Origin of the sequence: Oceaniglobus trochenteri (assembly GCF_020529025.1) — a bacterium.
In the GTDB taxonomy this organism is placed as follows: domain Bacteria; phylum Pseudomonadota; class Alphaproteobacteria; order Rhodobacterales; family Rhodobacteraceae; genus Oceaniglobus; species Oceaniglobus trochenteri.
In genome coordinates this window covers 1-114,037 of sequence record NZ_JACNMM010000011.1, presented here as the reverse complement: position 1 = coordinate 114,037, position 114,037 = coordinate 1, and the positions used below count along the sequence as shown (strand labels likewise).

The 114,037-nt window shown below is 64.5% G+C and carries 106 protein-coding genes and 1 pseudogene (1 of these 107 cut by a window edge); 70 read left to right on the top strand and 37 right to left on the bottom strand.

Going from position 1 to position 114,037, the window contains the following annotated elements; genetic code table 11:
- The 13 genes from H7828_RS18105 to H7828_RS18045 all read left to right on the top strand — a co-directional run.
- Positions 1-515, top strand: the 3' portion of a protein-coding gene (locus H7828_RS18105) for a carbohydrate ABC transporter permease (protein ID WP_226782475.1). Its footprint begins 367 nt before the window's first position; 515 of the gene's 882 nt are visible here — the last part of the coding sequence; its start codon lies off the left edge, out of view; it ends in the stop codon at positions 513-515.
- A 13-nt stretch (positions 516-528) separates the two neighbouring features.
- Positions 529-1,584 carry an ABC transporter ATP-binding protein gene (locus H7828_RS18100; protein WP_226782474.1) on the top strand — a complete coding sequence of 352 codons (1,056 nt, stop codon included), beginning with the start codon at positions 529-531 and terminating at the stop codon, positions 1,582-1,584.
- A gap of 168 nt (positions 1,585-1,752) precedes the next feature.
- Entirely contained in the window at positions 1,753-3,081 is a 1,329-nt protein-coding gene (hisD, locus tag H7828_RS18095; RefSeq protein WP_226782473.1) for a histidinol dehydrogenase, read from the top strand.
- Positions 3,078-3,833 (top strand): SDR family NAD(P)-dependent oxidoreductase, encoded by a 756-nt coding sequence (locus tag H7828_RS18090; RefSeq protein ID WP_226782472.1) that lies wholly within the window; start codon positions 3,078-3,080, stop codon positions 3,831-3,833. Before hisD (H7828_RS18095) ends, H7828_RS18090 begins: the two co-directional genes overlap by 4 nt.
- Positions 3,833-4,849, top strand: coding sequence for a LacI family DNA-binding transcriptional regulator (locus tag H7828_RS18085; protein ID WP_226782471.1), 1,017 nt, complete (start codon positions 3,833-3,835; stop codon positions 4,847-4,849). The genes H7828_RS18090 and H7828_RS18085 overlap by 1 nt, the downstream gene beginning before the upstream one ends.
- The gene (locus H7828_RS18080; protein WP_226782470.1) at positions 4,850-5,872 is read left to right on the top strand and encodes a nuclear transport factor 2 family protein; all 1,023 of its coding nucleotides are present in this window, start codon (positions 4,850-4,852) and stop codon (positions 5,870-5,872) included.
- A complete protein-coding gene (locus H7828_RS18075; protein ID WP_226782469.1) occupies positions 5,869-6,849 on the top strand; it encodes a nuclear transport factor 2 family protein in 981 nt (326 codons plus the stop codon). The genes H7828_RS18080 and H7828_RS18075 overlap by 4 nt, the downstream gene beginning before the upstream one ends.
- A complete protein-coding gene (locus tag H7828_RS18070; RefSeq protein ID WP_226782468.1) occupies positions 6,846-7,814 on the top strand; it encodes an ester cyclase in 969 nt (322 codons plus the stop codon). Before H7828_RS18075 ends, H7828_RS18070 begins: the two co-directional genes overlap by 4 nt.
- Before the next feature lie 138 nt (positions 7,815-7,952).
- On the top strand, positions 7,953-8,918 hold the full coding sequence (locus H7828_RS18065) for a cupin domain-containing protein (RefSeq protein ID WP_226782467.1): 966 nt from the start codon (positions 7,953-7,955) through the stop codon (positions 8,916-8,918).
- 78 nt (positions 8,919-8,996) lie between these two features.
- Positions 8,997-10,118, top strand: a complete 1,122-nt coding sequence (locus tag H7828_RS18060; RefSeq protein WP_226782466.1) for a cobalamin-independent methionine synthase II family protein — start codon at positions 8,997-8,999, stop codon at positions 10,116-10,118.
- Positions 10,115-10,816 (top strand): alpha/beta fold hydrolase, encoded by a 702-nt coding sequence (locus tag H7828_RS18055; protein ID WP_226782465.1) that lies wholly within the window; start codon positions 10,115-10,117, stop codon positions 10,814-10,816. The genes H7828_RS18060 and H7828_RS18055 overlap by 4 nt, the downstream gene beginning before the upstream one ends.
- Positions 10,809-11,504: an RraA family protein gene (locus tag H7828_RS18050; protein WP_226782464.1), complete on the top strand. Its 696-nt coding sequence runs from the start codon at positions 10,809-10,811 to the stop codon at positions 11,502-11,504. Before H7828_RS18055 ends, H7828_RS18050 begins: the two co-directional genes overlap by 8 nt.
- On the top strand, positions 11,501-12,859 hold the full coding sequence (locus H7828_RS18045) for an amidase (RefSeq protein WP_226782463.1): 1,359 nt from the start codon (positions 11,501-11,503) through the stop codon (positions 12,857-12,859). Before H7828_RS18050 ends, H7828_RS18045 begins: the two co-directional genes overlap by 4 nt.
- On the opposite strand, the gene hisD (H7828_RS18040) is transcribed toward H7828_RS18045, so the two are convergent.
- From hisD (H7828_RS18040) to H7828_RS18010, 7 genes are all read right to left on the bottom strand, one after another.
- Positions 12,841-14,136: a histidinol dehydrogenase gene (hisD, locus tag H7828_RS18040; RefSeq protein WP_226782462.1), complete on the bottom strand. Its 1,296-nt coding sequence runs from the start codon at positions 14,134-14,136 to the stop codon at positions 12,841-12,843. The genes H7828_RS18045 and hisD (H7828_RS18040) overlap by 19 nt on opposite strands.
- Before the next feature lie 421 nt (positions 14,137-14,557).
- The gene (locus H7828_RS18035) at positions 14,558-15,520 is read right to left on the bottom strand and encodes an ABC transporter ATP-binding protein (protein ID WP_226782461.1); all 963 of its coding nucleotides are present in this window, start codon (positions 15,518-15,520) and stop codon (positions 14,558-14,560) included.
- Complete coding sequence (locus H7828_RS18030; protein WP_226782460.1) at positions 15,517-16,494, bottom strand: ABC transporter ATP-binding protein; 978 nt, start codon at positions 16,492-16,494, stop codon at positions 15,517-15,519. Before H7828_RS18030 ends, H7828_RS18035 begins: the two co-directional genes overlap by 4 nt.
- Before the next feature lie 4 nt (positions 16,495-16,498).
- A complete protein-coding gene (locus H7828_RS18025) occupies positions 16,499-17,410 on the bottom strand; it encodes an ABC transporter permease subunit (protein WP_226782459.1) in 912 nt (303 codons plus the stop codon).
- Between the two features lies 1 nt (position 17,411).
- Positions 17,412-18,419 carry an ABC transporter permease subunit gene (locus H7828_RS18020; RefSeq protein WP_226782458.1) on the bottom strand — a complete coding sequence of 336 codons (1,008 nt, stop codon included), beginning with the start codon at positions 18,417-18,419 and terminating at the stop codon, positions 17,412-17,414.
- On the bottom strand, positions 18,413-19,516 hold the full coding sequence (locus H7828_RS18015; RefSeq protein WP_226782457.1) for a M24 family metallopeptidase: 1,104 nt from the start codon (positions 19,514-19,516) through the stop codon (positions 18,413-18,415). Before H7828_RS18015 ends, H7828_RS18020 begins: the two co-directional genes overlap by 7 nt.
- Before the next feature lie 64 nt (positions 19,517-19,580).
- Positions 19,581-21,170, bottom strand: a complete 1,590-nt coding sequence (locus H7828_RS18010; protein ID WP_226782456.1) for an ABC transporter substrate-binding protein — start codon at positions 21,168-21,170, stop codon at positions 19,581-19,583.
- Between the two features lie 350 nt (positions 21,171-21,520).
- Here H7828_RS18010 and H7828_RS18005 point away from each other — a divergent pair, with 350 nt between their 5' ends.
- Positions 21,521-22,588 (top strand): LacI family DNA-binding transcriptional regulator, encoded by a 1,068-nt coding sequence (locus H7828_RS18005; protein ID WP_226782455.1) that lies wholly within the window; start codon positions 21,521-21,523, stop codon positions 22,586-22,588.
- Here H7828_RS18005 and H7828_RS18000 read toward each other — a convergent pair.
- Genes H7828_RS18000 through H7828_RS17975 form a run of 6 tightly spaced genes read right to left on the bottom strand, consistent with a single transcriptional unit; the run spans position 22,569 to position 28,573 of the window.
- Complete coding sequence (locus H7828_RS18000) at positions 22,569-23,639, bottom strand: Gfo/Idh/MocA family protein (protein ID WP_226782454.1); 1,071 nt, start codon at positions 23,637-23,639, stop codon at positions 22,569-22,571. The two genes, H7828_RS18005 and H7828_RS18000, sit on opposite strands and share 20 nt — an antisense overlap.
- On the bottom strand, positions 23,636-24,409 hold the full coding sequence (locus H7828_RS17995) for a sugar phosphate isomerase/epimerase family protein (RefSeq protein WP_226782453.1): 774 nt from the start codon (positions 24,407-24,409) through the stop codon (positions 23,636-23,638). The genes H7828_RS18000 and H7828_RS17995 overlap by 4 nt, the downstream gene beginning before the upstream one ends.
- Positions 24,410-24,427: 18 nt before the next feature.
- The gene (locus tag H7828_RS17990) at positions 24,428-25,498 is read right to left on the bottom strand and encodes an ABC transporter ATP-binding protein (protein WP_226782452.1); all 1,071 of its coding nucleotides are present in this window, start codon (positions 25,496-25,498) and stop codon (positions 24,428-24,430) included.
- Positions 25,499-25,501: 3 nt separating this feature from the next.
- On the bottom strand, positions 25,502-26,386 hold the full coding sequence (locus H7828_RS17985; protein ID WP_226782451.1) for a carbohydrate ABC transporter permease: 885 nt from the start codon (positions 26,384-26,386) through the stop codon (positions 25,502-25,504).
- Between the two features lie 2 nt (positions 26,387-26,388).
- Positions 26,389-27,315 (bottom strand): carbohydrate ABC transporter permease, encoded by a 927-nt coding sequence (locus H7828_RS17980; protein ID WP_226782450.1) that lies wholly within the window; start codon positions 27,313-27,315, stop codon positions 26,389-26,391.
- Between the two features lie 19 nt (positions 27,316-27,334).
- Entirely contained in the window at positions 27,335-28,573 is a 1,239-nt protein-coding gene (locus tag H7828_RS17975; RefSeq protein WP_226782449.1) for an ABC transporter substrate-binding protein, read from the bottom strand.
- A 373-nt stretch (positions 28,574-28,946) separates the two neighbouring features.
- On the opposite strand from H7828_RS17975, the gene H7828_RS17970 reads away from it, so the two are divergent.
- The 6 genes from H7828_RS17970 to H7828_RS17945 all read left to right on the top strand — a co-directional run bounded on the left by H7828_RS17970 (position 28,947) and on the right by H7828_RS17945 (position 34,600).
- Positions 28,947-29,807, top strand: a complete 861-nt coding sequence (locus H7828_RS17970; RefSeq protein ID WP_226782448.1) for a MurR/RpiR family transcriptional regulator — start codon at positions 28,947-28,949, stop codon at positions 29,805-29,807.
- Positions 29,797-30,819, top strand: coding sequence for a zinc-dependent alcohol dehydrogenase (locus H7828_RS17965; RefSeq protein WP_226782447.1), 1,023 nt, complete (start codon positions 29,797-29,799; stop codon positions 30,817-30,819). The genes H7828_RS17970 and H7828_RS17965 overlap by 11 nt, the downstream gene beginning before the upstream one ends.
- The gene (locus H7828_RS17960; protein ID WP_226782446.1) at positions 30,816-31,697 is read left to right on the top strand and encodes an SMP-30/gluconolactonase/LRE family protein; all 882 of its coding nucleotides are present in this window, start codon (positions 30,816-30,818) and stop codon (positions 31,695-31,697) included. Before H7828_RS17965 ends, H7828_RS17960 begins: the two co-directional genes overlap by 4 nt.
- Positions 31,698-31,838: 141 nt before the next feature.
- Positions 31,839-32,774, top strand: a complete 936-nt coding sequence (locus tag H7828_RS17955; RefSeq protein WP_226782445.1) for a substrate-binding domain-containing protein — start codon at positions 31,839-31,841, stop codon at positions 32,772-32,774.
- Positions 32,775-32,850: 76 nt separating this feature from the next.
- Positions 32,851-33,840, top strand: a complete 990-nt coding sequence (locus H7828_RS17950; RefSeq protein WP_226782444.1) for an ABC transporter permease — start codon at positions 32,851-32,853, stop codon at positions 33,838-33,840.
- Position 33,841: 1 nt separating this feature from the next.
- The gene (locus tag H7828_RS17945) at positions 33,842-34,600 is read left to right on the top strand and encodes an ATP-binding cassette domain-containing protein (RefSeq protein ID WP_226782443.1); all 759 of its coding nucleotides are present in this window, start codon (positions 33,842-33,844) and stop codon (positions 34,598-34,600) included.
- 15 nt (positions 34,601-34,615) lie between these two features.
- On the opposite strand, the gene H7828_RS17940 is transcribed toward H7828_RS17945, so the two are convergent.
- Together H7828_RS17940 and H7828_RS17935 are read right to left on the bottom strand one after the other, a co-directional pair.
- Complete coding sequence (locus tag H7828_RS17940) at positions 34,616-35,701, bottom strand: hypothetical protein (protein WP_226782442.1); 1,086 nt, start codon at positions 35,699-35,701, stop codon at positions 34,616-34,618.
- On the bottom strand, positions 35,698-36,471 hold the full coding sequence (locus tag H7828_RS17935) for an SDR family NAD(P)-dependent oxidoreductase (RefSeq protein WP_226782441.1): 774 nt from the start codon (positions 36,469-36,471) through the stop codon (positions 35,698-35,700). Before H7828_RS17935 ends, H7828_RS17940 begins: the two co-directional genes overlap by 4 nt.
- 195 nt (positions 36,472-36,666) lie before the next feature.
- Here H7828_RS17935 and H7828_RS17930 point away from each other — a divergent pair, with 195 nt between their 5' ends.
- Complete coding sequence (locus H7828_RS17930; RefSeq protein ID WP_226782440.1) at positions 36,667-38,577, top strand: bifunctional 5-dehydro-2-deoxygluconokinase/5-dehydro-2-deoxyphosphogluconate aldolase; 1,911 nt, start codon at positions 36,667-36,669, stop codon at positions 38,575-38,577.
- 314 nt (positions 38,578-38,891) lie between these two features.
- On the opposite strand, the gene H7828_RS22860 is transcribed toward H7828_RS17930, so the two are convergent.
- Positions 38,892-39,026, bottom strand: coding sequence for a hypothetical protein (locus H7828_RS22860; protein WP_281070775.1), 135 nt, complete (start codon positions 39,024-39,026; stop codon positions 38,892-38,894).
- Positions 39,027-39,063: 37 nt separating this feature from the next.
- Positions 39,064-39,159 (bottom strand): annotated as a pseudogene (locus H7828_RS23005) (hypothetical protein); the annotation flags it as partial.
- 135 nt (positions 39,160-39,294) lie between these two features.
- Between H7828_RS23005 and H7828_RS17920 the strand changes: the two are divergent.
- The 10 genes from H7828_RS17920 (at position 39,295) to H7828_RS17875 (ending at position 50,631) form a co-directional block, all read left to right on the top strand.
- Positions 39,295-41,004 carry an SMP-30/gluconolactonase/LRE family protein gene (locus H7828_RS17920; protein ID WP_226782439.1) on the top strand — a complete coding sequence of 570 codons (1,710 nt, stop codon included), beginning with the start codon at positions 39,295-39,297 and terminating at the stop codon, positions 41,002-41,004.
- A gap of 20 nt (positions 41,005-41,024) precedes the next feature.
- Complete coding sequence (locus tag H7828_RS17915) at positions 41,025-42,104, top strand: ABC transporter ATP-binding protein (RefSeq protein ID WP_226782438.1); 1,080 nt, start codon at positions 41,025-41,027, stop codon at positions 42,102-42,104.
- Positions 42,101-42,910, top strand: a complete 810-nt coding sequence (locus H7828_RS17910; RefSeq protein ID WP_226782437.1) for an SDR family NAD(P)-dependent oxidoreductase — start codon at positions 42,101-42,103, stop codon at positions 42,908-42,910. The genes H7828_RS17915 and H7828_RS17910 overlap by 4 nt, the downstream gene beginning before the upstream one ends.
- A complete protein-coding gene (locus H7828_RS17905; RefSeq protein ID WP_226782436.1) occupies positions 42,907-44,331 on the top strand; it encodes a sulfatase family protein in 1,425 nt (474 codons plus the stop codon). Before H7828_RS17910 ends, H7828_RS17905 begins: the two co-directional genes overlap by 4 nt.
- A gap of 89 nt (positions 44,332-44,420) precedes the next feature.
- Positions 44,421-45,671 carry an ABC transporter substrate-binding protein gene (locus tag H7828_RS17900; protein WP_226782435.1) on the top strand — a complete coding sequence of 417 codons (1,251 nt, stop codon included), beginning with the start codon at positions 44,421-44,423 and terminating at the stop codon, positions 45,669-45,671.
- 139 nt (positions 45,672-45,810) lie between these two features.
- The gene (locus H7828_RS22755) at positions 45,811-46,752 is read left to right on the top strand and encodes a carbohydrate ABC transporter permease (RefSeq protein ID WP_226782434.1); all 942 of its coding nucleotides are present in this window, start codon (positions 45,811-45,813) and stop codon (positions 46,750-46,752) included.
- Positions 46,749-47,588, top strand: a complete 840-nt coding sequence (locus H7828_RS17890) for a carbohydrate ABC transporter permease (RefSeq protein WP_226782433.1) — start codon at positions 46,749-46,751, stop codon at positions 47,586-47,588. The genes H7828_RS22755 and H7828_RS17890 overlap by 4 nt, the downstream gene beginning before the upstream one ends.
- Complete coding sequence (locus tag H7828_RS17885) at positions 47,585-48,511, top strand: dihydrodipicolinate synthase family protein (RefSeq protein ID WP_226782432.1); 927 nt, start codon at positions 47,585-47,587, stop codon at positions 48,509-48,511. The genes H7828_RS17890 and H7828_RS17885 overlap by 4 nt, the downstream gene beginning before the upstream one ends.
- Complete coding sequence (locus H7828_RS17880; protein WP_226782431.1) at positions 48,508-49,701, top strand: mandelate racemase/muconate lactonizing enzyme family protein; 1,194 nt, start codon at positions 48,508-48,510, stop codon at positions 49,699-49,701. The genes H7828_RS17885 and H7828_RS17880 overlap by 4 nt, the downstream gene beginning before the upstream one ends.
- Before the next feature lie 3 nt (positions 49,702-49,704).
- The gene (locus H7828_RS17875) at positions 49,705-50,631 is read left to right on the top strand and encodes a dihydrodipicolinate synthase family protein (protein ID WP_226782430.1); all 927 of its coding nucleotides are present in this window, start codon (positions 49,705-49,707) and stop codon (positions 50,629-50,631) included.
- Positions 50,632-50,940: 309 nt separating this feature from the next.
- Here the strand turns inward: H7828_RS17875 and H7828_RS17870 are convergent, their stop codons facing one another.
- From H7828_RS17870 to H7828_RS17820, 11 genes are all read right to left on the bottom strand, one after another.
- Positions 50,941-51,765 carry a sugar phosphate isomerase/epimerase family protein gene (locus H7828_RS17870; protein WP_226782429.1) on the bottom strand — a complete coding sequence of 275 codons (825 nt, stop codon included), beginning with the start codon at positions 51,763-51,765 and terminating at the stop codon, positions 50,941-50,943.
- The gene (locus H7828_RS17865; protein ID WP_226782428.1) at positions 51,762-52,916 is read right to left on the bottom strand and encodes a dihydrodipicolinate synthase family protein; all 1,155 of its coding nucleotides are present in this window, start codon (positions 52,914-52,916) and stop codon (positions 51,762-51,764) included. Before H7828_RS17865 ends, H7828_RS17870 begins: the two co-directional genes overlap by 4 nt.
- Before the next feature lie 10 nt (positions 52,917-52,926).
- Entirely contained in the window at positions 52,927-54,078 is a 1,152-nt protein-coding gene (locus H7828_RS17860; protein WP_226782427.1) for a Gfo/Idh/MocA family protein, read from the bottom strand.
- Positions 54,075-54,938, bottom strand: a complete 864-nt coding sequence (locus H7828_RS17855; protein WP_226782426.1) for a sugar phosphate isomerase/epimerase family protein — start codon at positions 54,936-54,938, stop codon at positions 54,075-54,077. The genes H7828_RS17860 and H7828_RS17855 overlap by 4 nt, the downstream gene beginning before the upstream one ends.
- On the bottom strand, positions 54,935-55,573 hold the full coding sequence (locus tag H7828_RS17850) for a TetR/AcrR family transcriptional regulator (RefSeq protein WP_226782425.1): 639 nt from the start codon (positions 55,571-55,573) through the stop codon (positions 54,935-54,937). Before H7828_RS17850 ends, H7828_RS17855 begins: the two co-directional genes overlap by 4 nt.
- Positions 55,573-57,090: a tripartite tricarboxylate transporter permease gene (locus H7828_RS17845; protein ID WP_226782424.1), complete on the bottom strand. Its 1,518-nt coding sequence runs from the start codon at positions 57,088-57,090 to the stop codon at positions 55,573-55,575. The genes H7828_RS17850 and H7828_RS17845 overlap by 1 nt, the downstream gene beginning before the upstream one ends.
- Positions 57,087-57,548, bottom strand: coding sequence for a tripartite tricarboxylate transporter TctB family protein (locus H7828_RS17840; RefSeq protein ID WP_226782423.1), 462 nt, complete (start codon positions 57,546-57,548; stop codon positions 57,087-57,089). The genes H7828_RS17845 and H7828_RS17840 overlap by 4 nt, the downstream gene beginning before the upstream one ends.
- Before the next feature lie 82 nt (positions 57,549-57,630).
- The gene (locus H7828_RS17835) at positions 57,631-58,656 is read right to left on the bottom strand and encodes a Bug family tripartite tricarboxylate transporter substrate binding protein (RefSeq protein ID WP_226782422.1); all 1,026 of its coding nucleotides are present in this window, start codon (positions 58,654-58,656) and stop codon (positions 57,631-57,633) included.
- A 140-nt stretch (positions 58,657-58,796) separates the two neighbouring features.
- Positions 58,797-59,882 (bottom strand): hypothetical protein, encoded by a 1,086-nt coding sequence (locus H7828_RS17830; RefSeq protein ID WP_226782421.1) that lies wholly within the window; start codon positions 59,880-59,882, stop codon positions 58,797-58,799.
- A 183-nt stretch (positions 59,883-60,065) separates the two neighbouring features.
- Complete coding sequence (locus H7828_RS17825; RefSeq protein ID WP_226782420.1) at positions 60,066-61,079, bottom strand: N-acetylglucosamine-6-phosphate deacetylase; 1,014 nt, start codon at positions 61,077-61,079, stop codon at positions 60,066-60,068.
- Between the two features lie 10 nt (positions 61,080-61,089).
- Entirely contained in the window at positions 61,090-61,836 is a 747-nt protein-coding gene (locus H7828_RS17820; protein WP_226782419.1) for a glucosamine-6-phosphate deaminase, read from the bottom strand.
- A gap of 175 nt (positions 61,837-62,011) precedes the next feature.
- On the opposite strand from H7828_RS17820, the gene H7828_RS17815 reads away from it, so the two are divergent.
- Genes H7828_RS17815 through H7828_RS17800 form a run of 4 tightly spaced genes read left to right on the top strand, consistent with a single transcriptional unit; the run spans position 62,012 to position 66,008 of the window.
- The gene (locus H7828_RS17815) at positions 62,012-62,980 is read left to right on the top strand and encodes a TRAP transporter substrate-binding protein (RefSeq protein WP_226782418.1); all 969 of its coding nucleotides are present in this window, start codon (positions 62,012-62,014) and stop codon (positions 62,978-62,980) included.
- Positions 62,981-62,998: 18 nt separating this feature from the next.
- On the top strand, positions 62,999-63,526 hold the full coding sequence (locus H7828_RS17810) for a TRAP transporter small permease (protein ID WP_226782417.1): 528 nt from the start codon (positions 62,999-63,001) through the stop codon (positions 63,524-63,526).
- Positions 63,516-64,808: a TRAP transporter large permease gene (locus H7828_RS17805; protein WP_226782416.1), complete on the top strand. Its 1,293-nt coding sequence runs from the start codon at positions 63,516-63,518 to the stop codon at positions 64,806-64,808. The genes H7828_RS17810 and H7828_RS17805 overlap by 11 nt, the downstream gene beginning before the upstream one ends.
- Positions 64,809-64,817: 9 nt before the next feature.
- Positions 64,818-66,008 carry an ROK family protein gene (locus H7828_RS17800; protein ID WP_226782415.1) on the top strand — a complete coding sequence of 397 codons (1,191 nt, stop codon included), beginning with the start codon at positions 64,818-64,820 and terminating at the stop codon, positions 66,006-66,008.
- Between the two features lie 3 nt (positions 66,009-66,011).
- Here the strand turns inward: H7828_RS17800 and H7828_RS17795 are convergent, their stop codons facing one another.
- Positions 66,012-67,175 carry a replication initiation protein gene (locus H7828_RS17795; protein WP_226782414.1) on the bottom strand — a complete coding sequence of 388 codons (1,164 nt, stop codon included), beginning with the start codon at positions 67,173-67,175 and terminating at the stop codon, positions 66,012-66,014.
- A gap of 488 nt (positions 67,176-67,663) precedes the next feature.
- Between H7828_RS17795 and H7828_RS17790 the strand changes: the two genes are divergently transcribed.
- The 29 genes from H7828_RS17790 to H7828_RS17650 all read left to right on the top strand — a co-directional run bounded on the left by H7828_RS17790 (position 67,664) and on the right by H7828_RS17650 (position 98,865).
- On the top strand, positions 67,664-69,043 hold the full coding sequence (locus H7828_RS17790; RefSeq protein WP_226782413.1) for an AAA family ATPase: 1,380 nt from the start codon (positions 67,664-67,666) through the stop codon (positions 69,041-69,043).
- Between the two features lies 1 nt (position 69,044).
- Positions 69,045-70,127 (top strand): ParB/RepB/Spo0J family partition protein, encoded by a 1,083-nt coding sequence (locus H7828_RS17785; protein WP_226782412.1) that lies wholly within the window; start codon positions 69,045-69,047, stop codon positions 70,125-70,127.
- A 95-nt stretch (positions 70,128-70,222) separates the two neighbouring features.
- Positions 70,223-70,450 carry an AbrB/MazE/SpoVT family DNA-binding domain-containing protein gene (locus H7828_RS17780; RefSeq protein ID WP_226782411.1) on the top strand — a complete coding sequence of 76 codons (228 nt, stop codon included), beginning with the start codon at positions 70,223-70,225 and terminating at the stop codon, positions 70,448-70,450.
- Positions 70,440-70,835, top strand: coding sequence for a PIN domain-containing protein (locus tag H7828_RS17775; protein WP_226782410.1), 396 nt, complete (start codon positions 70,440-70,442; stop codon positions 70,833-70,835). Before H7828_RS17780 ends, H7828_RS17775 begins: the two co-directional genes overlap by 11 nt.
- A 161-nt stretch (positions 70,836-70,996) precedes the next feature.
- A complete protein-coding gene (locus tag H7828_RS17770) occupies positions 70,997-72,445 on the top strand; it encodes an MDR family MFS transporter (protein WP_226782409.1) in 1,449 nt (482 codons plus the stop codon).
- 147 nt (positions 72,446-72,592) lie between these two features.
- Positions 72,593-73,627, top strand: a complete 1,035-nt coding sequence (locus H7828_RS17765; RefSeq protein WP_226782408.1) for a LacI family DNA-binding transcriptional regulator — start codon at positions 72,593-72,595, stop codon at positions 73,625-73,627.
- Between the two features lie 24 nt (positions 73,628-73,651).
- Positions 73,652-74,962, top strand: a complete 1,311-nt coding sequence (locus tag H7828_RS17760) for an ABC transporter substrate-binding protein (protein ID WP_226782407.1) — start codon at positions 73,652-73,654, stop codon at positions 74,960-74,962.
- Between the two features lie 55 nt (positions 74,963-75,017).
- Positions 75,018-75,863: a carbohydrate ABC transporter permease gene (locus tag H7828_RS17755; RefSeq protein ID WP_226782406.1), complete on the top strand. Its 846-nt coding sequence runs from the start codon at positions 75,018-75,020 to the stop codon at positions 75,861-75,863.
- The gene (locus H7828_RS17750) at positions 75,860-76,693 is read left to right on the top strand and encodes a carbohydrate ABC transporter permease (RefSeq protein ID WP_226782405.1); all 834 of its coding nucleotides are present in this window, start codon (positions 75,860-75,862) and stop codon (positions 76,691-76,693) included. Before H7828_RS17755 ends, H7828_RS17750 begins: the two co-directional genes overlap by 4 nt.
- A gap of 26 nt (positions 76,694-76,719) precedes the next feature.
- Positions 76,720-78,825, top strand: a complete 2,106-nt coding sequence (locus H7828_RS17745; RefSeq protein WP_226782404.1) for an ADP-ribosylglycohydrolase family protein — start codon at positions 76,720-76,722, stop codon at positions 78,823-78,825.
- 2 nt (positions 78,826-78,827) lie between these two features.
- Complete coding sequence (locus H7828_RS17740; RefSeq protein WP_226782403.1) at positions 78,828-79,886, top strand: ABC transporter ATP-binding protein; 1,059 nt, start codon at positions 78,828-78,830, stop codon at positions 79,884-79,886.
- A gap of 158 nt (positions 79,887-80,044) precedes the next feature.
- Positions 80,045-80,842: a GntR family transcriptional regulator gene (locus H7828_RS17735; RefSeq protein WP_226782402.1), complete on the top strand. Its 798-nt coding sequence runs from the start codon at positions 80,045-80,047 to the stop codon at positions 80,840-80,842.
- 102 nt (positions 80,843-80,944) lie between these two features.
- Positions 80,945-82,741, top strand: a complete 1,797-nt coding sequence (locus H7828_RS17730; protein WP_226782401.1) for an ABC transporter substrate-binding protein — start codon at positions 80,945-80,947, stop codon at positions 82,739-82,741.
- Between the two features lie 64 nt (positions 82,742-82,805).
- Positions 82,806-83,801, top strand: a complete 996-nt coding sequence (locus tag H7828_RS17725; protein ID WP_226782400.1) for an ABC transporter permease — start codon at positions 82,806-82,808, stop codon at positions 83,799-83,801.
- The gene (locus H7828_RS17720; RefSeq protein ID WP_226782399.1) at positions 83,794-84,918 is read left to right on the top strand and encodes an ABC transporter permease; all 1,125 of its coding nucleotides are present in this window, start codon (positions 83,794-83,796) and stop codon (positions 84,916-84,918) included. Before H7828_RS17725 ends, H7828_RS17720 begins: the two co-directional genes overlap by 8 nt.
- Entirely contained in the window at positions 84,915-85,901 is a 987-nt protein-coding gene (locus H7828_RS17715; RefSeq protein WP_226782398.1) for an ABC transporter ATP-binding protein, read from the top strand. Before H7828_RS17720 ends, H7828_RS17715 begins: the two co-directional genes overlap by 4 nt.
- Positions 85,891-86,925, top strand: a complete 1,035-nt coding sequence (locus H7828_RS17710) for an ABC transporter ATP-binding protein (protein ID WP_226782397.1) — start codon at positions 85,891-85,893, stop codon at positions 86,923-86,925. The genes H7828_RS17715 and H7828_RS17710 overlap by 11 nt, the downstream gene beginning before the upstream one ends.
- Positions 86,922-87,902, top strand: coding sequence for a hypothetical protein (locus H7828_RS17705; RefSeq protein WP_226782396.1), 981 nt, complete (start codon positions 86,922-86,924; stop codon positions 87,900-87,902). Before H7828_RS17710 ends, H7828_RS17705 begins: the two co-directional genes overlap by 4 nt.
- Positions 87,903-88,015: 113 nt before the next feature.
- Positions 88,016-88,846: a phytanoyl-CoA dioxygenase family protein gene (locus H7828_RS17700; protein WP_226782395.1), complete on the top strand. Its 831-nt coding sequence runs from the start codon at positions 88,016-88,018 to the stop codon at positions 88,844-88,846.
- 22 nt (positions 88,847-88,868) lie between these two features.
- The gene (locus H7828_RS17695; protein ID WP_226782394.1) at positions 88,869-89,939 is read left to right on the top strand and encodes an ABC transporter ATP-binding protein; all 1,071 of its coding nucleotides are present in this window, start codon (positions 88,869-88,871) and stop codon (positions 89,937-89,939) included.
- A gap of 49 nt (positions 89,940-89,988) precedes the next feature.
- Positions 89,989-91,290 carry an ABC transporter substrate-binding protein gene (locus tag H7828_RS17690; RefSeq protein ID WP_226782393.1) on the top strand — a complete coding sequence of 434 codons (1,302 nt, stop codon included), beginning with the start codon at positions 89,989-89,991 and terminating at the stop codon, positions 91,288-91,290.
- A 57-nt stretch (positions 91,291-91,347) separates the two neighbouring features.
- Positions 91,348-92,241 (top strand): carbohydrate ABC transporter permease, encoded by an 894-nt coding sequence (locus tag H7828_RS17685; RefSeq protein WP_226782392.1) that lies wholly within the window; start codon positions 91,348-91,350, stop codon positions 92,239-92,241.
- Positions 92,238-93,068 (top strand): carbohydrate ABC transporter permease, encoded by an 831-nt coding sequence (locus tag H7828_RS17680; RefSeq protein WP_226782391.1) that lies wholly within the window; start codon positions 92,238-92,240, stop codon positions 93,066-93,068. The genes H7828_RS17685 and H7828_RS17680 overlap by 4 nt, the downstream gene beginning before the upstream one ends.
- A 10-nt stretch (positions 93,069-93,078) precedes the next feature.
- Positions 93,079-93,891, top strand: a complete 813-nt coding sequence (locus H7828_RS17675; RefSeq protein ID WP_226782390.1) for an SDR family NAD(P)-dependent oxidoreductase — start codon at positions 93,079-93,081, stop codon at positions 93,889-93,891.
- A 4-nt stretch (positions 93,892-93,895) separates the two neighbouring features.
- Entirely contained in the window at positions 93,896-95,119 is a 1,224-nt protein-coding gene (locus H7828_RS17670; RefSeq protein WP_226782389.1) for a Gfo/Idh/MocA family protein, read from the top strand.
- A complete protein-coding gene (locus H7828_RS17665; RefSeq protein ID WP_226782388.1) occupies positions 95,119-96,102 on the top strand; it encodes a Gfo/Idh/MocA family protein in 984 nt (327 codons plus the stop codon). The genes H7828_RS17670 and H7828_RS17665 overlap by 1 nt, the downstream gene beginning before the upstream one ends.
- Positions 96,099-96,923, top strand: a complete 825-nt coding sequence (locus H7828_RS17660) for a sugar phosphate isomerase/epimerase family protein (protein WP_226782387.1) — start codon at positions 96,099-96,101, stop codon at positions 96,921-96,923. Before H7828_RS17665 ends, H7828_RS17660 begins: the two co-directional genes overlap by 4 nt.
- Positions 96,920-97,879, top strand: coding sequence for a nucleoside hydrolase (locus H7828_RS17655; protein ID WP_226782386.1), 960 nt, complete (start codon positions 96,920-96,922; stop codon positions 97,877-97,879). Before H7828_RS17660 ends, H7828_RS17655 begins: the two co-directional genes overlap by 4 nt.
- Positions 97,879-98,865 (top strand): acetylxylan esterase, encoded by a 987-nt coding sequence (locus H7828_RS17650; RefSeq protein ID WP_226782385.1) that lies wholly within the window; start codon positions 97,879-97,881, stop codon positions 98,863-98,865. Before H7828_RS17655 ends, H7828_RS17650 begins: the two co-directional genes overlap by 1 nt.
- A 71-nt stretch (positions 98,866-98,936) precedes the next feature.
- On the opposite strand, the gene H7828_RS17645 is transcribed toward H7828_RS17650, so the two are convergent.
- The 4 genes from H7828_RS17645 to H7828_RS17630 form a co-directional block, all read right to left on the bottom strand.
- Entirely contained in the window at positions 98,937-99,785 is an 849-nt protein-coding gene (locus H7828_RS17645) for an aldo/keto reductase (protein ID WP_226782384.1), read from the bottom strand.
- A gap of 117 nt (positions 99,786-99,902) precedes the next feature.
- The gene (locus H7828_RS17640; RefSeq protein ID WP_226782383.1) at positions 99,903-100,667 is read right to left on the bottom strand and encodes an SDR family NAD(P)-dependent oxidoreductase; all 765 of its coding nucleotides are present in this window, start codon (positions 100,665-100,667) and stop codon (positions 99,903-99,905) included.
- Positions 100,664-101,560 carry an SMP-30/gluconolactonase/LRE family protein gene (locus H7828_RS17635; RefSeq protein WP_226782382.1) on the bottom strand — a complete coding sequence of 299 codons (897 nt, stop codon included), beginning with the start codon at positions 101,558-101,560 and terminating at the stop codon, positions 100,664-100,666. Before H7828_RS17635 ends, H7828_RS17640 begins: the two co-directional genes overlap by 4 nt.
- 80 nt (positions 101,561-101,640) lie before the next feature.
- On the bottom strand, positions 101,641-102,570 hold the full coding sequence (locus H7828_RS17630; RefSeq protein WP_226782381.1) for a LysR family transcriptional regulator: 930 nt from the start codon (positions 102,568-102,570) through the stop codon (positions 101,641-101,643).
- A gap of 129 nt (positions 102,571-102,699) precedes the next feature.
- Between H7828_RS17630 and H7828_RS17625 the strand changes: the two genes are divergently transcribed.
- From H7828_RS17625 to H7828_RS17605, 5 genes are read left to right on the top strand one after another with little or no spacing between them, the layout of a single operon-like run.
- A complete protein-coding gene (locus H7828_RS17625; RefSeq protein ID WP_226782380.1) occupies positions 102,700-103,686 on the top strand; it encodes a Bug family tripartite tricarboxylate transporter substrate binding protein in 987 nt (328 codons plus the stop codon).
- A gap of 24 nt (positions 103,687-103,710) precedes the next feature.
- Positions 103,711-104,199, top strand: a complete 489-nt coding sequence (locus tag H7828_RS17620) for a tripartite tricarboxylate transporter TctB family protein (protein ID WP_226782379.1) — start codon at positions 103,711-103,713, stop codon at positions 104,197-104,199.
- 6 nt (positions 104,200-104,205) lie between these two features.
- The gene (locus tag H7828_RS17615; RefSeq protein ID WP_226782378.1) at positions 104,206-105,714 is read left to right on the top strand and encodes a tripartite tricarboxylate transporter permease; all 1,509 of its coding nucleotides are present in this window, start codon (positions 104,206-104,208) and stop codon (positions 105,712-105,714) included.
- A 53-nt stretch (positions 105,715-105,767) separates the two neighbouring features.
- Positions 105,768-106,982 carry a mandelate racemase/muconate lactonizing enzyme family protein gene (locus H7828_RS17610; protein WP_226782377.1) on the top strand — a complete coding sequence of 405 codons (1,215 nt, stop codon included), beginning with the start codon at positions 105,768-105,770 and terminating at the stop codon, positions 106,980-106,982.
- Between the two features lie 12 nt (positions 106,983-106,994).
- A complete protein-coding gene (locus tag H7828_RS17605) occupies positions 106,995-108,080 on the top strand; it encodes a glycoside hydrolase family 88 protein (RefSeq protein ID WP_226782376.1) in 1,086 nt (361 codons plus the stop codon).
- Here the strand turns inward: H7828_RS17605 and H7828_RS17600 are convergent.
- Positions 108,077-109,087, bottom strand: coding sequence for a LacI family DNA-binding transcriptional regulator (locus H7828_RS17600; protein WP_226782375.1), 1,011 nt, complete (start codon positions 109,085-109,087; stop codon positions 108,077-108,079). The two genes, H7828_RS17605 and H7828_RS17600, sit on opposite strands and share 4 nt — an antisense overlap.
- Before the next feature lie 138 nt (positions 109,088-109,225).
- On the opposite strand from H7828_RS17600, the gene H7828_RS17595 reads away from it, so the two are divergent.
- Positions 109,226-110,398 carry a nuclear transport factor 2 family protein gene (locus H7828_RS17595; protein ID WP_226782374.1) on the top strand — a complete coding sequence of 391 codons (1,173 nt, stop codon included), beginning with the start codon at positions 109,226-109,228 and terminating at the stop codon, positions 110,396-110,398.
- Between the two features lie 89 nt (positions 110,399-110,487).
- On the opposite strand, the gene H7828_RS17590 is transcribed toward H7828_RS17595, so the two are convergent.
- From H7828_RS17590 to H7828_RS17580, 3 genes are read right to left on the bottom strand one after another with little or no spacing between them, the layout of a single operon-like run.
- On the bottom strand, positions 110,488-111,369 hold the full coding sequence (locus tag H7828_RS17590) for a carbohydrate ABC transporter permease (protein WP_226782373.1): 882 nt from the start codon (positions 111,367-111,369) through the stop codon (positions 110,488-110,490).
- A gap of 23 nt (positions 111,370-111,392) precedes the next feature.
- On the bottom strand, positions 111,393-112,421 hold the full coding sequence (locus H7828_RS17585; protein ID WP_226782372.1) for a carbohydrate ABC transporter permease: 1,029 nt from the start codon (positions 112,419-112,421) through the stop codon (positions 111,393-111,395).
- Positions 112,422-112,479: 58 nt separating this feature from the next.
- Positions 112,480-113,721, bottom strand: a complete 1,242-nt coding sequence (locus tag H7828_RS17580) for an ABC transporter substrate-binding protein (RefSeq protein ID WP_226782371.1) — start codon at positions 113,719-113,721, stop codon at positions 112,480-112,482.
- Positions 113,722-114,037 lie beyond the last annotated feature (316 nt).

The window sequence follows — 114,037 nt, the reverse complement described above, 5'->3', positions numbered from 1 at the left end:
TGATGGCAGCGCTGGTGTTCCGGGCGATGCCCCATGTGACGCTGGTTTCGGGCTATCTTCTGCCCTTCTTCGAGCTGAACATCTGGGGCTACCTGCCCACCACGATCATCGTCCTGGTGGCGATCAACCAGCCCTTCACCCTGTGGATGCTGCATTCGTTCTTTCTTTCGATCCCGAAAGACCTGGACGAGGCCGCGATGGTGGATGGGTGCACCCGGTTCCAGGCGTTCCGCCTGGCCATCATCCCGGTCATGTGGCCCGGCGTGGTGACGACGGGCCTGTTCAGCTTCCTGCTGGCCTACAATGATTTCACGGTCACCTCGATGCTGCTGACGCAGGAAAACGCGACGATGATCCCGAAAATCAACTCGTTCCTGGGATCGACCCAGGAAGAGGGCAAGGTGATGTATGCCGTGGCGGCCGTGGTTTCGGCCATTGTTCCGCTCTTCGTGCTGATCCTGTTCTTCCAACGTCAAATCGTGAGCGGCCTGACCGCCGGCGCCGTCAAGGGATAAGGGGGTTTTTCCAATGGCCAGACTTCAACTCAAGAACGTGAACAAGCGCTGGGGCTCGTTCGTGGGGGTCGAGAACTTCGATCTCGACATCGCGGACCAGGAATTCCTGGTTCTGCTGGGCCCCTCGGGCTGCGGCAAATCCACCACCATGCGGATGATCGCGGGGCTTGAGGATGTGACCGACGGGCAGATCCTTCTGGGCGACAAGGTGGTCAACGACCTTGAACCGAAGGACCGCGACATCTCGATGGTGTTCCAGTCCTACGGGCTCTACCCGAACCTTTCGGTCTACGAGAACATCCGCTTTCCGCTGCGGGTGCGCAAGGTGCCCAAGGACCAGCATCACGACATGGTCATGAAGGCCATCGCGATGGTCGAGCTTGAGGATTTCATGGACCGCCGGCCTGCGGAACTTTCGGGCGGGCAGCGCCAGCGCGTGGCCCTGGGGCGCGCCATCGTGCGCAAGCCCACGGTGTTCCTGATGGACGAACCGCTGTCGAACCTGGATGCGAAGCTGCGCGTCAGCACCCGCGCGCAGATCAAGAACCTGCAATCCAAGCTGAAGACCACGACGGTCTACGTGACCCACGACCAGATCGAGGCGATGACCCTGGCCGACCGCGTGGTGGTGATGAACAAGGGCAAGATCCAGCAGGTCGGCACCCCGACCGACATCTACGACAACCCCGCCAACACCTTCGTCGCCAGCTTCATCGGCTCGCCCGCCATGAACCTTGTCGAGGGGCGGCTTGAGGATGGCGTCTTCAGCGCCGACGGCATCCGGGTCGAGGGCCTGCCGGCAAGCGCCTCGGGGAACGTGACGCTGGGCTTTCGCGCCGAGGATGCCGAGATCGTCGAGGAAGAGGCGCAGATCTCGGCGCCGATGTATTCGATCGAGCTTCTGGGCGAGGCGTCGATGATAACCTGGCGGCTGGCCGGCTCGCTGGTGTCGATCAAGACCAACAAGGAATACCGCGCCGAGATCGGCGAAGTGGTAAAGGCCCGCATCCCCGCAGCCATCTGCCACCTCTTCGACACCAAGACCGGCGAAAGGATCGCCCACGGATGACGCAAAATCCGCGATCCGACCGCCAGGCGCGGCCGGTTCGCGGCAGATCGGCCCCTGCCAGTGTCGCCCCGACGGCGGTCTGGCAGGGCCGCGACCAATTCGACGGGCAAGGATGCAAGCGCCTAGAGGATCTTCACCGGCGCCCGAAATTTCAAACGAGGACAAGACATGACCATCACATATCTCAAGCGCGGCAAACCCGAAGCAGACCGGGCAGAGGATGATGCGAAAACCGCCAGCGTCGTGGCCGCGACGCTGAAGGATATCGAGGATCGCGGCGATGCCGCCGTGCGCGAGCTGGCCGTGAAATTCGACAAGTACGACCGCGAAACCTATCGCCTGACCGAGGCAGAAATCCAGGCGCTGATCGCCAAGGTCAGCCCCCAGGACCTGGCCGATATCAAATTCGCGCAAGAGCAGGTGACGAACTTTGCCCAGGCACAGCGCGACTCGATGCTGGATATCGAGGTGGAAACCCTGCCAGGCGTCATTCTGGGCCACAAGAACATCCCGGTGCAATCCGTCGGCTGCTATGTTCCGGGCGGCAAGTTTCCCATGGTGGCCTCGGCCCATATGTCGGTGGCCACTGCAAAGGTGGCGGGTGTGCCGCGCATCATCGCCTGCACGCCCCCTTTCAACGGCGAACCGAACCCCGCCGTGATCGCGGCGATGCACCTGGGCGGCGCCGATGAAATCTATGTGCTGGGCGGCATCCAGGCGGTGGGCGCCATGGCGATCGGAACCGAAAGCATCGCGCCGGTTCACCTGCTGGTCGGCCCCGGCAATGCCTTCGTGGCCGAGGCCAAGCGCCAGCTTTTCGGGCGGGTCGGGATCGACCTTTTCGCCGGCCCGACCGAAACCATGGTCATCGCGGACGAAACCGTCGATGCCGAAATCTGCGCGACCGACCTGCTGGGCCAGGCCGAACATGGCTATAACTCGCCCGCTGTCCTGGTGACCAACTCGGAAAAGCTCGCCCGCGAGACGCTGGAAGAGATCGACCGCATCCTGGGCATCCTGCCGACCGCCGGCACCGCCAAGGTCAGCTGGGAAGACTACGGCGAAGTGATCGTCTGCGATACCTATGACGAGATGCTGGAAGTGGCCGACGATATCGCCTCGGAACATGTTCAGGTGATGACCGACCGCGACGACTGGTTCCTGGAGAAGATGACCTCTTATGGCGCGCTGTTCCTTGGGCCGCGCACCAACGTGGCCAATGGCGACAAGGTGATTGGCACCAACCACACGCTGCCGACGAAGAAGGCGGGCCGCTATACCGGGGGGCTTTGGGTTGGCAAGTACCTCAAGACCCACAGCTATCAGAAGGTGACGACGGATGAGGCCGCCGCCCGGATCGGGGCCTATGGCTCGCGCCTCTGCCTGCTGGAAGGCTTCGTCGGCCATGCCGAGCAGTGCAACCTGCGTGTGCGGCGCTATGGCGGGATCAACGTGCCCTATGGCGGCCCGGCCCGTCTTCCCGAGGCGGCGGAATGACCCTTCCCAAGGCACCGACCATGCGGCTTGACGGCAAGCGCGCGCTTGTCACCGGTGCCTCTTCGGGCATCGGTCAGGCCTGCGCGGTCGCCCTGGCCGAGGCGGGGGCCCATGTGGTCTGCGCCGCGCGCGGGGTCGACCGGTTGCAGGACACCGTCGCGCAGATGCGGGAAAAGGGCTGGAGCGCCGAGGCGCTGGCCCTCGACATCGGTGATCTGGAGGCGATGCGCAGGACGATGCGCGGGCAATCCCTTGATGTGGTCGTCAATTCCGCCGGTCTTGCCCGCCATTCCGCCGCGCTGGACACCACGCCCGAAGATTTCGACGCCGTCATGGGCGTGAACCTGCGGGCGGCCTATTTCCTCTCGGCAGAAGCGGCCCGTGCCATGAGCGACAAGGGCGGTTCGATCATCCATATCGGCAGCCAGATGGGCCATGTCGGCGGGATCGAGAGGGCGCTCTATTGTGCCTCCAAGCATGGGCTGGAGGGGATGATCAAATCCATGGCCATCGAGTGGGGCAAATCCGGCATCCGCATCAACTCGATCTGTCCGACCTTCATCCGCACCCCCCTGGGGGAACAGACCCTGCAGAACCCCGAACGGCGCAAGTGGATCGAAGAGAAGATCAAGCTTGGCCGCATCGGCGAAGTCGAAGACATCATGGGCGCGGTGGTCTATCTGGCCTCTAACGCCTCGGCCCTGGTAACGGGCACGGCATTGATGATCGACGGAGGTTGGACAGCAGACTGATGCCAAATGAACGGGTGACATCGCTGGAGGTTGCGCGCTGCGCGGGGGTCAGCCAATCGGCGGTCAGCCGTGTCTTTACCCCCGGCGCCAGCGTGTCGAAGGCCATGCGCGACAAGGTGCTGCGCGCCGCCGAAGACCTGGGTTATCGGCCCAACATCCTGGCCCGCGCGATGATCACCGGGCGCAGCCGGATCATCGGCCTTGTCGTGGCCTATCTGGAAAACCAGTTCTACCCCGAGGTGGTGGAACGTCTTTCCGTGGCCCTTCAGAACAAGGGCTATCATGTGCTGGTCTTCATGTCCTCGCCCACCGTGGGCGATGTCGAGGACGTGATGCGCGAAATCCTGGATTACCAGGTCGACGGGATCGTGCTTGCCTCGGTGTCGATGTCATCGGTGCTGTCGGGCAAGTGCCACGAGCATGGCATCCCGGTGGTCCTGTTCAACCGCGAACAGGACGATGCGCGCATGTGTACCGTCACGTCGGACAACCATCTTGGCGGCAGGATGATCGCGGCACGCTTTGCCGCCGACGGCCACCGCCACATCGGCTATATCGCGGGGCTGGAAGAAGCCTCGACCCAGCGTGACCGCGAGGCGGGCTTCCGGGCCGGGCTGGCCGAGGCCGGGCTGGAGATCACGGCCCGCCAGAGGGGCAACTTCGTCTATGCCGACGCCCGCACCGCAGCCTTCGAGATGTTCACCGGGCGCGACATTCCCGATGCCGTCTTCGTCTGCAACGATCACATGGCCTTTGCGGTGATGGATGTGCTGCGCTCGAAACTGGGCCTGCGCATCCCCGAGGATGTGGCGGTTGCCGGTTTCGACGATACGCCCATCGCCGCCTGGCCGGCCTATGACCTGACCAGCTATCGCCAGCCGATCAACCGCCTGGTGGCGGCCACGGTCGACATGCTGATGCGCCGGATCGAGGGAACCCAGACCGAACCCGAGCGCGTCAAGATCGCCGGCGATCTGATGGTGCGCAGTTCAACAAGAAACACAGGTGAAATCTGAATGCGTGGCTTTGACCCCAAGTGGCAGGATGTGCCGCATTTCATCATCGGCATCACCAAGGAAATCTGGGAAGATCGCAAGATCGGCTCGCTTCGCCATCGCTATGCCGATGGGCTGATCGTGCGGTCCCCTGCCTCGGTGGTGGTGGACAACACCAACGTGATTGCCGCGACCATGGCAACCCTGGCCGAATTTCCCGACCGCGAGCTTCTGGGCGAAGACGTGATCTGGTGCGACGATCCCGAAGGGGCCAGCGATACCTCGGATGCCTTCCTGTCGTCGCACCGGTTGATCTGTACGGCGACCCACGACCAGCCGGGCATGTATGGCAACCCCACCGGCAAGCGTGTTTCCTATCGGATCCTGGCCGACTGCGCGATCCGCGACGATGCGGTCTACGACGAATGGCTGGTGCGCGATCAATCCGCGATCGTGCGCCAGATGGGGTTCGATCCCCGCGACTGGAGCCGCGATCTGATCGCGCGGGAAGGTGGCCCCGAGGCCTGCGTCAAACCCATGTGCCCGGCAAACGACGTGGCCGGCCCCTATACCCGGCAGGGCAACGACAACGAATGGGGCCAGCGGTATGCGGCCACCATCAACAACATCATGGCCGCCGACATGGACGTGATCCCCCGCAGCTATGACCGGGCGGTGGAATTGCACTATCCCGCCGGGTTCGACGGGCTGGGCTGGGGCGATGCCGACCGGTTCTGGATGGGGTTGCGCGCCGCCTTCCCGGACGCGGTGTTCAGGATCGAGCATGTCATCGGCCGCGACGATCCGTTGATGCCGCCCCGCGCCGCCCTGCGCTGGAGCCTGCACGGCAGGCACGCGGGCTGGGGCCGCTTTGGCCGCCCGACAGGGGCCGAGGTTTACATCATGGGGATAAGTCACGCCGATTTCGGGCCCTATGCCGGAACCGGCGCCTGGGGCAAACCGACGATCCGCCGCGAATTCACCCTGATCGACGAAACAGCGATCTGGAAACAGATCCACCTTCAGACCGGAATGCACGAATGAAAGATTTCTCCAATCAGTTCAAGGATCTGCCCGACTACATTCTGAAGATCACCAAGGAAATCTGGGAGGATCGGGGCCTTTCGACCCTGCACCGCTATTACGGCAAGGACATTCCCATGCGCTTTCCCTCGGGGATGGTGCGGGGCAACGAAGGGGTGATCGACGGTACCCTGGCCACCCTTGCCGAATTCCCCGACCGCCAGCTTTACGGCGAAGACGTGATCTGGTCCGAGGGGCCGGAAGAGGGGCGTTACCTGTCCTCGCACCGCCTGGTGACCACCGGCACCCATACCGGGCATGGCCTGTTCGGCGCGCCCACTGGCAGGTCTTTTGAAATCCGCGCGATTGCCGATTGCGCCGCCAAGGCCGATGTCATCGACGACGAATGGCTGATCCGCGATGCCGGCGGCATCGTGCGCCAGCTGGGCGGAGATCCGGCCGAATTCGCCCGCGACCTGATCCGCGATGAAGGCGGCCCCGAGGCCTGCCAGCGCCCCTTCCACCCCCGCGACGATGTGCAGGGCCCCTATACCGGGCGCGGCAACGACAACGAATGGGGCGCGCGCCTTGCCGATATCCTGACCCGGATGATGGACAAGGATTTCACCGTCATCCGCAAGGAATACGACCGCGCCGTGCGCACCGAACACTGGGGGTCGCGCGGCGGCTGGTCCCATGAGTTCGCCGAAACCGACTGGATGCGCCTGCGGTCCTCCTTTCCGACGGCGACATTCGAAACCCATCACCAGATCGGCCGCTCGGACCCGGGCACGCCGAACCGCGCCGCGGTGCGCTGGTCATTGACCGGCAAGCATTCGGGGCCGGGCTTCTTCGGCGCCCCCACCGGGGCCGAGGTTCACGTCATGGGCATTACCCATGCCGAATGGGGCGAATGGGGCCTGCGCCGCGAATTCACCCTGATCGACGAGGTTTCGGTGTGGAAACAGATTCACCTGCACACGGGGAACGTGGAATGACCGCACGATTTGCCAACCTGCCCGACTATATCCAGGGCGTTACTTATGAAATCTGGGAAGGGCGCCAGATCGGCTCGCTTTTGCAGAGCTATGGCAAGGATATCGTCATGCGCTCGACCGTTGGCCTGATCGAGGGCAACGACGGCGTCATCAAGGACACGCTCGCCTCGCTTTCCGCCTTTCCCGACCGCCAGATCCTGGGCGATGACGTGATCTGGTCGGGCGACGCCGACCAGGGTTACCTTTCCTCGCACCGCTCGATGATCATCGGCACCCATACCGGGCATGGCGTTTTCGGCCCGCCCACGGGGCGGGTGGTGGCGGCGCGCGCCATCGCGGATTGCTTCGTCCAGGACGAGGTGATCACCGACGAATGGCTGTGCTATGACATTTCCGCCATGGTGCAACAGCTGGGCCACAGCCCGCGCGACTGGGCCGCGCAGAGCATCGAACGCGAAGGCGGCGCGGGGAGCGCCCTGCGCCCCTTCACGCCCGACCAGGACCGCCCCGGCCCCTACAGCGGCAAGGGCAACGATCACCCCCTGGGCGAGAAGTTGGCCGGTATCGTGACCCGCATCATGGATTTCGATTTCGCCGTGATCGGTGAAACCTACGACCGCGCGGTGAACCTTTATCATGCGGGCGGCGTCACCGGCTGGGGCCGCCCCTTCGCCGAGGCGCAGTGGATGCAGTTGCGCACCGCCTTCCCGGATTCGACCTTTTCGGTCGATCACCGCATCGGGCGTTCGGATGCCGGGCAACCCGACCGCGCCGCCATCCGCTGGAGCCTGACGGGCACCCATACCGGCCACGGGATTTACGGCCCGCCCACCGGGGCGCCCGTTCACATCATGGGCTTCACCCATGCCGAGTTCGGCCCCTGGGGCCTGCGCCGCGAGTGGAGCCTTTGGGACGAGGTGGCGATCTGGAAACAGATCCTGCTGCACGAGGCCGGTCGCGAATGATCCAACCTCTGGCCCATCTGACGGCCCGGCACGGGTTCCTTGCCAGCCGGCGCGCGCGCCGGCTGAACCTGCGCCCGCCCAGCATGCCGCACCGCACCTGAACATCAGAGAACGTAAAGCATTCAAAAGGAACGACCAATGACCCCGCAAGACATGGAATCGCGCATCGTCCGTTACGGCGATCTGCAACCCTGCAAGACTGCCTTCATCGACGCCCACACACCCGGCTCGAACCTGAAGGAAAACTTCACCATCATCGGTGGCGGCGTATCGGAATCCCCCGATCAGCATGTCCACATCACCACGCCGCACGGTTTCAACATCGGTGCGGCGGGCCAGCCGCCCAAGTGCCGCAACTCGCTGCACAATCACCGCACCGCCGAGGTGTTCTTCATCCTGTCGGGCCGCTGGCGGTTCTTCTGGGGCGAAAAGGGCGACGCCGGCGAGGTGATCCTGGAAGAGGGCGACATCTTCAACATTCCCACCAACATCTTCCGCGGGTTCGAGAACATCGGCACCGACTACGGGATGATCATGGCGGTTCTGGGCGGCGATGACGCCGGCGGCGGCGTGATCTGGGCGCCCCATGTCATCGAAGAGGCCAAGGATCACGGCCTGGTGCTGGGCGAGAACGGCAAGCTTTACGACACCAAGAAGGGCCAGAACCTGCCCGATGACGTCAAGCCGATGCCGGTTCTCACCAAGGCCGAACTCGACAAGGTCGACTGCCCCACCGCCATGGAAGTGGTGGGTGGCTATGTGCGCCGCTATCTCGACATGTATGCCCTGGCCAATGAAGGCCCGGTCAAGGTGATCGGCGAGAAGGGGATCATCCGCGACAAGCCGGGGTTCGAGATCGACTTCCTCACCCGCGCCTCGGCCACCGAGGAAAAACACGCCCATGACCGCCCCTCGGTCCTGATGCCGGTCAAGGGCCATTGGCGTATCGAATGGGATGGCGGCTCGGCCACCCTGGCGCCCGGTGACACCATGAGCGTGCCCGAGAACCTCGCCCACAGCGCCGTGCCCTCGATGACCGGTGAAGCCGCGCTTTACCACATCGTCGCCACCGACGATGCCGCCGGAGCCACCTGGAAAGGCTGATCCGCACCCAAGGCCCTGCGCGGACCCTGATCCGCGCAGGGCCATTTCCGTTACAAGACATTCCCGAGGGAGCCCCGAATGCCCGTTCTTACTACCCACGTCGGTTCCTTGCCGCGCACGCAGAAGGTGGTCGATCACATCTTCGCCCGCGAGCGGAAAGAGGACTATGATCTTGCCGCTTTCGACGCCGCCATGACCGAGGCCGTCGATGAGACCGTGCGCAAACAGGTGACCGCGGGGGTTGGTATCGTCAGCGACGGCGAAACCTCGAAGATCAGCTATGCCACCTATGTCAAGGATCGCTACACCGGGTTTGACGGCGACAGCCCGCGCAACGCACCGGCCGATCTCAAGCGCTTTCCCACCTTCCTGAAGCGCATCGCCGACGAAGGGGGCACCCCGCAATACGCCCGCCCGATGTGCGTGGGCGAGGTGCGCTCGAAGGGGCAGGGCGAGCTGGAGAAGGACATCGCCAACCTCAAGGGCGCGATGGAAAGGCACGGGGTGGAACGCGGCTTCATGAATGCCGCCTCGCCGGGTGTCGTGTCGCTGTTTCTGCAAAACGATTTCTACAAGACGCGCGAGGCCTACCTGGCCGCGATTGCCGATGCCATGAAGGCCGAATACGAAACCATCGTGGGCGCGGGGCTGGATCTTCAGCTTGATTGCCCCGACCTGGCCCTGTCGCGCCACATGCTGTTCAACGATCTTTCGGATGACGAATTCCTCAAGATCGCCGCCAGCCATGTCGAGGCGCTGAACCACGCTCTTCAGGATGTGCCGCAAGACAGGGTGCGGGTTCATATCTGCTGGGGCAATTACGAGGGGCCGCATGTCTGTGACATTCCCATGTCGCGGATGTTCGACACGCTGATGTCCACCAGATCACGCTATGTGCTGTTCGAAACCTCGAACCCGCGCCATGGCCATGAATGGGCCGTCTTCCGTGACCGCAAGGGCGACATTCCCGATGACAAGGTGCTGGTGCCCGGCGTGGTGGACACGACGACGAACTTCGTCGAACACCCGGAACTGATCGCCCAGCGGATCGCCCGCTTTACCGATATCGTCGGGGCGGAACGGGTGATCGCGGGGTCGGATTGCGGCTTTGGCACCTTTGCGGGCTTTGGCGCTGTCGATCCTGAAATCGCCTATGCAAAGCTGGGCGCCATGGCCGAAGGGGCGGCTCTGGTTTCTTGACCCCGCTTGTTCTGCTGCCGGGCATGATGTGCGATGCGCGCCTGTTCGGCCCCCAGGTTGCGGCCTTCTCGAGCGGGCGCGTGGTTCACTGCGCGCCCATCGGCGGGCATGACAGCATGGAGTCGCTGGCCGCGCAGGTTCTGCACGATGCCCCGCCGCGCTTTGCCCTGGCGGGGCTGTCCATGGGCGGGATCGTGGCGATGGAGGTGCTGCGCCAGGCACCCGGGCGCATTGCCGGCATCGCGTTGCTGGACACCAACCCCCGGGCCGAACTGCCCCAGGTGGCCGAGCGCCGGGGCCCGCAGATCGACAAGGTGGGGCGCGGCGGTCTGGAAGCGGTGATGCGCGACGAGATGAAGCCGAACTACCTGACCGACGGGCCGAACCGGGGCGCGATCCTGGATCTGTGCATGGAAATGGCCCTGTCGCTGGGCGACACCGTTTTCGTCAACCAATCCCGCGCGCTGGCCAACCGCCCCGATCAGCAGGACACCCTGCGCGCCTATGATGGCCCGGCCCTGGTGCTGTGCGGGCGCGACGACGCGCTTTGCCCGGTCGAGCGCCATGAACTGATGCACGGCCTGATGGCGGGCAGCCAACTTACCATTATCGACGGGGCCGGGCATCTTCCGACCCTGGAACAACCTGAAGAAACCAACGCTGCGCTGGCAGCATGGCTGGAGAAAACCGATGGATGACGCCCTTCTGAAACTGCTGCGCAGCGTGGACACGCCCACGGTCTGCAACGCCATCGAGGTGGCCCAGGGCAAGCGTGGCTTCAACGATTTCACCCGTGGCACCATGCTGTGTTCCGACCCGGAAGGCGGCGCCGTGGTGGGCTATGCAGTCACCGCGAAGATTTCGGCCCTTGCCCCGCCCACCGAAGCGCCCGATGTGATCCGCACCCGGCGGATGGCCTATTACAAGGCCATGGCCGAGGGCCCGAAACCCTCGGTCGCGGTGGTCGAGGATGTCGATTATCCGAACTGCATCGGCGCCTACTGGGGCGAGGTGAACACCACGATCCACAAGGGTTTCGGCATGTCCGGCGCGCTGACCAACGGTGTGATGCGTGACCTGGGCGATATGGTCGCGGGCTTTCCGGTGATCGCCGGGTCGATCGGCCCCAGCCACGGTTTCGTGCATGTCACCGAACTTGGCACGCCGGTGTCGGTCTTCGGGCTGACCGTGGGGCAGGGCGATCTGGTCCATGCCGACCGTCACGGCGCGGTTGTCATTCCCGCCGAACTGATCGGAGAGATTGCCGGTGCCATCGCCAAGATGCAGGGCACCGAGCACCTGATCCTTGGCCCCGCGCGCGAACCCGGCTTTGATTTCGCCCGCTTCGAAGCCGCCTGGAGCGCATTCGAAAAAGCCCGCACTTGAACCAGGCCACCGATTGTACCGCCCCTTGCGACCTGCCTATCCACGCGGCAGGCGCAGCCCTGCGGGCAGGTCGGTTCAGCGCGGTGGCCCTGACCGAGATGCACCTGGCACGGATTGCCGCGCGAAACCCGGCTGTCAGGGCCTTCGTGCATGTCGCGGGGGAAGAGGCCCTGCGCGCCGCCCGGCGGGCGGACGCGGAACTGGCCAGCGGGCAGGACCGTGGCCCGCTGCACGGCATTCCCTTCGCCATCAAGGATGTCATCGACCTTGAAGGCTGGCCCATACGCTGGGGGTCGCGGTTGCAGGCAGATCGCGTGGCCAAGGAAACCGCTCCCGTGGTCAGGGCGATGCTGGATGCCGGGGCGATCCCGCTGGGCGTGGTCGCGACCTATGAAATGGCGACCGTCGGGCCGGATGACAGCGCCCTTGCACCGCCTGCGACAAACCCCTGGAACGGCGCGCATGTGACGGGCGGCTCGTCCTCCGGCTCGGCCGCGGCAGTGGCCGCTGGCATGGTCAGGATCGCACTGGGAACGGATACCGGCGGGTCGATCCGCAGCCCCGCCGCCTATTGCGGCGTTGTCGGGTTGAAGCCCAGCCATGGCGCCTTGCCGCTTGGGGGTGTCATGCCGCTTTCGCCTTCGCTGGATCATGCCGGCCCCATCGGCCGCACGGTCGGGGATGCGGCGCTGGCCTTCTTTGCCATGACCGGGCGCGAGTGGATGCCGGGGCCCGTCGAGGGGATCAGCCTGGCCTATGGCCGGGCCTGGGCCGAGGACGAGGCGGCGCATCCGGCGCTCTTGCCCATGCTCGATGCGGCGGCATCGGTGCTGAGCCTGTGTGGCGCCCGCATCGCCCTTGCCGACCTGCCGCCCTATGCCGCGATCGAGGCGGCCGGGTGCGATATCCTGCTGGCCGAGGGCTTTGCCGCACACGGCCCGCGCGTCAGCGGCGCGCCCGATGCCATCGGCCCCATGGCCCGCGCCAGCATCCAGATGGGGCAAAAGATCGGCCCGGCGCAGGTTTCGGCCGCGCGCGCGGCGGTTCCCGCGTTGCGGGCAACTCTTGACGCCCTGCTAAGCCGCCACGCCGCGCTGATCCTGCCGACGGTCATGGCCCCGGCGCCGCCCTTCAGCGCCTTTAATGATGGCAAACCGGTCTGGACGGCCATGCGCACCATCCCCTTCAACATGACCGGCCATCCCGCCCTGTCGGTTCCCATGGGTCTTGCCGACGGCCTGCCGCTTGGCCTGCAGATCGTCGGGCGCCGGGGGGACGAAACCACGCTGTTGCGGATCGGTGCCGCCTTCGAGGCGGCAACCGACCACGCGATCCTTCAGCCCGCCTTGGCCTGAAGCCGGTCAAGCCGCAACTGAGCGGCGCGGCGGTGGCCCTCCAGCCCCTCGCTGGCACTTTGCCGCACGGCGGACGGGGCCACCTGCTGCACGCCCTCGGGCTCCATCCACTGGTGGGTGGCAACCTTGACATAGGCGCCCACCCAAAGGCCCCCGGTATAGCGCCCCGCCGCCATGGTGGGCAGCGTGTGGTTGGTGCCGCAGCACTTGTCGGAATAGACCACGCTTGCCATCTCGCCGATGAAAAGCGATCCGTAGTTGCGCAGTTTCTTCGAAAACGCCTTCGGGTCTGCCGTATGCACCTGCAGGTGCTCTGCCGCGATGTGATCGGAATAGGCGATCATGGCGGCCTCGTCCTCGCAGATGGCGATTTCGCCATAGTCGTTCCAGGCCTGCTGGGCGGTCGAAGCGGTGGACAGGTCTTGCAACTGCCGGGTCACTTCGGCCTCGACCCGTTCGGCAAGGCCGGCGTCGGTGGTGATCAGGCCGACACGCGTGCGCACGTCATGTTCGGCCTGGGCCAGAAGATCGGTGGCGATCATCTCGGCGTCGCCCGTGGCATCGGCCAGGATATAGATCTCGGACGGCCCGGCCAACTGGTCGATCCCGACAGGGCCGAACACCTGGCGCTTGGCCTCGTTGACGAAAGCGTTGCCTGGCCCGACGATCTTGTTCACCGCCGGCACGGTCTGGGTGCCAAAGGCCATGGCGGCAATCGCCTGGGCGCCCCCGATACGGAAAATGCGGTCGGCACCCGAGAGGTGGCATCCGGCAATCATCGCCTGGTGGGCATTGGGGGGCAGGCAGGCAATCACCTCGTCCACGCCCGCAACCTTGGCCGGCACGATGGTCATGATCGGCGCCGACAAGAGCGGATAGCGCCCGCCCGGAACATAGCAGCCCACCCGTTCGACCGGGATGATCCGGTGGCCCAGATGCACGCCATCAAGGATCTCGACCTCGAGGGGCAGCATGGTTGCAAGTTGCGCTTCGGCAAATTTGGTTACGTTTGCAATCGCGAATTCGGTATCCGCCCGCGTCTGCGGATCAAGGGCATCCACCGCCTGTTGGCGTTCTTCCGACGTGACTTCGAACGCGGTCAGATCGGCCTTGTCAAAGCGCGCCGAAAACTCGGAAACGGCAGCGTCACCATCGGACTTAACCTTTGATAATATGTCAGAAACCGTGTTCTGGATGTCCATGGCTCCGCTTTCCGACGAAAGCCGGGGCGCACGCATCCAGGTGACGCCCTGAACCGGGGGATGAGACTCTTGCACGATGTTTCCTTCCTGCTTCCTGGCATGCAAAACTGACTTTCAGTCTACGGTGGATCATGATTTTTGCAAACGTATTCTTAACGCTACCGAATGATGGCAAAAACCGCCGGGCACCGGGGCCCGGCCGAAGACCGATGAACAGGTTTCTGGCAAACCCCGACGACATCCGAATCCCGAAGGATCTGCGACCCACGATGTGATCGGCAGCACCCGGATCAAATTCAGGATTGCAGGACCAGGCGCATGAGCGACCAGAGGCGAAAAAGCAATTCAGCCGCGCAGTCCAGGGGTGACGGACGACGCGCCGAAAATATCACATAATTCGCATTATCTGCAAACTCGTCACCACCGGGGGACCTTGAAGCACCCCCCATGAAAGCTGACCGGCGACCTGGTCGGGCGCTCTTGCGCCCTCCAAGGTTCAGCCCTGATTCTCGGGGAAGAAGCAGGCGGCGGAATGGGGTTGCGTGCCAAGTTCCGGTGTCTCGTGGCGGCAGCGGTCCTGCGCCTTCCAGCAGCGGGGCGCGAAGGCGCAGCCATCGGGCACCGCCAGGGGCGAGGGCAATTCACCTTCAAGCTTGATCCGTTTCTTGGTACCGGCCGGGTTCGCCTGGGGCGTGGCCGACAGAAGCGCGACCGTGTAGGGGTGTTGCGGAGCCGAGAAAAGCGCCTCTTTCGGGCCCTTTTCCACCGCGCGCCCCAGGTACATCACGATCACCTCGTCGGCGACGTGGCGCACGACGCTCAGGTCGTGGCTGATGAACAGGTAGGCCAGTTTCAACCGGTCCTGCAATTCCAGCAGCAGGTTCAGGATCGCGCTTTGAATCGACAGGTCCAGCGCCGAAACCGGTTCATCCAGCACCAGAACCTTGGGGTCCAGCATCAGCGCCCGGGCGATGGCAAGCCGCTGGCGTTGCCCGCCCGAAAACATGTGGGGATAACGGTCGAAATGTTCGGGCCGCAGTCCCACCAGCTTGAGCATCTCGCGCGCGTTCGCCTCACGCTCGGGCTTGGACAGGCTGGTGTTGATGACCAGCGGTTCCATCAGGATCGTCCCGATCCGCTGGCGCGGGTTCAGGGAGCCGTAGGGGTCCTGGAACACGATCTGCACCGACTGGCGCAAATCGGCCCAATCCGCGCGCTGCACACGCTTGCCGTCCAGGGTCAGAGTGCCCTCGGTCGGCTCTTCGATCATGGCGACCATGCGGGCCAGTGTGGATTTGCCACAGCCCGATTCCCCCACGACCGCCAGCGTCTTGCCCGGCGAAACCTGGAAATCCAGCCCCGCCACGGCCTTGAGCAGACGGGGCTTGCGCAGGAAGCCGCCGCTGACCTCGTAGTGGCGTTGCAACGCGGTGGCCTGCATCACCGGAGCGTCGGTCATGATGCAATCCTTTCGTCGGTGTTGAGCGGATAGAAGCACCGGGCATGGCCCAGCTCGGCGCCCAGGGCGGGCGGCGGCGTGGATCGGCACCTGTCGTCCGCGAATTTGCAGCGCGGTGAAAACAGGCAACCCTGCGGGCGGTCGAACTGGCCCGGCACCACACCGGGAATGGTGGGCAGCATGCGTTCCGTCGCCCGTTCCGGCAGGGCATCCAGAAGGGCCGCCGTATAGGGGTGGTGCGGCACATCGAACAGATCGCCCACCGGCTGCTCCTCGACCTTCTGGCCGGCGTATTGCACGCTGACCCGCTCGGCGGTTTCGGCCACGACGCCCATGTCGTGGGTGATCAGCACAAGGCCCATGCCGGTTTCCTCGCGCAGGCTGGCCAGCAGATCCAGGATCTGGGCCTGGATCGTCACGTCCAGCGCCGTCGTCGGTTCATCCGCGATCAAGAGCTTGGGTTTGCAGGCGATGGCCATGGCGATCATCACCCGCTGGTTCATGCCGCCCGACAACTGGTGCGGAAAGGCCGACAACCGCTTTTCGGGATCGGGGATACCGACCTGTTCGAACAATTCCACCGCGCGGGCGTGACGGTCGCGGCGGTTCAGGCCAAGGTGAAAGCGCAGGGCCTCCTTGATCTGCCAGCCGACAGTGAAGCAGGGGTTGAGCGACGACATCGGCTCCTGGAAGATCATCGCCAGGTCGTTGCCCACGATCCGGCGCCGCGCCCGGCTGTCGATGTTCAACAGGTCGTGGCCGTCAAAGGTGACTTCGTCCGCCGTGATTGTCGCCGTCCAGGGCAAAAGCCCCATCACGGCCAGCATCGACACGGATTTCCCCGACCCGCTTTCGCCGACGATGGCCAGGATTTCGCCTGTGTCCACGTCCTGGTCCACGCCGTCCACGGCCCGGAATGCGCCGGAGGCCGTGGCAAAATCGACGCTGAGGTTTCGGATGCGCAGCAATGTCATCGGCTCAGCTCCGTTTCAGTTTCGGGTCGAGCGCATCGCGCAGGCCGTCGCCCATCAGGTTGATGGCCAGAACGGTGACAAGGATCGCAAGGCCCGGAAAGGTCACGACCCACCAGGCGCGCAGGATGAACTCACGCGCCTCGGCCAGCATGGTGCCCCATTCCGGGGTCGGCGGCTGTGCGCCCATCCCCAGGAACCCCAGCGCGGCGGCGTCAAGAATGGCCGTCGAGAACGAAAGGGCTGCCTGCACGATGATCGGCGCAAGGCAATTCGGCAGCACGGTGACGAACATCAGCCGAAAATACCCCGCCCCCGCCACACGGGCCGAGGTGACGTAATCCCGCTGCCGTTCGGACAGGACGCTGGCCCGCGTCAGGCGGACGTAATGGGGTTGCAGCACGATGGCGATGGCGATCATCGCATTGGTCAGCGACGGCCCCAGGACGGCCACAAGCACCAGCGCCAGCAACAGCGACGGAAAGGCCAGGATGATGTCCATGATCCGCATGATGATGCTGTCCAGCCACTTGGGCGCAAAGCCGGCAACCAGACCGATCAGGATGCCCCCCGTGGCCGCGACAGTAACCACGACGATGCCCACGAAGAACGAGAAGCGCGCCCCGACGATCAGCCGCGACAGCATGTCCCGCCCCAGCGGGTCGGTTCCAAGAAGGTATTTCCAGCTCCCCCCCTCCTGCCAGACCGGCGGCAGCAGGGTGTCGGCGCGGAACTGCTCGGTCGCGCTGTGCGGGGCGATCCACGGGCCGAAGATCGCGAGGAATGCGAAGGCCGCGAAGATCCAAAGCCCGATCACGGCACCGCGGTTTTCGCGGAAATAGAACCAGAATTCGCGCAAACGGCCGGGGCGTTCGTGAACCATCTCGGCCTCGGCCGATATCGTATCGGTTGAGGTCATCCTAGCGTTTCCTGATTTTGGGATTGATGACACCGTAGAGCATGTCGACGGTCAGGTTCACCACCATCACCATCACGGCGATCAGCAACAGCCCGCCCTGCACCACCGGGTAATCGCGGCGGAAGATGCTGTCGACCATCCACTTGCCGATCCCCGGCCAGCTGAAGATCGTCTCGGTCAGGATGGCCCCCGCCAGAAGGGTGCCGACGCTGAGACCGATCACGGTAATGACCGGGATCATGGCATTGCGCAGGGCATGCACCCCGTTGATCCGCCCCGGCGACATGCCCTTGGCGCGGGCGGTGCGGATGTAATCCTCGCCCAGCACCTCGAGCATGGCCGAACGGGTCTGGCGCGCGATCACCGCCAGCGGGATCGTGCCCAGGACGATGGTCGGCAACAGAAGGTGCTGCACCGCCGAGGCAAAGGCCCCCTTCTGACCCGAGGCCAGGCTGTCGATCAGCATGAAACCGGTCGCATCGGGGAAATAATACATCAGGCTGATCCGTCCCGATACCGGCGTCCAGCCAAGGTTGCCTGAGAACACGATGATCAGCAGAAGCGCCCACCAGAAGATCGGCATCGAATAACCCACAAGGGCCGTGGACATCAGTGCCCGGTCAAACAGCTTGCCCCGGTTGACGGCGGCAATGACACCGGCCGGCAGGCCCAGGACGACAGCGAAGATCATCGCACAGACCGACAGTTCAAGGGTGGCCGGGAACAGGGCAAAGAATTCGTCCCAGACCGGGCGCTTGGTGACAAAGGATGTGCCCAGGTCGCCCTGCAACACACCGGTCAGATATTCCCAGAACTGCACATAGATCGGGCGGTCGAACCCGAACTGCGCCGACAATTCGGCATAGCGTTCGTCGGTCAGCCCGCGTTCGCCCGCCATGACGACGATCGGATCGCCCGGCAATGCGCGAATGAAGCTGAACGAAATCAGCGTCACGCCGATGAACGTGGGAATGAAGGTCAGCAGGCGACTGAGGACATAGTTCAGCATGACAGCACCGTCAGCTCCTTCGGGAAATGGGTCAGTGTCTCGTATCCGTCATCGGTGATCAGCACGTCGTCTTCGATCCGAACGCCGAAACCGCCAAGCCGGTAAAGCCCCGGTTCGTTGGTATAGACCGTGCCGGCGGGCAGAACCATGTGGTTGCCGCGCATGACATAGGGGGCCTCGTGCACCTCGCGGCCCAGGCCGTGGCCCGTCTTGGTGCGGATACGGTCGGCAAAGGGCGAATCCTCGAGAACCGATGTCGCGGCATCGTCGATCTCGTGCGCCGTCACCCCTGCCCGCGTCACCGCCAGCCCGGCAAGGTTGGCCCGCAGTACCGTGTCATAGACAGCGCGCCCCTCGTCGGTGACGTGATCCAGGAAAACCGTGCGCGTGATGTCCGAACAGAAGCCGTTCTTGCGCGCGCCGAAATCGATCAGCAGCGTATCGCCAGCTTTGACCCTGTAGTCGGGGCGCGCCTTGGCATGGGGCATCGCCGAGGCATCGCCCGCGGCCACGATGGGCGCGAAGGCCAGGTCGTCGGCGCCTTCTTCGAACAGCCTCTGGACCAGCATCCGCTCGATCTCGGCTTCGGTCTGGCCCAGCTTCACGCGGGCCAGCGTGTCTTTCAGCGCGCGTTCCGACAGGTCGATGGCCGATTGCAGCGCGGCGATGTCCTGAGGCGTCTTGATCATCCGCAGCGCGGAAATCTCGCGCTCGGCGTCGAGGATCGTCAGGTCGGGCTGCGCCGTCTTCAGCGCGTGATGCACGAAGACGCGCATCACCTGCCCTTCGACCGCCAGCGACGTGATGGACAGGTGGCGCATGAGATCGCCAAAGGCGGCCGCGTAGCCATCCTGATCGCGCCAATTGAAGACCGCGCCGTCAAAACCCACCTGGGCCCAGCTGCCCAGTTCAAGGTTGGGCACCAGCGCCGCCGGCGGGCGATCCGCGGGGATCACCAGAAGCAGCGGGCGTTCATGGCTTGAAAAGGCGTGTTGGACGGCACGGTTGAAATTCGGGCCCGGCACCAGCGAAACGGCGTCCACACCAAGTTCGGATGCGACGGCGGCATAGGCGGCAAGGCGGTCGGCAAGGGGCATCAGAAAATCCGGCTGGGTGAAATCGGGGGCGGCACCTCGGCGCCGCCCCCCGTTCGGCAAGCGGTTACTGCTTCAGACCGACCTGGTTGAAGATATGGCCGCCCAGCGGGTGCACGACATAGCCTTCGACCTCGGGGCGCATGGGCATGTAGACCACCGAATGCGCGATGGTGGCCCAGGGTGCCTGTTCCTTGAAGATGACCTGCGCCTCTTCATAAAGCTTGGCCCGTGCGGCCTGGTCCGACAGAACCTTGGCTTCCTGCAGCTTGGCGTCGAATTCCTCGTTGCACCACTGCGCACGGTTGGCGGCGCCTACACCGTCACAGCCCAGCAGAACGGCAAGGAAGTTGTCGGGGTCGCCGTTGTCGCCGGTCCAGCCCAGAAGAACGGCGCCGTCGCGGTCCTTGTCCTTGGAGCGTTCGAGGTATTCGCCCCACTCGTAGGACACGATCTCGACATCCACGCCGACCTTGGCCATGTCGGCCTGCATCAGCTCGGCCATGCGGCGGGCGTTGGGGTTGTAGGGCCGCTGCACCGGCATCGCCCAGATCTTCATGCTCAGGTTCTCGACGCCTTCCTCGGCCAGCATCGCCTTGGCGGCCTCGGGATCGTAGGCGTCATCCTCGATCGCGTCGTTGTAGGACCACATGGTGGGCGGAATCGGGTTCTTGGCAATCTGCCCCGAGCCCTGGAACACCACGTCGATGATCGACTGCTTGTCGATCGCCATGTTCAGCGCCTTGCGCACCTTGGCGTTGTCGAAGGGCGGCACCAGCGTGTTGTAGGCCAGGTAGCCGACGTTCAGGCCTTCCTGCTCCATCACCACGATGTTCTCGTCGTCCTTCATCGCCTGCACGTCGGCCGGGTTCGGATAGGCCATGATATGGCATTCACCGGCCTGCACCTTCTGGTAACGCACTGAGGCATCCGGCGTGATGGCAAAGATCAGGCTTTCGACCTTGGCCTTGTCACCGAAATACTCGTCATTGCGCAGATACCGGATGACGGCGTCTTTCTGATAGGCTTGGAAGGTGAAGGGACCGGTGCCGATGGGCGCCTGGTTCAGCATCTCGGGCGTGCCCGCTTCCATCATCGCGTCGGCATATTCCTTGGACTGGATCGAGGCGAAATCCATCGCCATGTTCGCCAGGAAGGGCGCCTCGGGGCGGGTCAGGTGGAAGACGACGGTGTAATCGTCGACCTTCTCGATGCTTTCCACCAGTTCGGGCATCGACATGCTGGCGAAATACTCGAAGGTGCCACCGGAAACGCTGTTGTAGGGGTTCTCGGGGTTGCCCTGGCGGTCAAACGTGAAGATCACGTCGTCGGCGTTGAAGTCACGGGTCGGCGTGAACTGGTCGTTCGAGTGAAACTTCACACCCTTGCGCAGGTTGAAGGTGACGGTCTTGCCGTCTTCGCTGACCTCCCAGCTTTCGGCCAGACCGGGCAGAACCTCGGTGGTACCGACCTTGAATTCGGTCAGATGGTCGAAGATCGGGTGGCTGGAGGCATCGAAGGTCGTGCCGGCGGTATAGAGCGCCGGATCGAAGCCCTCGGGCGATCCTTCCGAACAATAGACCAGCGACTGCGCCGATGCAGCGCCCCCAAGCGCAGCCATCAGCAGGCTTGTGGTCAATACGTGCTTCAATGACATTCTTTCTCTCCCTGGTTGTGAGCTTGTCACGATTGCATCAAATCCGACCTCATTCTATCGCCAGCGTCAAGGCTGTAACAGGTTGCCCTCGGGAAACCCTGCTACGGTCGCGGCTGGACAGACCGCGTCACCGCCCCGGCAAGCAGCATCTTTCGGCCGGCTGGCCGTTTCGGGCGCCTCCATCCTGCCCCTGCCCCAGCCTGCACCCGGTGGTCTTTCATGGCAAATCCGCCCGCGCCCCTTTGCGAAGCGTTCTCGGGGCGAAGACTTGGACTTGAACGATCTCTGCCCGGGCCGCATGGTGGCGGGAAGGGGCTGATCAGACCGCTTTTTTGGGGGGCGCGGCGAAGATGAACAGAAAATCCGACAGGATGGCCGACATTGCCCGGCGGCTGGGTGTTTCCAAGTCGACTGTCAGCAGGTCGCTTTCGGATTCCCCCGAGATCGGCAAGGCCACCAAAGCCCGGGTGCTGGCCGAAGCGCGGGCGGTGGGCTATGCGGTAAACCCGCTGGCCAGTGCCCTGAAAACACGGCGCGGGCGCATCCTTCTGGTCCTCGTCCCGCGGATCGAGAATTTTCTCTTTCCCATGCTGCTGCGCACCATCGAACGCGCGGCAAGCGAAATGGAATACACCCTGATGATCGGCTATGTGGCCGGGGATTCCCGCACCGATGACCGGCTTCTCGATTTCATGTATTCGGGCGCGGCGGATGGGGTGATCATCGCCACCGGCTTTGCCCCCGACACCCTGGCCGAACGGTTGGACCGGGGCGAAATGTGGCCTGCCGCATTTGTCATGACTCCGGGCGCGCGCAACGATATCCCAAGCATCGCGCTGGACGATTACGGGGCCGGGCGCGAAGTCTACCGCAGGTTGCGGGCCGAGGGATACAAAAGGATCGGAATGGTCTCTGGCGCATCCGGTCCGACGGCGGTGGGCCAACTGCGGCGCAATGCCTTCATCGAGGCGGCCGTGGAAGATGGCGCCGCGCGCGAGGACCTTGTGATCTTCGACGGGTCATTCCGATATGAAACGGGCTGGAATGCGCGCGAGTTCATCGCCAAGGCCTCGGACCGGCTTGATGCGGTCATCTGTGGAAGTGATGAAATCGCCTTCGGCCTGATCAACGGGCTGCGCTCACTTGGGGTTTCGGTGCCCCGAGATCTGGCGGTGGCCGGATTTGACGACATCCTGTTTGCCCGTCATTTCAGCCCCTCGCTCACGACCGTGCGCCAACCGATCGAGGAGATGGGCCGCCTTGCCGTCGCAAAGATCGTCGAGATGGTCGAGCGCAAGTCGTGGAGCGCCACGGAGATGTTGGGGTTCGAGGTTGTCATGCGCGAAAGCGCTCCGGCGGGTGGGGGAGAGGCCACACCGCCGGAGCGATCGCACAAGATCAGCGCGCCGCGTCGATGATCTGACGGAACAGGCGAAGATCGGCGATGCTGTCTTCGGGTGGCATGGGGTTCTCGGTGCGCCCGGCCAGCACATCGTCGAACAGCCGCCACATGCGGGTATAGGGATCGGTGAAGGTTTCCCGTACCGTCGCTTCGCTGTGCCCTTCGCCTTCGGTCTTCCACAGGCGCAGGGTGGTGGGCAGGTGGCGGATATAGGGCGTGTCATAATCGATGCGCGCGCGGGTCGTGCCGCCGAACACCTCGATGAAGGCATCGAACCGCCCGACCGTATCAAGCCCGGTTTCGAAATTGGTGGTGAAGCTGCCGTGATCCAGCAATGCGCTGATCTGGCGCCCGTCCTGGCGGATCGCTGCCCCCAGAACGCCCCGGGGCGCGCCCACAAGGTCGCGCATGGCCGACAGATCGTGCGAGGACAGCCCGCAGAGAATCTGATAGGCCCGGACCGATACCGGATCGGTCCGCCCCAATGCGGCTTCGGTCATGGCAAGACGCCGCGCCGCGCGGTCCTTCATCGCCGCCTCGGGCAGATCGCCGGGGCGGCATTCGGTTGATACCTGATCGATGAAATAGGCATTGGGGCCGATATAGTCGCGCACGCTGACATGCTGGATCTCGGGCATGTCGCGGATCGCGGCGCGCATGGGTTCGAAACCGCCGGCACAGCGGCGCATGTAGCCGACCATGCAGGTCCGCCCCGACGCATCCCGGGCCGTCGTGATGCGGTCGATGTCATCCAGTGTCAGCGTCAGTGGCTTTTCCACCATCACGTCATACCCGGCGGCCAGGGCATCGACGGCGCAGTCGGCATGGTATTCGTCGCTGTTGACCACGGCAACGGCATCCAGCCCCCCGGCGTCCAGCATCCGGCGGTAATCGTCATGCACGGCGGCACCGGGAATGCGCGCACGCGCCCAATCGCGCAGCCCTGACGACAGATCGCAGACCGCGGCAACGCGATAGCGGTCGGGCATGTCGCGCAGGACGGGCCAGTGCACGGTCTGGGTGACACTGCCCAGCCCGATCAGGCCGATACGGATCGGGGCGCTCATGCTGCCTCTCCGAAGGTGGCCTGCAACGCGGCATGGGCCGAACGGGCCAGCGCGGCGGGGTCGGCGGGGTTGTCATGTTCGGCAACCATGACGTCTGCCCGCGTGCCCGCCAGCGCGGCGGCCAGCGCGGTCCAGTCCATCTGGCCCTTGCCCGGAACGGTCCAGCCGTCCTCGGCCAACAGATCGCCCTTTTGCGCCGTGTCCTTCACATGGACGGCGGAAATCCGGTCGCCGTAACGCGCGATCAGGTCAAGCGGCGATTGCCGGGCGCGGACGATCCAGGCCAGGTCGGCCTGCCAGGCCAGCCCGCTTTGCGCGGTTTCCTCCAGCAGGATCTCAAGCCCGGTGCGCCCGTCCTCGCATTCAAGGTATTCGAAGTGATGGTTGTGATAGCCAAGCCGAAGATCGGCGGCGGCGAACCGGTCGGCCAGCCGCGCCACGCGGCCCGCGAACTCGGTCCAGAAGGCATGGCGTCCGGTCCAGTCCTCGCGCACGGGGGCGGCCAGGAAGACGCGGCCTATCCCGGCGGCGCGGGCGGCTGCGATCACCTCGTCCGGGCGCCCGAAAAGATCGGGCGCCGAGACATGGGTCGTGGGCGCCGAAAGCCCCCGGTCACCCAGGGCACGGGCCAGGGCATCGGGCGCCATGAGGTGCGATCCCACGGGTTCCACATGGGCAAAGCCGGCTTCGGCGGCAATGTCGAGCTGGCGGTCCAACGGCCCGGCGTTTCGCAGGGAATAAAGCTGGATGGACAGGTCCGGTCCGGTCATCTTGGTCCTTTCTGAGGGTCAGAGGCGCCGTTCGGTCTTTGGGTCGAACAACGAAAGCTTGTGAAGGTTGAACCCAAGGGTCGCCTGTGCGCCCAGGGCGCGGGCCGCGACGGGCTCCAGCCGCGCCGACAGGTTGGTCTCGCCGTAGGTGAACCAGGCCAGGGTGTCGGCGCCGTGGGGTTCGTTCAGCCGATGACGCGCGACGATCCCCTGCGCGTCAGGGGCCACGTCCTCGGGGCGCACGCCTAGGGTGGCGGGCATCCCATCCTCGGGGGCCAGGCGGAACGGATAATGGGCCAGCGAAATCCGGTCGCTGCCGGTGTCGAACACCGGCACGCCATCGGCCAGGCGGATGGTGCCGGGGATCAGGTTCATCTTGGGCGAACCGATGAAACTGGCCGCGAAAAGGGTTTCGGGCCGGTCGTATATGTCCTGGGGCTCGGCGTATTGTTCGATACGACCGGCATTCATCAGGGCGATCCGGGTGGCCAGGGTCATCGCCTCGACCTGGTCATGGGTGACATAGACCGCCGTCGCGCCCAGATCCTCGTGCAATTGCCGGATCTCGATGCGCATGTCGTTGCGCAGCTTGGCGTCGAGGTTGGACAGCGGTTCGTCGAACAGATAGACCGAGGCCCGCCGCGCCAGTGCCCGCCCGATGGCAACCCTCTGGCGCTGACCGCCCGAAAGCCGCGCCGGCGTGCGGTCCAGAAGGTCGGTGATCTGCAACAGTTCGGCCGTTACGCGCACCCTCTCCTTGATCTCGGCCCGGGGCAGCCCCGCGACGCGCAGCCCGAAATCGATGTTCTTGCGCACCGTCATCGTGGGATAGAGCGCATAGGACTGGAACACCATGGCCAGCCTCCTCTTGTCGGGTGGCAGCGGGGAGATGTCGGTGCCGTCCACCATGATCTGGCCGGCGGTCTGGTGTTCCAGCCCGGCGATGATGTTCAGCAGCGTGGACTTGCCACAGCCCGACGGCCCGAGAAGGACGGTAAAGTCCCTGTCGTCGATGGCCAGGTCGATGCCCTTGAGCACCTGGACGGCGCCGAACTGCTTGGTGAGGTTGCGGATTTCGATGGTTGCCATTTGCTATCCCTTCACGGCGCCCGAAGTGATCCCGCGCACGAAGTACCGCCCCGACACGAGGTACAGAAGCAGCGGCGGCAGGGAGGTGAGCAGCGTCGCCGCCATGTTCACGTTGTATTCCTTTTCGCCGAACTGCGATCCCACGAGGGTCTGCAGCTTGACGGTCATCGGATAGATGTCGGGCGTGCCGAAGCTGACGCCGACGATATAGTCGTTCCAGATCCCGGTGCCCTGAAGCACCAGCGCCACGATCAGGATGTTGCGCGACATGGGCAGCAGGATGCCAAAGAAGATGCGGAAGAACCCCGCCCCATCCACCCGCGCCGCGTTGATCAGTTCAACCGGGATGCCCACGTAGAAGTTCGAGAAGATCAGCGTCAGCACCGGCAGGCCGAAGATAATGTGAACCACCACGATCCCGGCGAAGGAATTGTAAAGCCCGAGGTTGGCGGCCATCTTGATCAGCGGATAGATCACCACCTGAAGCGGGATGAAGGCTCCGAACAGGACCAGCCCCAGGATCAGCCCGGCGTGGCGGGTCTGCCAGCGCGACAGGGCAAAGCCCAGGATGGCGCCCGCCAGTATCGACAGGATCAGGCTGGGCACCCAGATCATGACCGAATTCCAGAACCCGACGCGGATGCCCCGGCAATCCAGCCCGATGCAGGCCTGCGACCAGGCCTTGATCCAGGCGTCGAAGCTGGGGTTCTCGGGCCACATGAAGATGGTGCCGGGCTGCACTTCGCCCGCGGTCTTGAGCGATGTCATGACCATGACGACCAGGGGCACCAGATAGGCGACGCAGGCCAGGATCAGCACCAGATAAAGCGCGGTGCGCCCCACCCTTTGGTTCCAGTTGCGCATGGCGAGGTTTGGCTGAGTTGTCATGATCACCTTCTCCGGCTGCGCAGTTCGATGACGAAATAGGGCAGAAGGATCACCAGAACCGACAGCATCATGATGATCGCGGCCGCCGAACCGGTGCCGATGTTGGCCCGCTCAAGCAGCGCCTGCATGACGAAACGCGAGGGAAGATCGCTGGAATTGCCCGGCCCGCCGTCGGTCATGGCAACGACAAGTTCATAGCTCTTGACGACGCTGATCGCCAGAAGCGTCACACAGGTCATGGCCATGGGGCGCAGCATGGGAAGAATGATGCTGACATAGATGCGCCAGGTCGGAATGCCGTCGATCCGGGCCGCCTTCCAGATCTCGCCGTCCACGCCGCGCAGGCCGGCCAGCATGATCGCCATGACGATCCCCGAGGAATGCCACACCGCGGCCAGCACCAGCGTATAGATCACCCGGTCCGACCGCGCCATCCAGTCAAAGCGGAAGGTTTCCCACCCCATGGCGCGCACGGCGGTTTGCAGGCCGAAGTTCGGCTCGAGCACCCATTGCCAGATCAGCCCGACAACGATGAAGGACAGGGCCAGCGGGTAAAGAACGATGGTGCGGAACACCGCCTCGCCCTGGACCTTCTGGTCGATCAGGATCGCAAGGAAGGTTCCCAGCGCCAGCGCCAGAAAGATGAACGGAATGCCGAACAGGAACATGTTGGCAAAGGCCACCGACCAGCGGCTGGAGCCGAAGAGATCGACATAGCGTTCGATCCCCACGAAATCCCAGTCGGGCAGGAAGGTGGACGAGGTGAAGGACATCGCCAGGGTCCAGGCGATGGTCATCACATAGCAGGTCAGCGCCACGGCAATGGCCAACCCCACGACGATGCGCGAGGCGGGCGTGCCGCCAAGGAACTGGAGTGTCAGGAACGGGCGCATGGAGGATGCTTTCAGGTCGATTGCGGGGGCGGGCACGGCGGCCCGCCCCAATCGGTCAGTCTTCGATATCGGCGATGATGGCGCCAAAGCGTTCGGCGGCTTCTTCGGGCGACATCGATTCACCGTTCCAGAACTCGGACAGCAGATCGATGATCTGGCCGCGATACTCGGGCGTCAGCACCAGGTCGTCGACCGGGATCTCGGATCCTTCCTGCGCCAGGGTTTCGACGGCCAACTGGGCGCAGGCGTCCAGCGAGGAAACGTCGACATCCTTGCGCACCGGGATCGACCCCTTGTTCTGACTGAAGGCCAGCTGGGTTTCCGGCGTGGTGATGGACGAGGCCAGCAGGTTCTGCGCCGCGAGGGTTTCGTCGTCGCCCGTGTTGCCCGGAAGAAGAACGTCGATCGCCACATTGTAAAGCCCGGCGGTGCCCGGCGCGAGGGTGCATTCGTAATCCACGCCCGGCTCCTGGCCCGATGCGATGAATTCACCCTTGGCCCAGTCACCCATGATCTGGAAGGCCGCCTTGCCGGTCTGCACCAGGCTCAGCGTGTCGTTCCAGGACCGCCCCACGCCCTGGTTGGTATGGGGCTTGAGGCTGCGGAACAGGGCAAAGGCCTGCGCCATGGTGTCCGAGCCGGCGGCCTCGGCATCGCGGTTCACATAGACGGCACGGTAGAAATCGGCGCCACCCACTTCGAGAAGCGCGGACTTGAACACCAGGTTTTCCTGCCAGGACTGCCCGCCAAGGGCCAGCGGAATGAAACCCGCCTCTTCGATCTTCGGGGCGATCTCAAGGAACTCGGCCCAGGTGGCGGGCACTTCGACGCCGGCCGCGTCAAGGACGGCGCGCGACGACCACATCCAGTTCTGGGCGTGGATGCCCAGCGGAATGGCGTAATAGTGGCCGTCGTATTTGCCGTAGGTGACGAAGGTATCGTACATCACCTCGTCCCAGTTCTGCTCGGCCGCGGCCTGGTCCAGCGGGGCGAGGATGTCGCGCTCGGCGAAGGCCGTCATCGGCACGCCGGGCTGTCCGTACCAGGCGCCGGGTGTATCGCTGGCGGCAATGCGGTTCATCACCATCTGGCGGGCGGCGGCACCGCCACCAGCCACGGCAGCATCCACATAGACCCCACCGGCGGCGTTGAAGGCATCCGAAAGCACCGACATGGCGCGCACTTCCCCGGGGCTGACAAGCCAGTGGATCACGTCCACCTCCTGCGCCATGGCCGGCGCGCCCGTCAGCAACGCAAGGGTTGCACAAAGCGCGGTTGTTGCAGTCGTCCTCATAGTTCGATCCCTCCCAAAATGGTTCCCCGGCCCTGCGGAATCGGGCAGCTTCAACAGCTCCTCCCCAGATTTACGCAACCGGTTCCGTAAACAGTCAGATTTAATTAATCTCCTGTCAAGGAATTATTTTTATTATTGCTATACAGCATGTTACAACGCACATGGCACCGAATCCGCTTTCATCTCTCCGAATGCCCATCGAGCAACTTTCGCAGCGGTTCGGCGGGAAAATCGGCAACGGTAGCGATCTTCAGGCAATCACCTTTATGGAAATTGCGTTCCAAAAACGACCATTAACATGTTGACTTTTAAAACTTAAATGTCATGTTCCGGGCATGGCCACATGGGCAGGAAAACCGGGGAAGGCGCACCATTGACTGACGATCTGACCTCGCCTGAAACGCTGGATGACTTCGTCAACCACCTCCGGCTGGAGCGGACCTCCATGCCCAAACGGTTGCGCGCCATTGCCGATGCCATGATCGCCCGGCCCGACGATCTGGCCCTTCTGTCGATCACCGAGATGGCCCAATCGCTTGACGCGTCGCCTTCGGCCCTGGTGCGGTTCGCGAAAAGCATCGGCTTTGACGGTTTCGCACCGATGCAAAAGACCCTGCGCCGGGTCATTCTGGACGACCGGGACACCTACCGCGACCGCGCCCGCAAGATGGGCGCAACGCTGCGGGGCAAGGAAGGCGACATCAGCCATGTTCTGGATGCCTTTGCCCTGGCGAATATCTCGGCCATCGAGGGGCTGACCTCGTCGCTCGATCTTGGGGCCGTTGCGGATGCGGTTGCCGCCATGCGCAAGGCGCGCCTGATCGGAGTGGTGGGGCAGAGGCGATCCTTTCCGCTGGCCTCCTATCTCTATTACGGGCTCCTTCGGCTGGACGAAGCGGCGATCCTGCTTGACGGGGTGGGCGGCATGCTTGACCGCGCCGCCCCCCTTGGCCCCAAGGATGTACTGGTGGTGATCGCCTTCGCCCCCTACGCCGAACAATCGGTCGCCGCCGCCAGAGAGGCGGTGCGGCGCGGCAGCCAGGTGATTGCGCTGACCGATGAGAAGGACAGCCCGCTGTGCGGTCTCGCCGATGTGGCGATCCTCGTGCAGGAAAGCAACCTGAACAACATCCGCTCGATTGCCGCGACGGCGACCGTCATTCAGACCATCTTTGTCGCCCTTGGCATGAATTCCAACACTTCCTCAAACGCAGGCAAGACCGATGACCGTTGATACGATGCAGGGCGTTACCAAGCGTAGCGCCGAAATGAACGATGTGGGGTTGCAGAGCCACCCCCGCCCGACCGCCCGCCCCGGACATGTCATACTGGAAGTCGCGGCCGCCGGGATCTGCGGCACCGATCTTCATATCTTCCGCAACGAATATGCGTCGAACCCGCCGGTGATCCTGGGTCACGAGGTCTGCGGGCATGTGGCGGAACTGGGGGAAGGCGTCGACCCTGCGCTGTCGGGCCGCCGCGTGGTGGCCGAGACGTTCTTTTCCACCTGCGGGCGTTGCCGCTATTGCCGCGACGGCCGCCCCAACATGTGCGGTCAGCGCAAATCCGTCGGCTCGCACGTCAACGGCGCGATGACATCGCTGGTCGAGGTGCCGGTTCACAACCTGCACGATGTGCCCGAACCGCTGAGCGATGCCGCCGCCAGCCTGGCCGAGCCGGTGGCCTGCGTCGCCAACTCCATGTTCGGCGACGTCAGCTTTGTCGAACCCGGCGACCGGGTCCTGGTGACCGGCCCCGGCGCCATCGGCCAGATCGCCGCCCAGGTGGCCCGGGCCGCCGGCGGCCATGTCACGCTGCGCGGAACGCCCGGCGACGCGGCGCGTCTGGCCATGGGGCGCACCATGGGCTTTGAAACCAGCGTTGTCGGCGACGATCTCCCCGAGGGCAGTTTTGACAAATGCGTCGAATGTTCCGGCTCGGGCCACGCCTTTGGCGAGGCGCTGGGGTTTCTGGTCAAGGGCGGGCACCTGATGAACATGGGGCTGAGCGGTCGCGTCTCGACCCTTGCGCTTGATCCGATCTGCCTGAAGGAACTGCGCATCACCTCGGGCTTTGCCTCGACCCCGCGATCCTGGCGGCGCGCCATGGGCTGGCTGCAATCCGGGGTGCTGGACCTGCAACCGCTGATCACCGATGTCCTGCCGCTGTCCGAATGGCAAACCGGATTCGACCGGTCCTTCGCCGCCGACGGGATCAAGTTCGTTCTGGACCCGCGCCTGACATGACCCCGGAACTGTTGTTCGAGGCCGGGCTGGAAACCGGTGAAGGCCCGCTTTGGGATGCCCGCATCTCCTGCCTGTACTGTGTCGACAGCACCAACCCGGCCCTTTGGGTCTTTGATGCCGGGGGCAAGGTCATTGACCGGATCGCCCTGCCCCAACCCATCGGCTTTGCCGCACTGACCGACAGTGTCGACAGGCTGGTGGTCGGGCTGGCCGATGGGCTTTACCTTCTGGACCGGACCACCCGCCGGCTTGCCCATATCCTTGACCCCGAACCGGGCATCGCCACCAACCGGATCAATGACGGCGTGGTCGATAGCGACGGCAGCCTGGTGTTCGGCACGCTGCACGACACCTATACCCGCCCCGACGGGGCGATGTACCATCTGTCGCCCACCGGCGGGCTGACCTGCTTTGACAGGGGTTATATCGTCTCGAATGGCCCCTTTCCGCACCCGGACGGGCGGCGGTTCCTGACCGCCAATTCCGAAATCCACGAGGTTTACGTCTTTGACCGCCAGGAAGAAGGGGTCTTCACCAACAAGCGGCTGTTCTGCGACTGGCAGGTGGCCTGGGGAATTCCCGACGGAATCGTCTGCGACACCCAGGGCGGTGTCTGGATCGGATCATGGGGCGGCGCGGCGCTTTACCGGTTTCACGCAGATGGCATACTGGACCTGCGAATCGACTTCCCGGTCTCGCAGGTGACAAAGGCGGCCTTCGGCGGGCCGGACCTGTCAGATCTCTACGTGACAACGGCCAGCCGGGGCCGTGACCGGCGCTCGGAACCGCTGGCTGGGTCGCTGTTCAGGGTTCGCACCCCCTTCACCGGCCTTCCTGCCGGGCAGGCGGCACTTCCCCTGTCCGCATCTGGAACATAAATTCCAAAATGACAGTTTTCTTTGTCAGGCTTTTGGAAATTTATTGAAAGATCCCCCGACTTGTCGGATAGTGCCCCCACACGGACGCGCGGCATCCTGCGGGCGCCGCCACCGCAAGAGAAATCATGGGAGGAACATGGAATGAAAACTGGACTGAAACCCGCCGCTGCCGGGCTTGCCATTGCCGTCGGCATGGCTGCCGTGCCCGTCTCGGCCGAGACCTTTTTCTGGGTCTCGCACGGTTCGCCGGCCGATCCGGTCTGGACCTACTATCTTGAGGGCGCAAAGCTCTGGGCCGAGGATACCGGCGCCGATCTGAACACCTCGTTCCATTCGGGCGATGTGGCATCGCACCAGGAAGCGATCCGCGCGGCCATCGCTTCGGGCGCGGCCGGCATCGCCACCAGCAGCCCCGATCCGGGAAGCCTGGTGGGTGTCGCGGCCGAGGCCAACGAGGCCGGCATTCCGATCATCAACTTCAACACCCCCGATCCCACCGCCAGCTTCGATGCCTATGTCGGCGGCGACCTTGAGTTCTACGGTCGCAGCTGGGCGCAGTACCTTGTCGACAACAACCTGGTCGAAGAGGGCGATTTCGTCTGGATGCCCGTCGAGGTGCCGGGCGCGACCTATGGCGTGGAAGAGGAAAAGGGCATCGCCTCGGTTTTCGAGCCGCTGGGGATCACCTGGGAAGTCACCGACGCGACGCTGGATCAGGCCGACATCATCTCGCGCATGTCCGATTACCTGCTGGCCAACAGCGGCAAGATCGACGCGATCATCGGTCTGGGCGACCTGGTGACGGGTTCGATCAAGCGGGTGTTCGATCAGGTCGGCGTGGCACCGGGCGACATTCCGGTCGTCGGCTGGGGCAACTCGCTGGATACCACCCAGGAAGTGCTGGACGGCTATGTCAACGCCGCGCAATGGGCCGATCCGCTGGCCACCAGCTATATGGCGCTTTCCATTGCCGCGATGTCGGCCAGCGGCATTCCGCCGGGCTTCAACGTGACCACCGGCAAGCTGTATGAAAAAGACACCGCCCAGGTCTATGACGACATCCTGTCCGGCAACTGAGCCAACAGCCCTGTAACGGACATCCGCCACCCCGGTTTCAACGCCGGGGTGGCCCACATACCCCGGAAAAATCACAATGAACAAACGCACGCATCTGAGCAATCTGATCGCGCGCCCCGAGTTCGGCCCCCTGATCCTGCTGGTTCTGGTGATCGTCGTTTTCGGCACGCTCAATCCGAACTTTCTTTCGCCTCTCAACATCTCGAACACGCTGACCTTTACCGTCGAACTGGGTCTTATCGCGCTGGCCATGACCATGCTGATGACCTCGGGCGAATTCGACCTGTCGGTCGGGTCGGTCTTCGGCTTCACGCCGGTTCTGATGTGGACCATGGTGAACAGTGCCGGGCTGCCCCTGGAACTGGGGTTCATCATCGCCATGGTGGCGGCCATGGGCATCGGGCTTTTCTCGGGCCTGTTCGTCACCAAGCTGAAGATCCCATCTTTCCTGGTGACACTGGGCATGCTGCTGGTCGTGCGCGGCGTGGCCCTTGTCGTGACCGACGGTTTTCCGCAGCGCACCTGGGATTCGCAGGATCACTGGCTGTCGAACCTTCTGGTAGGAGATTTCCGGCTTGGCGGTTTCCGCATCTATGCCTCGCTGTTCTGGTTCGTCGGCATCGCGCTTCTGATGCATTACGTCCTGACCAAGACCAAGGCCGGCAACTGGATTCAGGCCGCCGGCGGCAACCCCGACGCGGCGCGCGCCCGCGGCGTTCTGGTGGACCGCACCAAGGTGTGGCTGTTCATCCTGTCGTCGTCGATGGCTGCGCTGGCCGGGGTCATCAGCTCGATCAGAACCTCGGCGGCCAACCCCAACAGCGGCTCGGGCTACGAGCTTGAGGTGATCGCCATGGTGGTGATCGGCGGCACGGTCCTGACCGGGGGTCGCGGATCGATCATCGGAACGGTTCTGGGGGTGCTGATCCTGCGGGTCATGCGCAACGGCATCGTCCTGGTCGGGGTGCCCGGCCTTGCCTACAACATCTTCATCGGAGCGATCATCCTTGGCATGATGGCCCTGCATTCCAGCCTCGAGCGTCGCCATGTTGAAAGGGGCCGTTGACATGCCTGACCTGATCCGGATGGAAAACATCATCAAGAACTACGGCCCGGTGCAGGCGCTGAGCGGCGTCGATCTGAGCGTCGGCGAGAAGGAGATCGTCGGCCTTCTAGGCGACAACGGCGCCGGCAAATCGACCCTGATCAAGGTGCTTTCGGGGGCGGTTCCGATCTCCAGCGGCAAGATATTCGTGCGCGGCCAGGAGGTGACGATCAAATCGACCACCGACGCCATCGGCCACGGGATCGAGACGATCTATCAGGACAGCGCCCTTGTAACGCAGCTGTCGATCGCGCGAAACCTGTTCCTGGGGCGCGAACCCTACAAGGGGCCGGCATTCCTGGGGCGCCTGGACGAGGAAATGATGAACGCGGTGGCCAGCGACCTTTTGCGCAAGGTCGGCATCTCGAAGAACATCCCGCCCACCACGCCCATCGGCGCCCTGTCGGGGGGCGAACGCCAGGCCGTCGCCATCGCCCGGGCGATGCATTTCGACAGCGACCTGATCATCCTCGACGAACCCACCAACAACCTTGGTGTCGCCGAAACCCAGGGCGTGCTGAACTTCATCCGCGGGGCGCGGGAATCGGGGCATTCCTGCATCTTCATCGCCCACAACATCCACCATGTCTTTCAGGTGGTGGACCGCATCATCGTGATGCGGCGCGGCCGGGTCGTGGCCGATGACATCCGCCCCGGAAACAGCACGGTCGAACAGGTCGAACGGGTGATTACCGGGATGGACGAACACGTGCCGGTCTGACCCGGCACGTTATCCTCAGCCCAGCAGGGAACCGTCGAAGGGAACCTCGGTTCCGTCCGACAGAACGATCGACGTCGCCCCGACATCCATGCGCAGGGCGGCGTCGGCGGCCGACGGCAGGGCGCCCATGGCCGTTCTGATCTCGACGACCGGCGCCGCGCCAAGATCGATCGCGGTGGCAATGCCTTCGCGGGTCAGGGCGTTTTCGCCGCTCGATGCCCGACGCCCGGCCGCGCCGAAACTGCAGGCCTCCTCGATCCCCAGCACCCCCAGGTGTTCGCCGTTCCAGGGCGCATAGGGGCGCCCGCCGTTCGACATCCACAGCATGGTCTGGGGCAGAACCGTCACCGGTTTCACCAGCATCGCCACGTCGCGTTCGTTCGGACGCAGGGCGGTGGCCCAGCCATAGCGCCCCTCGGGCGCGTCCACCAGCATCGCGAAATCATCATGGGTGTCGGCATAGGGATAGCGGGTCAGATCGACCGGCCCCAGGGTTGACGGAAAGGCAGTCAGATCGGTTGAGCGCGCCGGGTATTCCAGAACCGACCGCCCGCCATCCGATCCGGCCTCGGGGGCGGTATCGGGTGTTTCAGCCCAGCGTTTGGGTGAAAACGCCAGCAACCCGCCTTGGCGCAAATCCAGCATCGCGTGGTGCGCCACGGGCATCCCGCCCTGCCCACCGGTGAAGCGGTGACACTGGTAAAGGAAGGGGTGGTCGTCCAGCAGGGTCCAGACCTTGCGGACCGTGGCACCCGCCACCTTGCGCGTCAGTTCAAATGTCGCGCGACGCCCGCCTGCAATCTCTTCGTCACTCAGCAGTGTCCAGCGGCCGCCTGCCGTCCAGCCGTGGGCGGGGGCCTCTTCCACATCGTCCAGCACAAAGGGCGCACAGAAGAAATCGCCCGACATGCGGCGCAGGTGCGGCGGCATGTCGGGGGCAAAGCGCGCCGGATCATCGGGGAGGTCGGCCCAGGGCACCCGCGCCCAGGGGTTTATGTCGCGCCCGTCGCGATGCACCACCAGGCTGTGAAGCTGCCCGATCTCAAGATCAAGCGTCGCGCTGATTCCGCGGGCCTGCACCCGATGCAACGCCACCGTCATAGCCGGCACAGCTTGGTCAGGCCGCCATCGACCAGGATATCCTCGCCGGTGATGAACCCCGCCCCGTCCGAGGCCAGGAATGCGACGGTTCGCGCCACTTCCTCGGTCTTGCCCAGTCGTTCGAGCGCATGCATATGCCTGAAATCCCTCTCCATCTGACCGCTTTCGTCCCGGTCCAGGATCTCACGCGTCATGGTGGCGTCGATCGCTCCGGGGGAAACCGAATTGACGCGAATATTCCACGCCCCCCATTCCGCCGCAAGCTGCCGGGTCATCGAGATGATGGCGCCTTTCGATGCGGCATAGGCCGTCCAGCCGGCAAGCGAGTGGCTTTGATGGACCGACGACAGGTTGATGACCGCACCGCCGCCCTTTTCGCGGAACCCGCCAAAGGTGGCACGGCAGAACCGGACCGCGCCGATCACGTTGATGTTCAGCACCCGCGCCATGTCGTCATCCGACAGTTCGGTGACGGGGGTGGGCGGCAGGGCGATGGCGGCGTTGTTGACCAGAATGTCGGCCGTGCCAAAACGGTCGGCGGCCTGGACGACGGCGGCATCGACGGCCTTGGGCGATCCGATGTCGCAGGCGATGTACCCTGCGCGCCCGCCTTCCGCGACGATCCGGTCGGCCAGCGCCTGCCCCGCGTCGTCAAGAATGTCGATCAAGGTGACAGCGGCCCCCTGACGCGCCAGCTCCTGCGCGATGCCCTCGCCCAGCCCCCGTGCGGCGCCGGTCACGATGGCGGATTTCCCTTCCAAAGAATACACGGCAGTCTCTCCATTTTGTCAGCTTCGGTGATGTTCAGGTCGGCACGCAGGGTAAGGCCTCACGCGATCCGCAACCCCGGGTATGACATTATATTTCCAAAATAAGAATGCCAATTTCCATATTATGGAATTTTCATCTTGAAATGCCCGTCCGGAAGCGGCATCAGATGATGAAACTTTGCAAGGACACATCCCATGAGCGATCAACTGGACATCATCACCATCGGGCGGTCCTGCGTTGATCTCTATGGCTCGCAGATCGGCGGGCGCCTGGAAGACATGCGCAGCTTCGAGAAATACGTAGGCGGCTCGCCCACCAACATCGCCTGCGGTGCGGCACGCCTTGGCCTGCGCACCGGCGTGATCACGGCCGTGGGCGACGAACACATGGGCCGCTTCATCACCGAGGAACTGACCCGTTTCGGCGTCGATACCGCCATGGTCAAGGTCGATCCCGAACGGATCACGGCGCTGGCCATGCTGGGCATCCGCGACGAACATCAGTTTCCGCTGATCTTCTTCCGCGAGAACTGTGCCGACATGGGCCTGACCGAGGCCGACATCGACCCCGCCCAGATCGCGCGCACCCGGGCCGTGGTGGCCACCGGAACCCACCTCAGCCTGCCCTCGACCGAGGCGGCGGTGCTGAAGGCGCTCCGCCTGGCAGGCGAGAACGGGGCGCGGCGGGCGCTGGACATCGACTATCGCCCGAACCTCTGGGGGCTTGCCGGGCATGGTGCGGGTGAACAGCGCTACATCGCCTCGCAGGCCGTGACCGAACGGCTTCAGGCGCATCTGGGCCTGTTCGACCTGATCGTCGGCACGGAAGAGGAATTTCACATCGCAGGCGGCAGCACCGACACCATCGCCGCCCTGCGGGCTGTCCGCGCGATCAGCAACGCCACGCTGGTGTGCAAGCGCGGGCCCATGGGGGCGGTGGCCTTCGGCGGTGCCATTCCCGATTCGCTGGACGACGGCGAAACCGGCCCCGGCTTCGCGATCGAGGTGTTCAACGTTCTTGGCGCGGGCGACGGCTTCATGGCCGGGCTGCTCAAGGGGTGGATGGATGGCGAAGGCTGGCCCCGGTCGCTGGAATACGCCAATGCCTGCGGCGCCATCGCGGTCAGCCGCCATGGTTGTTCGCCCGCCTACCCCAGCCTGACCGAGCTTGACCATTTCCTGACCCACGGTTCGGCCACGCCGGCCCTGCGCAAGGACCCCGTGCTTGAACAGATCCACTGGGCCACGACCCGCCGCACGACGTGGGACGACCTGCGCATCTTCGCCTTCGATCACCGGATTCAGCTTGAGGAAATGGAAGGCGCCACACCCGAACGTATCGCCCACGTCAAGGCGCTGTGCCTTGAGGCGACGCTGGCGGTTGCGAAGGGCGAACGCGGCTATGGCATCCTGTGCGACAACCGGCTTGGCCGCCACACACTGCACCGCGCGGCGGGCAGCGGCCTGTGGGTCGGGCGCCCGGTGGAATGGCCCGCCTCGCGTCCGTTGACATGCGAACCCGAAATCGGCGCCGATTTCGGCGGCCTTGCCGAATGGCCCGCCGATCAGGTGTGCAAGGTTCTGTGCTTCTACCACCCCGACGACCCCGAGACGCTGCGCGCCGATCAGGAACGCACCGTTCAGCGGCTGTTTCACGCCTGCCGCCGCAACCGCCTTGAATTCCTGCTCGAGGTGATCCCGTCGAAGTTCGGACCGGTTGACGACGACACGACCGCCCGGGTGATCCGGCGGTTCTATGAACTGGGCGTCTATCCCGATTGGTGGAAACTGGAACCGATGCAATCGGATGCCGCATGGAAAGCGACCTGCGACGCCATCGAAGACAACGATCCCAACTGCAACGGCATCGTCGTGCTGGGACTGGGGCAGGCGATGTCCGACCTGCTGGCCAGCTTCGATGTCGCGGCGGGCTATCGCCTTGTGCGCGGCTTTGCCGTGGGCCGGACCATCATGGCCGAGGTCGCAGCCGGGGTCATGGACGGCTCGCTTGACGACGCGCAAGCGGTCGAGAACATGACCCGGCGCTTCCAGGAGCTTTGCGACGGCTGGGACAGGGCCAGGGCGGCCCACGCCGGCAAGACCTGATCGCGGTCAACGCCGGCTCCGCAGCCGACGCACCAGATACATGCGCGAATGCAGGACGGCGATGACGACCCGGCGGCCTTCGGTAAGCCACAAGATGACGTGGCTTGCGCAGCGGCGAATACGAACGCCATCTGCTAGTCCGGCCAATGATCTGGCCGGCGCCCGGTCGCTGGCAATTGCGCCGAACCAGGCTTCGCTCGCGTCGAAGTATCTGTCGGCCAGGTCCTCTCCCCAAATCTGACAGGTTTATCGCCAGATGCCACGCAGATCGGCTTCAGCGGCCAGCGTCAGGTCATAGGTCCGCATCGCGCCGGTCAGAGCCCGGCCTGCTTGCGCGCCTCACGCCGGATATCGTCCATGGACAGGCCGGAAACCTCGCGCCGCTTTGCCTGTTCGATGCGCGGCGCCAGAAAATCCGACAGCGCGGCAAGGGCTTCGGCCTCGGACATGTCCTGCAGGTCCGGCGCAAAGGCCCAGCATGCATTTCAGAACATAGTCCTTGATGCTTTCGCCTTTCAGCGCGGCAATCGCCTTGAGCTGCCTGTGCCCTTCCGGGGTGGTGTCGATCGAGGGTCTGGGCATGGCTTCGATAGCCCTTGCCAGCACACAGAACAATATTTGTGTACTGAAATCAAAACCCGACAAAAACTTGCGGTTGACTTGGAACTAAGTTTCAAAATATCAGAGGGCAAGATTTCTTACGCGGGAGGCGCAGGGATGGCGCAGCGGGAAGTGCTGGATTCGACCGATACAACCGGAGCGCAGCCCGGCATGCAGGCCCTGGTGCGCGGCCTGCGTGTGCTGGATTTCATCGCGGAATCGCCAGCCCCCGTGCGGTTCACCACACTGCTTGACGCGACCGGCCTGCCCAAGGGCACCCTGCACCGCATCCTGCAGACCCTGATCGAGGAACGCTATCTTCAGCTTGTCGCCCGGGATCAGTCCTACAAGCTGGGCTCGCGCCCCTTCCAGCTGGCGCACCGGGTCTGGGACCAGTTCGATCTGCGCGGCGCCGCCGAACCCGAACTGATCCGGCTGTCGCAACTGGCACAGGAGGCGGTGCGGCTTGGGCATCTGGACGGCGATCAGGTTCTTTACATCGATCAGCGCGATCCGGCCCGGCAAGTGCGCATCGGCAACGGTGTCGGGGCACGTTCGGCCATTCACGCAACGGCCCTGGGCAAGGCTATGGCGGCACACCTGCGCGAATCGGACCGGCGCGCGCTGATCGCCGAGGGCCGGTTGCAGGCCTTCACCGACCACACCATCGTCTCGCACGGCGACCTGGACCAGCAACTCAACATCATCAAGGCCCGGGGCTATGCGATTTCCGTGGGCGAACAGCACGAGGACGTGAGCGCCGTTGCCGCAGCGATCCTAGATCACCGCGCCCGCCCGATCGGTGCGGTGGGCATCGTCGGGCCCAGCTATCGCCTGCCCCCCGAACGCCTGCACGCCATGGGCCGTGACGTGATCGAGGCGGCCCGACGCATCGCGGGCAACGTGGGCGAACTGGCCATGTCGATCTCGGTCAACACGCAGCCCCTCGGCGCCGTGATGGAGGATGTGACCTATGCCATCCCCGGCGAGGATTTCCTGGGCGAAGGGCCGTTCTGGTCGCCCGACGACAAGCTGCTGCACTGGGTCGACATCCTTGCGCCCGCCGTCATTTCCGCCGATCCCGCAACCGGCAAGCGGGTGTCGCAGGCCATGCCCGAACTGATCGGCGTTGCCGTTCCGAAAGCCAGCGGCGGTTTCATCTGCGCGACCGAAACCGGGGTAAAGACGCTGTCGCCCAATGGCCAGATCCAGCCGCTTTGCGACCCCGAGGCCGACATGCCGGGCAACCGCCTGAACGACGGGAAATGCGACGCCCTGGGGCGGCTGTGGGTCGGCAGCCTTGCCATCAATACCGAACCGGGCAAGGGCAAGTTGTGGCGCATCGACGCCGACGGCACCGCGACCTGCATGGAAAGCGGCATCCACATCTCGAACGGTCTGGGCTGGAGCCCCGATCACCGCACCTTCTATTTCACCGACAGCGGCATACGCACCATCTGGGCCTATGACTTCGATCTTGAACGGGGTGAAATCGCCAATCGCCGGGCCTTTGTCACCCTGGACGAGGAGCAGGGCGTTCCCGATGGGCTGTGCGTAGACGCCGAGGGCGGCGTCTGGGTGGCAATCTGGGATGGCTGGAAGGTCTGCCGCTTCAATGCCGACGGCACGCTCGATCGCGAGGTGTCGGTCCCGGTTCCGCGGCCGACCAGCTGCTGCTTCGGGGGGGCCGACCTGAAAACACTCTTCATCACGACGGCACGCATTCGCCTGTCGGCACAACAACTGGCCGATGCGCCGATGTCGGGCAGCATTCTTGCCTTCCGGCCGGGACAGGTTGGGCAGAACGATACAGTCTTCGCCGGTTGACGGCACGGGAAAGGAAACAAATGGCTGATCTGAAAATCGAAGGTCTGAACAAGCGTTACGGCAGCGTCAGCGTGCTGCGCGACATCGACCTTACCATCGAACACGGCGAGTTCGTGGTTTTCGTCGGGCCCTCGGGCTGTGGCAAATCCACCCTGCTGCGGATGATCTGCGGGCTGGACGATGTCACCTCGGGGCAACTGATGCTGGCCAACGAGGTGATCAACGACGTGCCTTCGTCAAAGCGGGGCATTGCAATGGTGTTCCAGTCCTACGCGCTTTATCCCCACATGAGCGTGGCCGACAACATGGGATACGCGCTGAAGCTGGCCAAGACGCCGAAGGACGAGATCGAAAGCCGGGTGCGCAACGCCGCCGAGATCCTTCAGATCGTGCCGCTGCTGGAGCGCAAGCCGCGCCAGCTTTCGGGGGGGCAGCGCCAGCGGGTCGCCATCGGGCGGGCCATCGTGCGCGAACCCGACGTGTTCCTGTTCGACGAACCCCTGTCGAACCTTGACGCTGCCCTGCGCGTCGACATGCGGATGGAATTCGCCCGCCTCAAGGATCGCCTGGGCACCACGATGATCTATGTGACCCACGACCAGGTCGAGGCGATGACCCTGGCCGACAAGATCGTCGTCATGCACGATGGCCGGATCGAACAGGTCGGCAGCCCGATCTCGCTTTACAACAATCCGGTCAACCGCTTCGTTGCGGGCTTCATCGGGTCGCCCAAGATGAACTTCCTTGCCGCGCGCTTCACCGATGGTGCCGTCGCGTTCCAGTCGGGGCACCTGCACATGCCCCATGCATCGGCGCGTCTGACCGAAATCGGCATCCGGCCCGAACATCTCCGTGTGGGCGATGACGGCGAGGGTGTCGTGCAAGGCAGGCTGGTGGCGACCGAACATCTCGGGTCCGACACCTTCGCCATGGTCGAGGTGGCCGACAGCGAAAGGCCGGTGATGGTGCGGATTCCGGGCGAACGGCGCATTCCCCACGGCAGCAGCCTGTCGCTGACCTTCGACGCGGCCAATGTCCACATGTTCGATGCCGAAGGCACCGCCTTGCCAAACGAAACCCGCCGGGCCGACGCGGCATGACACTTGAAACCTCCGACCACCCGGAACTGACCCCGGTTGCGATCGAAGCGGCCCGCTATCCCAGCCTGAAGGACCGGTCGGTCCTGATCACCGGCGGCGGGTCGGGCATCGGGATGTATCTTGTCCATGCCTTCTGCGCCCAGGGTGCCCGCGTCGGGTTCATCGACATCGACGGCGAGGCGGGCGCCCGGGTCGCCGGGATCTGCGCCCGCGACACCCCGGTTGAACCGGTGTTCGTGCGCGCCGACCTGACCGATTGCGACGCGATCCGCAATGCGGTCAACCATATCGCGGCCTGCAACGGCCCGGTGCAGGCGCTGGTCAACAACGCCGGCAACGACGACCGCGCGCCGATCGAAGACGTGACCCCCGACTATTGGGATCAACGCATGGCGGTGAACCTGCGACACCAGTTCTTCGTTTCGCAGGCCGTTCTGGGCGCGATGCAACCGGGCGCGGCCATCGTCAACATGGGGTCGAATTCCTGGATGCAGGGCGCGGCGGGCCTGATCTGCTACACCACCGCCAAATCCGCCGTTCAGGGGCTGACGAAATCCCTGGCCCGCGAGGTGGGCGGGCGCGGCATCAGGGTGAATTCCATCGCGCCCGGCTGGATCCTGACCGACCGGCAGGTGGGCCGCGCCAAGGCGATCTATCAGGGCAAGTTCGACGACTACCTGTCGAAGCAATGCCTGAAAGAGTTTCTGCTGCCGCCCGATGTGGCGCGCATGGCCCTGTTCCTGACGGCCGACGACAGCCGGATGATCACGGCTCAGACCTTCATCGTCGACGGGGGGGTGGTGTGAGCGCACCCAACATCGTCTTCCTGCTGCCCGATCAACTGCGCCCCGATTTCCTGGGCTGTTACGGCGCCACCTTCCTGCACACCCCCGCCATCGATGGCCTTGCCGCGGGCGGGGCGCGGTGGGAGACGGCGATCTCGCCATCGCCGATCTGCGTGCCGGCGCGCGCCTCGATGTTGACCGGTCAGCACGCCCACGCCACCGGCGTGATCGACAACCTGGCCTGGCTGCGGCCAGACCGCCACGAGATGGGCGTGAAAACCTGGCCCGAGCACCTGAACGAAGCCGGATACCGCACCGCTGCCGTCGGCAAGATGCACTTTTATCCCTGGGACAGCGACGAGGGCTTCCAGACCCGGATCATCGCCGAGGACAAGCGCCACATCCACATCGCCGACGATTACGACGCCGCCCTTGCCGCCCGCGGTTTCACCAAACGCCATGCCCGCGATTTTCCGGGCTATGCCGACAGCAAGGGCGCAACCGTCAACGATCTGCCCGATGACCTTCAGGTCGACCGCTGGGTCGCCAACCAGGCCGCCGAATGGATCGCACGCCAGGACGGCACGGCACCATTTGCCCTGATGGTGGGGTTTCCGGGGCCGCATTGCCCCTATGATCCACCCGCCGATGCGCTTGCGCGGATCGATCCCGACCGGCTGCCCCCTGCCCTGCCCCCGACCGACGAGGCCGCGAGTCACCGTGACGCCTTCATCGCCACCTATCGCCGGGCCTGGGCAGATCTGGATTACAGTACCCTGAGCGATGCCGAGATCCGCGGGTTGCGCCATCACTATGCGGCACTGGTCGAAAGGCTTGACGCCGATGTGGCCCGCATTCTGGATGCGCTGGCGCAAAGCGGGCAGCTTGAGAATACCATCGTGGTCTTCGCGTCGGACCACGGCGATTACCTTGGGGATTTCGGGCTGGTGGGCAAAACCTACTTTCACGACCCAAGCATCCGGGTGCCGCTGATCGTCCGCGATTTCCGCCGCAACGCAGCACCCAGCGTTCACGCCGGACCGGTATCGCTTCTGGATCTTTACAGCAGCTTCCTGGAATGGGCCGGCATCGAGGTGCCCGCCAATGCCTCGGGCCTGCCGCTGTCGCAACCGGCGCCCGGCAGGGTGATCTGCGGGGTGACAAGCCACGGCATGATGGCCCGCGACGATGCCTGGAAACTGGTACGCTATGCCAACGACACCGAAGCGCTTTTCGATCTGCGCAACGACCCGGGCGAGCAGGTGAATGCCCTGACGCTCCACCCCGATCAGCGCCGAAGGCTGGATGCGGCCCTGGCAAGCTGCCTTCTGGACGGATTGCGCGCGGCCCACGCCGACAAGCGCGTGCCTGCCGCCCAGGCCGCGCCTGACCACGGGTTCTACCAACGCGGCTGGCAACGGCCCTATCCAAACGCAAAGTAAAGTTGAAACTTGGTTCCAAAGATGTTGCCAAGCGCAGCATTTTGTCTTAGCGATATGTTGGAACGAAGTTTCATTTTTGGGAGGAAGTGATGAAACATACCTGCAGACTGGCCCTTGCATCGGCAATGGCCCTGACACTCGGCAGTCCGGCAATGGCCGACACGGTCGATTTCATGTCCTGGACCTATACCGAGGATTCGGGCAAGGCGACGATCGAGAAGCTGATCGAGGACTATCAGGCGCAGTCGGAAAACGACGTCAATCCCATTGGCTATGCCTGGTCGGACATGATCAAGAACACGTTCCTGCGGGCGCGCACCAACACCCTGCCCGACCTCAGCCAGGTCCAGGCGCGGCTGCTGCCCACCGTGGCCAATATCGACGGTATCGTCGATCTGAACGATGTCTTCGGCGCCGACAAGCTGGAACAGATGTTCCCGGCGGGCTTCCTGGCCATGGGCCAGATCGACGGCAAGCAGGTTGCGCTGCCCTTCATCGCCGGCACCATCGGCATGGTTGCCAACCGCAAGGTTCTGGACGCCGCCGGTATCGATGAAATCCCCGAAACCATGGAGCAGTTCCGCGACGCCCTGGTCAAGGTGCGCGACAATGTTCCCAACTCGGTGCCCTACGGCATGGCGACCAAGAACAATGCCTCGATCCTGCTGGACTACATGATCTGGATGTGGACCTTCGGCGGCGACATCATCGTTGATGGCCAGCCCGCCGTGAACACGCCCGAAGGTGTGGCCGCGCTTGAATTCATGGTCGGACTGATGAACGACCGCCTGGCCGCGCCGGAAATCGACCGGCCCGATGCCCGGCGCCTGTTCGGCCAGGAAGCAACCGCGTTCTACTTCGACGCCCCCAGCGCCAAGAAATTCGCGGCCGACTTCTCGGGTCAGGGCGATGCCTATACCGTCAACGTCATGCCCATGGCCACGCCGGTCACGGAAGCCGGCGGCACGCCCGCCTCGATCCAGTGGGGCCATGTCCTGGCGATGTTCGGCGACGAGAACGCCAAGCCCGACAGTGCCGCCTCCGAGTTCCTGATGTACATCCTGTCCGACGACGTGATCGTGCCCTATGCCCTTGGCAGCGGCGCCATCCCGCCCACCACAACCGGATCGAACAGCGATGCGGTGCAGAACGATCCCTATCTTGCCGCATGGTCGGCGGCGGCTGTTGCCCCCCGGCGCAACACCATCGCCTCGCTCGAAAACGGCGCCGCGATCAACGACATCATCGGTGAAGAGGTACAATCCGCGCTGCTGGGCCAGAAATCGGCGCAGGACGCCGCCGACGACATGCAGGGCCGCCTGGCCGAAGCCCTGAAGTGAGCCATCCGGCGGCGGCCCGCCTGTGGGGCCGCCGCCAGCCGATTCAACGGAGAACCATCATGACGACCGCCAACCGCCTGCCCCTTGCCGGCATGCTGCGCGAAGCCGGACGCCTGCCCGCCGGACCCGGAGGCATGGTGTGAGCGATCTTTCCGCATCCCCCACCGCCGCCCCCCGGCGCATTTCACCCCACGCCAAGCGCGGCGGGGTCAAGGCAGGCGAAAACCGGTTCGGCATCCTGCTGCTGATCCCGGCCCTGACCGCCTTCGGGCTGGTCGTGCTGTTCCCGTTTCTGGAAGCGTTGCGGCTGTCATTCTACGAATTCACGATCCAGATGATGTCGCCCGAATTTGTCGGGCTGGACAACTTCCGCCGGATCCTGACCGATCCGACGATCATCGGATCGTTCGTCACCACGCTGATTTTCGTCAGCCTGACCACCTTCTTCTCGATCACCATCGGCCTTGGCTGGGCCTTGATCCTGAACCACCCGTTCCGCGGGCAGGCGATGCTGCGGGGTCTTTCGCTTCTGCCCTGGGTGATGCCTGCCGTCGTGGCTGCGTTCCTCTGGGGCTGGATCTTCAACTCGCGCTATGGGTTGCTGAATTCGCTCGCGCTGGATTTCGGGTTGATCGAATATCCGGTCGCCTATCTGTCGACCAACGCCGGGGCCATGGCCGCCGTCGTCATCACCAAGACCTGGCTGTCGGTGCCGCTGTTCATGGCGTTCTTCATTGCCGGGCTGCAAAACCTTGACCGCGAACAGATCGAGGCGGCGCGGGTGGACGGCGCGGGCAACTTCCATGTCCTGAAAGACCACGTCCTGCCGCACCTGCGCCCGGTCATGATGGTAACGGTGGTGCTGGGCATTGTCGGCAACCTTCAGCACTTCGATACGATCTGGGCGCTGACCGGCGGCGGGCCGGTGCGGGCCACCACGGTGTTGTCGATCGAGGTCTATCGCCGCGCCTTCGAGCAGTGGGACATCGGCATGGCCGCCACCGTGGGTGTTGTCTGGGTCGCCACGATCCTGCCGCCCGCCTATTTCTACCTGCGCCAACTTATGATGAGGGCCGAATGATGCTGGACCTGTCCACACCACAGGCGAAGCTGGGCTTCGTCATCTTTGCGGGGCTGATCGGGTTCTTCCTGTTCTTTCCGGTCTACTGGTTGTTGATTTCATCCGTGAAGCCGAACGCCGAACTGTACCTGACCCGCCCCACGCTGTTTCCCGAAAGCTTCACGCTGGATCACTTCCGCCGCGCGTTGTTCGAGGGTGGCTTGCTGCTGCAACTGGGCAATACGCTGTTCGTGTCGCTGTGTTCGGCGGTGCTGAACGCGACGCTGGCCTGCTATGCCGGGTATTCCTTTGCGAAATACCGCTACTTCGGGCGCAAGCCGATCATGCTTCTGATGCTCAGCGCGCAGATGTTTCCCTTCGGCCTTCTGCTGATCACGCTTTATCCCAGCTTCACGACATGGGGTCTGCTTGATACCCGCGGGGGGCTTATCATTTCCTATGTCGTCTTTGCCCTGCCGGTGGCGACCTACATGATCTACAGCTATTTCAGCCAGATCCCGAACGAACTGATCGAGGCGGCACGGGCGGACGGGGCGGGCGATCTGCGCATCTTCCACACCATCGTTCTGCCGATCTCGATCGCGCCGGTGGTGACGGTCGTGCTTTACAGCTTCATGTGGAGCTGGAACGACCTCTTGTATTCCCTGACCCTGATCGTCAGCGAGGACAAGCGCACCGTCGGGCCGGGGCTTCTTCTGACCTATCTGAACGACAGCAAGGCCGACTGGGGCGGCGCCATGGCCGGATCGCTTCTGGCATCGCTGCCGGTGATCGTCGGGTTCATCCTGTTGCAGCGCTTCTTTATCCAGGGCGTAACGGCGGGGGCGGTGAAATGATCCTGCGTGGCGCTTTTCCCGTCCTTCCCACGCCCTTCGATTCCGAAGGTGCCGTCGATCCGCAGGCCTTTGACCGGATCATCGACTTTGCCGTCACCTGCGGCGCCCAGGGCTGTGTCTATCCCGGCGTCGCGTCGGAAGTGGACACGCTGAGCGACGACGAGCGGGAGGCCCAGGTCGCACGGCTGGGGGCGCGGCTGGCGGGGCGCATTCCCTTCGTCGTCGGCGCCAGCGCGCCGACCCCCGAGGCCGTGCTGAACCACATCCGCATCGGTGCGGCGGCGGGCGCTGCGGTGGCCATGGTCATCGCCCCCGGCTCCATCGGGCGCGATGCCGCGGCCCAGACGGCGTTCTTTGCCGCCATCGCCAAGGACAGCCCGCTGCCCATCATGCTGCAGAACCAACCGGTGCCCATCGGCGCGGGCCTCTCGGCCGAAATGGTGGCCGAGATCGCCGCCGCGGTGCCCAACCTGCGCTATGTGAAGGAAGAAACCCTGCCCTGTGGCCAGAACCTGACCCTGATCCGCGCCGCCTGTGGCGATGCCATCGACGGCGTGTTCGGTGGTGCGGGCGGGCGCTACATCACCGACGAACTGGCACGCGGATCGCTGGGCACGATGCCGGCCGTCGAATTCACCGATCTGCATGTGCGCCTGTTCAACGCCTGGCAGGACGGGGACATTTCCGAATCCCGCCGCCTGTTCATGGTGGCCCTGCCCGCCCTGAACCTGCAGGCGGTGTTCCGCATGCACATGACAAAGCACACGCTGATGCGTCGCGGCGTTCTTGGTTCGGTGCATGTGCGCGGCAAGGGGCCGGCGATGGACGCCGAGGACCGCCGCGAACTCGACACGCTTCTTTCGCTGCTGTCGGACGAATTTCAAACCTGCCCCCTGAACGATGTGGATGGTGGCGAAAGATGAAAGACCACAGAATGACCAACCGGCTTGATGCCATCACATCCATCGAAACCTTCATCATCGACATCCCGCGCGAGGTGCCCTACCTCGGGCCGCTGCGCGAAGGAGAGTCGGTGAACGCCAAGGGCTATCTTGTGCGCAAGGGCAACCGGTCGATCTACCCCGCCTCTGACCTGAGCGTGGTCATCAAGATCACCGGCGAAAGCGGCAAGGTGGGCTGGGGCGAAACCTATGGCATCGCCGCCCCCGAGGCGGTGAAGGCCATCATCGACAACCTGCTGGCGCCTGTCATGCTGGGCCGTGATCCTTCGGATGCGGCGGTGATCCACGAAGATCTGTACGACCTGATGCGCGTGCGCGGCTTTTTCGGCGGCTATTACCTTGATGCGCTCGCCGGGCTGGACATTGCCTGCTGGGATCTGTTCGGCCAGGTGACGGGGCTGTCGGTGACGCAGCTTCTGGGTGGCAAGCGCCACGATCGCCTGCCCGCCTATGTGTCGGGTCTGCCCCGCGCCACCCTGAAGGAACGCTGCGACCTGGCGGTCGAATGGGTCGGCAAGGGGTTCAAGGCGATCAAGTTCGCCGCCGCGGTTTCCGACGATGGTGTCGTGGCCGAAATGGCCGCCCTGCGCGAGGCGGTGGGCGATGGCATTCACCTGATGGTCGACCTGCACTGGAAGTTCGAGGCCAGCGAGGCGATCCGCCTGATCCGCAAGCTGGAGCCCTATGACCTTTATTTTGCCGAAGCGCCCTGTCAGCCCGAGGACATCGAAGGCCAGACACGGGTGGCGCGGGGCATCGGCGTGCCCCTGGCCCTGGGCGAGGAATGGCGCACCACCTATGAATACCGCCCCCGGTTCGAAGCCCGCGCCATGGGCATCATCCAGCCCGAGATCGGCCATACCGGCATTACCGAATTCGCCCGGATCGGCGTGATGGCCCAGGCCTTCCACACCAATATCATTCCCCATGCCTCGATCTCTCTGGGGCTGTTCATGGCGGCATCGCTGGTGTCGACCGCCGCGTTGCAGCGCGTGCCCTATCACGAATACCAGCATTCGGTCTTTGACAGGAACCTGGCGTTCACCGATGGGGTGATGGGCTGTGCCGATGGCTATTACACCCTGCCCGAGGGGCCCGGAATCGGGGTGCGGCCGAACGACTCGATCTTCAACTACATCCGAAAGGTCTGATCCATGGCGCAGGTTGCCTGGGAAGGTATCTATCCCATCCTCTACGCCTTCTGGGACGACACCGGCGCGCTGGACCGCGCCGCGATGTCGGCCCAGGTGGAACACTGCATCAACGCGGGTTGCCATGGCATCGCGGTGCTTGGCCTTGTCAGCGAAGTTCACAAGATGGACGTCAACGAACGGCTGCACCTGGTCGAGATGGTGGGCGACCTGATCGGCGGGCGTGTGCCCTATGCCGTCACGGTCGGGGAACCTTCGGTCGCCGGACAGATCGCCTTCTCGCGCGCGGCGGCGGCGGCGGGGGCCGATTGGGTGATCCTGCAGCCGCCCCCGATCAAGGGAACCTCGCAGGGCGATCTGATCCGCTTTTTCGGGGGCGTGGCCGATGCCGTGGCCGTCGATGTGGCGGTGCAGAACAACCCCGTAAACCTTGACGTATCGCTGTCACCCGACGGGCTGGTGGCGCTTCAGAAGCAGCATCCGAACATCTGCCTTCTGAAAGGCGAAGGTTTCTCGGTCGATATCGCGCGGGTGATCGAACAGTCCGACGGGGCGTACCGGGTGTTCGGCGGCCATGGCGGCATCGAGTTTCCGGCCCTCCTGCGCTCGGGCGGGGCCGGATTGATCCCGGCACCGGATTTCCTGGCGCCCCAGGTCGAAATGTTCGAACTGTGGAAAAAGGGAACACCCGAAGCCCTGGCCCGGATGGAGGAAATCCACCGTGCCCTGCTGCCCGCCATCGTGTTCATGTCGCGCAGCGTTCCCGCGATGCTGTGCTATGGCAAGCGCCTGTTTGCCCAGCAGGCCGGCTTGTCCCCCGGCGCAGACCGTTCGCCCGCGATGCAACCCGACCCCTTCGGCATGTCCGAAGCGCGCCGGTTCGCCACTGAGATCGCCCGGATCACGGCCCCCCGCCAGGCGGCGGAATAGGGCGCGACAGGCACCAGCCGATCGCAGCGGTGCGCATATCGGGCATCCGCCCGCCCTTGGCAGGCGGATGCCACCCCTGCGGGAGTCTCACCCGCGGTGAAGGTTTCGCAGGAACCTGCCCGAGAGCGGCCCTCAGGCCAATGTTCCTGCCGGACATGATTTCGGACGAGGGGCGGGGCCCGTTTCGCGGGGCCGCTATCGGCGGCGACCGGGCTTCCCCAAAAAAAACCTGACGGCCACCATGGGCATCGCCTCGGCCTTCAGAAGGCCCCTTCGCCGGGGGGATTGACCGCCCCCCGGCGCACCGTTTCAGATCACGGGCAGCGAGGCGATCATGGCCTTCAGGACATCGTCGGCGGGTTTGGTCCACCAGTTTTCTGCCGAGAAGATCTCGACCTCGACCAGGCCGTCAAAGCCCTGCGCCTCGACCTTCGCGCGCAGGGCGGGGATGTCGATGACGCCTTCGCCCATCATGCCCCGGTCGGTCAGAAGGTCCTGCGTGGGGTTCATCCAGTCGCAGACATGGAAGGCCAGCAGGCGTTCGCGCCCCGCCCGTTCGATCTGTGCCGCGATGGCCGGGTCCCACCAGACGTGGTAGACATCCAGCGCAACCCCGATGCCATCGCCCAGTTGATCGCAGATATCCAGCGCCTGGCCCGTGGTGTTCACGCAGGCGCGGTCGGCCGCATACATCGGGTGCAATGGCTCGATCCCGATCTTCACGCCAAGGGTGCGGGCATAGTCCAGCGTTTTCGCCAGCCCCTCGGTCACGATGGCGCGGGCGGCGTCGATGTCCTTGCTGCCCTCGGGCAGGCCGCCCACCACCATGACCAGGCATTCGGCGCCGATGGCCGCCGCCTCGTCCACCGCGCGCTTGTTGTCGTCGATCACCTTTTGGGTCAGCGCGCCCTCGGCGGTGTACCAGCCCCCCCGGCACAGGCCCGACACCCCCAGGCCCGCGTCGCGGATCAGGCGCGCGGCCTTGTCCACGCCGCAATCCTGCAGCTTGTCGCGCCAGGGGGAAATCCCCCCGATGCCGTGGCGCGCGCAGCCCTCGATGCACTCTTCAAGGCTCCATTGCTTGCTGACCGTCGCGGTGTTGAGCGACAGGTCGGCGGCGGTCAGGGCCCTCATGCCGATACCCCCCGCGCCTGGAACACCGGACGGGCGCGGCGCGCCACCTCCTCGGGGTCGGTGAAGAGCTGCGCATCGTTGGCCAGGCGGATCGCATCGGCCAGGTGCAGGGTCGAACGCGCCGATTCCTGGCCGCCGATCATGGTAAAGTGATCCTGGTGGCCCATGAGATAGGCCAGGAAGACCACCCCGGTCTTGTAGAACCGCGTCGGCGCCTTGAAGATGTGGCGCGACAGCGGCACCGTGGGGTCGAAGGCCGCGCGATAGGCGGCGTTGTCCCCCGCCGCCAGCGAGGTCAGCGCCCGGCAGGCCGCCCCGGCGATGGGATCGAAGATGCCCAGAAGCGCGTGCGAGAACCCCTGGTCGTCGCCCTCGATCAGGTCGGGATAGTTGAAATCGTCGCCGGTATACATGACCACGCCGTCGGGCAGGCGGCGGCGCATGGCGATCTCCTTTTCCGCCGACAACAGGGAAACCTTGATCCCGTCCACCTTGGCGGCATTGTCCGCGATCACCGACAGGCAGGTCTCCATGGCCTTCATGTGATCGCTGTCGCCCCAATAGCCCGCCAGCGCCGGGTCGAACATTTCGCCCAGCCAGTGCAGGATCGCCGGTTGCTTCAGCCCCGACAGCACCCGGCCATAGACCTTCGCGTAGTCCTCGGGGCCCTTCGCCGCCTTCACCAGCGCGCGGCTGGCCATCAGGATCACGCGCGACCCGGTCGCCTCGACCGCCTCGCACTGCATCTCGTAGGCTGCGATCACGTCGTCCAGGGTGACATCCGGGCCGGGGGGCAGGTGGTCGGTTCCCGCCCCGCTGGCGATCAGCGCGCCTTTCGGGGCGGCCTCCATGCTGCGCTGGATCAGCTCAAGCGAGGTGGGCCAGTCCAGGCCCATGCCGCGCTGTGCGGTGTCCATCGCCTCGGCCACGCCAAGGCCCAGCGAGAACAGGTGCTGGCGGAAGGCCAGCGTGCGGTCCCAGTCGACCGCCACGCCATCGCCCGGATCGACCTGCGACAGGGGGTCGGCCACCACATGGGCCGCGGCATAGGCGGTGCGCGTCCAGTTGCCGCCGGGGGCCGGAACCGGCCCCGCCGTGAGCGTCAGCGGCACCGTGCCGCCATCGGAGTTGGGAAGGATAAGCTGTGTCATTGCCGCCCCCTCAGATGTCCAGCGCCGGAACGTCGAGCCAGCGGCGCTCCTCGGAGGATTGATAGCCAAGCTCGGCCAGCTGCACGCCCTTGGCGCCTTCCTCAAGCGTGTAGGACCAGGGGCCATCCTCGACCACGTGGCGCAGGAACTGTTCCCACTGCACCTTGAAACCGTTGTCGAAAACCTTGTTGTCGGGCACCTCGACCCAGTCCTCGAAGAAGTTCATGGTCTGCTTCTGGTCGGGGTTCCAGACCGGTTTGGGCGTGTTCACACGCGCCTGGGAATAGCAGGTGTGCAGCCCCGCCACCGCGCTGCCGTGGGTGCCGTCGATGTGGAAGGTCACCAGATCGTCGCGCCGCACCCGCGTGGCCCAGGACGAGTTGATCTGCGCGATGATGTCGCCCTCAAGCTCGAAGGTGGCATAGGCGGCATCGTCGGCGGTGGCCTCGTACCGCTCGCCCTTCTCGTCCCAGCGTTCGGGGATATGGGTGACGGCGTTGCAGGACACGGCCTTGACCGGCGCCACCACGTTGTCGAGCACATAGCGCCAATGGCACAGCATGTCCGACACCATGCCACCGCCATCCTGCTTGCGATAGTTCCAGGACGGGCGCTGTGCCTCCATCCAGTCGCCTTCGAACACCCAGTAACCGAATTCGCCCCGCACGCTGAGGATCTTGCCGAAGAAGCCGGAATCGCGCAGGCGCTTCAGCTTCAGCAGGCCGGGCAGGTCCAGCTTGTCATGCACGATGCCGTTCTTGACGCCGGCCTTCTTGGCGTGACGGGCGATTTCCACCGCTTCGGCCAGGGATTCCGACACGGGCTTTTCCGAATAGACATGCTTGCCCGCGTCGATCGCCTTCTTCAGAAGGCCGGGGCGCATCTGGGTGCTGGCGGCATCGAAAAAGACCGTGTCATCCTTGTTGGCCAGAGCCGCGTCAAGATCGGTGGTATAGCGTTCCACCCCATGGCGCCGGGCCAGCTCTGCGATCTTCTGTTCGTTGCGCCCGACGATGATCACGTCGGGAACCAGAAGATCGCCGTTCTTCAACCGGACACCGCCCTGATCGCGGATCGCCAGAACCGACCGGATCAGGTGCTGGTTCATACCCATCCGCCCGGTCACCCCGTGCATGATGATGCCGATACGTTGTGTGCTCATGTGACTTCCTTCATCGTCTGCTGTTCAGGTGTGGATGCACCGGGCCACAGGTCGAAGACCGTGCGCGCGGCGATTTCGAATGTCTCGCGGGCGGTGCCTGCGAGAGCGAAGGGTTCAACCCCCATGGGGGCCGTCCAGCCCCGGGCAAGGGCCGCAAGAATGGCGTCGAACGGATCGTTCCCCGTGCCGGGGGCGCCGCGGTTGGTGTCGTTCAGGTGGATGTGGCCGATCATCCCCGAGGGCAGCCAGCGGGCGATCAGGTCGGCCACCGGCGGTTCGGCCTGACCCGCGGCCGAGGTGTCGATCATCGTGCGGAAGGCCGGGTTGCCCACAAGGCGGCACAGGTCGGCGCCTTCGTCGACGGTGTTGATCACCTCGGTTTCGGCCCGCGACAGGGGTTCGATGCAATAGATCAGCCCCGATTCCCGCGCCGCCATTGCGACGGGGGCAAAGAACTCAGCCAGGGTATCCATGGTGCGGGCCGGGGTGGCGCGGGGCATCGGCACCCGCTGTTTGGGCGATCCGTGGACCATGACGCCGGCACCCAGCTCGGCCGCCAGGTCGATCAGCCCGAAAAGGATATCGCGGGTTGCCATCCGGCGCAGGGGGTCGGTGATCGACGCCTCGCCGAAACCCGACAAAAGCCAGTGCATCCCGGTCACGCGAATGCCCTCGCCTTCGATCTGGGCGCGGATCTCGGCAATGCGGGACGGGCTCAGGCGATGGGGCGTCTCGCCCAGTGTCATCGGGTCAAGCTCCAGCCCCATGGCCCCCAGTTCACGGGCGATGCGGGCCTGATCGGCCAGACGCGGATGTTCGGCGGCCAGCAGTTCGTTGCAGAAGGTGAGCTGCGGTTTCACGATCCACCCTCCAGCCAGGCCAGAACCATCTGGGTGATCAGCTTGCGCCGTTCGGCCAGTTGCGGTGGATGCGCGATGTCACGCCCGAAGACCGATTTCAGCGTGTGGCGGTTGGCCACCGGAAAATAGCAGAGCGAGGCGACGGTGATGTAGAGTTCGACCGGGTCCACCCCCGCCCGGAACCGCCCCTCGGCCACGCCACGGTCAAGGATCAGACCGATTTCGCGCACCAGATGCGACTGGATTTCCGACAGGTCACCGATATCGGCGATGGTATTGCCGCCGCGCAGGTTCTCGGTGTTCAGCATCGACACGAACCAGGGTTTTTCGATGAAATGGTCCAGCGTGAACGACACCAGCGCCGCGATCGCCTCGGAGGGGGCGAAATCGGTGAGGTGCAGCGTGCGTTCGCCTTCGCGGATCTGAACGTAGGCCTCGCGCAGGGCGGCGGCGTAAAGGCCGTCCTTGTCGGTGAAATAGCTGTAGATCATCGGCTTGCTCATGCCGCTGGCCTTGGCGATACGGTCGATCCGCGCCCCGGCATGCCCGTGCTCGGCAAACTCGGCCAGGGCGGCGGCCAGGATGTCGGCGCGCGCGGCCTCGGCATCGTGGCGGCGGGGGGCGCGGCGGGCCATCAGCCGCGCGCCTTGCGGGTGAAGGGGTTGCGCGCGGCGACAAAGCGGCGCACCGGCCCGATGGACAGGATGATCGACGTGGCGATGATGATGGCAAAGCCCGCCGAAATCGGCCGGGTGAAGAAGGCCGTCACATCGCCATCCGACAGGATCAGCCCCCGGCGCAGCGACTTGTCCAGCAGATCGCCCAGGATGATGCCCAGCACCAGCGGCGCGACGGGATAGTTCATCTGCCGCATCAGGAACCCGATGATTCCGAAGGCCACCATCACCCAGATGTCGAATATCCGCTGGGTCAGGGCATAGGGGCCGATGACGCAAAGGGTAAAGACCACCGGCATCAGCCAGGCCCGCGGGATGCGCAGCACCTGGATGAACAGCGGCGTCAGCGCGACACCGAAGACCCCGATGGCAATGGTGGCAAAGACCATCATCGCGGCAACGGAATAGATGAAGGTGGGCGCCTCCAGCATGATCATCGGGCCGGGGCGGATGCCATGGATGAACAGCGCCGCGATCAGGACAGCGGCCGGGGCCGAACCGGGCACGGCCAGGGTCAGCGCCGGGATCAGTGCGCCGGGCACGACGGCCGAGTTGCCGGTTTCGGCGGCGGTCAGGCCCTCGGTGCTGCCCTTGCCGAACTGGTCGCGTTCGGGCGACTTGCGGCGCGCGGCGGCATAGCTGGCCCAGGCGCCGATATCCTCGCCCACGCCGGGGATGATCCCCACCAGCGTACCGATCACGCCCGAGCGCACGATGGTCAGACGATAGCGCCAGAGATCGACCAGCGCGGGCAGGCTGCTGCCCTTGCTTTTGCCGTTGGCCATCTGCGGCACAGATTGCCACATAACGCTCAGCACCTCGGCAAAGCCGAAGGCACCCACCATGGCCGGGATCAACCCGATGCCACCGTTCAATTCGCCCCAGCCGCCGGTCAGGCGCACATGGGAATGGATGCCGTCCGAACCGACCATGGCCACCATCAGCCCCAGCATCCCGGCGATATAGCCCTTGAGCGGCGAGGAGCCGCCGGTCAGCTGACCCGAGATCACGATGCCGAAGAGCGCCAGCCAGAAGAATTCGTAACTGCCGAACTTCAGCGCCGCCTCGGCCAGGGGCGGGGCCAACATGACCAGAAGGATGATGCCGATCAGCGTGCCGAAGGCCGAACCGGCGGTGGCCAGCCCCATGGCATAGCCCGCCCTGCCCTGCTGGGCCAACGGGAAGCCGTCCAGCGCGGTGGCCGCACTGGCGGGCGTGCCGGGGATGTTCAGCAGGATCGCGCTGCGCGACCCGCCGTAGATGGCCCCGACATACATGCACAGCAGCACCAGGATCGCGGCGTCGCGGTCCATCGTGTAGGTCAGCGTGGTCAGAAGCGCGACGCCCATGGTGGCCGTCAGCCCGGGAAGCGAGCCGACGAAGATGCCCAGAAGCGTCGCCCAGGTGACGTGAAACAGGGTGGTGAATGTGGCCAGCTCCCAGAGGGCGGCGCCGAAGTTTGCAAATCCGGTCATGGCAGGCGCACCAGGAAGGCATAGCGGAACAGGGCACCGATGATCCCGGCGGCAAGGATGCCGAAGACACAGCCGATGACCGCACGTTTCACCGGCGGCAGGCCCGTGTCGAAGATGATGACGAAGCCCGCGACATAGATCGCCGTGGCCGCGTAGAACGGCAGGTTGCCCACCATCAGCAGCGCGAAAAGGCCGCTCCAAACACCGGCGATCAGCATGTTGCGCCACGAGGCGGCGGGCGGCGGATCGTCCGGGTCACGCGCCCCCAGAAACAGGAACACCGCGCAGATGCAGATGCCGACACCCAGCATCATCGGAACCAGCCCCGGTATCGACGAGGGGTGAATGCGGCGGATTTCAAGCCGGTCCATGGTGTAACCGGCCCAGAGCATGACCAGCCCCATGGCGATCAGGACGACAGCGGTGATGCGGTCGGCGCGTGCGGAATCAAGGCGCATGAATGGCGTCCTCGTGAGTTTGCGGAATGTGCGGGGTTATCGAAGGCGCGCCGCCCGGAGTGCAGGGCGGCGCGCGGGGCCTTTATTCGGCGGCGCAGGTGATGCCGAACTCGGACGGATCGACGACGGCTTCGCCGCGGGTGACGCGGGCGCAGGCCTCGGCCTCGATCACGGGCATCGCCTTTTCAAGGGCGGCGGCACCGGCAGAGGGCGCGAAGACCGCACCGCGATCCTTGGCATAGGCCTTGAGCTCGGGCGAATTGGCGATCTTGTCGTTCCAGATCGCCTCGACCGTGGCGTAAACCTCGTCCGGGGCGCCGGTGGGGATCAGGATGCCGAAATAGTCCGAGGCGACCGGGAAATCGGGCATGAAATCGGTGATCGGCGGAATCGCGTCGATGCCTTCGATCTCAAGCGCCTGATCCGACAGAACGGTCAGCGCCCGCAGACGGCCGGCGCGGATCATCTCGGTCTGTTCGACGGCAAGCTGGGTGGTGGCCACGACTTCGCCGCTGGCGGCGGCCATCACGGCGGGGGCGCCACCGTCATATGTGACCATGCGCGCGCCAAGTTCGCCCTCGGCCGCTTCGCCGATGGCTGCCATGGCCATGCCGCCCGACGAGTTCACGCCGGCGGTGCCGATGGTGACGCCGCTGCCCTTCATCGCTTCCAGAAGCTGGGCGAAGTCAGTGTATTCGCTGTCGGCGTTCACGCTGACCACCGGCACGTTGGCCACGCTGAGGTAGATTTCGTAATCCTCGATCGAGGTATTCTCGACCAGGCCGGTGACGGCATAGGTGGCGTTGTTCGCCACGGCGTTTGCCGTCCAGGTGTATCCGTCGCGCGGGGCGTCAAGCGCCGCCTTGGTGCCGATCGACCCCGACGCGCCCGGCTGGTTCACGACGACGACGTCGGTGCCAAGGGCCTCGGCCAGGATGGGGGCGACGACGCGGGTGACCTGGTCGGTCGATCCGCCTGCCGACCACGGCACGATGATGTTGATGGGGCGATCCGGCTGCCAGGTCGCGTGGGCATCGGCCAGCGCGGCCATCGGAGCGGTTGCAAGCAGACCGAGGGCGGCAATGGATGCCGTTACTTTGTTGTTCATGTATTCCTCCCAAATACTACCAACTGGTAGATATACTACCAACTAGTAGGAAATGGCGATTCGGTCAAGCATCGGTTTCCGCGATCCACCCCCCTGCCCCGGCATGGCCGAGGGAGGAGACCCCCTCGGCCCGCAAACACTCAGCCCACCAGCGACGCGTCGAAGGGCACGCGGGTGCCATCCGAGAGGGCCACGGATGTTGCCCCGACCTCCATCGTCAGGGGGCCGGCGGCGGCCGAGGGAAGGGCGCCCATGGCCGTGCGGACTTCGACCACCGGCGCGGCGCCAAGATCGATCGCGGTCGCGATGCCTTCGCGCGTCAGGGCGTTTTCGGCGCAAGAGGCTTTCCGCCCCGCCGGGCCGAAGCTGCACACCTCTTCGATGCCCAGAACGCCCAGGTGTTCGCCGTTCCAGGGGGCATAGGGCCGCCCGCCGTTGGACATCCACAGCATGGTCTGGGGCAGAACCGACACCGGCTTGATCAGCATGGCCACGTCGCGATCCGCGGGCCGCACCGCTGTGGCCCAGCCATGGGGCCCCTCGGGCGCATCCACCAGCATCACCAGATCGACATGCCGCTCGGCCCAGGGATAGCGCGTCAGGTCCACCGGACCCTGCGCCGAGGGAAAGGCCGTCAGATCGGTGGATTGCGCCGGATAACGCAGAATCGACCGCCCGCCCCTTCCGTCCGGCTCGGGGACATTGGCCGAGGTTTCGGCCCGGCGCTTGGGGGAAAAGGCCAGCACACCGCCCCTGCGCAGATCCAGCATGGCGTGATGCGCGACGGGCAATCCGCCCTGCCCGCCCGTGAAGCGGTGGCACTGGTAAAGGAAGGGGTGGTCATCCAGCAGGGTCCAGACCTTGTGCACCGTCGCCCCGGCCACCCGGCGGCCCAGTTCGAAGGTCGCGCGCCGCCCGCCCGCGATCTCCACATCCTCGACCAGAGACCAGGCGCTGTTGGCCGTCCAGCCGTGGGGCGGCGCGCCCTCGACATCGTCCCGCACGAAGGGCGCGCAGAAGAAATCGCCCGACATGCGGCGCAGGTGGGGCGGCATGTCTGGGGCGAAGCGGGCCGGATCATCGGGGCCATCGGCCCAGGGCACCCGCGACCAGGGGTTAATGTCGCGGCCGTCGCGATGCACCTCCAAGCTGTGCAACTGGCCGTGGTCAAGATCCAGCGTGGCGCTGATTCCACGTGCCGTCAGGCTGTGCAGGGCAACGGTCATGTCCGGCACCGGCGGTTGGCATCTACGCGACGAGAAAGGGCAACGGGGGGCATCATGGGCTGGGGTTCCTGCATCCGTGGAAATCACTTCAACCGCCCCGGCACCTGGCCGGGTGGGGCTGAAAATCGCAGGACAGCATGATTTTAGCGGAAATGCACGGTACTGTTTGCCCCTTTGCCGGGGTCAGCCCCGGTTCAGCGCGGGCATTCGTGTGACGCGCGGTTTCAGGGCATCGTCCCATGTCACCGTGCCGGGGTCGATGGTGATGCCGTGGTGGGCCAGGGCGCGGGCCAGGGTCGCGCGGGGGGCCGGGCCTGCCATGGCGGCGGCGTGTTCGGGCGGGGCAATCGCCCAGTCCACCAGGTTGCGCACCGCCTGGTCCAGCCGCAGGGCCGAACCGGCAAGCCCGCTGCCCGAAGGTTGCGCAACGCGACCACCCTCTTCCAGGGTGACGGCCATTCCCGCGAAACTGTAGGTCCCGGGAGGCATGGCGGCGGCCACCACCGCATCGCTGACCAGCACACAGCGCGCCGCCCCCTTCAGGGCGATCAGGGCGCGCAGGGCCTCTTTCGGAATGTGGTGCCCGTCGGCGATCAGGCAGGCGGTCAGGCGCGGTTCGGCCAGCTGTGCCAGAAGCGTGTTGTCGAGTTTCGGCAGAACCTGCGGCAGACCGTTGCCCAGGTGGGTCGACAGGGTCATGCCCGCGTCGGCCGCGGCGCGGATCGTGGCGAAATCCGCCGCCGAATGGGCCACGGCCACGGCCTTGCCCGCATCCACCCAGGTTCGGATCGCCGCCATGGCGCCGGGCCGTTCCGGCGCAAGGGTCACCAGAAGGATCGGGCGTGACAGGTTTTCATCCAGCCCGGCCACCAGCCCCGTGTCGGGGTCGCACATGGCATCGGCGGGATGACAGCCGTGATAGCCTTCACCGGGGTTCAGGAAAGGCCCCTCAAGGTGATAGCCGGGCACCATGAGAGGGCCCAGCCGACTTTCCCGTACCGCCTTGTCCAGCGCGGCGAAGCGGACGCGCAGATCCTCGGGGGTGGCGGTGATCAGGGTCGGCAGGCAGCCGGTGACGCCATCCTCCAGCATGGCCGCAAGCGCCACGTCCAGCGCCGCGGCGGACATGGCGGGATCGTTGAAATCGACCCCGCCGTATCCATTCACCTGGAGATCGAAAAGCCCCTCGGTCTGCACGGCGCCACCCTCAGCTTGCCGCAGACGACAGAAGCGAGGCGGCCGCCGGGTCCAGGTGGACGCTGACCGCATCGTGGCCCTGCAGGATCGAGGCAGGCGCGGTGTTGGTGACCGGGCCTTCCAGCGCGGCCTTCACGGCCTTTGCCTTGCGTTCGTCCGGGATCGACAGGATGATCTTGCCCGACTTCAGGATCTGGCGCACCGACATCGAAACGGCCTGGGCGGGCACATCCTCCAGCGTGGGGAACCAGCCTTCGCCGAACTGCTGGTTGCGGCAGGCCGTGTCGAGATTGACCACGATATAGGGTGCATCGGTGTCGAAATCGGCGGGCGGATCGTTGAAGGCCAGGTGGCAGTTTTCGCCCACGCCGGCGAAACAGACGCAGATGTCCTCGGCCGCAATCCGCTTGTTCAGGCGGGCGATCTCGGCGTCGATGTCGGCGGCATTGCCGTTCACGGCGACGAATTCACCCAGGTTGCCCACGGGTTCGACAAAGCGGGTCTGAAGATAGCCCCGGAAGCTGGCCGCGTGATCGTCGGGCAGGCCGACATATTCATCCAGGTGAAAGGCGGTCACGCGGCTCCAGTCCAGGTCTTCCCTGACCAGGTGTTCCAGCATCTCGAACTGGCTGGCGCCGGTGGCCACGATCACCGCCGCACGTCCGTCACGGGCGATAGCGGCGCGGATGGCCTCGGCGCCTTCGCGGGCGGCGGCGCGCCCCATGGCCTGCTTGTCGTCATGAACCGTCGTCTGCATCCCAGCACCTTTTGAACATTTCTGTTTCGATATACCGATATGAAAAGAAGTCGCCTGTCAACACGCCATCAAAAGCGGAAAGTTATTTAGAACAGTTTCGTTCAAATATGTTGACCCAGCGCAGAATCCGCGCTTTGGTGACCGCAAAGCAAACAAACACCAAGGGAGACTCACAATGAAAATGCGCCACGCCCTTCTTGGGCTTCTTGCCAGCGCCGCCTTCGTTCCGGCGGCCGTTTCGGCCCAGACCGTCATGCGCCTGGCCGAAAACCAGCCCGACACCAACCCGGTGACCGTTGCCATGTACCGCTTTGCCGACCTGGTGAAGGAATACACGGACGGCGAGATCGAGGTTCAGGTCTTCTCGGGCGCCCAGTTGGGGCAAGAGCCGGAATCCATCGAGCAGACCCAGGCCGGAATCATCGATTTCAGCCGCGTGAACTCGGTCGGCCTGGCCAACGTCAGCCCCTCGATGGGCGTCTTCACCCTGCCCTATGTCTTCGCGGGCTGGGATCACAAGTACAAGGTTCTGGACGGCGATGTCGGTGACGAGGTTCTGGCCGATCTGGAAAAGGTCGGGCTGAAGGGCTTTGCCTACATGGATGCCGGCGCGCGGTCGTTCTACACCGTCGAGGGCAAGACGATCACCAGCATCGAAGACCTCAAGGGCATGAAGATCCGGGTGCAGCCCGCGCCGATCTCGATCCGCATGATGGAGCTTCTGGGCGCCGTGCCCACCCCGATGAACTATGGCGAGGTCTATTCCGCCCTTCAGACCGGGGTGATCGACGGGGCCGAGAACGATTTCGTCAGCTATCACACCTCGGCCCATTACGAAGTGGCGCCGAACTATGTGGTCGATGCCCACCTCAGCCCGCCGGCCCTGATCCTGATGAACAAGGCCCGGTTCGACGGTCTGCCCCCCGAACACCAGGACGCCATCACCAAGGCCGCCGTCGAAGCCTCGATGTATGAGCGCGAGATCATGCGCGAAGCCAACGAAAAGGCCCGCGACACGGTGGTCGAGGGCGGCGCAACGGTGAACGAGATCGACAACGCGCCCTTCCAGGCCGCCGTTCAGCCGATCTATGAAGAGTTCCCGGACCTGCTGCCGCTGCTCGACCGTATCGCAGCCGCGAAATAACGGGCGGATCTGATGACAATGGCGTGGCGCGGCCGGCTGGCAAGCATTCTCGATTGGCTCAACCGGCTGGCCGCCCTCGCCTGCCACCTTCTTCTGGTCGCCATCACGGCGATCACCGTGGCGCAGGTGTTCCTGCGCTTCGCGCTCAACAGCCCCACCAGCTGGTCCGAGGAGATCGCGCTTCTGTGCCTGATCTGGTTCGGGCTTCTGGCCGTGGCGGTGGGCATTCGGCGGCATGAACATGTCGCCATCACCTTCTTTCGTGATCTTCTGCCCCGCCCCCTTGCCCTGGCGCTGGATTACCTGGCGCAGCTGTCGATGGCGGGCTTCATGTTCACGGTCATGTATTACGGCGAAGACCTGATCGCGTTGACCGGGGTTCAGGTTCTGCCCGCCTCGGGCTGGCCGAAATCACTGCTTTACTATCCCGCGATCGCCGGTGGCGCCCTTGGCATCGTCAACGCGCTTGGCAACATGGTGCAGCGCGACGTGACGATCCCCGACGCCCACGATCCCGCACACCCGGAGGCCCACAATGTCGGTTGACTGGATCGGAATCGCCCTGCTTCTGGGCGGGTTCCTGGGGCTGATGCTGATCCGCGTGCCCATCGCCTTTGCCCTTGGGCTGGCCTCTCTGGCCACCGCGATGCACCTTGGGCTGCCGCTTCTGGTGGTGGCGCAGCGGATGATCAACGGCTTGAATTCCTTCACCTTCCTGGCGGTGCCCTTCTTCATCCTGGTGGGCAACATCATGACCGAGGGCGGCATTTCCGACCGGCTGGTGAAACTGGCCGATGTCCTGGTGGGGCGGATGCGCGGCGGGCTGGCCCATGGCAACGTGGTGGCCAGCACCATGTTCGGCGGCATCTCGGGGTCATCGGTGGCCGATGTCGCCTCGATCGGGTCGTTCCTGATTCCGGCGATGAACAAGGCGGGCTATCCCCCCGGATATTCGGTGTCCGTCACCATCACCTCGTCGGTGCAGGGTGTCCTGATTCCGCCCAGCCAGAACATGATCTTCTATGCCCTGGCCGCCGGGGGCCTGCCGATTTCCACCCTGTTCCTGGCCGGTTACGTGCCCGGCTTCCTTCTGGGCGGGTCGCTGATGGTGATCTGCGCCATCATGGCGCGCAAGCATCGCCACCCCATGGGCCGGCGCTATGACCTGCGCAGCGGGCTGGTGACGCTGGCCGATGCCGCCATCGGGCTGTTCACCATCGTCATCATCATCGGCGGCATCCTGTCGGGCATCTTCACCGCCACGGAATCGGCCGCCGTGGCCGTCGTCTATGCCCTGCTGGTGACGCTGTTCTGGTATCGCAGCCTGAACCCGGCCTCGATCGGGCGGATCTTCGCCACCACGCTCACGACGCTGGCCATGGTGACGGCGATCATCATGACATCCTCGGTCTTCGGGTTCCTTCTGTCCTATCTGCGCATTCCCGCGCTGTTGGCCGAGGCGATCTTCTTCATCTCGGACAACAAGCTGTTCGTGCTGCTGGCGGTGAACGTGCTGCTGCTGGTGCTGGGAATGCTGATGGACATGGGCGTGCTGATCCTGCTGCTGACGCCGATCCTTCTGCCCATCGTCACCAAGGTGGGGGTCGATCCGATCCATTTCGGGGTGATGATGATCCTGAACCTCGGGATCGGGCTGTGTACGCCACCCGTCGGCACATCGCTGATCGTCGGTTGCGGCATCGCGCGCATTCGCATGGGCCCTGCCCTGCGCCAGATGTGGCCCTTCTATCTGGCGATGATTGTGGTTCTGCTGCTGGTCACCTATATCCCTGCGCTTACGATGACACTCCCCGCCCTAATGCGATAAAGCCCCGCCATGGAGACCGACCGCACAGACGATCTTGTTGCCGTGGCCTCGCTTGTGCGCAGTGGCCAGGCCACCAACCGCGGCGAGATCTCGCGCCAGCTTGGCATGCGCTCGACCACCGTGTCCGACCTGGTGGGACGCCTGATCGCGCAGGAGGTTCTGCACGAGAACGCTGCGCGGGGCCGGGGCAAGGGGCGCCCGGCGGCGGTTCTGTCGTTCAACCAGCAAAGGCTGGGCGCCGTCTTCGTGACCGTGATCGACCAGTCGCTGGTGGCCAGCGCCGTCGATCTGGGGCTGCGGGTGCTGGGCCAGGTCACCGCCCACCCCCCGACCCACAGCGACACCGAAACCGTGGCCCGGATGATGCACCGCCTGGTGCAGGACACCGCCGCGCTCTTCGCGCCGCAGGTGGAACTGGCCGCCGTGGTCTGTTCGATGTCGGGCCTTCTAGATGCCGAACACAAGATATGGTGCGTCTCGGCCCGCTGGCCCGAGCTGCGCAACCTCGATCTTGGGGCCGCGCTGGGGGATTTCGGCTGCCCTGTCTGGCTGATCCGCAACCTTGATGCCGAACTGGCCGGTCTGCGGGTTATCGAACGTCACCACCCCGAGGAAAACGCGCTTCTGCTGCACTGGGGGCACGGGATCGGCGCCGCCTATGCCTCGGGCGGGGAGGTGGTGAACCGCAACCGCGGGCGGTTCTGCGAGATCGGGCACTGGGGCCTTGGCAACGGGCGCGGGCGGCAATGCAGCTGCGGCAATACCGATTGCCTTGAGACCGTGGCCGGGCTTTGGGCCATCCGCCCTGCCCTTGCACGGGAATTCCCCGGCCTGCCCCACAGCGAAAGCGGAATCGCCGCCCATCTGGCCCGCATGGACCTGCGGGATTCTCCGGCGATCCAGGGCGCCCTGGCCGAGGTGCTGCGCCTGACGGCGAACCTCTGCCGCCTGCTGTTTCCCGAAAGGGTGATTCTGACCGGCCCCTTCGTGCAGAACCCCGATGTCTTCGCCCGCTTTGTGCAGACCTTCGATGCCGCGCCCATGCTGCGCTCGCTTGACAAGGTGCGCGTTTCGGTCAGCGACAACAGCGACCTGTCAGAGCTTTCCGGCGCGCTGAGCGAACCCATGGACCGCGCCCTGCGCGATCTGGTGGCCGGCAGCGATCAGCGCGCGCGCAGCCTGCGCGCGGCCGAGGGTTAGCTCCTATTCCACCCCGACCCTTTCCCAGAAGGCAAAGATCGCCTCGGCGTTCATCGGTGAGATCCAGCCGTGCCGTTCGAAATCGGCCCGCGCGGCGGGGTCCTCCAGCGTCGACATGAACAGACGCTTGTCGGCGTCGCGCTGGGTGGGGCTGCGGGCGGCCATGGCATCGCGCACCCGGGCCAGGCGTTGCGCGCGCGCGCTGGGTTCGCCGGCCACTTCGGGGTTCGGGGTTTCGTCGCGGTAATCGTCACGCAGCGCCGCCTGAAGATAGCGCACGGGGCTTTTGACGTTCCCCTGCCCCGCCACATAGCTCAGCTTGTCGCGCACGTAATCCTCGCCGTGTTCGCCGATCCACTGGCGCGCCAGGCGGTCGCTGGCACCAAGCGCGCGCAGCTTCTGATAGACGGCGCCCCCCCGCACCGCGCCGCCGTCGTCGATATCGAGGATGGAAAGCTGCGGGTTCTCCGAGATGAGAAAGCGGATATCCGTCACCGCCCTGCCCCGCTTGCGGGTTTCGGGCGTGACCACGATGTTGCTGGTCTTGTTCACCTCGTCCACCGCGGGCTTGATGATCTTGGCGTTCAGATGCTTGTAACTTTCGTAATAGGCACTGTCGGCCACCCCCATCAGGCGGCGGAACAGGTCCAGCGGCCACCACCCGGTGCTGCCGGTGCGCACGAAGCGATAGCAGTTTTCGTAAAGCGCCAGGGCATGCCCGCCGGTGAACCTTCGCTGGATGTTCAGGTTGATCAGAGCAAAGACCTTGGGGTCGTTCAGCTTTTCGGCCAGGGCCGGGGAATAGGCATATTCACAGACCCCGCCCTTCAGCTTGGCATAGCTCAGTAGGCTGGACACGCCCCATTCCTGTTGGCCCTTGGCATCCAGCATGTCCCATTCGGCCACCGTTTCCGCCAGGCCGCGCAGGGATTGCTTCAGCGTCTCCATGTCGTTGGAATTGTAGCCGATCATCTGGCACAGGGTGCGCGCGTCGATCTGGTGGCTGGGTTGCAGGATCAGCGTGTCATAGGCGTTCAGCAGAAGAACATTGCTCAGCTTCCGCTGCAGCAGGGTCAGCTTGCCCGAGACATGAATCGCGGCGACGTGTTTCTTCACCGCCCCACGCCTGAGCGATCCGGTCAATTGCTCTCTGGGTATCTCGTCCATGATTCGCCTGCCCTTTGCGGTTGCCCGCCTTTGGTCTACCTTTGCCCAAAAGGCACCCTGTGACAACGGGGTTTCGGGTGCCTTAATGCGCCGCGACGGTCTGGTAGGGAAATTGAAAGGAACCCGTTTCCGGGATCACCCGAATCGGGGGCCGACCCGATGCGTGACGAATTCAAGCAAAAAGGCTCTTGAGCGGGTCGAAAACCGCATTCGGGGCCGGTTCACCCCGTATCCGGGTGCCTTTCATCCCGAAGCCGGGTCCCCTTGAACCTGTTTCCGGGTCCCCAACTGCCCCTATCTTATTGTAAAACCCTGTGAAATTGGCAGCAAAGATTCTAAAGTCCTGAAAGATTCTACACCTCGTGGGTGATGTTTCTTTTATTTTCAGCAATGACAGAGCCTATTTCCGCCAAAGTGATTCACAAGACCCGGGGCATGTGCGATAGTTCGGCCAACATACCCTGCAACGTCGTACATCCGTGGATCTCATGTCGTCCAACTCAAAAACACCCCTGCCCCCTTACGCCAACATAGACCCCGCGCAGGCCGCGGCCAAGCTGGCCCAGCCCATCGATACCGCGCGCTTTGCCAAGGCGGCGAATTTCGCGGCGAAGGGGCGCGATGATCTGGCCCGGCGCGGCTATGCACCCGATGGCAAGAAGCGTCTGCGCCGGTTCTCGACATGGGAGGTTTGCCGCTATCTCATCCCCGTCGCCCCGGCCCACCTGCGCCGGGTGCTGAAGGCCCATCCCGACCTGCCCCAGGGCGTGGGTGATGGCGGGTCGAAGTGGTATTCGCTGGAGGATATCCTGACGCTGCGCGAACACTTCGCCGAAGAAGGGGCCAGCAACCGCGAATACCTGCCCTGGCGGCCTGAAGGTCTGCCGGCCAAGATCGTCGCCGTGGCCAACTTCAAGGGGGGCGTCGGCAAGACAAGTACCGCCGCGCATCTGGCGATGTCGGCGGCGCTGGACGGCTACAAGGTGCTGGTGATCGACCTCGATTCCCAGGGCTCCATGACCTCGATCATGGGGGGCAGCGTTGCGGATGAATGGGAAACCGCCTTTCCGCTGATCGCGCGGGATTACGCCCGCCATGTGGTGGACGAAAACGCCGTGCGCCGGGCCTCGGGCGCGCCGGAACTGCCGCTTGACGAAACCCTGAACGAGGCGCTTCAGGTTTCGCCGCGAAACCTGATCCAGAAAACCCACTGGCCCAATATCGACCTGATCGGCGCACAGCTGAACCTTTACTGGGCCGAATTCCAGGTGCCGGTCTGGCGGATGCAGCTTGGGTCCTGGCCCCTGTGGGACGCGCTGGGAAATGCCCTGTCCGAAGGTGGCGTGCTGGACGATTACGACATGGTCTTCCTCGATACACCCCCTGCCCTGGGCTATCTGACCATCAACGCGCTGTCGGCGGCGGATATTCTTCTGGTGCCTCTGGGGGCGTCGTTCCTTGAGTTCGATTCCACCGGCCGTTTCTTCGACATGCTCTATTCCACCTTCGCAAGTATCGAAGAGGGCGAGAATGCCGCGCGGCGGCGCAACGGGCTTTCGGAAATCCGGTTCGAATGGGACGCCGTGCGCACCATCATCACGCGGTTCGATGCGGGCCAGCAGACGGACCTGGCCAATGTCATCCAGGCCTACTTCGGCGATTTCATGACGGCCTTCCGCCAGGATGTGACGGCCATGGTGGGCCAGGCCGGTGAGCAGGTGAACGGCATCTACGAGGCCGATTACCGCGAGTTCAACCGCGATACCTATACCCGTGGACGGGAGACCTTTGACCGGACATGGGCCGAGGTGAAGGAAGTGATTTTGGGCGCCTGGTGGCGCGATCTGCAGATGGAGAAGGAAGGCTGACATGGTCAAACGACGCCCGATCGAAGCGCCAACCCCCGAGGAACTGAGCCGGTACGAGGCCGAGTTTCGCCGCGAAACCAAGGTATCGGCGCCGCCCATTGCCCAGGTATCGGCCGCAGCGGCCCGCGCGATGCAACCCGCAAGCGCCGATATCCGTGCCGAGCAGGCCCGCGACCGGACCGACGCCGACCGCCTGCGCAACGCCGAGGCGCGCGGCCTTGTCATGGCCGAAATCCCCCTGGACGAGATTGCCCCCGACATCCTGGTGCGCGACCGCACGGTGATGGACAAGGCCGAGCTGGACGAGCTCAAGTCGTCCATCGCCACATCGGGCCTGCGCCTGCCCATCGAAATCTATCCCCTGCCCGAGGGTGAGGGGAACCGGCGCTTCGGGCTGCTGTCGGGCTATCGCCGCCTGCTCGCGGTGCGCGAGCTTTTGGCCACCACCGGCGATGAAACCTATCGCACGATCCGCGCCCTGGTGCGCGATCCGCAGGACACCAGCCATGCCATGGTGTCGATGGTCGAAGAGAACGAGGTGCGCGCCGCGCTCAGCCAGTTCGAAAGGGGGCGCATCGCCGCGATCTCGGCCAAGCAGGGCGCTTTCGACAGTACCGAGGCGGCCGTGAATGCCCTGTTCGCCCAAGCCAGCAAGGCCAAGCGCAGCAAGGTGCGGTCCTTCGCGCTGATCTTCGAGGAGCTGGGCGACATGCTGAGCTTTCCCGAGGCTCTGACCGAAAAGCAGGGGCTGCGCCTTGCCACGGCGCTGCGCGACGGGGCCGAACCGCAATTGCGTGCCGCACTGGCCGCCGGTGCGGCAGAGGGCCCGCAAGAGGAATGGGCGTTGCTGGAAGCCGCGCTGGAGGCGCTGACGGTGAAGCGCAAGCCGGCGAGGGGTGGGCGGCCTCGATCCGCTGCTTCGGGATGGGACAACGCCGACACCCTGCGCCTTGAGAATGGCGTGGTGCTGCGCCGCGCCAGCGATGCGTCGGGCCATACCTTGCGAATCGAGGGCAATGGGATCGACGATGCCACGATGGATCAGGTGATGCGCGAGGTTCAGCGGTTGCTGGAGGGCCGCTAGGTTTCGCGGCGAAACCGGGCAGGGCAGGGCGCCCTTGCGGAATCGGCGCCCTGGATATACATTTCAGTATGTCTATCATTTTTTCGGAGGCTGGAATGCAGGTTGCAAGATGGGGCAATTCCCTGGCGGTTCGTCTGCCCGCCGCATTGGTGCGCAAGCTGCACCTGAAAGAGGGTGACAGGATTGATCTGGTGGCCGGTGACGACGCCATGACCGTATTGCGCCAGCCCCGCCCCGACGAAGTGCTGGAAGGGCTGCGGCGGTTTCGCGGTCGGCTGCCCGCCGCAGACCGGCTAAGCCGCGACGACCTGCATGAGCGTTGAATTCGCCGACACGAACATCGTTCTCTACCTGCTGGACGACGGACCCAAGGCCGACCGGGCCGAGGCGATCCTGGGGCAGGGGCCGCGCATCAGCGTGCAGGTCCTGAACGAGGCGATGGTGAACTGTCGGCGCAAGGCGGGCCTCGACTGGGACGACACCGGCGCCTTCCTGGCCGGTATTCGTGCCCTTTGCCCGGTCGAGGAGCTGACCGTCCAGACCCACGACGTGGGCCGCGCCCTGGCGCAACGCTATGGGTTTTCGGTCTATGACGCGATGATCGTCGCTGCCGCGCTGATTGCGGGCTGTACCACGCTCTGGACCGAAGACATGCACGCGGGCCTTCTGGTGGAAGGGCAACTGCGGCTGGTCAATCCCTTCGTCTGACCGGCAGGCGGCGGGGCAGGGGGGCTGCCAAACACCCCGATCGCGTTTCGTGGCGAAACCGCCCGTTCGGCCAGCTTCCGCACCCCGGTCATTTCAGGAATTGCCAGCCCGGCCCCGGCGTGAAATATCGCCCCCATCACCCGCAACATCACGAGGCCGCCATGAGCAGTGAAACCCAGGTCCGCGACGCGGCTGCCCCCACGCCCGACACCGCAGGCCGTGACCGGCTGGTCATCGCGCTGCTGCTGGTTTCGGCCTTCACCGTGATCCTGAACGAAACCCTGATGAGCGTGGCTCTGCCCCGGTTCATGGATGCGCTTGGCGTTTCGGCCAATGCCGTGCAATGGCTGACCACGGCCTTCCTGCTGACGATGGCGGTGGTCATTCCGATCACCGGCTACCTGATCCAGCGGCTGCACACCCGCACGATCTTCCTCATGGCGATGAGCTTTTTCTCCATCGGGACGGCGGTCTGCGCCGTGGCACCGGGAATCGGAACGCTGATCTTCGGGCGCGTCGTTCAGGCGGTGGGCACGGCGATGATGATGCCGCTGCTCATGACAACGGTGATGACGCTGGTCCCCCCGGAGAACCGGGGCAAGACCATGGGCAACATCTCGATCGTCATTTCCGTGGCCCCGGCCATCGGACCCACCATTTCGGGCATCATCCTGAACTTTCTCAGCTGGCACTGGCTGTTTATCCTCGTGCTGCCGATCGGGCTGGGGTCGCTGGTGCTGGGCTATCTGCGGCTGGTCAATGTCACCACGCCGCGCCGCGTGCCGCTTGACCTTTTGTCGGTGCCGCTTTCGGCGGTGGGGTTCGGCGGGCTGGTCTATGGCCTGTCGGCCCTTGGCGAAAGCCGGGGCGAGGGGGCGGCGATGTCGCCCTGGGTGCCGGTGGCGGTCGGGGGCGTGGTGATGGCGCTGTTCGTCTGGCGCCAGATTGTCCTTGGCCCGCAGGACCGGGCGCTTCTGGATCTGCGCACCTTCCGCATCCGGGTGTTCACCGTCTCGGTGGCCATGCTGGCGCTGGCGATGATGTCGTTGTTCGGCATGATCATCCTGCTGCCGATCTACATGCAGAACGTGCTGGGCATGTCGCCGCTGGAATCGGGGCTTCTGCTGTTGCCGGGCGGCTTGCTGATGGGCCTGCTTGCGCCCTTCATCGGGCGCATGTTCGACAGGGTGGGCGCGCGCAAGCTGGTGATTCCGGGGGCGGTGCTGGTCAGCGGATCGTTGTGGTTTGCCACCACCTTCGATGCCCACAGCCCGATTGCCCTGGTGCTGGCGGGCCATCTGTCGCTGAGCGCGGGGCTGGCCCTGCTGTTCACGCCGCTGTTCACGTCCGGCCTTGGGTCATTGCCGAAAGAGCTTTACTCCCATGGCAGCGCGGTGATCGGCAGCGCCCAGCAGGTGGCGGGGGCGGCGGGAATCGCGCTTTTCGTGTCGATCATGACGATCCGCATCGAATCCCAGCTTTCGGGGGGCGCGACCCTGGTGGATGCCACGGCAAGCGGGCTGCACGATGCCTTCCTTTGTGGTGCGGCGCTTTCGCTTCTGCTGATCGTGGCGGGCTTCTTCGTGCGCCGCCCACCCGACCAGGCCTGACCGCAGCGGCCTGTGCGGCCGCTTCCGAGAATACCGGACTGATCGACCCGGCAGGACAGGCGCCTGCCGGGCTTTTCCTTTGCGCGGCCCGAAAATTGTTTCCGATACGTATTGACAGGTGATCGATACGTATTGATGATGATTGGCATGAAGAATCCAGCCCGGATCACCCAGATGGATGTTGCCCGCCTTGCGGGTGTGTCGCAAGCGACGGTGTCGGCGGCCCTGGCGGGCGGGCGCGATGTGGTGGCCGCCGAAACGATGGAGCGGATCGACGCCGCCATCGCCGAACTGGGCTATCGTCCGAACCGGTTTGCCCAGGCGTTGCGCACCCAGCGGTCGATGACCATCGCCTGCGTCGTGCCTGACCTGGCCAACCCCTTCTATCCCTCGCTGTTCCTCGGCGCCCAGGCGGTGGCCGAGGCTGCCGATTTCGATGTCGTCGCGGTGAATTCGGGCGGGCAGAGGGCCCGTGAGATGGCCGTGGTGCAGGCCGCCTGCGAAGGGCGCTATGACGGTGTCGTCGGTGTTTTCTTTTCCCTCGGCGCCCGCGATTTCACGGGCATGGTCGAGGCGGGCGTGCCGCTGGTGCGGATCGAGGCGTCGCGCAAGCGGGGCGGCCCCCTGGCCATCGACGATCTTTACGTCGACAACTACGCCGCCGCCCGCAGCCTGGTCGAAGGGCTGATCGCGCAGGGGCATCGCCGCATCGCCATGGTGGCCGGGCGCGGCGGCCCCGAAACGGTGCGGGTCATGGGCTATCGCCGGGCGCTGGAAGCTGCCGGTGTCGAGGCGCAGATCTGGGAGGACAGCGATTTCTCGGACGAGGGCGGGCGCCGTGCCGCGCGCCGCTTCGTGGCCGCAGGTGCAAGGGCAACGGCGGTCTTTGCCGCCAACGACCTGATGGCGATCGGCGTGATGCAGGAACTGGCCGCGGCCGGGCTGAACGTGCCGCGCGACATTTCGGTTGTCGGCTTTGATGACATCCACGCCGCGGGCCTTGTCACGCCGGGCCTGACCACGGTGTCACTGCACCAGGACAAGATGGGCCGGCGCGCCGCGGAAATGCTGCTTGAGCGGATCACCGGCAAGGCCAGCGGTCCGGCCCGGATCGAGGAATGCGCCTATCACCTGCGCGAACGCGGTTCGACCGGACCGGCGCGGCAGGATGTGAACGACTGACGGCAAATCAAGGGAGGTAAGAGAATGAAACACGTATCCATGAAAATGACGGTGGCGGGTGGCGCTCTTCTGGCGTTGTCGGGTGGGGCCATGGCCCAGGAAAACATCAGCTTCTGGTATGAATCCGCCAATCCCGATCAGCAGGTCTGGATGCAGGATATCCTGATCGACGGCTTCGAGGCGGAAAACCCGGATTACAAGCTGACGATCGACTATCGCGGCAACGAACTGGACAAGCAGCTGCGCGTCGCCATGCTTTCGGGCAGCGGGCCGGATGTGGTCTATACGCCGGGGCCGTCCTATGTCGCGCCCATGGCGCAGAACGGGCAGCTTCTGGCGCTGGACGAATACGCCGGGAAATACGGCTGGAACGACTCGATCCTGCCGGTGTTCCTTGAGATGGGCCGCTATGACGGCAAGCTTTACGCCCTGCCCAAGACCTATGAGACGCTGGGCCTGTACTACAACAAGAGCCTGTTCGACGAAAACGGCTGGTCGGTGCCCACCACCATCGCCGAGCTGGAAACCTTGGCCGACCAGATGCTGGAAAAGGACATTCAGCCGTTTTCGGCCGGCAATGCCGACTGGCGCGGGGCCAACGAATGGTTCGTCTCCATCGTCCTGAACTCGGTCGCGGGGCCCGACAACGTCTATGCCGCGCTGAAGGGCGAAATGCCCTGGACGGCCGAACCCTTCGTCGAAGCCATCGAGACGCTGAACGGCTGGTGGGAAAAGGGCTATTTCGGTGCCAACTACTTCTCGATCGAAAGCGGCGAACAGACGATCGACCTGCTGGCCGCGGGCAAGGCGGGGATGTCGCCCAACGGCACCTGGGCCTTCCAGAACGTGCCGACCTATTTCGACAAGGCGGGCACCGAACCCGGATTTGTCGGCTTTCCCAGCAAATCGGGCGATCCGGTCTTCGCGCTGGGGGTCGGTTCGACCTTTTCCATCGCCGCCAGCAGCGATGTGGCCGATGGCGCCGCGGCTGTGATCGACCATATCTTCTCGCCCGGGTTCTACGGCACCATGGGATCGGTCTGGCAGGGGGAATGGAACATGCCCCTGCGCGATCTGTCGGGGGTCGAGATGTCGGCCGACGTGCCGCCGCTTTACACCCAGGCCATGGCCGATCTGGCCGAATCCGTGGGTGAGGGCAGCTATGGCTACACCACCTGGACCTTCCTGCCCCCGGCGACCAACAACGCCCTGATCAACGGCATCGAGGAAGTCTGGCTGGATCGCGTTTCGGTGCCCGAATACCTGGCCACCATCGACGCCCAGTTCCAGACCGAGATGGCCGAAGGCAAGGTCCCCGCGATCCCCAATCGCTGAACCGAACAAGGGGGGCGGTGCGCTGCCCCCCGACGACCAAACCCCGAGGGCCGACATGCACCGCCTCTACGTGATCCCCACACTTGTCATCAACGCCGCGATCATCGCGATCCCGGCGCTTCTGACCATCATGCTGGCGTTCTATCGCTGGGACGGCATCTCGTCGCCGGTCTTCGTCGGCCTGTCGAACTTCGAATCCCTCTGGCACGACCGGGTGTTCTGGACGGCGCTGACCAACAACCTGATCTGGACGGTGATCTTCCTGACCGTGCCCATCGCCATGGGCCTTCTGGCGGCCACCATGATGCTGGTGGCACGTCGCGGCAGCACCTTCTTTCAGGTGGTGTATTTCCTGCCCGTCATCATCGCCACGGCGATCACCGCGCGGATCTGGCAGGGGATGATCTATTCGCCCATCACCGGCATCTTCGGCCTGCTTGAACGCTATGGCCTCGAGGTGGCGAACCCGCTGACCCAGGTGCATACCGCGCTTTACGGCATCGCCGTCGTCGATCTGTGGCACTGGTGGGGCTTTCTCTGCGTGATCTTCTTTGCCGCCCTGCGCCAGGTGCCCCAGGACCAGGTCGAAGCCGCCCGCGTCGAGGGCGCGACCTTCTTTCAACTGATGCGCTATGTCCTTCTGCCGGGGATCAAGCCGACGATCATGCTGATGCTGATCATGACGGTGATCTGGTCCTTCCTGGTGTTCGATTTCGTCTACATCCTGACCCAGGGCGGCCCGGCCTACAGTTCCGAGGTGCTTTCGACCCTGGCCTATCGTTCCGCCTTCTATGACCTGGCGGTGGGCAAGGCGGCGGCGGTGTCGGTCGTGATCTCGATGTTCGGGCTGGTGGCCACCTTCTTCTACATCCGTGCGCAGGCCAAGGAGTTCGAGGAATGACCAATTCCGAAAGCCGCATCACCCTGACGATCACCTATATCGTCCTGGCCGTGTTGCTGTTCATCACGCTGTTTCCCATCGGGCTGATGGTGCTGAACGCCCTGAAACCCGCGACCGAGGTGGTAAGCAACCCGCTGGCCCTGCCCACCGTGGTGCAATGGGACAATTTCAGCCGCGCCTGGGTAGATGCGAAGTTTGCCCGCACGCTGATGAACTCGGCGGTTCTGACGGCGATGACCATCTTCCTTGTCTGCACCACCGGGTCGCTGACCGCCTATGTCCTGGCCCGCAAGAAGATCAAGACCTGGAAGATCGTCACCTTCTACCTGCTGGCCACCACCACCGCGCCGATCCAGCTGTTCATGTTTCCGCTCTACTTCGGCTTTGCGCGGCTGGGTCTGATCAACAATCCGGTGGCCGTGGCCTTCGTCTATACCGCCATCTATTCGCCCTTCGCCATCATGCTGCTGCGCACCTATTTCCTGGCCGTCCCGAAAGAGCTGGAGGAAGCGGCGCTGATCGACGGGGCCACCCATTGGCAGGTGTTCTGGCGCGTGATGCTGCCCATCGTGTCGCCCGGCATCCTGACCGTGGCGCTGATCATCGGGCTTTATTCCTGGAACGAATTCCTGATCGCCACGACCTTCCTGCAAAGCCAGGACCGGCTGACCGCCGTCGTGTCGTTCTTCCTTCTGTCGGGGCAATACAGCACCGACTGGGGCGAGATCATGGCCGCCGCGCTGATCATCGTCCTGCCCATCGTCGTCCTCTTCGTCGCCCTGCAACGCCGCTTCATCGAAGGCATGGCGGGCGGATCGGTGAAGGGCTGAACCATATCCTGCGAGGCATTCATTCCATGACCATCGACCCCAAAGACCACCTGAACCGCATCTATGCCGGTGTGCTCGGCAAACTCATCGGCGTCTACCTGGGCCGCCCCTTCGAGAACTGGCGCTATGACCGGATCATGCGCGAGCTGGGGCCGGTGCGATATTACGTGAACGACAAGCTGGGCGATCCGCTGGTGGTGACCGACGACGATGTGGGCGGCACCTTCGCCTTTCCCCGCGCGCTTGAGGATTACGGCGTGTCGGCCGATCTTTCGGCCGAGGACATCGGGCGGGCCTGGATGAACTACCTGGTCGAGGGGCGGTCGATCCTCTGGTGGGGCGGGGCGGGCAATTCGACCGAACACACCGCCTGGCTGAACCTGGCCAAGGGCATCAAGGCGCCCCTGTCGGGGTCGATCGCCACCAATGGCGCCACCATCGCCGAACAGATCGGCGCGCAGATCTTCATCGACGGCTGGGCGCTTCTGTCGCCCGGAAACCCAGGCCAGGCGGCAAAACTGGCCCGCGCGGCCGGATCGGTCAGCCACGATGGCGAAAGCGTCCATGCCGCCGTGCTCTGGGCGGTGATGGAGGCCGAGGCCTTCAACGGTGGCGATGTGAACCACCTGCTGGACACCGGGCTGCAATACATCCCCGCCGACTGCCTGATCGCGCGGCTGGTGGGCGACATCCGCAAATGGGTGGCCGGAAACGAGGATTGGGAGGACACCCGCCAGCGGATCGAGGACAACTACGGCTATGACAAGCACCCGGGCAACTGCCACGTGGTACCCAACCACGCCCTGATGATCATGGCGCTGCTTCATGCACCCGGCGATTTCCAGCGCGGGCAGATGATCGTCAACACCTCCGGTTGGGATACCGATTGCAACGCGGGCAACCTGGGGTGCCTGCAGGGGATCATGCTGGGGCTTGAGGGCATCGACGCCGGCCCCGACTGGCGCGGGCCGGTGGCCGACCGGCTGCTGATCTCCACCGCCGATGGCGGGCGGTCGATTACCGATGCGCCGGAGATCGCGCTGTGGCTGACCGGGCTGGCCTGCCAGCTGGCCGGCACCACCCCGCCCGAGGCCCCCAAGGACGGCGCCACCTATCATTTCACCCTGCCCGGTTCGGTCCAGGGCTTCCGCGCCATCGACGCGCCGGATGCCGGCGGCTCGGTCCGCGTCACCGGCACCGGGGATGCCTTGGCCATCGACGTCGATCACCTGGCCCCGGGGGGCGAGGCGGCGGTGCTGACCCCGGTCTTCGCCCTGCCCGAGGTGGTGCGCATGCGCTCTTACGACCTGCAGGCCTGTCCCCGGGTCTATCCCGGCCAGGTGCTCCATGCGCGGCTCAGGGCCGAACAGGGGTTTTCCGGCAATGCCCGGGTGCGCCTGCGGCTGCGCCACTATGACGGCTCTGACGAACTTGTGCCGCTGGATGCGCCCGAGGCCACGCCGCTGGTGGCCGGGCGCGCGCAGGATCTGTCATGGACGATCCCCGATCTCGACGGTCAGCCGGTGGCGGAAATCGGGCTGGTGCTGGACTGCCCCGAGGGGCGGGCGAAGGGCCGTGTCCTGCTGGACCGGATGTGGTGGACAGGCACCCCGGATCTGACCCTGCACCGCCCCGCCGATGGCGGCGATTTCTGGCGCCGGGCCTGGGTGAACACCTCGCATCTGTTCTCGAAACACTTTCCGCAGGATTTCCGCATCAGCCAGGACCGCGGCGATGGCATGATCCTGCAAGGGGCCCGCGACTGGACCGACTACACCGTCGAGGCCGATCTCTGGCTGCATGCGGGCGAACGCGGCGGGCTGGTGCTGCGCGCCCAGGGGCAGCGGCGGTTCTATGTCGTGCGCATCACGCGCCAGGGCGAATTGCAGATCGCCCGCCAGATGGACGAGGTTGAGGACATCCTGGCCCAGACCCCCTGCGCGGTCGGCTATGAGACCGAATTCACCCTGCGCGTCACGGTTCGGGGCGACCGGATCAGTGCCACCCTGGGCGATGTCACCCTGTCCTCCGACGATCCGGGCGGGTTTGCGGGCGGCGCCATGGGGCTGAGCGTGACCGAAGGCGCGCTGTCGGCCACCCGCATCCGCATCACCCCCGCGAAAGGAGGCTGACCTTGGCAGACGTTCGTATCGAGAACCTGGTCAAGCACTATGGCACGACCAAGGTGATCCACGGGATCGACGCCGCCATCGCGGACGGTGAATTCGTCGTGCTGGTGGGGCCTTCGGGCTGTGGCAAGTCCACCCTGCTGCGGATGATCGCGGGCCTCGAGGAGATTTCGGGCGGCACCATTTCCATCGGCGGGCGGGTGGTGAACAAGCTGCCCCCGAAACAGCGCGACATCTCGATGGTGTTCCAGAACTATGCGCTTTATCCGCATATGACCGTAGCCGAGAACATGGCCTTTTCCATGACGCTTGCAGGCGCCGACAAGGCCGACAAGGCCAGGGCGGTTCAGCGGGCGGCCGAGATCCTCGACCTCGTGCCGCTTCTAGATCGCAAGCCGCGCCAGCTTTCGGGCGGGCAGCGCCAGAGGGTGGCCATGGGCCGGTCGATCGTGCGCGACCCGGCGGTGTTCTTGTTCGACGAACCCCTGTCCAACCTCGACGCAAAGCTGCGGGTGCAGATGCGCAGCGAGATCAAGGCGCTGCACCGGCGCCTTGGCACCACCATGGTCTATGTCACCCACGACCAGATCGAGGCGATGACCATGGCCGACCGTATCGTGGTGATGCAGGGCGGGGTGATCGAACAGGCCGGCACACCGCTGGAGCTGTTCGACAACCCGGTGAACCTGTTCGTGGCGCAGTTCATCGGCTCGCCCTCGATGAACCTGCTGCCCGCGGTGGCGGAAGGCCCCACGCTGTCGCTGATCGACGGCACCGATACCGGCCTGCCTTTGCCCGAAGGCGTGGACGCGGGGCAGGAGGTGACCATCGGCAAGCGGCCCGAGGATATCCGCCTGGACGCGGGGGGCGGGGGCATTCCGGTGGTCATCACCAGTCTCGAACCCACGGGATCGGAAACCTATGTCGCCGCCGAGCGTGCCGGATCGCCACTGACCGTGGTCAGCCGCGCCCGCCCGACCTATAGCGAAGGCGATACCGTGGGTGCCATCCTGTCCGAAGGGCCGGTGCATTTCTTCGACACCCAGAGCGGCAAGCGCCTTTAGGTGTGCCCCCCCCCGTTCCCGACGAAAACGTGCCAACGCGCGCCGCATTGCGGCAGCGCGGGGGCGCTTTGACCTGTCTTCCCTGCCCGGGGCTTGTAACGGTTGCATCGCCGCTGGCCTGCATCTAATGTTATAACAAATCTTGGGAACAGGTGCAGATGCAGAACATCGCGGCGAAGACGCAACCGGCGGCAGGGTCCGCCTATCGGCTGGACCGCAACAGTGCAATGCCGCTGTATCATCAGCTGTTCATCGACCTGCGCCGCCGCCTGCTGGATGGCGAATGGCAGCCGGGCGATGCCTTTCTGAAGGATTCCGAGATCGAGGAGACCTATGCCGTCAGCCGCATCACCGTGCGCCAGGCCATGTCGCAGCTTGTGGATGGCAACTTCGTCGTGCGCTATCGCGGTCGCGGGTCTTTCGTGGGCAACCTTCCCAAAAGCGGGGCACGGGTGAACCACCGCACCGTTGCCGCCGAGATCGAGTCGTTGGGGCGCCGCGCGACGGCTGAGAACCTGAGATACGAACAGCACATGGTGTCAGAGCTGACCGCGCAGCAACTTGGCATCGAGATTGGCGCCGAGGTGGGCATCCTGAAAAGGCTTCACCTGGGCGACGGCACGCCTTTTTGCCTTGAAAGCATCATGTTGTCCGTCCGCGACTATCCGCAGGTGTTCGACAGGGTGCTGGAGGGCACCGAAACGCTGACCGAAAGCTATCAGCGGTTGGGCATAGACGTGGTGAAATGCGACCAGACCGTCAATGCCGTCATGCTTTCGGACGAACGGCGCGCTCAACTTGGGCTGCGGGCGGATGCGCCGGCGCTTTTTGTCGAAAGGGTAGGGTATTCATCGACCAACCAGCCTCTCGATGTGCGCCGGTTGTATTACCGGACCGACGTGTTTTCGCTGCGCCAGGAAATCATCTGGGGCGGGGCCGACAACAGGATTACCTGAAACCTGTCAACGCGAGGGTTGCCATGGCTTTCGGAAAAGGTATAACATTATAAATTAATACGATTACACTGCCAGTCTATGCTTGTTCAGGGAGGACAACACGTGAGACAGCTACTGTCGTCAATTGCGTTCTGCGCGCTCATGACTTCGCCACTCATGGCGCAGGAATACCACCAGTCACCGATGCTGGACGGGATGGACCTGCCGCCTGTGGCCGAACGCCTGCCCAGCAATCCGCGCGTCATGACACCGCTTGAGGAGGTCGGGGTCTATGGCGGAACGCTGAAGCGGGGATCGGCCATCATCGTCGATTACCTGACCGAGAACTTCACCCGCGAACCGCTGTTCATGTGGCAACTGCCGCTTACCAACGCCGGCCCGCCGGTGCCCAACCTGGCGTCGGGGATCGAATATTCCGAAGACGGGTCCTCGGCCGTGGTGACGCTGCGCGACGGGATCAGATGGTCCGACGGCGCGCCCTTCACCGCCGACGACATCGCCTTCTACTGGAACGACATCATGCTGAACGAAAACGTCTCCGAGGCGTTTCCGGGCATCCTTCTGGTGGATGGCAAGCCGCCCGCGCTGACCGTGCTGAGCCCGACCGAGGTGAAGTTCGATTTCGGCAAGCCCTACTATTTCTTCGAAGAGGCCATGGCCTCGGTCTGGGAAATCGCCTGGCCGAAACACTACATGAAGCAGTTCCACCCCGATTTCACCGACGGCGCCACCTATGAGGAGCTGAACACCAAGCTGGGCCTTCAGACAGGGCGCGGCAAGGTCACGCTTCAGGCCTGGATGCTTGAGGATTACGTCGAGGGCGAACACTACAACCTCACCCGCAATCCCTATTACTGGAAGGTCGACACGGCGGGTAACCAGCTGCCCTATTTCGACAAGGCTTCGGTCGAGATCGTGGAAGACCGCCAGTCTGTCGCGCTTGGCAATGCCACGGGCAAGTTCGACCTGGATTCGATGTGGGTGGGCCCGCAGCACCTGGGCCTGTTCTCGGAAGCGATTCAAAGCGGGCGGGACATTTCGATCATCTTCGGCGACGTGCCGGGCATGGCGATCTATTTCAACTTCGATCACGCCGACGAGGCCCTGCGCAAGGTCATGCGCGACGTGAACTTCCGGCGCGCCGTTTCGGTGGCCATCGACCGCGAAGAGATCAACAACATCTACTACAACGGCTTCCTCAACCCCGGCAACGCGGCCTTCGCGCCGGTCACGCCCTATTTCCGCGAAGAGGATTACAAGCTCTGGGCCGAATACGACCCCGAGGAAGCCAAGGCGATGCTGGCCGAGGCGGGCTATTCCGACACCGACGGTGACGGCTATCTCGAAGATCCCGAGGGCGGAGCCATCAACCTGGTCATCGACGTGGGCCAGCACGACCTTTACACCGGGATCGTCGAACTGATCGTGACGGACTACCTCAAGGACATCGGCATCAAGGCGACGATGAACGTGGGCGACCAGACCGCCATCCGCGACAAGTATCAGGAGGGCGATTTCACCATGCACGTCTGGGACTACGAAGGTTCGTCCTTCCCGCTGTCCCAGAACTTCGATGAAATCTCGCCGGGCCGCCCCAACATGCCGCCCTATCACGCCAAGCACGAGGAAACCGGCGATGTGGACGAGAATTTCACCCACTTCGGCGAGTTGATGAACGGCGCGACCACCAAGCCCTTCGAGCAGCGCCAGAAGGACATGCAAGAGGCATCGCGCCTGATGGCCGACAATGCCTGGATCGTGCATCTGGGCTATTTCGAGCGTCCCTTCATCCACAACAACCGGCTGGGCAACGCGCCCGAGAAGATCACCCGTTCGGACCAGGTGAACGATCAGCCCGCATGGCAGGCCATGCTGCTGTTCGACAAGACCGCCAAGTGATCCAACCCGCAGGCCGTGCCGCGCTCTCCCCGGCGCGGCCTGCACTCCAACCGGTGGAAACCAGATGTTCCAGAACAAGATAGTGCGCCGCGCGCTCTCGACGGTGTTCACCCTGTTTCTGATCTCGCTGATCAGTTTCCTGGTGATCCAGCTGCCCCCGGGCGACGTGGTGTCGACCTATGTGAAGCAGCAGGAAATCATCGCCGGATCGCGTCTTCCGGCCGAAACCATCGAATACCTGCGCGAACGCTATGGTTTCGGTGAACCGATGTACCTGCAGTACCTGAAATGGGTCGGCGGGTTCTTCCGGGGCGATTTCGGGTTTTCCATCATCTATGACGGGGCCGAGGTGGCCGATATCGTCGGTCGCCGCATCGGCATGACCTTCCTTCTGGTGATCCTGGCGCTGATCCTGTCCTGGGGCATGGCGATTCCGCTGGGCATCTATGCGGCGACCCACAAGAACCGCTTTGCCGATTACCTTCTGTCCAACGTCGCGCTGTTCGGCCTGTCGATCCCCGATTTCCTGATGGCGGTGATCTATCTTTTCGTCGCGATCTTCCTGCTGGATTCAAACTATGTCGGCGGGCTGTTCAGCGAGGGGTTTGTCGATGCCCCCTGGAGCCTGGCGCGGTTCTGGGATTTCCTGCAGCATCTGGCGGTGCCGCTGTTCATCCTGGCCATCGGCGGGATGGCGGGCACCTACCGGATCATGCGCGCCAACCTTCTGGACCTGCTGGACCAGCAGTTCGTCGAAACCGCCCGCGCCAAGGGGCTGAAGGAACGCACGGTGATCTACAAGCACGCCGCGCGGATCGCGCTGAACCCGCTGATTTCGCGCCTGGGGATGCAGCTTCCGGTGCTGCTGAACGGAACGATCATCATCTCGATCGTGCTGGACCTGCCCACGCTGGGGCCGCCCTTCTATCGCGCGCTGATCGCGCAGGACATGTATCTGGCCGGCACGGTCCTGATGATCCTGGCGGTCACGCTTCTGATCGGAAACATCATCGCCGACATCCTGCTGGCGATCTCAGACCCGAGGGTGCGCGATGGCTGATGCGGCAACCAACCCGGCCCCCGCGGCCAAGGGCGACTATCGCCTGCTGAGCGTGCGCCAGCTGATGTGGCGCAAGTTCCTGAACAACCGGCTGGCGGTGATCTCGGCGCTGGTTCTGATCGTGCTGTACCTGGCCACCATCTTTGCCGGGTTCACGGCGCCCTATGGCCCGCAGGACGGCGTTTCGCGCCTGTCCTTCGCACCGCCCACAAGGGTGCGGTTCTGCGATGAGAACGCGGGCTGTTCGTTGCGCCCCTTCGTCTATGCCACCACGGCCGAACGCAGCAAGAAGACCTTCCTGCTGGAGTTCGTCGAGGACCGCAGCGAACCCCACTACATCTACTTTTTCGAGCGGGGCGCCCCTTACAAGATCGTGGGCCTCATTCCCTGGGACATGCATCTGTTCAAGACCCGCAACGACGACGCAAGGGTCAGCCTGCTGGGCCACGACCAGCGGGGGCGCGACCTGTTCAGCCGCATCCTTTACGGCGGGCAGGTGTCGCTTTCGGTGGGCCTGATGGGGGTGCTGATCCTGGTGATCCTCGGGTCGGTCATCGGCACGCTGTCGGGTTATTACGGCGGCTGGTTCGATGCGGTGACCCAGCGCTTCATCGAAACCCTGCGCGTCTTTCCCGAAATCCCGCTGTGGATGGCGCTTTCGGCGGCGATCCCGCCGCTCTGGCCGCCCGAATGGGTCTATGCGGGCATCGTCGTGGTTCTTGCCTTCCTGGGCTGGACCGGGTTGGCGCGTGAGGTGCGGGGGCTGACGCTCAGCCTCAAGAAACGCGATTTCGTGCTGGCCGCCCAGGCCTCGGGGGCCAGCACCGGGCGGATCGTGCGCAAGCATCTGATCCCCAACATGATGAGCCATATCATCGTCACCGCGACGCTGGCCATTCCCGTCACCATCCTGGGTGAATCGGCGCTGTCGTTCCTGGGGATCGGGGTGCGCCCGCCAATGATGTCCTGGGGGCTTTTGCTGTCGGATGCCTTCAAGGTGCAGGTGATCGCGCTTTACCCGTGGATGCTGGCGCCTGCCGGTTTCATCCTCATCACGGTGCTGGCCTTCAACTTCCTGGGCGACGGCCTGCGCGACATGGTGGACCCCTTCTCATGAAACCACTGCTGGAAATCAACAACCTCAGCACCCACTACCATCTTGAGCAGGGGTTGCTGCGCGCGGTCGAGAACGTGAGCTTCCAGATCGCCAAGGGCGAAACCCTGGGCGTGGTGGGCGAATCGGGCTGCGGCAAGTCGGTGACGGCGCGGTCGATCATGCGGCTCCTGCCGCCGCGGATCGGGCGCATCGCCGAGGGCGAAATCCTGTTCAACGGCGTCGATGTCGCCCGGCTTGATCCGCGCGGCACCGAAATGCGCGACATTCGCGGCGGGCAGATCGGCATGATCTTTCAAGAGCCGATGACCTCGCTCAACCCGGTCCATACCATCGGCGCCCAGATCGTCGAGGCGATCCGCACCCATTCCGACCTGTCCAAGGCCGAGGCGATGGAAAAGGCGGTGATGCTGCTGGATCGCGTGGGCATCAACCAGCCCGAACAGCGCGCCCGCCAGTACCCCCACGCCTTTTCCGGCGGGATGCGCCAGCGCGCGATGATCGCCATGGCGCTGTCCTCGGACCCGGCGCTTCTGATCGCGGACGAACCGACGACGGCGGTGGACGTGACGGTCGAGGCGCAGATCCTTGACCTGATCGCCGAGCTGAAGGCCGAACGGGACATGTCGGTCATGCTGATCACCCACGATCTGAACGTGGTGGGCGAAGTGGCCGACCGGCTGATCGTGATGTACCTGGGCCGGGTGATGGAAACCACGACGGCCGCCAAGGTGTTCGATGCGCCGGCCCATCCCTATACCAAGGGCCTGCTTGAATCGCTGCCGGCCATTGGGCGCCGGTCGCGGCTGAAGCCGATCAAGGGGTCGGTGCCCGGCCCCCACGAACGCCCGCCCGGATGCCCCTTTGCGCCGCGCTGCGACAAGGCCATGGCGATCTGCCAGACCCAGCCGCCCACCTTCCGCATCGATGACGATACTTCGGCGGCCTGCTGGCTTTACGATGACGAGGTGCGCCATGACGGATGACACGATCCTGAGCGTGGCCGACCTGTCGCTGCGCTTCGGGGCAAAGCCCAAGGTGAAGGGAAGCGGCCTTCTGGCGGTGAACAAGGTCAGCTTTGACCTGAAGCAGGGGGAAACCCTGTCGATCGTCGGCGAAAGCGGGTCGGGCAAGACAACGATCGGGCGCTGCATCGCCCGGCTTTATGCCCCCTCGCAAGGCAGCATGGTGTTTCAAGCCAAGGACGGGCCGGTCGATCTGGCCACGCTGGACAAGGCCGGTTTGCGCAAGGTGCGGCGCGAAATCCAGATGCTGTTCCAGGACCCGAACGCCAGCCTCAATTCCCGGATGCGGATCGGCGAGATTGTGGCCGAACCGCTGGAGATCCACGGGATCGGCACCAAGGCCGAGCGCATCGAAAGGGTGCGCAGCCTGCTGGAGCGGGTGGGGCTGAGTGCGGATGCCGTCAACCGTTACCCTCACCAGCTTTCGGGCGGGCAGCGCCAGAGGGTGGGCATCGCCCGGGCCCTGACCATCTCGCCGCGCCTGCTGATCTGCGATGAACCGGTGTCGGCGCTGGATGTCAGCGTGCAGGCCCAGGTTCTGAACCTGCTGGGCGATCTGCAAAAGGAAATGGGGCTGACCTATATCTTCGTCAGTCACGATCTGGGCGTGGTGGATTACATCAGCGACCGGATCATGGTGCTGTACCTTGGCACGGTGATGGAGCTGGCCACCCGCGACGATCTCTTCGCCGCGCCCGCGCATCCCTATACCCGCGCCCTGCTGGATGCGATGCCGGCCCGCGTTGGCGGAAAGCACCGCAAGCGCAAGGTGCTGAGCGGCGAGATCGGCGGGCCAAGCGGGCTGCGCAAGGGCTGTGTCTTTGCCGGGCGCTGCCCCTTTGCCACCGACATCTGCCGCACCCACGAACCCGAACTGCGCCCCTGGCGCCGCCGCCCGGAAACCCGGGTGGCCTGTCATCACGCCGACGACCTTGATCTCGGCAGTTACGATCAACCACCCCCCGAACCGGAGAGCTTGCCATGAGCCTTGACTATACCTGTGACACGATTGGTCACTGGGCGATCCTGAAACTTGACGCCGCCGCCCTGGCCGATCTTGGCACCCAGGTGCAGGTCACCGACGGCAAGGGCACCGTCCTGCCATCGCAGCTTGACCGCGTGGGCGATGGCGCCGAACTGGTGGTGCGCACCGCCGGCATGGCGGGCGACCGGCTGAGCGTTGCGGCGGGGCAGGGGGGCACCGTGGCCGAAATGGCCTTCGATACCGTCAAGGAATACGAGGGGCAGGAGGCCTGGCGCATCCAGACCCCGGCCTGCACCTGGATCTATCACCCCGATGCCGGCGGTTTCGCCAGCATCATCGACCGGGATAACAAGGACTGGCTCAGCTTCCGGCCCTACGGCGGGTCGGACGGGATCTATCGCGGCATTCCCAACATGGCCTACCCCGAGAACGTCTTTCACCCTGGCCACAAGACCTGCGAAAGCGACGCGCCCCTTGTCGGCCCGCTGCGGGTGACGCTGCACAGCCGATCGAAAGACGGCAAATGGGCCTGCCGCTGGGAGATTTTCCCGGATCATGCCGAACTGACGGTGCTTGAATTCGGCCACCCCTACTGGCTTCTTTACGAGGGCACGCCGGGCGGCAAGCTGGAGGAAGAGCGTGATTTCTGCATCCGCTCCGACGGTCTGCGCCGCCCCCTTTCCGAACGCTGGGACGAGGAACTGCCCGCCCCGAAATGGATCGCCTTCGGCAAGGAGGGCACGGCGCGCACCCTCTGGCTGCACAGCCACAGCCCCGAACATCAGACATGCCGCGACAGTTTCTGGCCCATGGAGCAGAACATGACCGTCTTTGGTTTCGGGCGCGTGGGCATGGAAATGACCATGAACCATGCCCCCGCCCGGTTCACCGTGGGCATCTGCGAGGAAGACAGCGCCGATCCGCTGAGAACAGCCATCGCCGCCATGACGACCCGCCGCGCGCTGAAACCCGCGTAGGGCGCCGGGGGTGCAAGAAAGCCCTTGCACCCCCGGATAAGTCATAACATTATATTTTTACGATATATGAGTCGCATCCGGCGGCTTGCACGAAACCAAGGAAAGCCAGAACCATGCAGACCGCAGCGCAAACGCCCATCGTCAGCGCCGACAAGGCCGATTATGCCAATGATGGCGTGGTGATGTCCCCCGGCCGGGTGATCCGCCCCGAAGTATGCAAGGCCGCGCGCGAAGCCCTGATCGCCGTGTCGCGGGGGGAATATGCCACCGGCAACGCACCCCTGCCCATGCACGGCTGGACCCCCGACCAGGACCCGACGATCATGGCCACGATCCAGGAGGCGCACCGCGCCAACAAGGCGATCCTGGACGTGGCGAAAGAGCCGGCCTTCGTGAAATGGCTCTGCGATACGCTGGATTGCGAATGGGTGCAGGTCTGGGGCATCCTGGGCACGATCAAGCCCGCGAAGGGCACGAAATCCACCTTTGGCTGGCACCGCGACGGGCCCTATTGGCGCTGGTTCAAGAACCCGGTGGAAACCAACGCCGTCTTCGTCGCTCTTTCCGATTGCGAGGAAGACCGCGGCGCGTTGCGCTATGTTCCCCGCTCGCATCTTTGGGCCGCCGACAGCGACGGCAACTTCTTTCACGACCGCGACGATGGCGATCTTGAGGAACGGCGGAAATCCCTTGCCGTGCCGGACGGGGAAGAGTGGAAGGAAACGGTGGCCCACATGGGCGAAGGCCACGCCGCCATCCACCACGCCTATGCGCTGCATGCCTCGGCGGCCAACACGCTGGACGAACCGCGCATCAACCTGACCGTGACCATCCGCACCGACCGTTCCGAACTGAACGGCCCGAACCCGGCCGAGGAGCAATCCTACAACTGGATGGCCGAACAATGCGAACCCAGCGAGTTCTACCCGCTGCTGCGCCCCTGATCCCCCGAGCCGAGGAACATCCATGGCGCAGTTGCAACTGTCCGAGGTTCGGAAATCCTTCGGGGCCGTCGATGTCATCAAGGGTGTCGACATCGACGTGCGCGACGGTGAATTCGTCGTGCTGGTGGGGCCTTCGGGTTGCGGCAAATCCACCCTGCTGCGGATGATCGCGGGGCTGGAAACCGTCACCTCGGGGTCGATCCGCATCGGTGAACGCGAGGTGAAGAACCTGCGCGCCAAGGAACGCGACATCGCCATGGTGTTCCAATCCTACGCGCTTTACCCGCATATGACGGTGGCAAGGAACATGGGATTTGCCCTGAAACTTCAGGGCATCCCGAAGGACGAGATCGCGAAGCGGGTCAATGACGCCGCCGCGATCCTGAACCTGACCGATTATCTTGAACGGTATCCAAAGCAGCTTTCGGGCGGTCAGCGCCAGAGGGTCGCCATGGGGCGGGCCATCGTGCGCAACCCGCGGGTCTTCCTGTTCGACGAACCGCTGTCCAACCTCGACGCCAAGCTCAGGGTGCAGATGCGCGCCGAGATCAAGCAGTTGCACCAGCGGTTGGGCAACACGATCATCTATGTCACCCACGACCAGATCGAGGCGATGACGATGGCCGACAAGATCGTCATCCTCAGCGGCGGCGCGGTCGAACAGGTGGGCAGCCCTCTCGAACTCTACGACCGGCCGCGCAACACCTTCGTGGCGGGTTTCATCGGATCGCCCGCCATGAACCTTCTGGAGGGGCGCATCGGTGCCGGGGGCATGATCGAACTGGCCGGGGGTGGCACGCTGCCCCTTCCGGTCGACGTCGCAAGCCCCCCCAAGGGCGGGGTGATCGTGGGCATCCGCCCCGAACACATGCTGCTGGGCGGGGCGGGGCAGGGCGATCTGCCGCTGCGCATCGACGTTCTCGAACCCACCGGATCGGAAACCCACGTCATGGGCAAGGCGGGCAGCGTCGAGGTGGTCGCCGTGGTGCGGGACCGGCTGAGCGAACGGCCCGGCGAAACCCTGCACCTCAGCGTCGATCCGAAACATGTTCACCTGTTCGATGCCGCGTCCGGCCTTCGGATCGCGGAGTAATACGGCAAACGACCGGTGCCAGCCACGGCACCATATCTGGGAGGATACAATGTACGTGATACCTGATTTCGGCCGCAGGCTTCTGGGTTCGGCCATGGTGCTGGGTGCCCTGGCGGGCGCACCCGCGTCGGCGCAGGATGTCGAACTGACCTTTGCCCATTTCCTGGCGAACAAATCGACCGAGGCGCCGAATGTCGCCGATGCCATCGCCCGGTTCCGCGAAAAGCACCCCGAGGTCGAGTTGAAGGAACAGATCAGCGGCACCGACGAATATCTGACCCAGTTCAACGTCGGCGCGGCCAGCGGCGAAGTGCCCGATGTGTTCATGATGAACGGCTCCGACACCACCGCGCTTGTCGCGGCGGGCCTTGTGGGCGCCATCACCCCCGAATTCACCGCCGACCCCGATTGGGGCGGGCGCACCCCCGATGGCATGACCTTCGAATTCTCGCGCGACGGCGAGGTTTACGGCGTGCCCTACGGCCAGATCATCACCCACGTGATCTATTGGAACAAGGACATCTTCGCAGAGGCCGGCTATGACAGCTTTCCCGCCACCTGGGAGGACTTCATCGGTGCCATCGAGACATTCAAGGAGATGGGCAAGACGCCGATCTCCCTTGGCAACAAGGGGCGCTGGGTTGTGGTCGATCCGCTGTTCGGCACGCTGGTGGCGCGCGAATGCGGCCCCGACTTCGTGCCGCAGGTGCATTCCGGCGAAGCGAATTTCACCGATGAATGCCACGTTGCCGCCATCGAGGATTTCAAGCAGCTGGTGGATGTGGGCGCCTTCAACGAGGATGCCAACAGTCTGGACAACAAGCAGCAGCGCGATGCCTATCTGAACGGCGATGCGGCGATGTTCGTCGAAGGCTCCTGGGCGCTGCCTGGCATCCTCGATTCCGGCAACCAGAGCCTGATCGACGCCACGGGCATCGCGCTTTGGCCGTCGATCAAGGGCAAGGACGAGAACGCCAGCCTGGTCACCGGCGGCGCGGGCTGGTCCTATGCCCTTGCGGCCCGGCTTGAAGGGGCCGAGCGTGAGGCGGCCATCGAACTGCTGAAGGAGCTTTCGGCGGTCGATTATTCCCGCTCGCGCATGGAAATCGGCCTGCTGCCCGCCCAGAACATGGCCGGCGTGGCCGATGACATCGAGGTTCAGCCGCTGTTCGCCGAATTCGTCAGCAATGTGGGCGATGGCACCTGGCAGGTGGTTCCGATCATCCCCACCAACATGCCGCGCAGCCTTCTGGATGTCTCGGGCGAGGCACTGCAAGACCTGATGGTGGGCAACAAGACGCCCCAGGAGGTCGCCGAGGCGATGCAGGAAGACTACGACCGCAGCAAGTAACACCAAGGCCGGGCGCATCCCCGCGCCCGGCCCCCTTTCGCACCAGGAGACGGCGTCTTGGCCCCCCGCGCATTCCAGCCCAGCACCATCGCGATCTGGCTTTTCCTTCTGCCCGGAATCGTCGTCTATGGCGGTGTCGTCCTGACGCCGCTGATCGGCGGGTTCTATTATTCGCTGTTCGAGACCAAGAATTTCCAGTTCCACTGGGCGGGGCTGGCCAACTACGTCCGGTTGTGGGGCGATGGCGATTTCTGGTTCACCCTGCGCAACAACTTCATCATCATCCTGCTGAGCGTGATCTTCCAGGTCACCACCGCCTTCATCATCGCCGTGCTGATGAACAGCCGTCTGGTGATCGCGCCGAAATTCCTGCGCACCGCCATATTCTTTCCGGTGATCCTGTCTCCCGTGGTCACCTCCTTCGTCTGGATCCTGGTCTTCGACATCAACAGCGGCCTTCTGAACAACACGCTGGAGGCCATCGGCCTGGGCGGCTTGCAGCAGAAGTGGCTGGATGACCCGAAGATCGTGATCTACTCGGTCACCGTCGCGCTGGTCTGGCAATACATCGGGCTGTTCCTGGTGATCTTCCTGTCGGGGCTTTCGGCGATCAACCAGGAAACCATCGAGGCTGCCGAGGTGGACGGCGCCAGCACCTTCCAGAAGACGATCTATGTGATCTTTCCCCAGCTTGCCTCGACATGGTCGGTGGCGATTGTTCTGGCCATTTCGGGCGGCTTGAAGATCTTCGAACATATCTTCGTCATGACGGGGGGCGGGCCGGGCCTGTCATCGACCGTGGTGGCGCAATATGCCTACAGCCAGTCGTTCCTGCGGGCCAACTTCAGCTATGGCAACACCATCGCCATCGCCATCGTCGTGCTGTCCCTCACGCTGGTTTCGCTGACCATCTGGGCGTTCAACCGTTTCGTCGTGAAGGACAGGATATGACCGGCCGCATCACCCTTCCCGCCATCCTGATCAACGCGGCGCTGATCCTCTTTGCGCTGACCACGATCTTTCCGATGATCTGGGTCATCTACAATTCGCTGAAATCGACGGCGGCCTTCAGCGAAAGCATCTTTGCCCTGCCGTCCGACCCGACCTTCCGCGCCTATGTGCAGATCTTCGAGGTGGGCACCGTCTGGACGGCGATGTGGAATTCGCTGTTCTATGCCGTGGCCTCGACCACGCTGATCGTGCTTCTGTCCTACTGCATCGCCTATGTGCTGGCCCGGTTCGAATTTCCGGGCCGCGCGGCGGTGTTTTCCTTCTTCATCCTGGGGCTGCTTCTGCCCATTCCGGCCCTTCTGGTGCCGGTTTTCATGCAATACCGCACCATCGGAATTCTCGACACGCAGTTCACCCTGCTGATCCCCTATACCGCCTTCGGCCTGTCTCTGGCCGTCTTCCTGATGGAGGGCTACATCCGCAAGATCCCGGTCGAGCTGGACGAGGCGGCCCATGTCGATGGCGCCTCGCTGTTCACCGTGATGTTCGTGATCGTCTTTCCGATCTGCCGGCCCATCGTGGCCACGGTGGCGCTGCTGTCGTTCCTGCATTCCTGGAACGAATTCGCCTTTGCCACCACCCTGATCCGCGATGAATCCTACAAGCCGATCCCGCTGTGGCTGCGCACCTTCGGGGGGCAATATGCCACCGATTATCCCGCGCTGATGGCGGGGATGGTCCTGGCATCGGTGCCGATCATCGTCCTGTTCATCTTCTTCCGAGAAAAAATCGTCGAAGGCTTCGCCGGCGGCGCAGTCAAAGCCTGAAGGAAAACCTATGCCAGTTGCTTATGTCACCGGTGCCGCGGGCGGTCTGGGCCGCGCGATCACCGAAGGATTGCTGAACGCGGGGTATCGCGTGGCGATGTTCGACATCTCGCAGGAGGCGCTTGACCGGGCGTCGGGCGAGCTGGGCGAGGGCGTCAGCGCCCACGCGATGAACGTCACCGACCGCGCCAGTGTCGATGCGGCGGTGACAGAGGCCGAAAAGGCCCTGCCGCCCTGCGATCTGCTGATCAACAACGCCGGCACCTTCAGCGTCTGCGCGCCCATGTGGGAATGCGACCCCGACAGGTGGTTCCGCGATATCGACGTGAACCTCAAGGGCACCTTCCTGATGTGCAACCGGGTGGCGGGCGGCATGGTGGACCGCGGGGCGGGGCGCATCGTCAATATCGTCAGTTCCGGCGGGGTTCTTGACGGGCACCCCTACGGCACCTCTTACGCGGCGTCGAAAACCGGCGTCACCCGCATCACCGAAGGGCTTTCGATGGAATTGCAGCCCCATGGCGTGACGGCCTTCTGCATCGGTCCGCCCGCGGTGAACACGGCGATGACGCAATGGCTCATCAACGACGAACAGGCCAAGACCCACCGCCCCCTGATCAAGGAGATCTTCGAGAAGGGCGAGGATTTCCCTCCTCAGGTGGTGGCGGATTGCGTGCTGGCCCTGGCCTCGGGGCGGGCGGACAAGCTGACGGGGCGGTATTTCCTGCCCCACAAGGATTACGAGAGCATCATCGCGGATGCCGACCGGATCGTCGCCGACGATCAGTGGGTTCTGCGGATTGCAGGTCACAAGAAAGGATAGAACGATGAGCAGACAGGTAAAAATCGGAGCCGTGGGCTGCGGCGTGGTGGCTTCGGCCTATTACTTCCCGTTCCTGATGGATCACCCCGAGGCCGATCTGGTGGCGGTCTGCGATCTGGATGAACAGCGCGTGAAGGATTGCCAGCGCCTGTTCGGCGCGCGCGAGGGCTATACCGACTACTTCGAGATGCTGGAAAAGGCCGACATCGAGGCGGTCTGGATCCTCACCGGCCCCGGCACCCACAAGCTGTTTTCGATCGCGGCGGCCAAGGCGGGCAAGCATATCCTGCTGCAAAAACCCATGGCCACCACCAAGGCCGATGCCGATGCCATCCAGGCGGCGGTGAAAGAGGCGGGCGTGAAATGCCTTGTCGAACCCTCGCAGCAATCGCCCCTGCAACGGCCCTTCCCGAAACTGCGCAGCCTGGTGAAGGACGGCGCACTTGGCGATCCCTATTGGTTCAGCTTCATCTGGACGGGCCCCGACCATGACAACGGTGGCCTGGGTCACAACCCCTACGGCGCGGCGGCCTTCCTGAACAAGGAAAGCGGCGGGATGCTGTATGATTACGCCTATGGCCCCAGCCAGATCGTTTCGATGTTCGGGGCCTGCAAATCGGTGATGGCCATGTCGGCGCTGCAGATGCCCAGCCGCCAGATCGTGCCCGAAAGCGACTACACCGATTACCTGGCCAAGGCGACCGACCCCTGGGATGCCAACTATTGGGATGCGGTGGTCAAGGCGCCGAAAACCGATGCCTGCACCATGGAGGCGCCCGATACCTACAACATCCTTTACGAAATGCACTCGGGCTGGATCGGCATGTTCCATGTGGGCCGCCCCTTCCATCCGATCCCCAAGGGCGTGCGTTCCGGCGCGATGGAGGTCTTCGGGACCGAGGGCAACATCTATTTCGATCCCCGCCCCGGGATCATGGCCACCGTCTATTCGACGAAACAGGACATGCTGGAAAATCCCGACGAAAACGGCTGGATGGACATCGGGAAAGAGGGTGATCTGTCCAAGGGCAAATGGCCCAAGCCCACGCCGGGTGGTTTCAACTATTACCACGAAAGCAGCCGCCTGATGTGCGATGCGATCCTGAACGACACCCCCATCCTGATCGACGAGGATTGGGGCGCACATATCAACGAAATGCTGACCGGCGCCCAGGAAAGCGCGGAAACCGGCAAGAAATACATGATGAAGACCACGGTGGACTGGTGATGCGGATCGGCATCGCGGGGCAGGGGTTCGGGCTGAACCTGCTGCACACGGTCCTGAACCGCGCCGATTGCGAGGTGGCGGGCGTGTCCGACCATCTCTCCGAAAGGCTCGCCTTCGCGAGGTCGCGCGGCATTCCCACCTGGACCGACGACGCGGCGATGATCCGCGAGGCGGGGCTTGATGCCGTTGTCCTGTCCTCGGCCCCCCATGTGCGGGGCGCGGGGCTTGAGGCGGCAATGGCGGCGGGCATTCCGGTGTTCATGGAAAAACCCATCGCCGGAACCGCCCAACAGGCCCGCGAGATCGTGAAGGTGACCAAGGGGCACCCGGTGTTCCTGGCCTTTTCCTTCCGCTTTCATGCCCCGGTGCAGCGGCTTCTGGCCGAGCTGCCGGGCCTCGGGGCCCCGCGCATCCTGAACGGGGAATACCTGTTCGACTGGCTGCCCGATGCCGAATGGCTGTGGAATCCGGAGAAGGGCGGGGGGTTCTTCACCGAGAACTCCTGCCACCTGTTTGACGTGGTGCGCGCGGTCATGGGCCGGCCGGCGCGTGTCTATGCCGCCGGTTATGACGACGGCGCACGCCCCTCGGCCACGGGGGCGGCGGTGACGCTCGGCTATGCCAGCGGGGCGGTGGCCGCGTTGACGCTGGGGGGCATCCGGGGGGCCGGGGCGCCCGACGATTTCCCGCGCCTTGACCTGGCCTGCGCGACGGGCCGCGCCCAGTTGCAGGGCCATCAGCACATGTGGACCGGCCTGAACTGGGCCCGGCGCGGCGAAGATCAGAAGCGCCTCGCCTATTGGCCCGAAACCCTTGGTCGGACACGGTATTCCGATGCCTTCGACCATTTCTTCGCACAGATCGCGGCGAAGGAACCCTTCGCCGCCACACCGCAACACGGGCTTGAGGCGGTGGAACTGGCCGAGGCGGTCTATGCCTCGATCCGCACCGGACAGCCCGTAGACCTGGGAGAAACCACATGAGACTTGGACTTGAGGCAGGCGCCGATAGCCATGCCGCCGCCGTCGAACTGGGCATCAGGGGCGTGCCGATCAACGCCGCCGACCTGGCCGAAAAGGGCTTGGCCGAAACGCTGGCCCCCCTGCGCGACAAGGGGCTTGAGGTCTGCCAGATCGGCGCCTTCGGGTACAATCCGCTCAGCACCGACACGGGCGCGCAGGAAAAACAGACCGCCATGCTGGAAAAGGCGATCCCGCTCGCTGCTGAAACCGGCTGCCCCTATATCGTCATCTGCGGCGGCAATCATCACCCCAGCGGCTTTGGCGCCTGGGACGCGCGCAACCATTCCGAAGGCGCCTTCGATGAACTGGTGGCGAAACTGAACCCCATGGTGCGGCTGGCCGCCCGGCACGGCGCGAAGATTTCCATCGAGCCCTACCTGAAAACCGCCATCGACGGCCCCGACGCCTTTCACCGGTTGCGCGAAAGGATGGAGGACCCCGACGCGCTGGTGGCCAACCTCGATGTGACATCGCACTATGATTTCCGCGATTATGCGCGCCCCGGCCCCCGCTGCCGCGATGTCTGCGAAGGTTACGCCGGCGCCTATGGCCTGGGCCACATCAAGGACATCGGCCTGGACGACGGGTTTCACCTGAAGATGGGCCTTGCGCCCCTGGGCACCAGCCCCACCGACTGGGCGCAGGTGCTGAAGATGATGGAGCCCAACATGCCCGCCGACAGCTGGCTGATCCTGGAACACGTCAGCGACATTGCCGAGGCCCGTAAATCCGTTGCCCTGCTGCGCGATCTTGCCGCCAGGGCCGGGGTGAACCTGGCATGAGCGTCGCCCCCCGCAAGGCCCCGACGGCCCCCGTCACCGTGATGGACGATGCCAGCCGCATCGCCCGGCTGGCCCACCCGGGCCGCCGTGTGCGCATGGTGCTGGACACCGACACCTTCAACGAAATCGACGATCAATATGCGCTGGTCTATGCCCTCCTCTCGCCCGAGGCGGTCGAGGTCGAGGCGATCTATGCCGCGCCCTTCTTCAACAGCCGCGCCACCAGCCCCGGCGACGGGATGCAGCAATCCTACGACGAAATCCTGCGCCTTCTGGAACGCATGGGGCGCGACCCCGAAGGCTTTGTCTTCAAGGGCGTGACCGAATATATCGGCGAAGCGAAACAGCCCCGCGATGCCCCGGCGGTGGATGACCTGATCGCCCGCGCGCGGGCCGCTCCGCCCGACGATCCGCTTTACGTCGTCGCCATCGGCGCGATCTCCAACGTCACCGCCGCGCTTCTGAAGGCGCCCGAGATCGCCGAGAAGATCGTGGTGGTCTGGCTGGGCGGCAATGCGCTCGACTGGCCCGACACATGGGAGTTCAACCTGCGCCAGGACATCGGCGGCGCGCAGGTGCTGTTCGACTGTGGCGTGCCGCTGGTCATGGTGCCCTGCATGGGGGTGACGACCCATCTCACCTCGACCCCGGCGGAAATCGAACGCTATGTCGAACCCATGGGCGACATCGGCGCCTTTCTGGCCATGCGGTTCAAGGAGTATTCCGACGATCACCTCGGTTGGTCGAAAGAGATCTGGGACATGGCGGTGATCGCCTGGCTGGTGAACCCCGACTGGGCGCCCTCGGTGCTGCGTTCCACCCCGGTGCTGACCGACAACGCCACCTGGTCCTTCGACGATGCCCGCCACCAGATGCGCTATGTCCGGCATCTCAAGCGCAACCCGATCTTCCGCGATTTCTTCATCAAGCTGGAAAACTTCGCAAAGGGGGCGTGATGCAATTCGACCTGCCGCTTGCGGCGCTGCGCGACTATCGCCCCGACCTGTCGGGCATCGTGGCCGAGGGCTTTGATGCCTTCTGGGCGCAGACCCTGGCCGCCGCGCAGGCCAGGGCGGCGCCGATCCGCCTTGCCCCTGCGCAGACCGCGCTGAAACTGGTGGAAAGCCACGACATCACCTTTTCCGGCTTCGACGGTCAGCCGGTGCGCGCCTGGCTGAACCTGCCCGCCGGCGCCAGGGGGCCGCTGCCCACGGTGGTGCAGTTCCTGGGCTATGGCGGCGGGCGCGGTCAGGCCGAGGAATACCTGCTCTGGGCCTGCGCGGGCTATGCCCATGTGGTGATGGACACGCGCGGGCAGGGCGCGGGCTGGTCGGGCGGGCGCGGCTCCACCGGCGCAACGCCCGATCACGACATGGGCGGCGGCCCGCAGTTTCCCGGCATGCTGACGCGGGGCATCCGCAGCCCCGAAACCAGCTATTTCCGCCGGCTGTTCACCGATGCCGTGCGCCTGGTGCGCGACGTCAAGGGGCTGCCCATGGTCGATGAAAGCCGCCTTGCGGTGCTGGGCGCCAGCCAGGGCGGCGCCGTGGCCCAGGCCGTCGCGGGGCTGGAGCCTGTCGCCGCCGCCTGCATCGACACGCCCTTCCTCTGCCATGTCGCCCAGGCGATCCGCATGACCGACAAGGAGCCCTATTTCGAGATCGTGCGCTATCTGCGGTCCCACCGGGGGGCCGAGCCCGAGATCCAGAACACGCTGCGCCATATCGACGGCATCGGCTTTGCCGCCCGTGCCCGCGCCCCGGCGCTCTATTCCGCCGGGTTGATGGATGACATCTGCCCGCCGCGCACCGTCTTTGCCGCCTTCAACCACTATGGCGGGCCGAAAGACATCACCGTCTATCCCTATGCCCACCACGAGGGCGGCGAGATCGACCAGACCCGCCAACAGCTTGCCTTTCTGGCAAGGACACTGACCGGCTAGGGGGCCAGGCGCCCCCTCTCTTTCTTGCTGAAAATACTCGCGCCGCAGGCACCGCGCGCCAGCGCGGTCCGCTATTCCTTCGGCGGCAGGTTGACCACGCCCAGTTCCGTCGGCACCGGCCCGATACGGCCATCGGCGCGGTCCATCCCGGCGATCTGTTCCATGTCCCCGGCGTCGAGGGCGAAATCGAAGACCTGAAGGTTCTCGTCGATGTGTTTGGGCGTCTTCGAACGCGGGATCACCACCAGCCCCTGTTCGACATGCCAGCGCAGGATCACCTGGCCCACGCCCTTGCCGTGCTTGGCGGCGATGCTTTTCAGCACCGGGTCGTCGATGATGTTGCCCTGACCAAGGGGGCTCCAGCTTTCGATGCGGATGCCCATCTTCTCGTGATAATCGCGCGCCGCGCGTTGCTGGAACCGGGGGTGAAGCTCGATCTGGTTGACCACCGGCACCACGCCGGTTTCGTCGATCAGCCGTTGCAGGTGATCCTGGTTGAAGTTCGACACGCCGATGCTCTTGATCCGCCCGGCATCGCGCAGTTCGATCATCGCCTTCCAGGATTCGACATACTTGTCTTCCATGGGCACCGGCCAATGGATCAGATACATATCCAGGGTTTCAAGGCCCAGCCGCTGCATGGTGCCGTCGAAGGCCTTCATCGTCGCGTCACGGCCGTGGAACATGTTCCACAGCTTCGAGGTGACGAAAATGTCGTCGCGGGGCAGGCCGCTTTCGCGCACGGCGATCCCCACGCCTTCCTCGTTGTTATAGGCATGGGCCGTGTCGATATGGCGATACCCGCTGTTCAGGGCATGGCCGATGACCTCGGGCGCGCGGGCGTCGGGCAGTTGCCAGACCCCGAAACCCACCTGCGGAATCCGCGCGCCGTCGTTCAGGGTAAGATTGGCAACTGTCATGGCATGGTCCTGTGCTTCGCTAATATATTATAACTTTATAACTTAGCGGGCGAGGGCCGTTTGACAAGCGCAAGTTGCATCGCGCCTGCCGGTTTTGCCGGACGGGGCCGCAATCGCTCAGCTCAGGCTGACGCCGCCGTCTATCACGATCGTCGATCCGGTCATATAGCCCGCAGCCTTGCCCGCCAGGAAAACCGCGGCCTGGGCGATATCCTCGGGTTGGCCAAGGCGGCGCATTGGAACCGGATCGACACGTTTGGCCATGAAGGCAGGATCAGTCAGCAATTCACGGTTCAGGTCGGTCACGATGGTGCCCGGGGCGATCAGGTTCACCGTAATCCCGGTTTCTGCCAGTTCCAGCGCCAGAACCTTGGCCATCTGGCGAACGCCCCCCTTGGCGGCGCAATAGGCGATCTGGTCGCGCACGGCCAGGTCCTGGTTGATCGAAGAAACCATGACGATGCGCCCATGCTCCACCCCGCGCTTCAGCATCAGGCGGGCCGCTTCCTGGGCGCAGGCGAACTGGCTGACCAGGTTGATGGTCAGAAGGCGTTGAAAGGCGTCGTCGTCGGTTTCCATCGCCGGCTTGCGCAGGGTCGTGGCGGCATTGTTGATCAGGATGTCCAGCCCTCCCAGTGCCTCGTCGGCGGCGCGGACCATGGCGCGGGCATCCTCGGGGCGGGCGAAATCGGCGGCGATCACCTGGGCCTTGCGGCCCATGGCGCGGATCTGTTCGGCCAGGGCTTCGGCGCTGTCGTCATGCACCAGGGCGTGCAGGGCGACATCGGCCCCCGCTTCGGCCAGGGCCAGGGCGATGGCGCGGCCGATGCCGTGGGTGCCCGCACCGGTGACAAGGGCCCGGCGGCCTTCAAGGGCGCTCATGCCCCGAACTCCGCGTCGCGCAGGCCCGGCACATCCACCTCGACCCGGAACAGGCTGCCGGCCAGCGGTTCACGTTCCAGGGCCTCGGGCGAAAGTTTCTGGCGCGAGGTCGTGATATAAAGCGTGCGCATCTCCGGCCCCCCAAGGGCGCAGCAGCTTGGCTGGCTCACGGGCAGGACGATCCGTTGCAACTCCCTGCCTTCCGGAGACAGGCGCACCACCGCCCCGCCGCCATAGCGGGCGTTCCATACCGCGCCTTCGCTGTCGCAGGCGCTGCCATCGGGGCGGCCGGGCAGATCGGTCGCCTCGGCGAAGGGCTGCCAGGGGCCGGGGGTGCCGTCGGACGCGATGCTGGTGCTTTCAAGCCTGTTGGTGGGCGTGTCGGCAAAATAGGCCCGATCGCCCGCGGGGCTGAAACACAATCCGTTGGGAATGGTGATGTCGCGGCGCAGCACCTCGTTGCGCCCGTCCGGGTGCAGCCGGTACAGCGCGCCGGTGGTCCTTGCGCCGAAATCCCACATGGTGGTCCACCAGATCGCGCCGCTGCGGTCGACCTTGCAATCGTTGAGCCTGTTTTCGGCGTGGTCTTCGCCGATGGGCTGCAGCAGGTCCATCTTCTCGGTTTCGGGATCGAACCGGTAAAGCCCGCTGGCCAGCGCCAGGATCAGCGTTCCACCGCCCCCCAGCATCACCGAAGTGATGAGTTCGGGCATCGGGTGGCACCGGGTTGTCCCGTTGGACGGGTCCAGTGACCACAGGGCCTTCGCCCGGACATCGACCCAGAAAAGCAGGTTCCTGCGCCAATCCCAAAGGGGGCATTCGCCCAGGATGTTGCGTGTCGACGCCGCGGGGCGCACCGCGTCGCTTTCCAGAAGGCTCATAGCTTTTCCCATGTCTTGGCAATCCTGCCCGAATGCTATCCGCTCACCGGTCCTGTTGAAAAATGAATTATGGGGGCCTCTGACATAGAGGATTAGAATGCCTTTGGCAGGTCCTGGCGAAAGGGCTTCAATTCCCTTGTGACATGGTCGCGCATCCGGTCGATGACCTCCCGGGCGACGGGATAATCCAGGATCGATGGACGCGCATAGGCGCCCGCCGAAAGGATGCCGATCGAGGGGCGCACCGGCCGCGCGGTCAGCCCGTAGCGTTCCAGGTAGGGGGTCAGTTCGACCGGCAGGATCATTGCCGCATCGCTTTTGGCCACCAGATCGAAGGCCATGGCCAGATCGGTGGTTTGCAGAAGGATGCGGCCAAGCCGATGGCCCTGCGCCCCAAGATAGCCGGTGATGAGCTGTTCGAGTTCGTCGGTATCGGAAAAGACCACCCAGGACAGTCCGGCAATATCGTCGGGGCCAATCGTCGTAAGCCGGGTAAGGGGGTGATCCTTGCGGATGGCGATGCCGCGTTCGATGGTGGCCAGAGGCTGAAAGATCAGTTCGTCCAACCCGGCCCGGGCCGACCGAGTCCCGAAGGAAACGTCAAGCCGACCATCCAGAAGGCGCGGAATGATGCGGGAGTTGAAGTCCACGAAAAGGCGCAGGGTGGTGGCCGGGTAGAGGCCGCGCAGTTCGTCGAAGACCTCGCCCAGGAACCGCAGGTGAAACAGCGGCCCGGCGCCGATGCGCAGGTTGTCCAGATGTTCCGAACGGACGGCGCGCACTGCCTCCAGCCCCTGGAAGTGGCAATCCTGCATGCGCCTGGCATAGGGCAGGAAGGCGCGCCCCTCGGCCGTAAGCTCGACCCCGCGCGGCAGCCGTTCCAGCAGCCGCACATTCATGGATTCTTCCAGCAGTTGCAGCCGCTTGGACAGCGTCGGCTGGGTGATGTTCAACATCTGTGCCGCCTCGGTGATCGAACCGGTGCGCGCCACGGTGAGAAAAGTCGTTATCCTGCGATCCATTCCCAAACTCTATATCAGACCCGGTCAGATTTCATTATTCTTATCGTCCCGGGCCTGATTAATTGTCCGGACGGCATGGCCGTTTCACAAGGCCGACTGATCCGGCCGCCGACGAACGAGGAGGAGAACATGAGAAAACCTGCATTCGCTGTCACCGCAGCAGCCGGAATCCTGGCCTCGGGGGCAGCCCTGGCTGACTTCCCGGAACGGACCATCGAGAACATCTTTCCCTGGACCCAGGGCGCGGCCATGGCCGCCAGCCAGATCGTGGCCAAGGCCATGGGCGACGAATTGGGCGAATCGATCACCATCGTTTCCACCCCCGGCGCCGGAGGAACGAAATCCTTCATCACGGCGATGGGTCGTCCGGCGGACGGCTATACCATCATCGACGGCTGGGTTGCCCCGCTGGTGCTTCAGCCGGTCCTTGGCAACGCCGACTGGACCCATGCGGATTTCAAACCGCTGCACGCCGCGCATTCGGTGCCCTTTTCTGTCGGTCTCAGCGCCGACAACACCCGTTGGAGCACCTTTGAAGAGGTCATGGCCTATTGTGCCGAGCACCCCGGTGAGTTGCGCTATTCCACCGACGCACGCGAGAACCTGCCGCACATGGTGACGGCGCGGGTGCTTCAGGCCTACAACTGCGTGGCCCAGAACATCCCCTATGGCACCGACGGCGACGCGGTGAAGGATCTGAAGGCCGGTGTTCTGGATTTCGCCTATGTGAACCCGCGCGCCTACCTGCAAGAGCCCGAGGCCTTCAATATGGTGCTGGCGCTGACCGACTCTGAAGAAGCGGCCAAGACCTATGGCGGCGCGCCCAACCTGACCGATCTGGATATCGACATCGGGATCTCGGGCCTGGCGCCCATGGGTTGGACATGGTGGCTTGTCCATCCCGACACGCCGGACGAGGAAACCGAGATCCTGCGCAATGCCATGGGGGCCGCCATGGCCCGCGAGGACGTGCGCGAACAGCTTCGCAACATCGGCTTCAACCCGCTGTCCTATGGCCCCGATCAATACGATGCGGTCGTCGGCCCGGTGCGCGAACAGCTTGAATCCATGCGCAACGCGATTGCCTGGGAAGAAGAGCAGATGAAGGCGCAATAAGCGCAGCGGAAAGGGAGGGCCCCCATGAGGCTGAACATCCTGGCCGAAGTCCTGGCGGCCCTCTTTCTTCTGGCGATCTGCGGAATCGTGTTTCAGCAGGTCGCCACCTCGTTCGTCGAACAGGGCATCGACGGCGGAACCCCCTATGACGATGCGGCCTCCTATCCGCGGGGCGTTGCCGTCGTGATGCTGGGGCTGCTGGCCTTCACGCTGCTTCGCGCGCTTGGGGCGCGCCGCATGGCCGACCGGATGGACCCCCGGATGCTGTGGCGGCCGGTTGTCCTGCTGCTGATCTTTGCGGGCTATCTCGTGGGGCTGACCGTGGTGGGCTATACCATCGCCACGCCGCCCGCCCTGTTCGTGATGATGAAGGTCGCGGGCGCGCGGCAGAACCTGCGCACGCTGATCATCGCCCTGGTCACCACCCTTGTCGTGGGGCTGCTGTTTCAGGGCGGACTGAAGGTCGTGCTGCCGCGCGGCTGGATCAACTGGAACCTGGATACCCTGTGGTAGGTGCATATGTTTGACTCCCTTCTTGCGGGCCTGCCGCTTTTCCTGACCTTCCAGACCATCGCCCTGGTCACGATCGGAGTCTGTTTCGGGCTGGTCGTCGGGGCGCTGCCGGGCCTCGGGCCGCTGATGGGCATGATTCTGGTCCTGCCCTTCGCCATCGGGCAGCCGCCCATCGCCGCCATCGGGCTTCTGACCGCGATCTTCGTGGCCGGGTCTTGCGGCGGGTCTGTTTCGGCGATCCTGCTGGGCATTCCCGGAACGCCCCTCGCCGCGGCGACGCTGTTTGACGGCTATCCCATGGCGCGGGCCGGACGCGGGGCCGATGCCATCGGTATCTCGATCTCGTCCTCGGCGCTTGGCGGGTTGTTCGGCGGGGTGATCCTGATCATCTCCACCCCCATGCTGGCCGAATTCGCCAGCGGCTTTACCGCGCCGGAGTACACGGCCCTTGCCATCACCGGCCTGATCACCGTCGCCGTGATCTCCGAGGGGTCGCTGACCAAGGGGCTGCTGGCGGGCTGTTTCGGCCTGCTGATCGCCACCATCGGCACCGACCAGTTCTCGAACGGCTATCGCTTCACCTTCGGGTCGTATCACATGCTTGACGGCTTCCACATCGTGGCGATCGTGGTGGGGCTTTTCGCGATCCCCGAAATGGTCTGGCAGGTCATGCGCCCGGGGCTGGACGAAAAGGTGATGCTGCCGCCGGTGCGCGTCGGGCTGCGGGCCATCGCCCTGACCCTGGGCCACTGGGGCAACCTCTTGCGGTCCTCGGCGCTGGGGGCCTTCTTCGGGGCCATTCCGGGCGCCAGCGGTGTGGCCAGTTCCTTTGTCGCCTATGCCGCCGCCAAGGCCATGGCCCGCCCGGACGAGAAATACGGCGACGGGGCCGAGGGCGGGGTGGTTGCCACCGAAAGTGCGAACAACGCCACCGTGGGCGGTGTCTTCGTGCCCACCCTGGCCCTTGGCATCCCCGGCGATGCGGGCGCGGCGGTGCTTCTGGGCGCGCTGGTCATCCTCGGGGTCTTTCCCGGCCCGGGGCTCTTTGCCAACCAGCCCGAGATCGTCGGCGGGATCTTCCTGGTCTACCTGTTCTCGAACGTGCTGCTTCTGATCCTCGGCGTCCTGATGACCCCGCTTTTCGTCTATGTCCTGCGCATCCGCGCCTCGACCCTCATTCCGGTGGTCCTGCTGTTCTGCGCGGTCGGCACCTTCGCGCTTCAGGCTTCGGTCTTCGATCTCTGGGCGATGCTGGGCTTCGGCCTTGTGGGTATCCTGTTCAAGGCGGCCAGATACCCCCTGGCGCCGGTGGTGATCGGGGTGATCCTGGGCCCGCTTCTGGAAAACAACTATCGCCGGTCGCTGCTGATCTCGCGCGAGGGGCACTGGATCTTCATCGACCGCCCGATTTCCGCGGTGCTGCTGGCGATCGACCTGATCCTGCTGATCGGTGTCATCGTCTATGGCATCCGACAGGCCCGGGCGCGCCGCACCGCAGTACAGCCGGCGGGCTGACCGCCCGCCACCGACCTATCCCATTTTTTCCTCTCGTGATGGAGACGCCAGCCATGTCGCTTGCCACCGCTATCGAACACCCGGGCGCACAGGACGCCGCCGTCACCGACCTGAGCGTGGTCTATTACGCGGTTTCGCCCAAGACATCCTGGGTCTTCCTGCGCCTCACCCTGTCGAACGGCGTCGAAGGTTTTGGCGAGGCGACGTTCTTCGGGATGGAGCAGGGCATCGCCGCCAAGGTCGAAGGCTATGCCGGGTCGCTGAGGGGGCTGTCGATCCGTGAAGGCATGCGCTGGCTGGAAGACCGGCTGTTCCGCGACTTCGACGAACTGCCGCGCGTGGCGCTTTGCGGGATCGGGCAGGCGCTTCTGGATGCCCAGGCCCGCCACCTTGGGGTCTGCGCCACCGACATCATCGGCGGACCGCGGCGCGACGGCGTGCCGGTCTATGCCAACATCAACCGGGGCACGAAAGACCGTACACCCGAAGGCTGGGCCGCGCGAGCGCGTCTTGCCGTGGGGCACGGCCACCGGGCGCTGAAGCTGGCGCCCTTCGACGGCGTGCGCAGCAGCGACATGGACGCGCCCGAAACCCGCCGCAACCTGCGCGCCGGGATCGATGCGGTGCTGGCGGTGCGCGATGCGGTCGGCCCCGACATCCGCATCAACGTCGATTTCCACGGCCGCTTCACCGCCTCGGGTGCGTTCGAGACCCTGCGCCAGATCGCCCCAGCCGCCCCCTACTGGATCGAGATGCCGGTGCCCGAGGGCAGCGGTTACCTGGACGAGGCCCGCCGCCTGCGCCTGCGCGCGGGCGACATGGGGATCCGCCTGGCCGGGGCCGAGCTGATCTTCGGCCTTGGCACGGTGCGCACCATGATCGAGGCGGGGGCCTATGATGTCTACATGCCCGACCTGCGGTTCTGCGGCGGCATCTTCGAGGCGACGCGGATGAGCGCGCTGGTGGCGCGGGCGGGGCTGGAATTCTCGCTCCACAACCCGGCGGGGCCGCTTCTTGACCTCGTGTCGTTGCAGGTGGCGCGGGCCTGCCCCTCGATCACCATGATCGAACACCAGTTCCAGGAAGACCCGAAGGCGGCGCAGCTTCTGGACCCGGCCCTGCCTGCCCCGGCCGAAGGCCTGGTGCACGCGCCCGACGGGCCGGGCTGGGGCGCGGTGCTGCGGATCGACCGGATCGACGAGGCCGACCGCCGGCTTCCCCCGCCGGTCGACAACCTGGGCCTTCCGGGCGCCGGAAACATGAGCTGAGGAGAGAGCGGCATGCAAGAGGTGGAGATTTCCGATGCCCTGGTGGCGCGCGTGGCCGAACGCCTGGGCGCCCATCCGTTCAAGGGCTGGTTCTATGGCGATTCCGTGGGGTTCGAGGGGCTTGTTGCCGCATCCGACCACCTGGGCAGCGAAAAGTGGATCGACTTTGCCCACGGATTCTTTCGCGCCTGGGCCACGCGGATGGAGCCCTTTCACCCTGACGACAACACCGCCCCGGGCCATGTGATGTGCGAGATCGTCGCGCGGCGAAAGGACGGGGTGCTGCGCGATGCGGTCCTGAAGCTGGGCCACCATCTGCGCGGGCGTCGCCGCCACGGCGGGGTGTCGATCACCTTTGAGGACACGCTCAGGTCATTGCGCATGCCCTATGGCGGCGTGCCCCTTTCGCCCGCCGAACAAGAGCAGATGAAGGCCCCCGGCCCGGGCATCTGGCTGGACTGCATGCATTTCGACGCGCCCTTCTTCGCCCACCTGTCGCGCATCGACCCCGAAGGCGGATGGGCCGGCGCCGCCATCCGCGAGATCCTGGGGTATCGCCCGCTGATCTTCGACGAGGCGACGGGGCTTTACTGTCACTACTGGCTGGAAAAGGTCGACCGCGCCTATATTCCCGGCTGGGGGCGGGGACAGGGATGGGCGCTATTGGGGCTGCTGGACGTGGCCCATTGCCTTCCCGCCGACACCCCCGGCCTTGACGAGGTGCGCGCCCAGGCGCTGGCCCTGGCCCGGCGGATGGTGGAGTTCCAGCTTGCCGACGGCAACTGGCACTGCATGGTGCACGAACCGCGCTCGGGGGCCGAAAGCTCGACCGCGGCCTTCATGGCCACGGCGTTTTTCCGTGGCATCGCCATGGGGCTTCTGCCGCGCGATGAATTTGCCGGGCCCGCCGAACGCGCCTTCGCCGCCATGGCCGCGAACCTGGACGACCAGGGAAACCTGCGCGGTGTCTCGGCCGCCGTCATGTCGGCGCTGGTCGAGGAACATTACTGGCATGTCCCGCTTGACCGTATCGTGCCCTGGGGGCAGGGGCCGGTCCTGACGGCGATCCGCGCCCGCGCCCTGGCCCGCGAGGGCTAGGCGCGTCGCACCGATCCGCGCTCGATCAGGGCGCCTTCCAGAACGATGCGCGCCGCCGGGGCATCGGGGTGGGCGATCCGCTCCAGCAACAGCCGGACCGCCCCGTCGACCATGGCGCGCACCGGCTGGCGCACCGTGGTCAGGTCATAGCTTTTCCAGGCCGAGGTGGGCACGTCGTCATAGCCGATGACCGAAACATCCTCGGGGATGCGCAGGCCCAGGTCGTGGCGCAGCACGTCCATCACCGCGAAAGCCATGTGATCGTTGGCGACAAAGACGGCATCGGGGTGAACCGGCGCGGCGAACATCCGGCGCGCCGCCTTTTCGGCGCTGTCGTGGTGGAAATCCCCCACCTCGCGGGAAAAGAGCGTGGCGCCACCATCGGCCAGCCCGGCCAGGAATCCGGCCTCGCGGTCGCGCTGGGTCGAGGCGCCTTCCCAGCCCGCAATATAGGAAATCCGGCTATGGCCCGTGCGCAGCAGATGTTCTGCGATGGCCCGCCCCCCGGCGACATTGTCCGAACTGACGCCCGAGATGTCCTGATGATCCTGCACGCGGTTGAACATCACCACAGGAATCTCGGCCTCGGCAATGGCCTGGGTCAGTTCGTTGGACAGGCCGACCGAAGCCATGATCAGCCCCTCGACCCGATAGTCCAGCAACTCCTGGATCACCTCGTCGGTGCGGGCGCCGAGGTCGGCGGCCATGAAGGTAAGGACGTGATAGCCTTCCTTCTGAAGTGCGAGGGCCAGATGCTCAAAGGAATCCGGATAGAAGGGGTTCTCGAAATGGGCGACCACCAAGGCGACGATGCGGCTTCGCCCGGTGATCATCGCCCGCGCCAGGCGGTTGGGCCGATAGCCAAGCTGGGCCGCCGCGTCGCGCACGCGCTGCGCCACCGCTTCCGATACCTTGGCCTTGGGTGAAAACACGCGACTTACCGTCGATTGGCTGACACCGGCGGCGCGGGCGACGTCGTATGAGGTCGCCGACCCATCCCGTTGCATGACTTTTCCCATCGCGCTTGTAACCCTCTCCATACGGTTGCCGCTGGGCGGCACGCAAGCCTTTGCATTCGAATTCAAGACATGTATCCTTCCTTTAACAGCCCCCGTGGCTGCAACCAAGCGCAAGAGATTCGAATCATGAGCAATACCAAAGACGCCCCGGCGAAAACCGCCGACAAACCGGCAAGCCCCGCACCGGCACCCGCCGCACCGTCGGCGCGCACACCGACAACGATTCCGGTCGAGCGCATGGACTATGCCGAATTCACCGGTCCCGCCCGCAAGCGCACGCAATCCATGGAGGGGTTCGACCCCGAGTATACCGACATCGTCGATTACATCCTGCGCTGTACGCACCGGATCTGGGAGGAGAAGAACATCGGGCTGATCTACAGCCACTATACCCACAACTGTACCGTCTACCTGCCGAACGAAACGATCTATGACCGCGAGGAAGTGGTCGAGGCGACGCTTGAGCGGATCGTGACCATGCCCCATGTCGGGATGGCAAGCCAGGTCATCTGGGGTGGGGACGACAAGGCCGGGTTCTATACCTCGCACCTCATCACGACGGTGGGTCGCCACACCCAGCCGGGGCCCTACGGCCCGCCCACGGGGCGCAAGTACACGACGCGCGGCGTGGCGGACTGCATGATCTATCGCAACCGCATCTACCGCGAATGGCTGGTGGGCGACACCCTGAGCCTTCTGCAGCAGCTTGAGCTGGACCCGATGCCCTTCGCCCGTGCCGCCGCGGCGCGGATCGGGGCGGCCCTGCCCCGCGATGCAGGTATCAGAAGCCGCCAGATCGGCCAGTTGCCGCCGGTCGATCATGCCGACATCGCCATCGCCCGCACGCCGGCCGAAGAGGCCACCCTGCAATGGCTGCACAAGGCGATGAACCAACGGAACTTCGGCGAGATGCGCGCGATCTATGATCCGAACGCCATGTATCACGGGCCGCTGATGGCCGAGCTTACCGGCGTCGAGGCGATCATCCACCAGTGGATGGGCGTTTTCGGGGCGATCCCCGACGGCAGTTTCCGCGCCGAACACATCTGCTCCACCGAGGTCGAGGAAGGCGGCACCAAGGTTGCGGTGCGCTGGACGATCGAGGGCCGCCACGGCGGATGGGGCCAGTTCGAAACGCTGGGCGCCCCCACGCAACGGCCGCTCCGGCTGATGGGGGTAAGCCACTATCACTACGTCGACGGCAAGATCATCGATGAATCGACGGTCTATGACGAGATGAGCCTTCTTGTGCAGGTTCTGGCCGGGGAAATGGCTTCGGAAGGCACCGTGGCGGATTGATCCGCGTCACGCCTTTCGGGGCGTGACACACGAAAAAGGGGCCGGAACATCAACTGTTCCGGCCCCTTTTTTCATGTCTTTCTGTTGCGTCAGCCCTTAACGGCACCGGCGGTCAGGCCGCTTACGATCCGTTTCTGGAAGAACAGGACAAGGATGATCAGCGGAACGATCACCGAAACCGTTGCCGCCACCGCATACATGATCTGACCGCGCAACTGGACCGATCCGAGGAAGGCCGCGATGCGGGGGATCATGGTCTGGTTCTCCTCCGAAAGGATCGCCGCCGAGATCACGAAGTCGCTATAGCCGGTGAGGAAACTGAAGATCCCTGCGGTAATCACCCCCGGCCACATCACGGGAATGATGGCCAGCCGGAAGGCCTGGAACCGGGTGCATCCGTCGACCAGCGCGCTTTCGTCCAGGTCACGCGGAATGGACAGGAAGAAGGCATGCAGCAGCCAAAGCGTGAAGGGCTGGTTCAGCGCCACCAGCACGATGATCGCCGTGGGCAGCTTTCCCCAGATGTTCAGTTCGAAGAACGGCAACAGATAGCCCGAAACCAGCGTCACCCCCGGCATCGCCCGGAAGATGAGCGCCGCAAGCAGGATCCAGAAGGCATAGCGATACCCCGAGCGGGCCAGGGCATAGCCGCCCAGGGTGCCCAGCGTGAGCGAGATCGCCGTGACCGAGACGGTGACGATGATCGTGTTGAGCGCGGGTTTCCAGAATTCGTTGTCGATCCAGACCCCGCGATAGGCGTCGAGGGTAAAGGCGCCGCCGGTCTGGGCGGTGGTCGCCGGACCGTCCAGGGCATCGGTCCAGTCTCCGTAGGAGAAGAAATCGGCCTGGACCTTGAAACTGCCCCAGACCGTCCAGGCGAAGGGGAATGCCGCCGTCAACACCCAGACAAGGACGAAGCCGAAGGCCAGCAGTTTGAGGTACCGGGGCACGCGATAGGTGGGAGCTTCCATGGCTCAGATCTCCAGATCGGGGTTCAGGCCTTGGCCCGGAACGATATCCAGGTGCGGCGGATCGAGGGGCTCATCAAGAGGGCGATGCAGATGATCGTCATGATCGAGGTTGCGGCGGCAGACCCGAAGAGCGGGACATCTCCGCTGCGCAGATCGTTGAAGATCACGCTGGACAGCGATGAGGCATGGGCCTGGGCGCTGAACCCGATGATCGCCTCGAAGACGCGGAAGTTGTCCATGACGCTGACAAGGACAAGGAAGGTCGCCACATTGGCCAGGTGCGGGGCCACCACGAAGCGCACCCTGTCCCACCGCGAGGCGCCATCCACCATTGCGGCTTCCAGCGTATCGCGCGGCACGGTCTGTAGCGCCGCGAAGAAGATGATGAAGACGAAGGGCGTCGAATTCCAGGTTCCATAGGAAAAGAGCGTGATCCAGGTCAGAACCGGTGACGCCTTGAGCGACAGCGTGGGGTCATTGAACAGCACCTGAAGCGACGATCCGATGATGCCCCGCGAATCGATCATCCAGAACAGGATGAGCGACCCAAGCAGGGAGGGCACGATCATCGGCAGAAGCGAGAAATAGACGACGATCCCGCGGATCAGCTTCGGTATCTGGTTGACGGCCAGCGCCACGAAGAACCCCAGCGCGATCGAGGCGGGCGTCACCACGGCCGTGTAGGCGAAGGTGAACAGAAGGGCCCGGTAGAACGGCAGGTCCGTGATCCGGTCCAGCGCCGTGAGGATGTCGGGCGACGCGCGCCAGATCCGTGCGATTTCATCGAAGGCAAGATGGGCGCTGTCGGTATAGGTGCCCAGCCCGTTGAACCGTCCCGCCGGCTGTTCCGCGCGCAGGGCGATCATCGCCTCGGGGTCGATCCGCCGCTCGGTCTTGCAACTGAATGGATCGCAGGTTTCGACCTCCTGCATGATCTGTTCGTGTTCGATGAAGAACGATTGATAGACAACCGAAACGATGGGCAATGCGATGAAGATGAACATCGCGGCCAGCGAGGGGAAGATGAACTTCGCAAAAGTCAGATGTGGCATGATATCCCGCCATTGTTTGCGCCGCCGAGGCAATCCCGGCGGCGCGATTGAACAGTGGTCAGTTCAGGAAGCCGGCCTGGCGCGCGGAGGTCTCGTAGTCGCGCAGCACGTCCGAAATGGTTTCCTCGGCCGATTTTCCGCCGGTCATGAAGGCCGCCAGGTTGGCGCCGAATGTATCGTGCATCAGGCTCATGTAGGGCAGCATCGAATAGCTGGGTGCACCGCCCTGGACACTTTCGACGATGCCCTTCGCGGCCGGTGTCGGCTCGTAACCCTTGATCAGCCAGACCGCTGCCCTGGGGTTGTCGGCCACCATTTCGGGCGAAAGGCCGTACATCATCGCCCGGAAGGCGATTTCGGCGTCTTCGTCCGGAATGTTCTTGGGAATGGCAAAGCCGTCCCACCAGACGGTGGTTGCCGGCACACCCTGTCCGCCGACCGAAGGCGCGGCCGCAAACCGGGTGTTTTCGGCGATTTCGGGCGAGGGGCTGTTTTCGGGCAGGAAGCTGGAAGCCTGCGAGCCCCAGAGGTTGGCCATGGCAACTTCGCCTGCTTCCCAGATCGGGACGATGGCATCGGTATCGAAGGTCAGGTAATCGGGGTTCATGTAGGTGCTCATCTCCTTGAGCATCTCCAGGGTGGCGATCGCCTTGTCCATGTCCAGCGCCGGTTTGGCCGACCCCGGTTCGAAGAATTCGCCGCCGCGGCCCATGTACATGTTCACGAATTCCTGCGCCAGCGACCAGTCCGGGATCATCGTGGCGGCAAGCGGATACTGCATGATGCCCTGATCGCGGATCGCCTTGGAGGCTTCGATCACCTCTTCATAGGTGGTGGGCACGGGCACGCCGGCCTGTTCCAGAACGTCTTCGCGATAGAAGAAATGCTGGGCATTGGCCATGAAGGCGATGGCCATGGTCTTGCCGTTGATCTTGATCATCTGGTTCGGATTCAGCTGATCGCCGTACTTGGCGATCAGGTCGTCCAGCGGGCGCACGAGGTTGGCGTTCAGCAGCGGCGTCAGCGAACCGTTGGCCAGGACGACGACATTGTATTCCGACGGCGAAACCGAAAGCGCCGGACCCTGGATGGTTGCGTGTTCGGTGTTGAGGTTCGCCTTCACGGTGAAATCCGCCGTGGCGCATTCCGCGATTCGGTCGACCGCGATCTCGACCGAGGCATGTTCATTCGACAGCAACCGCAGCGAGCCTTTGCCGAAGTCGGGGCAATCGGCAAGGGCGGCGGTGGCAAGGGCGGGAAGCATCAGACCTGCGATGGCAGCGGAACTCAGATATCTCATGTCAGGGGTGGCTCCATGTTGGGGTGGGTGGCTCCTTGACGGCAAGGCGGTTGGCGCCGTCGGTGCTTTTTGGATTGGTGATCGATGCCAGCTTGATAGCATGACTTGCATTCGAATTCAAAATGTTTTTGCATTCGAATGCGAAACGTGTTGTGGTTGTCGGAACGAACCTTGTCCAAGAGAATCCTGATGTCTGATTTCCAGTCCGAGAAGGCGCTTGTGCGCGATTTTCACGCAGCCATCTGCGCGGCTGACCCGGCCGAGACTGCGGCCACCCTTGCGCGCTTCACCGCGCCCGACTGGCACTGGCGGGGCA

What these genes read in the sequence shown, in the direction of transcription:
- H7828_RS18080 (WP_226782470.1), top strand. Translation starts at nt 4,850, where the DNA reads ATGCGTGGCTTTGACCCCAAGTGGCAGGATGTGCCGCATTTCATCATC.
- H7828_RS17640 (WP_226782383.1), bottom strand. Translation starts at nt 100,667, where the DNA reads ATGAGCGCCCTTGAAGGCCGCCGGGCCCTTGTCACCGGTGCGGGCACC.
- H7828_RS18060 (WP_226782466.1), top strand. Translation starts at nt 8,997, where the DNA reads ATGCCCGTTCTTACTACCCACGTCGGTTCCTTGCCGCGCACGCAGAAG.
- H7828_RS17860 (WP_226782427.1), bottom strand. Translation starts at nt 54,078, where the DNA reads ATGAGCACACAACGTATCGGCATCATCATGCACGGGGTGACCGGGCGG.
- H7828_RS17680 (WP_226782391.1), top strand. Translation starts at nt 92,238, where the DNA reads ATGACCGGCCGCATCACCCTTCCCGCCATCCTGATCAACGCGGCGCTG.
- H7828_RS17975 (WP_226782449.1), bottom strand. Translation starts at nt 28,573, where the DNA reads ATGAGGACGACTGCAACAACCGCGCTTTGTGCAACCCTTGCGTTGCTG.
- H7828_RS17710 (WP_226782397.1), top strand. Translation starts at nt 85,891, where the DNA reads ATGACGGATGACACGATCCTGAGCGTGGCCGACCTGTCGCTGCGCTTC.
- H7828_RS18015 (WP_226782457.1), bottom strand. Translation starts at nt 19,516, where the DNA reads ATGCCCCTTGCCGACCGCCTTGCCGCCTATGCCGCCGTCGCATCCGAA.
- H7828_RS17775 (WP_226782410.1), top strand. Translation starts at nt 70,440, where the DNA reads ATGAGCGTTGAATTCGCCGACACGAACATCGTTCTCTACCTGCTGGAC.
- H7828_RS17755 (WP_226782406.1), top strand. Translation starts at nt 75,018, where the DNA reads ATGCACCGCCTCTACGTGATCCCCACACTTGTCATCAACGCCGCGATC.
- H7828_RS18075 (WP_226782469.1), top strand. Translation starts at nt 5,869, where the DNA reads ATGAAAGATTTCTCCAATCAGTTCAAGGATCTGCCCGACTACATTCTG.
- hisD (WP_226782473.1), top strand. Translation starts at nt 1,753, where the DNA reads ATGACCATCACATATCTCAAGCGCGGCAAACCCGAAGCAGACCGGGCA.
- H7828_RS17930 (WP_226782440.1), top strand. Translation starts at nt 36,667, where the DNA reads ATGAGCGATCAACTGGACATCATCACCATCGGGCGGTCCTGCGTTGAT.
- H7828_RS17890 (WP_226782433.1), top strand. Translation starts at nt 46,749, where the DNA reads ATGATGCTGGACCTGTCCACACCACAGGCGAAGCTGGGCTTCGTCATC.
- H7828_RS18010 (WP_226782456.1), bottom strand. Translation starts at nt 21,170, where the DNA reads ATGTCATTGAAGCACGTATTGACCACAAGCCTGCTGATGGCTGCGCTT.
- H7828_RS17915 (WP_226782438.1), top strand. Translation starts at nt 41,025, where the DNA reads ATGGCTGATCTGAAAATCGAAGGTCTGAACAAGCGTTACGGCAGCGTC.
- H7828_RS17960 (WP_226782446.1), top strand. Translation starts at nt 30,816, where the DNA reads ATGACCCCGGAACTGTTGTTCGAGGCCGGGCTGGAAACCGGTGAAGGC.
- H7828_RS17600 (WP_226782375.1), bottom strand. Translation starts at nt 109,087, where the DNA reads ATGCAACGGGATGGGTCGGCGACCTCATACGACGTCGCCCGCGCCGCC.
- H7828_RS17615 (WP_226782378.1), top strand. Translation starts at nt 104,206, where the DNA reads ATGTTTGACTCCCTTCTTGCGGGCCTGCCGCTTTTCCTGACCTTCCAG.
- H7828_RS18020 (WP_226782458.1), bottom strand. Translation starts at nt 18,419, where the DNA reads ATGCTGAACTATGTCCTCAGTCGCCTGCTGACCTTCATTCCCACGTTC.
- H7828_RS17720 (WP_226782399.1), top strand. Translation starts at nt 83,794, where the DNA reads ATGGCTGATGCGGCAACCAACCCGGCCCCCGCGGCCAAGGGCGACTAT.
- H7828_RS17805 (WP_226782416.1), top strand. Translation starts at nt 63,516, where the DNA reads ATGTCGGTTGACTGGATCGGAATCGCCCTGCTTCTGGGCGGGTTCCTG.
- H7828_RS17595 (WP_226782374.1), top strand. Translation starts at nt 109,226, where the DNA reads ATGAGCAATACCAAAGACGCCCCGGCGAAAACCGCCGACAAACCGGCA.
- H7828_RS17585 (WP_226782372.1), bottom strand. Translation starts at nt 112,421, where the DNA reads ATGCCACATCTGACTTTTGCGAAGTTCATCTTCCCCTCGCTGGCCGCG.
- H7828_RS18070 (WP_226782468.1), top strand. Translation starts at nt 6,846, where the DNA reads ATGACCGCACGATTTGCCAACCTGCCCGACTATATCCAGGGCGTTACT.
- H7828_RS18065 (WP_226782467.1), top strand. Translation starts at nt 7,953, where the DNA reads ATGACCCCGCAAGACATGGAATCGCGCATCGTCCGTTACGGCGATCTG.
- H7828_RS18035 (WP_226782461.1), bottom strand. Translation starts at nt 15,520, where the DNA reads ATGACCGACGCTCCGGTGATGCAGGCCACCGCGTTGCAACGCCACTAC.
- H7828_RS17920 (WP_226782439.1), top strand. Translation starts at nt 39,295, where the DNA reads ATGGCGCAGCGGGAAGTGCTGGATTCGACCGATACAACCGGAGCGCAG.
- H7828_RS18025 (WP_226782459.1), bottom strand. Translation starts at nt 17,410, where the DNA reads ATGACCTCAACCGATACGATATCGGCCGAGGCCGAGATGGTTCACGAA.
- H7828_RS17795 (WP_226782414.1), bottom strand. Translation starts at nt 67,175, where the DNA reads ATGGACGAGATACCCAGAGAGCAATTGACCGGATCGCTCAGGCGTGGG.
- H7828_RS17605 (WP_226782376.1), top strand. Translation starts at nt 106,995, where the DNA reads ATGCAAGAGGTGGAGATTTCCGATGCCCTGGTGGCGCGCGTGGCCGAA.
- H7828_RS17955 (WP_226782445.1), top strand. Translation starts at nt 31,839, where the DNA reads ATGAAAACTGGACTGAAACCCGCCGCTGCCGGGCTTGCCATTGCCGTC.
- H7828_RS17580 (WP_226782371.1), bottom strand. Translation starts at nt 113,721, where the DNA reads ATGAGATATCTGAGTTCCGCTGCCATCGCAGGTCTGATGCTTCCCGCC.
- H7828_RS17620 (WP_226782379.1), top strand. Translation starts at nt 103,711, where the DNA reads ATGAGGCTGAACATCCTGGCCGAAGTCCTGGCGGCCCTCTTTCTTCTG.
- H7828_RS17790 (WP_226782413.1), top strand. Translation starts at nt 67,664, where the DNA reads ATGTCGTCCAACTCAAAAACACCCCTGCCCCCTTACGCCAACATAGAC.
- H7828_RS18000 (WP_226782454.1), bottom strand. Translation starts at nt 23,639, where the DNA reads ATGAGCGCCCCGATCCGTATCGGCCTGATCGGGCTGGGCAGTGTCACC.
- H7828_RS17715 (WP_226782398.1), top strand. Translation starts at nt 84,915, where the DNA reads ATGAAACCACTGCTGGAAATCAACAACCTCAGCACCCACTACCATCTT.
- H7828_RS18050 (WP_226782464.1), top strand. Translation starts at nt 10,809, where the DNA reads ATGGATGACGCCCTTCTGAAACTGCTGCGCAGCGTGGACACGCCCACG.
- H7828_RS17735 (WP_226782402.1), top strand. Translation starts at nt 80,045, where the DNA reads ATGCAGAACATCGCGGCGAAGACGCAACCGGCGGCAGGGTCCGCCTAT.
- H7828_RS17785 (WP_226782412.1), top strand. Translation starts at nt 69,045, where the DNA reads ATGGTCAAACGACGCCCGATCGAAGCGCCAACCCCCGAGGAACTGAGC.
- H7828_RS17675 (WP_226782390.1), top strand. Translation starts at nt 93,079, where the DNA reads ATGCCAGTTGCTTATGTCACCGGTGCCGCGGGCGGTCTGGGCCGCGCG.
- H7828_RS18100 (WP_226782474.1), top strand. Translation starts at nt 529, where the DNA reads ATGGCCAGACTTCAACTCAAGAACGTGAACAAGCGCTGGGGCTCGTTC.
- H7828_RS17645 (WP_226782384.1), bottom strand. Translation starts at nt 99,785, where the DNA reads ATGACAGTTGCCAATCTTACCCTGAACGACGGCGCGCGGATTCCGCAG.
- H7828_RS17945 (WP_226782443.1), top strand. Translation starts at nt 33,842, where the DNA reads ATGCCTGACCTGATCCGGATGGAAAACATCATCAAGAACTACGGCCCG.
- H7828_RS17670 (WP_226782389.1), top strand. Translation starts at nt 93,896, where the DNA reads ATGAGCAGACAGGTAAAAATCGGAGCCGTGGGCTGCGGCGTGGTGGCT.
- H7828_RS17830 (WP_226782421.1), bottom strand. Translation starts at nt 59,882, where the DNA reads ATGACCGTTGCCCTGCACAGCCTGACGGCACGTGGAATCAGCGCCACG.
- H7828_RS17865 (WP_226782428.1), bottom strand. Translation starts at nt 52,916, where the DNA reads ATGACACAGCTTATCCTTCCCAACTCCGATGGCGGCACGGTGCCGCTG.
- H7828_RS17780 (WP_226782411.1), top strand. Translation starts at nt 70,223, where the DNA reads ATGCAGGTTGCAAGATGGGGCAATTCCCTGGCGGTTCGTCTGCCCGCC.
- H7828_RS17650 (WP_226782385.1), top strand. Translation starts at nt 97,879, where the DNA reads ATGCAATTCGACCTGCCGCTTGCGGCGCTGCGCGACTATCGCCCCGAC.
- H7828_RS18090 (WP_226782472.1), top strand. Translation starts at nt 3,078, where the DNA reads ATGACCCTTCCCAAGGCACCGACCATGCGGCTTGACGGCAAGCGCGCG.
- H7828_RS17700 (WP_226782395.1), top strand. Translation starts at nt 88,016, where the DNA reads ATGCAGACCGCAGCGCAAACGCCCATCGTCAGCGCCGACAAGGCCGAT.
- H7828_RS17655 (WP_226782386.1), top strand. Translation starts at nt 96,920, where the DNA reads ATGAGCGTCGCCCCCCGCAAGGCCCCGACGGCCCCCGTCACCGTGATG.
- H7828_RS17810 (WP_226782417.1), top strand. Translation starts at nt 62,999, where the DNA reads ATGGCGTGGCGCGGCCGGCTGGCAAGCATTCTCGATTGGCTCAACCGG.
- H7828_RS17840 (WP_226782423.1), bottom strand. Translation starts at nt 57,548, where the DNA reads ATGCGCCTTGATTCCGCACGCGCCGACCGCATCACCGCTGTCGTCCTG.
- H7828_RS17625 (WP_226782380.1), top strand. Translation starts at nt 102,700, where the DNA reads ATGAGAAAACCTGCATTCGCTGTCACCGCAGCAGCCGGAATCCTGGCC.
- H7828_RS17815 (WP_226782418.1), top strand. Translation starts at nt 62,012, where the DNA reads ATGAAAATGCGCCACGCCCTTCTTGGGCTTCTTGCCAGCGCCGCCTTC.
- H7828_RS17885 (WP_226782432.1), top strand. Translation starts at nt 47,585, where the DNA reads ATGATCCTGCGTGGCGCTTTTCCCGTCCTTCCCACGCCCTTCGATTCC.
- H7828_RS17690 (WP_226782393.1), top strand. Translation starts at nt 89,989, where the DNA reads ATGTACGTGATACCTGATTTCGGCCGCAGGCTTCTGGGTTCGGCCATG.
- H7828_RS17630 (WP_226782381.1), bottom strand. Translation starts at nt 102,570, where the DNA reads ATGGATCGCAGGATAACGACTTTTCTCACCGTGGCGCGCACCGGTTCG.
- H7828_RS17985 (WP_226782451.1), bottom strand. Translation starts at nt 26,386, where the DNA reads ATGACAACTCAGCCAAACCTCGCCATGCGCAACTGGAACCAAAGGGTG.
- H7828_RS17950 (WP_226782444.1), top strand. Translation starts at nt 32,851, where the DNA reads ATGAACAAACGCACGCATCTGAGCAATCTGATCGCGCGCCCCGAGTTC.
- H7828_RS17875 (WP_226782430.1), top strand. Translation starts at nt 49,705, where the DNA reads ATGGCGCAGGTTGCCTGGGAAGGTATCTATCCCATCCTCTACGCCTTC.
- H7828_RS17870 (WP_226782429.1), bottom strand. Translation starts at nt 51,765, where the DNA reads ATGAGGGCCCTGACCGCCGCCGACCTGTCGCTCAACACCGCGACGGTC.
- H7828_RS17940 (WP_226782442.1), bottom strand. Translation starts at nt 35,701, where the DNA reads ATGACGGTGGCGTTGCATCGGGTGCAGGCCCGCGGAATCAGCGCGACG.
- H7828_RS18030 (WP_226782460.1), bottom strand. Translation starts at nt 16,494, where the DNA reads ATGACATTGCTGCGCATCCGAAACCTCAGCGTCGATTTTGCCACGGCC.
- H7828_RS17660 (WP_226782387.1), top strand. Translation starts at nt 96,099, where the DNA reads ATGAGACTTGGACTTGAGGCAGGCGCCGATAGCCATGCCGCCGCCGTC.
- H7828_RS17760 (WP_226782407.1), top strand. Translation starts at nt 73,652, where the DNA reads ATGAAACACGTATCCATGAAAATGACGGTGGCGGGTGGCGCTCTTCTG.
- H7828_RS18005 (WP_226782455.1), top strand. Translation starts at nt 21,521, where the DNA reads ATGAACAGAAAATCCGACAGGATGGCCGACATTGCCCGGCGGCTGGGT.
- H7828_RS17910 (WP_226782437.1), top strand. Translation starts at nt 42,101, where the DNA reads ATGACACTTGAAACCTCCGACCACCCGGAACTGACCCCGGTTGCGATC.
- H7828_RS17835 (WP_226782422.1), bottom strand. Translation starts at nt 58,656, where the DNA reads ATGAACAACAAAGTAACGGCATCCATTGCCGCCCTCGGTCTGCTTGCA.
- H7828_RS17695 (WP_226782394.1), top strand. Translation starts at nt 88,869, where the DNA reads ATGGCGCAGTTGCAACTGTCCGAGGTTCGGAAATCCTTCGGGGCCGTC.
- H7828_RS17965 (WP_226782447.1), top strand. Translation starts at nt 29,797, where the DNA reads ATGACCGTTGATACGATGCAGGGCGTTACCAAGCGTAGCGCCGAAATG.
- H7828_RS17590 (WP_226782373.1), bottom strand. Translation starts at nt 111,369, where the DNA reads ATGGAAGCTCCCACCTATCGCGTGCCCCGGTACCTCAAACTGCTGGCC.
- H7828_RS17610 (WP_226782377.1), top strand. Translation starts at nt 105,768, where the DNA reads ATGTCGCTTGCCACCGCTATCGAACACCCGGGCGCACAGGACGCCGCC.
- H7828_RS17850 (WP_226782425.1), bottom strand. Translation starts at nt 55,573, where the DNA reads ATGGCCCGCCGCGCCCCCCGCCGCCACGATGCCGAGGCCGCGCGCGCC.
- H7828_RS17845 (WP_226782424.1), bottom strand. Translation starts at nt 57,090, where the DNA reads ATGACCGGATTTGCAAACTTCGGCGCCGCCCTCTGGGAGCTGGCCACA.
- H7828_RS17995 (WP_226782453.1), bottom strand. Translation starts at nt 24,409, where the DNA reads ATGACCGGACCGGACCTGTCCATCCAGCTTTATTCCCTGCGAAACGCC.
- H7828_RS18085 (WP_226782471.1), top strand. Translation starts at nt 3,833, where the DNA reads ATGCCAAATGAACGGGTGACATCGCTGGAGGTTGCGCGCTGCGCGGGG.
- H7828_RS17990 (WP_226782452.1), bottom strand. Translation starts at nt 25,498, where the DNA reads ATGGCAACCATCGAAATCCGCAACCTCACCAAGCAGTTCGGCGCCGTC.
- H7828_RS17705 (WP_226782396.1), top strand. Translation starts at nt 86,922, where the DNA reads ATGAGCCTTGACTATACCTGTGACACGATTGGTCACTGGGCGATCCTG.
- H7828_RS17745 (WP_226782404.1), top strand. Translation starts at nt 76,720, where the DNA reads ATGACCATCGACCCCAAAGACCACCTGAACCGCATCTATGCCGGTGTG.
- H7828_RS17800 (WP_226782415.1), top strand. Translation starts at nt 64,818, where the DNA reads ATGGAGACCGACCGCACAGACGATCTTGTTGCCGTGGCCTCGCTTGTG.
- H7828_RS17880 (WP_226782431.1), top strand. Translation starts at nt 48,508, where the DNA reads ATGAAAGACCACAGAATGACCAACCGGCTTGATGCCATCACATCCATC.
- H7828_RS17665 (WP_226782388.1), top strand. Translation starts at nt 95,119, where the DNA reads ATGCGGATCGGCATCGCGGGGCAGGGGTTCGGGCTGAACCTGCTGCAC.
- H7828_RS17635 (WP_226782382.1), bottom strand. Translation starts at nt 101,560, where the DNA reads ATGGGAAAAGCTATGAGCCTTCTGGAAAGCGACGCGGTGCGCCCCGCG.
- H7828_RS17750 (WP_226782405.1), top strand. Translation starts at nt 75,860, where the DNA reads ATGACCAATTCCGAAAGCCGCATCACCCTGACGATCACCTATATCGTC.
- H7828_RS22860 (WP_281070775.1), bottom strand. Translation starts at nt 39,026, where the DNA reads ATGTCCGAGGCCGAAGCCCTTGCCGCGCTGTCGGATTTTCTGGCGCCG.
- H7828_RS17900 (WP_226782435.1), top strand. Translation starts at nt 44,421, where the DNA reads ATGAAACATACCTGCAGACTGGCCCTTGCATCGGCAATGGCCCTGACA.
- H7828_RS17770 (WP_226782409.1), top strand. Translation starts at nt 70,997, where the DNA reads ATGAGCAGTGAAACCCAGGTCCGCGACGCGGCTGCCCCCACGCCCGAC.
- H7828_RS17725 (WP_226782400.1), top strand. Translation starts at nt 82,806, where the DNA reads ATGTTCCAGAACAAGATAGTGCGCCGCGCGCTCTCGACGGTGTTCACC.
- H7828_RS17765 (WP_226782408.1), top strand. Translation starts at nt 72,593, where the DNA reads ATGAAGAATCCAGCCCGGATCACCCAGATGGATGTTGCCCGCCTTGCG.
- H7828_RS17820 (WP_226782419.1), bottom strand. Translation starts at nt 61,836, where the DNA reads ATGCAGACGACGGTTCATGACGACAAGCAGGCCATGGGGCGCGCCGCC.